Below are 95,005 nucleotides of genomic sequence, written 5' to 3' on the forward strand. Positions count from 1 at the left end.
TCCGGAAACACTGTGGAAACACGCCGCCGGGGCGGTCCCTCTGCGGGACCGCCCCGGCGGGGTGGGGGTGGGGTGGTCAGGAGACGTTGAGCGCGGCGTCGTCGATCACGAAGCTGGTCTTCAGCGAGGAGTCCTCGGTGCCGGTGAACTTGACCGTCACCGTCTGGCCGGCGAAGGCCGAGAGGTCGAAGGACTTCTGGACGAAGCCGGTGGCCGCGTTGGCGTTCGACAGGGTGGTCAGCGTGGTCGAGCCGGCCTGGACGGTCAGCTTGTCGTACGCGGTGCTGCCGGTCTCGGCGGTGTCGACGTGCACCCAGAACGAGAGGGTGGCCTTGCAGCCGGCCGGGATCGAGACGGTCTGCGACAGGGTGTCGGTGTGGGCGCTGCCGTAGCCGTCCATCCAGGCCTTCCAGGAGCCGCCGTGCGCGGCCTCACCGGTGCTGTTGTCGACCACGCCGCTGGACGCCGTCCACGGCGCGGCGGTGCCGGTCTCGAAGCCGCCGTTGCCGATCAGCTGGGCCGGGGTGCAGCCGCCGGACGGCGGCGGGGTGGTGCCGCCGAGCAGCGCGGTGTTCAGGGCGTCCGCGATCGGGCTGCCCCAGCCGGTGACCTGGTCGTACCCGGCCTTGGTGGAGAAGTCCTGGTTCTTGCCGGTGGTGACGTCGTGGAACGTCGTGCCGTAGCTGCTGCTGTTGGCGACCGCGTACAGCTTCGGGCTCGCCTCGCCGAGGGCCGGCTGCCCGGCGGCCTTGGCCTTCTGGTTGAACTGGGCGGCGTAGCCGGACCAGAGCGGTGCGGCGGCGCTGGTGCCGCCGTAGACCTGCCAGCCGCCGGTGGTGTAGATCGCGAAGCCGCTGGCCGGGTCGGCGTTGGAGGAGACGTCCGGGACGGTGCGCATGGTGCCGCTCACGCCGGTGCCGGTCTGCCAGCTCGGCTTGGCGAAGACGGTGGAGACGCCGCCGCCGGCGGTGCTCCAGGCGCTCTCCGAGGAGTAGGCGTTGCCGGAGACCTTGAGGTTGGTGCCGCCGACGCCGGTCTGGTGCGGGCTGGACGCCGGGAAGTCGACCGCCTTGACGGTGGAGCCGCTGGTGGAGCGGGTGCAGTCGCGGGAGCCGTCGTCGCCGGAGGCCGAGAAGATCGAGATGCCCTGGGCGGCGGCCTGCTTGAAGGAGTTGTCGACCGCCGTCATCGAGGAGGCGGTGGTGTCGGGCTCGCAGGAGCCCCACGAGATGGAGATGACCGAGACCCGGTTGTCGGCGACGATCTGGGCGGCCATGTCGATCTCGCCCTGGTCGCTGTTGGGGGCCTCGTAGACCAGCTGGGTCGCCTTGGGGGCGACACCGCGGACGATCTCGCTGTCCAGCTCGACCTCGCCCTGGCCCTCGCCCGGCTTGGCGTCGTAGTTGGCGCCGTCGACCGAGACGGTGGAGACGGCCGGGCCGGTCAGGCCGTACTGCGAGTCGTACGTCTTCAGGTTGGTGGAGCTGTAGCCGTCGAACTCCCAGAGGGCGACGGTGACCCCGGTGCCGTCGGCGCCGGTCTTGTCGAGGTTGTAGGCGCCGTTGTACTGGCCCGGGCCGAAGCCGCTCGGGGCGGCGGTGGTCGCGTTCGGCGCGGTGCTCGGCTTCACGTTCCGGGTGGTCCGGACGGTGTGGTTGTTCAGGCCGGATATGCCCTGCACCACGTCGGCCAGGTCCGCCGGGACGGACGCGGCGGCGTCGTTGGCGAAGAAGGTGCGCTGCTGCTGCGGGTCGACGTAGGCGCTCTCGTGGGTGCCGAACGCCTTGGCGATCTGCTCGGCGGTGCCGTGCGCGTTGACCACCTGGCGGTTGTCGCTGACGCTCCCGACGGTCAGGCCCTGGGCGGCGAGGTACGCCTTGACCTGCTCGACGCCCGCCTGGGTCGGGCCGAAGCGCTCGGTGAACTGCTGCGGCGTCAGGTAGCGGCCGTACTCCGGGGTGCCGGGGGTGGCGACCGCGGTGAGGAAGCGGTCCAGCTCGGCCGTGTTGCGCAGCTTGAGGCTGACCGCCACGGAGAGCTGCTGGTCGGCGGGGACGTCGCCCTTCTTCTCGGAGTGGGCCACCGCGGGGGTCACGGTGTTCGGCAGCGAGACGCGGGGCGCGGCGGCGTTGGGGGTCGGGGCCGCCTGGGCGGCGGTGACGCCGAGCGAGACGGCGGTCAGCGGCAGGACGGCAAGGGCCGCGGCAAGGGCAAGGGAGCGGGGGCGCACGGAATCCTCCTCTGGCCGGCGTGTGGGGGCCGGCAGGGGCCAGAGCGTCGCTGGGGTGAGACGCTGGCTAGAACATGTCAGAAGGAGTCCGGTAATTGGCTCATGGTCAAGCAATCCGTTGCTAAAAAACAGTCAACTGTGGAGAACCGAATGGAGGCTGCTCCATACAGTTAAAGGCCGGAATTCCGGCCGCAAACCTGAGGGCAAATCCTGACTGCATACCTGACTGCATGCCGGATCGCGTACCCGGCCGTGTGCCCGGCTGTATGCCCGGCGGGATGCCCGGCCGTATGCCCGGCCGGAACTCGGGCCGGGGTGGTCCGGCCCCTTCCGGGCGAATTCGGGACAGACCGGGCCGGACGTAGAATCGGGTACCGGGCGCGACCGAGGGAGAACCGATGACGGACCGGAAAGCAGACCCGCGGGACCCGCGCCCGCTGCTCGGCGAACCGCTCTCGCTGGACCTGCTGAACACCCGATGGGCGGGCACACCGGTCAACGACCTGCTGGCCGGACCCGACGGCTACGGGATCTGGCTCTCCTCCGCCGGGCTGGCCGGGCGCTGCGGGGCCGACGACTCCGGGCTCGGCCCCCTGCTGGAGGCGCGGGACGCGCTGGCGGCGGTCGTCCGGGACCTCGACGAGCACGGTGCGCCCGGGGCGGTGGCGGTGGCCGGGCTGAACGAGGTACTGCGGCACGGGCGGCTGCGGCGGGAGCTCGGTCCGCAGGGGCCGACCGAGCAGGTCGAGGTGGACCGGCCGCAGTGGCTGGCGGCCTGGCTGGCGGCGGACGACCTGCTCGGCCTGCTCGGCCAGGGGGCGCACCGAATCAAGAGGTGCGCGCACGAGGCCTGCATCCTGCACTTCTTCGACACGTCGCAGAACGGGCGGCGGCGGTGGTGCTCGATGGCGGTGTGCGGGAACCGGGCCAAGGCGGCGCGGCACTACGAGAAGGCGAAGGCCTGAGCCGGTGCGGGCGCAGGGCCGCCCCATGAGGGGCCGGGCCCCGCGCCCGCGGGCCGGACGTCAGGCGTCGGCGGGGGCGCCGAGCCACTCGGCGAGGGCGGCGCGGAGCTCGCCGAGGCCCGGGTCGACGGCGGCCCAGGCGGCGTAGCCGTCGGGGCGGATCAGCAGGACGGTGTCGCGCAGCTTGCCGTGCGGATCGGCCGGGGCGGCGGTGACCACGCGGTCCGCCCACGGGTCGGCGGCGGACAGCTCGTCATTGCTGACCAGTACGAACTTCCCTGCGCGCAGCGCCTCGTAGAGCCGCTCGGGCGCGGCGGGCCCGTCCTCGCGGGGCTGCTCCAGGCCGGTGAGCCGAAGGTCCGGGACGCGCCGGCCGACCAGCGGGTGGGCGTCCTTGGGGGCGCTGTACCGGATGCCGATGCCGGAGATGATCTTCGCGCCGCGCTCGGTGACCACGTCGAGGTGCTCGGCGACGGTGGTGAGGGCGCCGCGCAGGGCCCGGGTGGGCGCCGAGTGGGCGAGGGCGAGCCGGACCAGCGCACCGGAGCTGCGCAGCACCGTCTTCCCGACCGGGTGCCGCTCGGTCTGGTAGGTGTCGAGCAGGGCGTCGGTGGCCCGGCCCCGGAGGGCGGCGGCGAGCTTCCAGGAGAGGTTGGCGGCGTCCTGGAGGCCGGTGTTCATGCCCTGGCCGCCGGCCGGGGAGTGGCAGTGCGCGGCGTCGCCGGCCAGGAAGACCCGGCCGGAGCGGTAGTTGGGGGCCTGCCGCTCGTCGCTGTGGAAGGTGGAGCTCCACCGGGCGTCGTGCAGGCCGTAGTCCTCGCCGATGGTGTTGCGGGTGATCTCGGCGATCCGCTCCAGCGGCGGCGGGGTGCCGTCGGGGTGCCGGTCGTGCCGGTCCCAGGCGATCACCCGGTACCAGCCGTCGCCGAACGGCGCGAGGAAGGCGAAGCCGTCGTCGGTGGCGCCGACGGTGACCACCTCGTCGGGGGCGCGCTCCAGCCGGACGTCGGCCAGCACCACGGAGTTGACCACGGACTCGCCGGGGAAGGGGATGCCGAGCAGGTCGCGGACGGTGGAGTGGACGCCGTCGGTGCCGACCGCGTAGCGGGCCCGGTGGGTGGCGGTGGCGCCGTCCTCCACGGTCTCGATCGTCACGCCCTCGGCGTCCTGGCGCAGCCCGGTGACCTCGGCGCCGCGCAGGATGGTCGCGCCGGCCTTGACCGCGCGCTCCTGGAGCAGGCGTTCGGTGTTCGACTGCGGGGTGATCAGGACGAACGGGAACCGGGTCGGCAGGCTGCCGAGGTCGATCCGGAGCTTGTTGAAGAGCCGCAGCGAGCCGAGCGGGACGCCGGTGGCGATGAGCTCGTCGGCCAGGCCGCGGGCGTCCAGCATTTCGAGGGTGCGGGCGTGCACGGCGAAGGCCCGGGTGAGGTTGGACTCGGCGCCGCGCTTCTCCAGGACGGTGACCCGGATCCCGGCGGCGGCCAGGTCTCCGGCCAGCAGCAGCCCGGTCGGTCCGGCGCCGACGATCAGGACGTCGGTGACGGTCTGCTTGGTGGTCATGTGTCAGCTCCCGGTGGTCGGACGGAGGTTGGACGCCGATCTCGGCGTTCTTCCGGCCTCCATCATCGCCGCCCGGGGCGGGGCTGTGAATCTCCGGGCCCCGGCGTCGTGCCGCCGGGGCCCGGAGCCGGGCCCGTGGGCCCGGTGCCTCAGGCGTGGCGGCGGACCTCGACGGTGCGGAACCGGTTGGCGACGAACGCGCCGTCGCAGTACGCGGAGTTGGCGGCCGGGTTGGCGCCGGTGCCGTGCAGGTCGGAGAAGGCGGCGGTCTGGTTCGCGAAGACGCCGCCGGTGAGGTTGAGCGAGAGCGAGACGCCGGAGTCGAGGGCGGCCTCGACCAGGGCGGTCTCGACCTCGGGCGAGGTGGTGTAGCCGGAGGCGGTCATCGCGCCCTGGGTGCGGACCGTGTCGCGGAGCAACTCGACCGCGGCGGCGGTGGATTCGACCGCGACGGCGAAGGAGACCGGGCCGAAGCACTCGCTGCGGAAGACCGCCCGGTCGTCCGGCTTGTCGGCGTCCAGCTTGACCAGCGCGGGGGTGCGGACGGTCGCGGCGGGGAACTCGGGCGAGGTCACCACGCGCGGGGCGAGCGCGAGTTCGCCGTACTCGCCGCCGGCGGCGGCCACCGTGCGCTGGAGCACGCCGGGGTTGACCACGGCGCCGAGCAGGGCGGCGGCGCGGGCGTCGTCGGAGAGCAGGCCCTCGATCGCGGCGGCGAGGTCGGTCACCACCTCGTCGTAGGACTTGGTGCCCTGGTCGGTGTCGACGCCGGTGCGCGGGATCAGCAGGTTCTGCGGGGTGGTGCACATCTGGCCGCTGTACAGCGAGAGCGAGAAGGCCAGGTTGCCCAGCATGCCCTTGTAGTCGTCGGTGGAGTCGATGACGACGGTGTTGACGCCGGCCTTCTCGGTGTAGACCTCGGCCTGCCGGGCGTGCTCCTCCAGCCAGTCGCCGAAGGCGGTGGAGCCGGTGTAGTCGATCAGCTTGATCTCGGGGCGCACGGCGAGCGTCTGGGCGACGGTGCCGCCCTCGTGCTCGGCGGCCAGGCAGACCAGGTTGGGGTCGAAGCCGGCCTCGGCGAGCACCTCGCGGGCGATCGCGACGGTGAGGGCGAGCGGCAGCATGGCGCGCGGGTGCGGCTTGACCAGCACCGGGTTGCCGGTGGCCAGCGAGGCGAACAGGCCCGGGAAGCCGTTCCAGGTGGGGAAGGTGTTGCAGCCGATCAGCAGCGCGAGGCCGCGCGGGACGACGGTGAAGTCCTTGGTCATCACCAGCGGGTCGCGCTTGCCCTGGGGCTTGGTCCAGCCGGCCTGCCGCGGCAGCCGGGTCTGCTCGGCGTACGCGTAGGCGACGGCTTCCAGGCCGCGGTCCTGGGCGTGCGGGCCGCCGGCCTGGAAGGCCATGCCGTACGCCTGGCCGGTGGTGTGCATCACCGCGTGCGCGAACTCGTGCGAGCGGGCGTTGATCCGGCCCAGGATCTCCAGGCAGACGGCGGCGCGGTCGAGCGGGGTGGCGGCGGCCCAGCCGGGCCGGGCGGCGGTCAGCGCGGCGATCAGCGCGTCCGGCTCGGCGTGCGGGTAGCCGATGCCCAGCTCGACGCCGTACGGGGAGGCCTCGCCGCCGACCAGGTCACCGTCGGCGGGGTGGCCGTCGAGGGCGAACGGCTTGTTCAGCAGGGCCTCGAAGGCGGCCTTGCCGTCCGCGGCGCCGCTCTCGCCGTACGCCTTCGGGAACTCGGGGTAGGGCGACCAGTAGTCGCGCTTCGCGGCGGCGGCGAGCGCGGCGTCCAGGGTGGCCTGGTGGCGTTCGACCAGCTCGGCGACGAGGGGGTGGGTGACCGCTGCGGACATGGTGTGCGCTCCTCAGAGGGGAGGACGGGACACGTCACAGAGTAACCGAACGATCGGTCGGCTCAAGAGGGTATGCCCGACCGGAGTTCCGGACGGCTTCCGGGGCCGGGGCCGGAGTCGGGGAAACGGACGGGGGCGCGTCCGGAGTGGACGCGCCCCCGCAGGAGTCGTTCGGCCGCGGCCTACGGGATGCCCAGCTCGAAGATCACGTACCCGCCGTACCAGCCGGAGGCCAGCGCGCCGGTGCCGAGCACCGCGGCCAGCACCGGCCAGCTGAGCTTGCGCATCGCCACCGCCAGCGCGATGAGCAGCGGGAACGCCGGCAGCAGGTAGCGCGAGGTGTTGCCGAAGATGCCCAGGCTGCCGAGCACCGAGACGATGGTGGCCAGGGTGTAGGCGGTCAGCACCAGCGGCGGGCGGAGCCGGACCAGCAGCACGATCAGCACCGGCAGGGTGAGCACGATCAGGGTGGCCAGCAGGTCGGTCGTCGGCCAGGCGAACGGGTAGTCCGTCCGGCCCAGCAGCACGCCGCGGATCGCGTAGAAGGTGCCCTGGCCGAAGTCGAAGTAGTGCAGCCAGGCGTCGTGCTGGAGCTTGAAGTAGCCGCCCCAGTCGTCCACCCGCCAGCCGACCCAGCCGACGTAGCCGAGCAGCCCGACCGGGGCCAGCAGCATCGCGGCCAGCGGGCGGACGACGCCGCTCTCCCGCCGGAACAGCTCCACCAGCGCGGCCAGGCCGACGGCGCCGATCAGGGCCGCCGCGGTCGGCCGGTTGAGCCCCGCGACCAGGGCGATCAGGCCTGCCGCGACCCACTGCCTGCTCATCACGCAGTAGCAGGCCCAGGCGGCCAGCGCGACGAAGAGCGAGTCGGAGTAGACGGCCCACTCGGCGCCCGAGCCCGGGGCGATCGCCCAGAGCCCGGCCGCGATCACACCGGCCCGCTGCCCCGCCATCCGGTCCACCACGGCGTAGATGCCGACGGCGGCGAACAGCGAGGCCACCACCGAGACCAGCATCCCGGCGCCGTACAGGCCGAGCCCGGTGGTGTCCGAGACCAGCCGCATCAGGCCGGGGTAGAGCGGGAAGAAGGCGGCCGAGTTCTGCTCGATGGTGAAGCCGGGGAGGCCGTTGGGGACCGGGATCAGCGCCGGGTGGTAGCCGTTCTCGGCGATCTGCTGGTACCACCAGCCGTCCCAGCTGGCCAGCACGTCCCACGGGTTGGCGCCCCCGCCGAAGCGGGGGTGCTTCTTGAGGTAGTCGCCGGAGAAGGAGAGCAGCTTCATGAAGACGGTGAAGCCGAGCAGCTTGAGGACCGCGTAGCACCAGACGGCCGGCCCGAACCGGATGACGAGGGCGCGGACCCGCCCGCGCCAGCCGGCCGCCGCCCCGGTTCCCGGTTCGTCGCTGCGCTGCTCGGGCACGTCGGAGGCGACTGCCGGTATTGCGCTCATGCTCCCACCCTGCTGGCCTTGGACGATCGTCCGCCGAATTCTAGAGTGTGCGGCCGTCCGGTTGGTGTGGACCAACCCGGTGCGGCGTCACCGCCGCCCGGTACCGGCCGACCCGGGCGCACCCGGCCGGGAGGGGGCGGGGATACTCGGAGGATGGCCGATCACACCACGCGCACCGCCTACACCGTGGAGTCGCTGCTCGCGGTGACCGTCGACGTCTTCAACGAGCGCGGATACGACGGGACCTCGATGGAGGACCTGTCGCGGGCGGCGGGCATCTCCAAGTCCTCGATCTACCACCACGTGCGCGGCAAGGAGGAGCTGCTCCGGCTCGCCGTCGGGCGGGCGCTGGACGGGCTGTTCGGCATCCTCGCCGAGCCGGCCGCGGTGGCGGGGCCGGCCGTGGAGAGGCTGGAGCACGTGGTGCGGCGGACCGCCGAGGTGCTGCTGGCGGAGCTGCCGTACGTCACCCTGCTGCTGCGGGTGCGCGGCAACACGGCCACCGAGCAGTGGGCGCTGGAGCGCCGCCGGGAGTTCGACCACCAGGTCGCCGAGCTGCTGCGGGCGGCCGTCGCGGACGGCGCCCTGCGGGCGGACGTCGAGCCCCGGCTGGCCACCAGGCTGCTCTTCGGCATGATCAACTCGATCGTGGAGTGGTACCGGCCGGGCCTCAAGGCGGCCGACGGCGTCGCCGACGCGGTGGTCCACCTGGCGTTCGACGGGCTGCGGGCGCGGTAGGCCCCGCTCAGTCCGGGGGGACCTGGTCGGTCTCCTCGAAGACCAGCATCGTGCGGGTGCCGAGCACCTGCGGGATGGACTGGATGCTGCCCAGGACCAGCTCCCGCAGGGCGTGGTTGTCGGCGGTGTGCACCAGGAGCAGCACGTCGAAGTCACCGCCGACCAGTGCGATGTGGGCGACCCCGGGCAGCGCCAGCAGCTGCTCGCGGACCGTCCGCCAGGAGTTCTGGACGATCTTCAGGGTGACGTACGCGGACGCGCCCTGACCCGCCTTCTCGTGGTCGACCCGGGCGGTGAAGCCGCGGATGACGCCGTCCTCGACCATCCTGGATATCCGGGCGTACGCATTCGCCCGGGACACGTGCACCCGCTCGGCCACCGAGCGGATCGAGGCGCGACCGTCCTGCTGCAACAGCCGCAGGATCGCCCGGTCGACACGGTCGAGTCTGGACGTCTGTTCAGCCGACATGACCCCCCACCCTCACTGATTGGACGCACTGCCACCAGTCGACCGCCGCCCGGGCCGATTGTCCAGCACCTTGTCACGCTTCTGGTCAAGATGAACAGACGACCGAACAATCGGTAGGGAGCCCCCGCCACTCCTGGAGGTGCCCCGAGATGACCGTTCTCGACCACAGACACCGCACGGCGGTGCCCGGCTGGCTGCCCGGGGCGACCGCCCCGCGCACCGACCCGGCGCCGCTGCTCCCGGACGCCTCACCGGTCCGCGTGCTCGGTACTCCCGAGCTGGAGAAGTACGACCCCGCGCTGCTGCGCGAGCTGTACCGCCGCCTGGTGGTCGGCCGCCGCTACAACCAGCAGGCCACCACCCTGACCAAGCAGGGCCGGCTCGCCGTCTACCCGGCCTCCACCGGCCAGGAGGCCTGCCAGGTCGCCGCCGCGCTGGCGCTCGGCGAGCGCGACTGGCTGTTCCCCAGCTACCGCGACACCCTCGCGGTGGTCTCCCGCGGGGTCGACCCGCTGGAGGCGCTCACCCTGCTGCGCGGCAACGCCCACACCGGGTACGACCCCCGCGCGACCCGCACCGCCCCGCTCTGCACCCCGCTGGCCACCCAGGCCCCGCACGCCGTCGGGCTGGCGCACGCCGCCAAGCTCGCCGGCGACCCGGTCGTCGCGCTGGCGCTGCTCGGCGACGGCGGCACCAGCGAGGGCGACTTCCACGAGGCGCTGAACTTCGCCGCGGTGCTCCGGGCCCCCGTCGTCTTCCTGGTGCAGAACAACGGGTACGCGATCTCCGTCCCGCTCACCGCGCAGTCGGCCGCGCCCAGCCTGGCCCACAAGGCCGTCGGCTACGGCATGCCGGGCCGGCTGGTGGACGGCAACGACGCGCCCGCCGTGCACGGCGTGCTCGCCGAGGCGGTCGAGCGGGCCCGGACCGGCGGCGGCCCGACCCTGGTCGAGGCGCTCACCTACCGGGCCGAGGCGCACACCAACGCCGACGACGCCACCCGATACCGGGACGACGCCGAGGTGGCGGCCTGGCGGGAGCACGACCCGATCCTGCTGATGGAGCGCGACCTGCGCGCCCTCGGCGTGCTGGACGACGCACTGGTGCAGGAGGCGGCCGACGAGGCGGAGGCGCTGGCGGCCCGGATGCGGGCCGAGTTCCACGCCGACGCCGAACTGGACCCGATGTCCCTGTTCGCCCACGTGTACGCCGAGCCCACCCCGCAACTGCGCGAGCAGGCCGCCCAGTTGTCCGCCGAGCTGGCCGCCGAGGCCGAGGTGCACGACCGATGAACCAGACAGCTGTCTCCTCGCGCACCGCCACCATGGCGCAGGCGCTCAACGCGGCGCTGCGCGACTCCCTGCGCGAGGACCCGGCCGTGCACGTGCTCGGCGAGGACGTCGGCGCGCTCGGCGGCGTCTTCCGGATCACCGACGGGCTGACCGCCGAGTTCGGCCCGGACCGCTGCCTGGACACCCCGCTGGCCGAGGCGGGCATCCTCGGCACCGCGATCGGCATGGCGATGTACGGGCTGCGCCCGGTGGTCGAGATGCAGTTCGACGCCTTCGCCTACCCGGCGCTGGAGCAGCTCTTCTCGCACGTCGCCAAGATGCGCAACCGCACGGCCGGCAGGCTCCCGCTGCCGATCACCGTCCGGATCCCCTACGGCGGCGGGATCGGCGGCGTCGAGCACCACAGCGACGCCTCCGAGGCGTACTACACCGCCACCCCCGGCCTGCACGTGGTCACCCCGGCCACGGTGGCCGACGCGTACGGGCTGCTGCGGGCCTCGATCGCCTCCGACGACCCGGTGGTCTTCCTGGAGCCCAAGCGGCTCTACTGGGGCAAGGACGGGTTCGACCCGTCGGCGCCGGTCGAGCCGATCGGCAGGGCCGTGCTGCGGCGCACCGGGACGTCCGCGGTGCTGATCACCTACGGGCCCTCGCTGCCGGTCTGCCTGGAGGCGGCGGAGGCGGCGAAGGCCGAGGGCTGGGACCTCGCGGTGCTGGACCTGCGCACCCTGGTGCCGTTCGACGACGAGACGGTCTGCCGGGTGGTCCGCTCCCTCGGCCGGGCCGTGGTGGTGCACGAGGCGAGCGGCTTCGGCGGCACCGGCGCGGAGATCGCCGCCCGGGTCACCGAGCGCTGCTTCCACCACCTGGCCGCCCCGGTGCTGCGGGTCACCGGCTTCGACATCCCCTACCCGCCGCCCATGCTTGAGCACCACCACCTGCCCGGGGTGGACCGGATCCTGGACGCGGTCGCCCGGCTGCAGTGGGAGGACTGAGGATGATGCCCGTCGTGCGCGAGTTCACCCTGCCCGACCTCGGTGAGGGCCTCACCGGGGCGGAGGTGGTCCGCTGGATGGTCGAGGTCGGTGACGTGATCGCGGTCGACCAGCCGGTGGTGGAGGTGGAGACCGCCAAGGCCGTGGTCGAGGTGCCCTGCCCGTACGGCGGGGTGGTCACCGCCCGGTACGGCGAGCCTGGCGAGGAGGTGGCGGTCGGCGCGCCGCTGGTGACCGTCGCGGTGGCGCCCGGGGAGGGCGAGCAGCCGCTCGTCGCGGGGACGCTCGCCGGTGGGGTGGAGCGGCCGCTGGTCGGGTACGGCGTCGCGGAGCCGGACCGGGGCGGCCGCCGGCGGCGGGTGGGGGTTCCGGCCGGTTCCGCCGCCGTTGCCGCTGCCGTGGCTGCCCCGGTGGCACCTGCGGTTCCTGCGGCTCCCGTGGCCCCGGCGGCTCCGGTGGTCGTGCCGGTGATCTCGCCGCTGGTGCGGCGGGCGGCCCGGGAGCAGGGGATCGACCTGCTGTCGGTCACCGGCAGCGGCCCGGACGGGCTGATCCTGCGCGCGGACGTCGAACGGGCGGTCGCGGCGCGGGCCGTGCCTCCGGCCGCACCGGCACCGGCGGCCGCCGTGGAGGGCGTCGTCCCGCTGCGCGGGCTGCGCCGGGCGGTGGCCGAGAAGCTCACCCGCAGCCACCGGGAGATCCCGGCGGCGACCTGCTGGGTGGACGCCGATGCCACCGAACTGATGGCGCTGCGACGGCAGTTGAATTCCACCCCGGGGCCGAAGGTGAGCGTGCTGGCGCTGCTGGCGCGGATCTGTACGGTCGCGCTGGCGCGCTTCCCCGAGCTCAACTCCAGTGTGACGGAGGACGGTTCCGGCATCCTGCGGCACTCCGCGGTGCACCTGGGCTTCGCCGCGCAGGGTGAACGCGGTCTCGTCGTCCCGGTGGTGCGGGATGCCCAGCTGCTCTCCACCGAGCAACTCGGCGCGGAGCTTGGCCGGTTGACCGAGGCGGCCCGGGTGGGATCGCTGACGCCGGCCGAACTCACCGGCGGGACGTTCACGTTGAACAACTACGGGGTGTTCGGTGTGGACGGCTCGACCCCGATCCTCAACCACCCCGAGGCGGCGATGCTCGGGGTCGGCCGGATCGTCGGCAAGCCCTGGGTCCACCAGGGCGAGTTGGCGGTGCGCGAGGTGACCCAGCTGTCGTTCACCTTCGACCACCGGGTCTGCGACGGCGGCACGGCGGGCGGCTTCCTGCGCTTCGTGGCGGACTGCGTCGAGCAGCCGGGGATGCTGTTGCGCCAGCTGTGACCTGCGGATGATCGCCTTGCGTGGCCGTGACGCCACGCAAGGCGACCGCAGATCGAGCGAGAGTAGCGCGTGCGGAGGGCGGGTGTCCGGGCTTCACGCGATTTGTCGGATGAGTACTTCGGGCGTGCCACGCTGCCTAGGCGTCAGTGGAGACAAGCCAGGTGGTGGCGCAGGCCGGCCGGAGGCGAAACGATTCTCTTGGGTACTCGAAACGCTGCGGTGAAGTCCCGCAGAACACTTCTGGTCCGTAGCGGGCACGGCTCGGCGGGCGTCGCGGCCGTCCCCGGGATGCCGGGCCCCGTGTCGGAAACCACGCCGGGCGTCGCAGGGGGCATCGCGCAGGGCCCCGCACAGGACACCCCGCAGGCCGTTGCACCGGGCGGTCTGCCGGACGTCGCGCCGGACGGCGTGCCGGAGGCCGCGGCCGCGGATCTCGCGTCGCTCGGGGCCCGGGGCGCCGCGCCGGCGGCTGCGCCGGCTCCCGGGGCGGGCGCCGTGACGGTGCTCCCGCCGATGCCGCTGGACCCGCCGGACCTCCCGCCGCCGTCCGGGCTCCCCGCCCCCGTCGGCCTGGCCGCCCCGGCCCCGGTCGCCGCCCCGGCCCCGGTTGCGGCCCCGGTGAGGGCGGCGATCCCCGACCCGCCGGCCGAGCCGCCCGCCGTTCCGGCGCCGTCCACGCCCGCCGGGCCGCCCACCCCCGTGATCGAGCCGCTGTTCACCCACGCCCCCGGCCTCAACTGGGCCGGACCGGGCGACAACTGGAGCCGGGCCTGGGCGCTGCAGACCCTCGGCGACACGCGTCCGGCGCAGGCCACCACGCCCGTGCCCGACCTGCGCACCGCCGCCGAACAGCCTCCCACCGCACGGGACATCGAGCTGATCCGGGCCAGTCTGGCGGTGGTCGAGCCGGTCGCCGACCGGGCCACCGCGCACTTCTACGCGCTGATCTTCCTGCACCACCCCGAGGTCCGCGCGCTCTTCCCGGCCGCCATGGACGTCCAGCGCGACCGCCTCTTCCGTGCGCTGCTGATGGCCGCCCGGAGCGCCGGCGACCCGGAGGGCCTGCGGACGTACCTGAGCGCGCTCGGCCGCGGACACCGCCGGTACGGCACGCTGACCGGCCACTACGGCCCGGTGGGCGAGTGCCTGGTGCAGGCGCTGGCGCGGTACGCGGGCGGCCGCTGGGACGCCGACACCGAGCTGGCCTGGCGCCGGGTGTACCGGCTGGTCTCCTCGATCATGATCGAGGCGGCCGAGGACGCCGCCCGCACCTCGCCGCCCTGGTGGCAGGGCGAGGTGGTCGGGCACGAGCGCCGCACCGGGGACGTCGCGGTGATCACCGTCCGGCCCGACCAGGCGTACCCCTACCGGGCCGGGCAGTACACGAGCATGGAGACGCCCTGGTGGCCCCGGATCTGGCGGCACTTCTCCTTCGCCACCGCGCCCCGGCCGGACGGCCTGCTGACCTTCCACGTGAAGGCCGTCCAGGCGGGCTGGGTGAGCAACGCGCTGGTCCACCGGGCCGCGCCCGGGGACGTGTTGCGGCTGGGCCCGGCGGCCGGCGCGATGACGGTCGACCACGCGTCCGGCGCGGACCTGCTCTGCCTGGGCGGAGGGACCGGGATCGCGCCGATCCGCGCGCTGGTCGAGGAGGTGGCCGAGTACGGCGCGGCCGGACGGTTGGTGGAGGTCTTCTACGGTGCCCGGCAGGCCGCCGAGTTGTACGACCTGGAGGCCCTGCGCGCGCTGGCCGGGCGCCATCCGTGGCTCTCGGTGCGCCCGGTGCTGTCCGGCCACGGGGCCTCGGGCGGCGGGGCACTGACCGGGGAACTGCCGGAGGTCGTCGGCCGGTTCGGGCCGTGGACCGGCCGGGACGCGTACCTCAGCGGGCCGGCCGCGATGGTCCGGCGCGGGGTCGGCGTGCTGCTGCGGGCCGGCGTGGCGGCGGAGCGGATCCGGCACGACCTGGTGGGGGACCTCGCGGCGGGCTGAACGACGGGCTGAACGGCGGGCTGAACGGCGGGCTGAACGGCCGGCTGGACGGGCCCGTTGGACAGCCGGCGCTGAACGCCGGGCGGGGCGCCGGGCCGGGCGACGGGCGTGCCGCCCGGCCGCGCGGGGCTCAGCCGAGGTCCGGGGCCAGGAGCGCCCGGACGCCCTCGATGTTGGCCGCCAGGTAGGCGCGCAGACTCGGCGGGACGACGTTGACCGAGGTGACGCCCTCCCGGGTGAAGGGCAGCCGGACCACCTCGTACTCCCCGTTGGGCTCCTCCACCTCGGGCCCGTGCCGCCGTGCGAGGTCCATCGAGGCGAGCCGGCAGGCGAAGAAGTGCTGCACCTTGACCCCGTGCGGGTGGAGCAGGGTGCCGTCGTCGTGGTGCGTGTGGCTGACGGTGTCGACGAAGGCGGGGACGACGTCCACCACCTTGCCGCCGAGCTCCTCGTCGACCTCGCGGTGCAGGGCGTCGACGACGGTGCGGTCGCCGCGCTCGACGCCGCCGCCCGGGGTGATCCAGTACGGGTGCGGGGAGCCGGGCCTGGTGCGCTTGATCAGCACGATCGAGGCCGGGCCGTGCGGGTCGTCCGGGTCGAGTTCCAGCAGGATCGCCCGCGCGGTGCGTTTGACGACGGGGCGGGGCGGGGTGCGCATGGCGACCTCCGTGGCCGGAGCGTTGTGCGGGAGTCTCCCGCAGGCGGCCGGGGCCGAAACACCGGTGCGGCCGGGTGCGTCCGTTCGGGTGGTGCTCGGAGGGGGCCCGTCCCGGTGGGGAACCGGGTGCGGGCCCCCTCCGCCGGGGTCGTTCGCTCGGGCCGCCGCGGGGCGCGGCGGCTCAGTCGTCGTCGCCGAGCGCCAGGTTGAGGCCCCAGGAGACCAGGCTGATGATCAGCGCGCCGAACAGCGCGGCCCAGAACCCGTCGACGTGGAAGTCCAGGTTGAGCTTGTCCGAGGCCCAGGAGGTCAGCCAGAGCATCAGGGCGTTGATGACGAAGGTGATCAGCCCCAGGGTGAGGATGAACAGCGGCAGCGAGAACAGCTTCACCACCGGCTTGATCAGCCAGTTCACGACGCCGAAGACCAGCGCCACGGCGATCACCGTCAGGCTCTTCTGCTGCCAGTCGTCGCCGGTCAGCGTGATGCCGGCGACGATCCAGGCGGCCACCCAGATCGCGGCCGCGTTGATAAGTGTCTTGATGACGAAACCCTTCATGGGGCCAGCGTCGCAGGCCCGTCGGGGCGGGGGAAGCTCCTGACGAGCAAGTTTGGTGTTGAATGCCCCAGGACCCGGACCCGGAGGAGGAAGGCGCCCCGATGAAGCTGTTCCGGCTGGACGAACTGGACGCCGAGCGCGCCGCCAACGACGGCGCCTACCTGCGATTCCTGCGCGAGCCGCGGATGTCCGCCGGCCTCTACGCGCTCTCCCCCGGCGACACCGACCCGCAGACCGCGCACACCCAGGACGAGATCTACCAGGTGGTCAGCGGACGGGCCGAGTTGACCGTCGGCGACGAGACCACGACGGTGGCCCGCGGGACGGTGGTCTACGTCCCGGCGGGTGTGCCGCACCGGTTCCACCACGTCACCGAGGAGCTGCGGGTGCTGGTGGTGTTCTCCCCGCCCGAGGACTGAACGGCGCCGTGGCCGGCGGCGGCCGCCCGGTTAGGGTCGGGGTATGAGCCTGAGCCTGACGGAAGAACTCTGGGCGGCGATCGAGCCGGTCTACGCCAAGATCCTCGACCACCCCTTCATCGGCGGCCTCACCGACGGCACCCTGCCGCGCGAGGCGTTCCGCCACTTCGTCGTCCAGGACTCGCACTACCTGCGCGACTACGCCCGCGCGCTCGCCGTCTGCGCCGCCAAGGCGCCCGGCGAGGAGGAGGTGCGGGCCTTCGCCGACGACGCGGTCGGCGCGCTGGCGGCCGAGCAGGGCATGCACGCCGACTTCATGACCGCCTTCGGCGGCAGCGCCGAGGAGGCCGCCGCCGAGCCGGTGCTGCCCACCACCCGCGCGTACACCAGCTACCTGCTGGCCACCGTCTACGGCGGCTCCTTCGCCGAGGCGGTCGGTGCGGTGCTGCCCTGCTACTGGATCTACGCCCGGGTGGGCGACGAGCTGCTTGCCAAGGGCTCCCCCGACCCGCTGTACGCCAAGTGGATCGCCACCTACGGCGACGAGGCCTTCCAGTCCGTGGTGCGCCGGGTGCTCGCGCTCACCGACCGGCTCGGCGAGGAGATCTCCCCGGCCGAACGCCGCCGGGTGGTGGAGCACTTCACCACCACCTCGCGGTACGAGTGGATGTTCTGGGACGCCGCCTGGCGCGGCGAGACCTGGCCGGTCTGACCGGAGGGCCGTTCCCCCCGTGCGCCCGCACGGGGGGAACGGCCCCGGGGCGTCAGCCCGCGACGAAGACGCCGGTGAGGTCGGCGATCACGTGGGTGTAGCCGTCGTTGTTGTAGATCGAGACGCGTCCGTCGTCGGTCCTGGTGGTGACGGAGTTGGCCACGGTCAGTCCGGCGGTGAAGTTGAGGTTGGACGTGTCCGGCCGGGCCGCCGCGGCGGGGTACACCGTGAGGTGGCCGTCGGTGGTCGGCTCGGTGGCGGTCACGTTGAGGGCCGCGCCGATGACCTGGCCCTGGACCACCGGGACGGTACGGGTGCCGCCGGGCTCGACGGCCGCCGAGCTCCGGGTGTCGTAGGCCCGGACCGGGGTGCCGAGTGCGCTGAACAGCCCGGTGCCGGAGGGGCCGTAGTAGCCGACGAGGTCGACGACGACGTCCACCGAGCCGACGTGGTTGTAGACGTCGATCTTCCCGTCGGCGCCGACCGGGACCACGACCTGGTTCGGAACGGTCTTCCCCGCACCGAAGTTGACGTTCGAGCCCACGAAGGGCCGCTCCGTGCCGGTCGGGTAGACCGCCAGGAAGCTGTCCGCCGTACCCTCGGTGGCGGTGACGTTGAGGATCACCGCGCGGGCGTCGGCCGTGCCGAGCTCGGGCCTGGCGACCTGGACCGAACGGACGCCGTCCCAGCCGAGCCGGCCGCCGTCGCTGCGGCTGTCGACCAGCCGTGAGGGCGTGAGCGGGGCGTACTTGTCGGTCGCGCCGGCCCGGTAGTAGCCGACCACGTCGAGGACGACGTCGGTGGTGCCGGCGTGGTTGTAGACGGTGATCGCCGGAGTGGTGCCGGGGAGCACCGCGACGGTGACCAGGTTGGACACCGTCTTGCCGGCCTTGAAGTTGAGGCTGGAGGTGGCCGGGACGGTACCGGGGTGGCCGGCCGCGCTGAGCGTGAGGTAGCTGTCGGCGGTCGGGCTGGTCGCCGTCACGTTGACCACCACCGCCGTCGTGTCGGCGGGCACCACGGGGTGGGTGGTCGGCGGCATGTGCGAGGTGAACGTCACGAGCGGGGTCGTGTAGTACTCGTCGGGGTTGAGCGGCCGCTGCTGGCCGTTCGGGACGAACATGGCGTTCCGGGTGTCCAGGACCCGGGTCGGGCTCATCCCGGTGAAGCCGCCCGGGGTGGTGAGGTCGCCGGCCGTGGCGGCGGCGGGTGCGGCCGTGGCGGCCACGGCGGCCGGGGCCGCGATGACGGCGGGCCCGGTGAGGACCAGCGCGGTGATCGCGGCGAGGGCGGCGGGTCTTGCGTGCATGTGTTCTCCCCGTGTGACGGTAGCCTCCGGCACGGGCCGGAGGTCTCTGTCCTGGTAGACCGCCAAGTGGGGCAAAGGTTGCGGGACTTGACCGAACATTTGCCCGACCGCGCCCGGCGGTCCGGTCCCCCCCGTGGGATCGGACCGCCGGAACCGGTGCCGCGACGGTCAGCCGGTGGTGAAGTAGCCGGTGGCGTCGACGAGCAGGTGGGTGGAGCCCGCGTTGTTGCGGAACCACACGGCGCCGTCGGAACCCTGGACCGCGGCGGTCTCGGTGGTGACGCCGTTGGCGACCGTCCGGCCCGGCGTCCAGTTGAGGTTCGACGTGCCGGTCGAGGTGGAGTCGACCCCGTTCGCCTCCAGGTGGCCGGCGGCGGTCGGCTCGGTCGCGGTCACGTTGAGGGTGACCACCCACGGGTGCGGCGGCATGAAGCCGATGCCGGACACCGGCACAGCCGTGGCGGAGTACGGCAGGAGGCCGACCCCGCGGCCCCGGGTGTCGAACAGCCGGCCCTGCTCGCGGAGCGCGCTGTACAGGCCGTGGCCCGAGGGGCTGTAGAAGCCGATCAGGTCGACCACCACGTCGGTGGGGCCGCCGATGTTGGCGAGGTCGACCTTGCCGTCGCGGCCGACCGGGACGACCACCTGGTTGGCGACCGTTCGCCCCGCCGCGTAGTTGAGGTTGGAGCCCTCGGCCGGGCGGGCCGAGCCGGACGGGTACGCGGTGACGTGGCCGTCGGTGCCGGGCGTGACGGCGGTGACGTTCAGCAGCACCGCCTTGGCGTCCCCGGCGCCGAGGTCCTTGCGCGCGGCGTCGACCGAGAGGACGCCGCCCTGTCCGACCTTCCCGCCGGTGGTGCGGGTGTCGGCCAGCCGGGTCGGCCTCACCGGCTCGTACTTGTCCGCGGCACCCTGCCGGTAGTAGCCCACCACGTCGACCACGACATCGGTGTTGCCGGCGCTGTTGTACACGCTGATCTGCGGCGATGCGCCGACCGCACGCTCGTCGACCGCCACGCTGATCATGTTGGAGACCGTCTCGCCGGCCTTGAAGTTGAGGGTCGAGGTCAGCGGCGCGCCCGGCTGCGCGGCGTCCCGGCGGACGGTGAGGTGGCCGGCGGTGCTGGGGTTGGTGGCGGTCACGTTGACGATCACGGCGGTCGCGTCGGTGGGGACGACCGGGCGCTCGCGCGGAGCCTCGTCCGCCCAGGCGGAGAGCGGCACCGAGTAGTTCTCGCCGGGGCCGAGCGGACGCCGCTGGAGGTCCGGCGTCCGCTGGGCGTCGCGGGTGTCCAGGACGCGCTTGAGCCCGGTGGGCACGAAGGCGGCCGGGGTGGTGTCGGTCGGGATCATCGCCGGTGCGACGGCCGGTGCGACGGCCGGCGCGGCGACGGCCGGTGACATGGCCAGGAGCGGTGCGGTCAGGGTCAGGGCCGTGAGGGCGGCGACGGCGGTGGCAGTACGGACACGCATGCTTGGTTCCCCCCAAGTGATGCTGGTGCACCGGTAGTTCCGGATACCCCTGTATCTCCAGGACGTCTGGACCCGGCCGGGGTTGCAGGCGGGACGAAGGAATTCCCGGGGGTTTTCCCGGGGGGCCGGGTCAGGGCGATCTCCGGGTTCTCTCCGGGCCGTTGGCTCTCGTTCCGGCACGTGCGCCCCCGTACGATCGAAGTATCGAAAGCAAGCGGGATGCGGCACCGGACGGCAGCCGGCCCGAGGGGAGAGAAGGAACGGACATGGCTGAGTTCTGGAAGTCGCTGCCCTCGTGGGTGCGCAACATCGTCGTCCCGGTGCTGGTGCTGATCCTGGCCTGGAACATCGTCGGGTTCGTCTTCGGCGTGGTGGGCGCGCTGCTGAGCCTGGCCTTCAAGCTGCTGGTGGTGGTCGGGATCGCCGCCGCGGTGGTGATCCTGGTGAAGAAGGCCGCCAAGAGCTGACCCACCGGCCCCACGGACGCCCGTACCCCCTCGCCGGGGGTGCGGGCGTCAGTCGTCCGCCGGGGAGCCGGCCCGGGCCGGCGGGTGGAGCGCCACCGTGTCGAGGTCCCAGCGCGGCTGCCACTGCTGGGCGCGGGCCCGGGTGAGGTCGAGGGTGACGCTGTTGGCGAGCTGGTCGACCGCGTAGGGCGTCAGCCCGGGGAACCGCCCGGTGCGGGCGGCCAGCCGGGCGAGCGGCACGGGCACGTGGCCGATCCGCGCCCGGACGCCGTGGGCGGCCAGCACCCGGCGGACGGCGTCGTCCCGCCGGTAGGACCGGCCGTCGGCGATGTTGTACGCGCCCGGGGCCCAGGGGGCCCGGCCGGTCAGGCCCAGCGCGGCCAGGCACGCGTCGGCGAGGTTCTGCACGGCGGTGAGGCTGATCCGGACGTCGCCGCCGGGGAGCAGCAGCAGGCCGCGCCGGGCGCGGGCCAGCAGCTGCGGGGCGAGGTGCGGGTCGCCCGGACCGTAGACGGCGCGCGGGCGCAGCACGACGGCGCCCGCCGCCAGCGCGATCCGTTCGCCGGCGGCCTTGGTCCGCCCGTACGCGTTGAGGTGGCCGCCCTCGGTGGGGTGGCGCTCGGTGACACCCTCGCGGCTCGTCCGGGGGTCGTAGACGCTGGCGCTGCTCACCCAGACGACCGGGCGGCCGGCCGCGGCGCGCATCAGGCGTTCGGTGCCGGTGACGTTGACGGCGTACTGGCCGGCCTCGCCGGGGGAGCCCGGGGGCAGGTCGGCGACGGCCGCCGCGCAGTGCACCACGAGGTCGGTGCCGGTGAGGTCCGGCGCCCCCTCGGTGGCGTCCCAGCGGACGTGCCGCCCGACCGGGCCGGGGGAGCGGCCGTAGCAGTGCACGTCGAGGCCGAGCGCGTCGGCGGCGAGGGCGACGTGCGAGCCGCAGAAGCCGCCGGCGCCGGTGACGGCTATCCGCATCGGCGGGCTCCCGACCGGACGGCGAGTTCCGCGTAGCCGGGCAGGGCGGCGCGGCGGTCGACGCGGGCACGGGTGACCACCGGCCGGTACGGGGCCAGGGCGAGCAGGACATCGGCGAGCTGGGCGCGGGCCAGGCCGGCACCGGGGCAGGCGTGCGGGCCCGCGCCGAAGACGGCCTGGGCGGCGGCCGGCCCGGGGGCGGGGGTGGTCCGGTGGGCCCGGGCGGCGTGCCGGGCGACCAGGACCAGCCGGTCGCCGGCCCGGACCGGGCGGCCGGCCACGGTGGCGTCGGCGGCGGCCACCCGGGGGAGCAGCGGCGAGGGGGCGGTGAGCCGGAGCAGTTCGGCGGCGAGCCGGGGCGCGGTCGAGGCGTCCACCGTCGGCCAGAGGGCGGCGTCGGCGCACCAGGCGACGGCCCGGGGGAGGGCGGCCACCGTGGTGTTGACAGCGGCGACGGCGAGCATGGCGTCGAGCGGGTCGGGGAGCAGGGCGGTCAGCCCGGTTGCGGCCGTGGTCGCGTCGGTCCGGCGGCCGGGGCGGCGCGGGCCGGGCAGGTGGTCGGCGGCGGCCGCCGCGGCGGTCTCGGCGGCGGCCCGGGCGAGGGCGCGCGGGCAGGCGTCGGAGTCGGTCAGCGCGGCGGTCGTCACCCCGGCCAGTTCCAGGGCGAGGTCGACGAGTTCGAGCCGCCCGGTGGCGAGGGCCGGGACCCGGTCGGCGAGGACGGCCTGCCAGTGCGGCCGGATCCGGTCGAGCGCGCCGGCGCCGAGGTCGCCGGCCAGCACGCGGCGGGCGGCCCGGTGTTCGCTGCCCTCCTGGTCGAACAGCAGCCCGCCGTCGGTGAGTTCGGCGGCTGCCCCGCCGGTGGTGCCGGGCGCGGTGCGGTCGAGCGGGACGCGGGTGAGCACCTCCCGGTAGGCGTCGGTGTCGTGCACCAGGACGGTGCGGCCGAGCCGGACGACCGGGCGGCGGCGGGTGGCGCAGAGCAGCGCGAACAGGACGGGGTGGCTTCGCAGGTAGACCCGGCGGTCGCGGCGGCGGGCGGCCCGGGAGGCGGCGGCCGGGGCGGGGACGGCTCGGGTCGGCGGGCTGGTCACGTGGTCAACTCCCGTGCGCAGTGGGCGGAGGCAGCGGCCCGGTCGGGCTTGCGGGACCGGCCGGCCAGCGGGACGGCGCCGAACAGCAGCGCGTCCGGCCGGGCGGCACCCATCCGGTCGAGGGGGCCCTGCAGGGCGGTGCGCAGCCGGTGCGGGTCGGTGCCGGGGCGCGGCTGGACGAGGGCGACCAGCCGTTCGTCGCCCGGCGCGTCGGTGCGCGGGACACCGACCAGGACGGCGAGTTCGACGCCGGGCAGGTGCAGCGAGGGCTCGTACAGGCCGGGGTAGATGTTCTCGGCGCCGCGCAGCACCATGTCCTTGAGCCGCCCGGCGAGCACGATCCGGCCGTCCGGGGTGAGGGTGGCGCGGTCGCCGGTGCGGACCCAGGGGTCGGGGTCCTCGCCGAGGTAGCGGTGGCGGGCGCCGGGGCCGGTGAGCAGCAGCTCGCCGTCCGGCGCCAGGTCGGTGCGGACGCCCGGCAGGGGTGCGCCGACCAGGTCGCCGGGGCCGCTGAAGGCGCTCTTCGCGGCCTCCTCGACGGCGGCGGCCGGGAACAGTTCGGTGAGCGCGTACACGCCCCAGGCCTGCTCGGCGCCGGCCTCCTTGACCCGGCGCAGCAGGGCGGCGTCGGCGGGCGCGGAGCCGGTCCAGACCCGGCCGGAGAAGCGGGCCCCGGAGTGCAGGGCGGCGCGCAGCTGGGGCGGGGTGAGGTAGGTCTGGGCCGGTGCCAGCCGGGCGAGTTGGCGGGCCAGTGCGCCGGGCGTCCGGGCCGGGAGGGCGACGGTGGCGCCGGCGGCCAGGGCCGGGACGAGGACGAAGAAGGTGCCGCCGAGCACGGTGGTGCCGGGGCGGGGCCCGACGAGCTCGGTGACGGTCCGCAGGCCGGCCGCCAGCCCGTCCCGGGTGTGCACGACGGCGCGCGGGCGGGCGGTGGTGCCGGAGGTGAAGACGATCACGGCGTCGGTGTCGCGGCCGCCGGTACGGGGCGCGGGTACGGCGGCGGCGTCGGTGCGCAGCCGGGGCGCGCAGCCGGGCAGCCGGCGGCCGAGGGTGGCGACCGGGCCGAGCGCGTCCAGCCGGGGCAGTGCGAGGTCGGCGCGGCGGGCGAGCGGGCCGGCCCAGCCGGCCACCGCCTGGGCGGCGGCGTCGGCGAGCACCAGGTCGGGCCGGGCCAGGGCGAGGCGGGCGGCGAGCACGTCCGGTCCGGCGGTCGGGTCGAGGACGGCGGTGCGCAGGCCGAGCCGGTGCGCGGCGAGCATCACGGCGAGCGCCCGGGGGCCGGGGCGGACGGCGACGCCGAGGGTGGCGCCTTCGGTGAGGCCGCGGGCGTGCAGGGCGGCGGCGTAGACGTCGGCGAGGTCGGCGAGGTCGCCGCGGCGGATCCGGACCCTGGTGGCGCCGGTGCGGGTGTGGTGCAGCACGGCGGGCCGGTCGGGGTGGACGGTGCGCAGGGCGTGGGCGAGCCGGTCGAGCACGGTGTGTCCTCAGCGGGGCGGGGTCGGCGGGCGGGTCGGCGGCGGGAAGTCGGGCGGCGGGCGGCGGGTCGGCGGGCGGGCTCAGCGGACGTCGGCGGAGCGCCCGCCGGGGCCCCGCTCCAGGTACCAGCGGGCGGTGCCGGCCACGCCGTACGCGCGGATCCGGCGGGTGGAGTTCTGCACCACCATGTCGCGGCGGTGGACGATGGCGGTGGTGTGCCGGCGCACCCGGTTGATGAACGCCCGGTCGGTGGGCGAGGGGCGGCGCGGCATCCCGCCGACCGCCTCGTACAGTTCGGCGGTGATCGCCATGTTGTTGCCCGCGTGCATCCGGTACGGGGTGAGGTAGCCGTGCCGGCGGCGGTGGGCGGGCCGGATCCGGCCGAAGAAGGCGCCGAGCGCCACCAGGACCAGGAACACCGCCCGCCCGGCCGGCCCGTGCTCGTCCCGGCGGGCGGTGACCCGGCCGCAGACCAGGCCGCGGGACTCGGTCATCCCGGCGCGGGCGGCGGCCGTCCAGCCGGGTTCCGGCAGGCAGTCGGCGTCGGTGCGGGCGAGCAGGGTGGCGCCGCGCGCGATGGCGTGCCGGAACCCGGTGTCGATCGCCGAGCCGACCCCCTTCTCCGGCTCGACCAGGACCTCGACCGGGAACGGCGCCCGCTCGGCGAAGGCCCGGACCTTCGCCACGGTGCGGTCGGTGGAGCCGTTGTCGGCCACCAACAGGGTGAACTCCCGGTCCCGCTGGGCGGCGAGGGCGTTGAGCGTGCCCTCGATCCGGGCCTCCTCCTGGTAGGCGGGGACGACCACCCAGAGCTTGGTCGGGGCGTTCACGACGCCTCCCAGACCATCGTCATCAGGCTGACCCCGCCGCCGAGGCCGATCAGCAGCACCTTGTCACCCGGGTTCAACTCAGGCCGTATTCGGTCCAGTTGGACACCGATGGTGGCACTGGCGATGTTGCCCAGTTCCGGGACGGTGAGCACCAGCTTCTCCGCGGGCACCCCGGTCAGCTCCACGAACCGGTCCAGGTAGGGGACGGTGACCTGGTGCACCAGCACCCGGGCGTAGTCGTCCCAGCCGAGGCCCGTGCGGGCCGCCACCCTGGTCAGGATGGCGCCGCCGATCTTCTCGAAGACGCCGCGCAACTCCTTGCCGCCGCCCCGGAAGTAGCTGTACTCGTCGCCGCGCGGGTGGCGCGAGCCGCCGCCGGGGATGCCGCCGGCCTCCCAGTGCTCGGAGGCCGTCTCGGTCTCGACGTCGAGGATGCCGCCGCGCTCGACGGCCTCGACCACCACGGCCGCGCCGGCGTCCCCGAAGGTGTAGCCGGCGAAGCCGTCCCGGAAGTCGGCCAGGCCGCCCGGGTCGCGGCGCATTGCCCGGCTGGGCGTCTCGCCGGTGACCACCAGGGCGCGCCGGGCCCGGCCGGCCAGGATCATCGCGCGGGCCAGGTCGATCCCGTTGAGGAAGCTGTTGCAGGCGTTGCTGACGTCCAACGCATGGGCTCGCGAGCCGAGTTCGGCCTGGACGAGGTGTGCGGTGGCCGGCTCGCAGATGTCCCGGGTGGCGGAGGCGTACAGCAGCAGGTCGACGTCGGACGGGTCCAGGCCGCGGGCGTCCAGGGCGCGCCGGGCGGCGCCGACCGCCAGGGTGGAGGCGTACTCGCCGTCGGCCGCGAAGTGCCGGGTGACGATGCCGGTCGCCTTCTCGAACATCCGCTCCGGGAGGCGGAGCCGGCCGCCCGCGGTGACCTCGTCCTGGAGCTGCTGGGAGGTCAGGCGGCGGGCGGGCAGGTGGGATCCGACGGCGGTGATGCCGATCCGTGCGGTGGCTGCTGGGTGCATGCCCCCATGCTCCGGCGGACGGCGCCGCGCCCACCTGAGTACGGGTACTCAGGTGGGCGCGGGCGGGCTACTCGATCGGTGCGGGGGCCGGGTTACTGGTTGCGGTAGTAGCCGAAGAGGTCGGCGACCACGTGGGTGGAACCGGCGTTGTTGGCGATGTCGAAGCGGCCCTGGGCGTCCACCGGAATGGTGCCGTGGCTGGGCACGTCCAGGCCCGGGGTGGCGTTGAGGTTGCTGGTGCCGGGCTTGGCGGTGCCGGTGGCCCAGGCGGTGAGGTGGGTGGCCTCGGTGGTCTCGGTGGCGGTCAGGTTGACGGCGGCGGCGGTGGCACCGGCGGGGACGCCGACGACGGTGCGCACCGAGCCGGCGCCGAGCGGGGCTCCGCTGCGGGAGTCCAGCAACCGGCTCGGCAGGACGGGCGTGAACAGCCCCTTGCCCTCGGGGCCGAAGTAGCCGACGACGTCCACGACCGCGTGCGAGCTGCCGCTGTGGTTGTAGATGTCGATCGAGCCGTCCGTGCCGAGGGGGACGACCACCTGGTTGGTGATGTTCCGGCCGGGGACGGTGTTGAGGTTGGAGCCGGCGGCGGGGCGCGGGGTGCCGGCCGGGTGGACGGTGACGTAGCTGTTGGCGGTGGACTCGGTGGCCGTCACGTTGAGGATCACCGAGCGGGCCGTGGCGGGCACGCCGCCGTTGCCGGCCACCTTCAGGCGGCGGGTGGCGTCCTGGCCGACCGGGCCGCCGGCACCGCGGGTGTCGAGCAGCCGGGCCGGGGCCAGGGCGGTGAACCTGTCGGCGGCGGAGGGCTGGTAGTAGCCGAGGATGTCGGCGACGACGTCCAGCGAGGCGCCCTGTGCGCCGATGGACACCTCGCCGTTCAGGCCGACGGGGACGGTCACCAGGTTCGAGACGTCCTGGCCGGGCGCGAAGTTGACGTTCGAGGTGGTGGAGGTGCCGCTGCCGGACGGGGCGGCGCTGAGGAATCCGTGCCCGGAGGCGCCGGTCGCCGTCAGGTTGAGCACGACGGCGGTGGCTCCGGCCGGAACGCCGCTCGCGGCGCCGTCCGGGGTCTTGCGGACCTGGAGGTAGAGCGTGCCGCCCGCCTCGACGTGGCGGTAACGGGTACCGGGGGTCCGGGTGTCCGCGACGCGCACGGGCGGCAGGGCCGTGAAGCCGGACGGCGCGTACGCGGCGGTGACCTTCTGGACCCAGGAGGTGGAGTTGCCCTTCTCGTCCTTTGCCACCAGCGTCACGTCGTAGTCGCCGGGCCGGGAGTAGGTGTGGGAGAAGGTGTTGCCGGGGCCCCACTGGGCGCCTCCTCCGTCGCCGTAGCTCAGGATGCCGTACTCGGTGATCCGGTACGGGCCGGTGGCGCTCGCGGTGAAGGTGAAGCCGAGCGGCTCCTCGGCGGACGGGGTCACGGTGAGCCGGGCGCTCAGCGGGCCGGGGGCGGAGGCGATGACGACCCGCTCGAACGGCTCCCCGCTGACCGTGTCGCCGGTCCCGTCGGCGGCCGTCACGGTCGGCTTGAAGGTGCCGGCGGCGGTGTAGGTGTGCCGGACGGTGGCCTCGGTGGTCACCAGGGGGGCGCTGCCGTCCTTGAAGTTGTACGTGTAGGTGAGCGCGGTGGGCCAGCCGTTGGACGCCCCGGCGGACATCTCGACCGTCAGCGGGACGGGCCCCTGCGGGGACGGCGTTTCGGTACCGGTGATCACGGGGTTGACGCCGGCCAGGCCGTGGATCTCGGTCGCGCCGCGATCGCGGGCGCTCGCTCCCGGGCCGGAGTTGGCGATGTGGGGCGCGTCCACGACGGCCCGGCCCCACATGTCGGAGTCGAGCACCCCGGGTGCGTCCGGGTCGGCGGAGTCGATCAGCGCGTCGGCGGTGGCGGTCGGCCGGTGGTAGCCCCCGATCATGGCGTCCCGGAACCCGATGTCGGAGTCGAGGTCGTGCGAGCCCTGCCCGGTGGCGGCGGTCAGTTCGGCGGGGCCGCGGTGGGCCGTCCCCGCCCAGACGTAGGCCGGGTCGGTGCCGGTCGGGTGGACGACGTTGTAGTCCACCTTCGTCCCGGCGACGGCGCCGGCCTCGACGACGATGAGGCCGTGGCCGTTGCCCGGGTTCCCGAGGTTCGGGATGACCACGTTGTTCTCGACGGTCGCGCCCGTGGAGGCACCCGCCAGCCGCACACCCGGGCCGATCGGCAGGGTGATGGTGTTGTTGACGACCACGGTGCCGACGGCGTCGGTGGCCTTGACCGCGCCCTCGGTGTTGGAGCTGAGGTCGTTGCCGACGACCGTGGTCCCCCGGGTGCCGGCGTCGAGGACCACCCCGCGGCCGTAGCCGATCACCGAGCGGCTGATCGTGGTGGAGTCGCTGGTGCCGGTGACCCTGACCGTGGCGGCGCCGGGCACGACCGGGGGCTCCGCGGAGCCGGTCGGCCGTTGGAACAGGTAGAGCTGGTCGACGGTGACCCGGCTGGAGTTCTCGATCAGCACCGGCTCGGGGGTGTCGAGGACCGCGAGGCCGCGGACGACCACGTCGTGGGCGCCGGAGAGCCGGATCGCGTGTCCGGCGGTGTTGCGCAGGACCGGCTGCTTCGGCCCGCCGTCGGGGGCGAGGGGGGAGCCGTTGATCACGATCGGCCGGCCGGGCTCGCCGGAGCGGGTGATCCGCAGCTCGCCCTTCCAGGTGCGGGCGGCCAACTGGACCGTCTGACCCGGCCGGGCGGCGTCGACGGCGGCCTGCGGGGTGCAGAACGGCACCGCCTGGCTTCCGGTGCCGGAGTCGTCGCACGGCTTCGACGGCGTGTTGTCGACGTACAGGACGGCCGGCGGTTCGGCGGCCGCCGCGGAGAACGGAAGGCCGACGGCGGCGGAGGCTATGGCGGTGCCGAGCACCACGGAATGACGAAGGCGCACTGGTGTTTCCCCCGGAACGGGCACGGACAGGTCGGTTCAGGTGCTTCGCCCGGCCGCCCTGCGGGATGGACGGGACGGACGAGGCGGACGAGGCTGACGCGCAGGCTATCGGCACGGTGATCACCGTCGTGGAGCGGGGATTGACGTGCCGTCCGGTCCGGTCGGGCGGTTGAGGACGTACGCGGACGAAACGGCCCACCGGTGTCCGCCGTGCTCCGGCGGACAGCACCGCGCCCGCCCGAGTACGGGTACTCGGGCGGGCGCGGGCGGACTGCGCGGACGGACGGGTCACCCCGGAGGGTGCCCGGGTGTCACCAGGCCTGGTAGTAGCCGAAGAGGTCGGCGACCACGTGGGTGTTGCCGGCGTTGTTGAACAGGTCGAACCGGCCCTGCGCGTCCACCGGGACGGTGGCGTGGTTGGGCACGTCCAGGCTCGGGCTGGCGTTCAGGTTGCTGGTGTCGGGGCGGGGCGAGCCGGTGGCCCAGGCGATGAGGTGGGTCTTCTCCTCGGTCTCGGTCGCCGTCAGGTTGACCGCGGCGGCCATGGCGCCGGCCGGCACGCCGTTCACGGTGCGGGTGCCGCCGGGGCCGAGCTTGGCGCCGCCGTTGTCACGGGAGTCCAGCAGACGGGTCGGGACGACGGGGACGAACCGGCCCTTGCCGTTCGGCGTGTAGTAGCCGAAGACGTCCACGACGGCGTGGGCGGTGCCGACGTGGTTGTAGATGTCGATGGACCCGTCACCGCCCAGCGGGACGACCACCTGGTTGGGGATGTCCCGGCCGGGCACCGTGTTGAGGTTGGAGCCGTTGACGGGCAGCGCGCTGCCGGCCGGGTAGGCGGTGAAGAAGCTCTTGGCGCTGGACTCGGTGGAGGTGATGTTGAGGACCACCGAGGTCGCGTCGGCGGGGACGCCGCCCTGGCCGGCGATCTTCAGCCGGCGGGAGGAGTCCTGCCCGAGCGGCGTGCCGGTGGTGCGGGTGTCCAGCAGCCGGGCCGGGGCGACCGGCTGGTACCACTGGTCGGTGAACGGGGAGTAGTAGCCGAGGACGTCCCCGACGACGTGCACCGTGCCGGCGTTGTTGCGGATGGTCACCTGGCCGTCGGGGCCGACCGGGACGGTCACCAGGTTGGCGACGTCCTGGTTGGGGCCGAAGTTGACGTTCGAGGTGATCGGCCGCGCCCCGCCGGTCGGGTAGGCGCTCAGGAAGCTGTTCTGGGTGCCCTCGGTCGCCGTCAGGTTGAGGACGACCGCGGTGGCGCCGGGCGGCACCACGGTCGCGCCGCCGGTGGCGCTGGGGTAGCGGACGTTGAGGTTCCACGTCTCGCCGGGGCCGAGCTTGTGGTTCTGGGCGCCCGGCCAGCGGGTGTCGAGCACCCGGGTCGGGGAGAGCGCCTTGAAGCCGGCCGCGTCGTAGTTGACGGTGACCGGGAGGTCGCCGCTGCGGGTCTGGCCCGAGTCGTCGGTCACCGTCACCTTGACGGTGTGCGTGCCGGGCTCGGCGAAGGCGTGCTCGGCCTTGCCGACGTTGTTGGTGGTGGGCGTGGTGCCGTCGCCGAAGTCGAACGTGTAGCTGGTGATCGCCCAGGGCGAGGTGGTGCCGGTGGCGTCGACCTGGAAGCCGAGCGGGTCCCGCTGGCTGTTGGCGTGGCCGGTCAGCGACAGGGTCATCGGGCTGTCCGTGGTGACGGTGACCGGGGAGTCGACGGCGTCGGACTTCCGGCCTCCGCGGCCGTCGATCACGGTGACCTTGGGGACGAAGCCGCCGGTCTTGAGGTACGTGTGCCGGACGGTCTTCTCTGGGGTGGTCAGCGGCGCGCTGCCGTCCCCGAAGTCGAAGGTGTAGGTGAGCGCGCCGCCCCACTGGTTGAAGGCCTCGGCGGTGAGGTCGACCGTGAGCGGGCCCGGGCCGGTGGGGGCCGGGTGGACGGTGCCGGCGGCCTTGAGCTCGACCGACAGCAGGCCCTGCACCTCGTAGGAGCCGCGGTCGCGGAAGCTGCTGTTCGGGCCGCCGTTGGCGACCAGCGGGTGGTCGGTGGGGGCGTTGCCCACCAGGTCGGTGAAGGAGCCGCGGACCGGCAGCGGGTCGGCGGAGTCGATCGCGGCGTTGCTGTCCAGCGTCGGGACGGCGAGCGGCAGGAACGCGTTCTCGAAGGTGATCGCGTGGTCGATGTCGTGGGCGCCCTGGCCGGTGGCGGAGTTCAGCTCGGCGGGCGACTGGTAGCCCCGGTCGGCCCAGGTGTAGGCCGGCAGGCCCTGGACCGGGTGGACGATGTTGTAGTCGAGCCTGGTGCCGGTGGCGGAGGCCGCCGAGACCGACACGCTGGACCCGTTCACGATGTTGTTGACGATCGCCGAGCCCGCGGAGGCGCCCTTCAGGGCGAGGCCCTGCGTGAGGCCGCCGGTGAGCGTGTTGTTGTTGACGACGGTGTCGGGGGCGTCGGTGACGTCGATCGCGACGCCGGCCGACATGCTGAACTGGTTGGCGGCGATGGTGGTGTGCTGGGCGCCGGCACCGATGACGAGGCCGCGGGTGTGGTAGAAGACCGACCGCTCGATCGTGATCTGCTCGACCTGGCCGCTGACGGCGACCGCGGGTCGCAGACTCTCCCCCACCTCCTCGTACCAGTTCTGCGACAGCTCCACCCGGGAGGAGCCGGAGAGCTCCACCGTCGGCAGGCCGAGGCCGGTGACGACGACGTCGTGGACGTTGGTGAGCCGGATCGGGTTGCGCGACTTCGGGCTGATCGACGGCTGGGTGTAGTCGTTGATGCCGGTGAACGGGCTGCCGCGGAAGGTGATCGGCTTGCCGATCTCGCCCGAGCGCGTGATGACGAGGTCACCGAGCTGCTCGGTGTTGGGCGCGAGCTGGACGGTCTGCCCGGGCAGGGCGGCGTCGGCCGCCGCCTGGACGGTGCAGTAGGGCTTGGCGGCGGTACCGGTGCCGTGGTCGTCGCAGCCGACGGACGGGCTGTTGTCGACGTACACGACGGCGGCGGGCTCGGCCGCGACCGCCGGGAGCGGCAGTCCGACCACTGCTGAGACCACGGCGGCGCTGAGGCCGACGGCATGACGAAGGCGCACTTTGTGCTTCCCCCCGGTTTGTGAATGTCCATTGCTGCTCGACGCGGGCGCCACCCGTTGCGGTGAGGCGCTGGGGGAGTCTCTGCGGAGCAGTTGTGAGCATTATGGTGCCAGGAGGGATCGTTTCAGTCACTGGGTTGGCTGATAAAGATCGGTGACGCACGGGTGCCCGCCCGCCGTCGCGGCGGGCGGGCACCTGGGAGACGTGCTCAGTCCTCCACCGGGATCTGCTGGACGGGTACCGCGGCGGCCGCCGGGGCGGCCGGGGCCGGCTCCTCCTGCCCGCTCATGGTGCCGATGATCTGCCGGGCCAGGCCGAGGCCGGTCCCGCCCATCGTGAGCGCCTTGGTGAACAACTCCCCCACGCCGTCCGCACCGTTGAGCAGCACCATGTGCTCGACGTTGGCGAAGGACTCCGAGGCGGCCAGCACGATGTCCGGCCACTTCTCCGCCAGCTCCTGGGCCACCACCGAGTCCGGGTTCTCCGTCAGGGCCTCCGCCCTGGCCTTGATCCCCTCGGCCTTGGCGAGCCCGATCGCCTTGGCCGCCGCCGCGTCGGCCAGACCGCGGGCCTCGGCGGACGCGGCCTCGGCCCGGCCGGTGGCCAGGGTCGCCTCGGCGGACGCCAGCCCGCGAAGCTTGGTGGCGTCGGCCTCCGCCTCGGCCGCGACCCGGACCTGGCTGGCCTCGGCCGCCGCCTTCAGTTCGGTCTCCCGGGCCTGCGCCTGCGCGGCGGAGATCCGGGCGTCGCGGTCGGCCTCGGCCCGGGTCCGGGTCTCGTAGGCCTTGGCGTCGGCCGGCTTGCGGACGTCGATCTGGAGCTGCTGTTCCTTGCGGCGCGCCTCCAGCTCGGCGACCCTGGTCTCCTGGACCACCACCTCCTGCCGCGAGGCCGCCTCGGCCAGCGGACCGGCCTGCTGGGCACGGGCGTTGGCGGTGTCCCGCTCGGCCTGGTAGGCGGACTGCTGGATCGCGCTGTCGCGCGTCGCCTCGGCCTTGCGGGCGGCGGCCTCCTGCTCCGCCTCGGTGGCCATCCGGTCGGCCACGGCCTGCGCGATCCGCGCGTCCCGCTGGACGGCGGCGGCATGCGGGATGGCGAGGTTCTTGATGTAGCCCGTCGGGTCGATGATCTCCTGGATCTGCAGGGTGTCGATGATCAGCCCGAGCTTCTCCATCTCCAGCCCCGAGGCGGCCCTGGTCTCCCCGGTGAGCCGTTCGCGGTCGCGGATCATGTCCTCGACGGTGAGCCCGCCGACGATCGAGCGCAGGTGGCCGGCGAAGACGTTGTGGACGCGCTGGCTGATCAGCTTCTGCTGGTCCAGGAAGCGCCGGGCGGCGTTCGCGATGGAGACGTCGTCGTCGCCGATCTTGAAGATCACCACGCCCTTGACCCGGACCGGGATGCCCTGCGTGGTGACGCACTCGACGTCCAGCTCGGCCTCGTTGAGGTCCAGGGACAGCCGGCGGACGCCCTGCAGGCCCGGCGTCACGAAGGTTCCCCGGCCGGTGACGATCCGGAAGCCCAGCCCGTCACCGACCCCCTCGGTCTTGTGCCGGGAGCCCGAGATGATCAGCGCCTCGTTGGGCTCGGCCACCCGCCACATGAGTTTGAAGAGTGTGATGCCCAGCAGCAGCACCGCGGCGGACGCCCCGATGATGATGAACAACATGGTTCAACTCCCCCTTCCGGCGCATGAGATGCACCGGTTCGGATTGTCCGCTCGGTGCAACCCGAAGAGAAGGGCGAGAACATGACGGACTGTCACAAGCTCGTCACGGCGGTGACGTGGCCCGTCAGGGAAGCACCGGGGCCACGTAGACCGTCCTGGGCGGCTGGTACTCGATCACCACCACCGGCGTCCCGACCGGCAGTCGGTCACCCGGCACGGCCAGGTAGGCGAGGAACGCCTCCGTCCCCTGGCGCTCCGGAACGTGCACCATCACCTCGCCGACCAGTCCCGCCCCGACCGCCCCGGACACCCGGCCCGTGCTCCCGACCACTACGCCCTCCCTCGTCGCCCCGCCCCCCGCGTGCAGCCAGTCTGCCCGGCCGGGGCCCCGGCGGTGGCCCCGCGGCCGGAATCGCCCGGCCGTGGACCCCCTCTGGACCAGCGGCGATCCGCTCGCTACGGTGTTGGACGTCATGCGCAGGCAACACCGCCTGCGGACACGGGAGCTCGGAGCACCGGGCTGAGAGGACGCTGACCGGTACGTCGCTGGACGTGCCGACCGCTGCGTCGACCGCAGGAACCTGACCGGGTAATGCCGGCGTAGGGAGTAGAGGTCTGATGACCACGTTCGACGCACAGCCGCAGTCTGCCCAGAACCCCGCCGTCAGCAGCGCGGGCACCGGCTACCCGACCCCGGCCTGGCGCAAGGCGTACCGCGACGGGTCCCGCCCCGACCTGCGCGTGCCGTACCGCGAGGTCGTGCTCACCAACGGCAAGAGCGTCCCGCTGTACGACACCTCCGGCCCGTACACCGACCCGTCGTACGAACCCGACGTCCGGCGCGGGCTGCCCGCGCTGCGCGACTCCTGGATCCGCCAGCGCGGCGACGTCGAGGAGTACGACGGCCGCGAGGCCCGCCCCGAGGACGACGGGATCAAGCACACCTCGCCGCGCGGCGGGAACCTGCGCAACCTCGACGCCGTCTTCCCCGGCCGCCCCCGCCGCCCGCTGCGCGGCCGCGACGGCGCCGCCGTCACCCAGCTCGCCTACGCCAAGCGCGGCATCGTGACCCCGGAGATGGAGTTCGTGGCCCTGCGCGAGGGCCTCGCCCCGGAGTTCGTCCGCGCCGAGGTGGCCCGCGGCCGCGCCGTCATCCCGGTCAACGTGAACCACCCCGAGGTGGAGCCGGCCGTCATCGGCACCAACTTCCTGGTGAAGATCAACGCCAACATCGGCAACTCCGCCGTCACCTCCTCGATCGAGGAGGAGGTGGAGAAGATGACCTGGGCCACCCGCTGGGGCGCCGACACCGTCATGGACCTCTCCACCGGCCGCAACATCCACACCACCCGCGAGTGGATCCTGCGCAACTCCCCCGTGCCGATCGGCACCGTGCCGCTCTACCAGGCGCTGGAGAAGGTCGACGGCAAGGCCGAGGAACTCAGCTGGGACGTCTACCGCGACACCGTCATCGAGCAGTGCGAGCAGGGCGTCGACTACATGACCGTCCACGCCGGCGTGCTGCTGCGCTACGTGCCGCTCACCGCTCGCCGCAAGACCGGCATCGTCTCCCGCGGCGGCTCGATCATGGCCGCCTGGTGCCTGGCGCACCACCAGGAGAACTTCCTCTACACCAACTTCGAGGAGCTCTGCGACATCCTCGCGGGCTACGACGTCACCTTCTCGCTCGGCGACGGCCTGCGCCCCGGCTCCACCGCCGACGCCAACGACGAGGCGCAGTTCGCCGAGCTCCAGACGCTGGGCGAGCTCGGCCGGATCGCCCGCGACCGCGACGTCCAGGTGATGATCGAGGGCCCCGGCCACGTCGCGATGAACAAGATCAAGGAGAACATGGATCTCCAGAAGGAGATCTGCGACGAGGCCCCCTTCTACACCCTGGGCCCGCTCACCACCGACGTCGCGCCCGGGTACGACCACATCACCTCCGGCATCGGCGCGGCGATGATCGCCTGGTGGGGCACCGCGATGCTCTGCTACGTCACGCCCAAGGAGCACCTGGGCCTGCCCAACCGGGACGACGTGAAGACCGGCGTCATCACCTACAAGATCGCCGCCCACGCGGCCGACCTCGCCAAGGGCCACCCCGGCGCGAGCGAGTGGGACGACGCCCTCTCCGACGCCCGCTTCGAGTTCCGCTGGGAGGACCAGTTCAACCTGGCCCTCGACCCGGAGACGGCCCGCGCCTTCCACGACGAGACCCTCCCCGCCGAACCCGCCAAGACCGCCCACTTCTGTTCCATGTGCGGTCCGAAGTTCTGCTCGATGAAGATCTCCCAGCAGATCCGCGACGAGCACGGCGACGGATCGACGGCCGTCACCTCGGCCGCCGCCGGCTACGACGCCGAGGCGCTGGCCGGGATGCAGGCCAAGTCGGAGGAGTTCGCGGCCCAGGGCAACCGGGTCTACCTGCCGCTGGCGGACTGAGAGCACCGCACGCGCCGCGCCGCACCGGGAGGCAGGAGGGGGCTTCCCGGCGCGGCGCGGTGCCCCGGTTGATGCCGTCGGCTGGTGGCCGCCTACTCTCGCCAAGAATCGAGTGAGACGCTAGGGCCGTCATGGAGGTAGCTGATAAGGGCTGCCCCCGTGGTTGACACGAACTCCCGGGGAATGGCGTCGGTGCTGACCCATGAGACCTCCGAGTGCTTCTCGGGCTCTCCATTGCTCAGGCTTCCCGACCACTCGTGCGCGACGAACACCACGGTCAGGAAGCCGTTGGGGGCCTCGACGCCTCGGGCGCCGTGGATGACGTGCACCAGCTGCAAGTCATCAGGTGCGACTACGAGACCGGTTTCCTCGTTGAGCTCGCGCACGGCGGTCTGGGTGATGGGTTCGCCGGGCTCGCTCTTGCCGACGGGCAGGTCCCACATGCCTTGCGCGAACTTTGCCTTGGGGCCGCGTCGCAAGAGGGCCACCCGCTGCGTCTCGCGGTCATGGACGATCACGGCGGCAACCAGCAGTGTCATCGACTCCGTGGCGGGCTTGAGCGCGGTGGACTGGTCGGCGGTTGTCTGGGCCACGTACTTCGGTCCCTTCCGGCGGTGCGGCTGTTAGGTCAGTGCCTCGCGTGCGCGGCGTTCCAGGTCAGTCGCTCCTGGGACTCCGCGTCTACGGTAGATCGCTAACTGGGGGCGAATCGACCCGATCGCCTTTCTGGTTCGGTCCGAGGCCATGCCCTCCATGAGGTCGATAGCGCGTCCCCAGGTAGACACGGCTTCATCGGCTCGGGCTTGCGCCGCGAGGCTGTCCCCCAGGTCGGCGTAGGTGAGGGCGTGGACCCGCTTGTACTTCTCGGCGTCCCAGCGGATCAGCGCGGCGCGGTGCTGCTGTTCGGTCCCGGTGTGGTCTTCCAGGTCCGTGAGGGTCCGGGCGGTGTGGCTGGCGACGGTGCCGGCGGCCGGCCCGCTGACGAGTGAGAAGGTCGGCTGTGGGTCGCCATGCCGGGTGAGAGCGTCCTCTGCTGCAAGTAGTGCTCGGGCCGCAGCCGGCTTGTCACGGGTGGCGGCGAACGCCCTTGCATGGGTGATGTGGAGAAGCGCCTCGGTCTGCCCGTCCACGCGGCCAAGGCTGCGGGCCAGGGCGTTTTCGATCAGCGCTGCACAGTGCTGCGGCTGTTTGAGGCTGAGTGCCTGGTGGGCAAGTGCGCGCATCATCCAGCCCGCGTGACCGTGCGGGTCAGCCTCGACGGCGAGTTGGTAGCCGACGCGGTAGTAGTGCTGGGCGGCGCCTTCTCGGCCCAGGTCGTGGTTCTTCCATCCAGCCAGGTAGGCAAGCTCGGCCACGGCTCCGAAGGCCTGCCTTCGGGTGTCCTCGTCCGGGAAGCGGCTGTGGAGCATGGGGGCTGCCGTATCAGCGAGGTAGGCGGTCACGGTGGTCAGGCCGTGCCCTCCGCCCAGCCGCTCGTCCGCCACGCTGAACACCGCCGTGATCTGCCGGACCACCTCGATCTCTTCGACACCGACCCGCGCGGTGGTGGTGCGGGCTCGCATTAGGCGAGAGATCGGCTCGGGGTCGTAGATGAGGGGCACGGCGACCCCAGCGGTGGTGAACGCCGCGATGGCAAGGAAGTTGTGGCGCTCGACGTCCGCGCGACCCAGGATCGCAGCCGCTTCGATCGGATCGGCGCTGCTGGCCAAGGACTCCTCGGGAGCGGCGAACCCGATCTCGGCCAGCGTGATTCGGCGTCCGGCCCGCCTGGAGAGTGCTTCTGCGACGTACTGGCCGACTTGGCCCTCTGGCTGCTGCCTGCCGCTGACCCAATGAGCCACGGCGGACTTGTTGGTCCGGAGGACTTCGCCGTTCTCTGCCCCGATCCGCTTCACCGCGTTGGCGAGCGCCTCGTAGGTCCAAGCTGTGGTTGAAATCGCCTCTTTGAGGCGGCTGTTGGGATCTTTGCGCGTATCCAAGATCAATCCCCCGGCTGGCGCTGTAAACCGCGTAAACCACTCTACGTGCAGGCAGGCATACCGATCGTAGTGCTCTACGGGTTCACTGAACGAGGGAACCCCCGACGGCCTGGGCCGCCGGGTGCGGCTGGTTCGGCCCGGTCGTACATGCCGGTTGACGGCCGCCCGTTCCTGACTCGCTCGCAGATTGGAGGCCCGCATGTCCGTAAGCGTCATCGCAACGCCGGCCGGCAGCTCGGGCGCCGTGCCCATCGAGGTCCCGGCAGTACGGCCTGACGATCTCGGCTGCCTGATGGAACTACCGTGCGTCCCTCAATCTGCTGGGGCGAGACGCGAGTTGGTTCGCATCGCTCTGGCCGCCTGGTCGCTCACCGAGTTGGACGATACGGCCGCGCCGCTGGTGACCGAGCTGGTGGCGAACGCAGCCAAACGCACGGGCTGCACGAAGATCGCCATCTCCGTAACACGGCAGCGGGAGTCCGTGCGGGTTGGGGTCCGGGACTCCTCCAGCGAGGTGCCGCGCCGCACGGTTCCTGCACCCGAGGCGCAGTCCGGGTACGGCCTGGGGCTGGTAGACGCCTTGTCCTCTCGGTGGGGACTGGCCTGGGCGCCATTCGGGAAATGGGTCTGGTTCGAGTTGCGGACGGTGAAGCCGTGACTGCCGAATTCAGCACGGCGCGGGGCTGTCACCGAGGCGAGCACCGTGATCCGGTCGGAGCGGTACTGGCCGGCCTCTGGGCACTCGGGCACGTGATCACCGTGCTCGTCCTCGGCGTCTCCGCTGCACACCAGTTGGACCCTGATCACCTCGGCTCGGCGCAGACTGCCCAATCCGCTCCAGACCGCGAACCGTCGGCCTGACTATCCGCGCCCCAGGGCGCTCACGAACCCCCGGCCCGTCGGAAGGACGCTTCCGGCCGGCTGGGCTGCACCACCCTGCGCGACTGCCCGTCCATCTCCGGGCGAACAGAGCAAATTCGATGGGAGAAGCACATGAGCAGCGACACCAAGCGGGCTCCGGAGGTCACCGCCCTGACGCGGCGGCTGGACCACTCGGTCCCGGACGGCGACTTCGCGCCGGAGGTCACCGCCCTGACGCGGCGGCTGGACCACATGGTCCCGGACGGCGACTTCGCGCCCGTGACCGCGAGCTGATCTCGGCCCTGAAGTGACGCCGCCTCGTTGGGCGGCCTGGCGGGTCGGCTCGGTGTGCACAACCGAGTCGGCCTGCTCTCCTCCTTCCCTGCCTTCTGCACATTCCGTCCAAGGAGAGTCCACCGTGTCGACCACGATTTCCGCCCGCGTTCCGTCCGGTTCCTTCTTCGACCTCACACGCAGTGACCCGGAGTTGGCCCAGCTCCGAGAGACAGGAGCCGAGTGGGCCCTCCCGTTCGCGCTGATGGGCCGCATCCTGCGGTCGGGCACCCGCTACGCGGAGCACGCCCGCGCCCTGCGCAGCGAGCAGCTGACGGTGGCCGGGGCCGCCTTCGACTGGTTCGACGCCGAGTTGCCCCGCGAGATCGCCGCCGACGTGAACCTGGTGAACTACCGGATCGTGGAGCACACCGACGAGCGGCGCACGACGCTGACGGCCGCGCTGGACCGCCTGTCACTGGTCCACCCCGAGGGCTTCGAGCGCATGCGCGAGTTCGTCCGTGGCATGCTCTGGGTGGGCCTCAAGCCCGGCGTCCGCACCTCCTCACTGACCAGTTCCAGTGACCCGGCGCTCCCGTACGTCATCGTGTTCTCCGACAAGGCCCGACACCACATCCCGCCGAACACCGTCAGCACGGCGCCGTCCCCCTTCTTCCTCGCGGAGAACCTGCTGCACGAGGGAACGCACCAGTCGATCGCCCTGCACATCCATCAGCATCAGGTCTTCGCCGACGGGTACTCGTCCGAGACCTCCCCCAAGATCGAAATCGCGTGGCGAGCCGGACAGGGTGTCGCGCGCAACCAGGCGTGGGAGATCGACCGCGCCTTCCACGCGATCTGTGTCTACAACCAGTTGTTGCGGTTCCGCCGCACCGAGCTGGACTGCGACGACCTGACCGCCAACGAGCGCGCGAGCTTCCAGAGCGCCTACGACGAGGGGCTGCCGGCCGCCCGTTACCTCATGCGCGAACTCGAACTCCTGGGTGGGCACTTCACCCCGCACGGGGTGGACCTGCTGACCGGCCTGCGCCAGCAGATCGACCAGCTGTAGTGCCAGGCTGACCGCAACCGAACGAGGGAAGGCCCAGTGCTCCAGAACCTCATCACGCAAGACGAAGACCTGCGGATGGTCCCCACCGACCGGGCCGAGCTGATCGCCGCGGTGGCCCGGCTCCGGGAGGAGTTGTCCACCGGGCCCGAACCCGACCGGACCCGCGTCCTGACCCGGTGGATCGGCATCGCCCAGATGAGCCTGGGGGACCACGGCGAGGCCCACACGTTCCTTCGCCGGTCACTCGAACTCGCCATCGCCAGCGGGAACGTCCGGGCCGTCGTCGCCACGGAACTCAACTTCGGCGACGCCCACCGCTATGCCGGTGACGTCGAGACTGCGGAGACGTTCTACCGCAGCGCCCTGGACACCGCGCGGGACAGGTGCCGGGAACTCCTCGACTTCACGCTCCAGCACTTCGGCAAGCACCTCATGGAGCGCGGCGACCTCGCTGGTGCCCGTGCGCACCTGCAAGAGGCGCTGCGGCTGCGGATCGCCAAGGGGAGCACCGAATTGGTCGAGTCCACGCAAGCCGCGCTCAACCGGGTCGACGCGCTGATCGGCAGCACCCCCGTGTCAGCGCCGGTCGTCGTGGCACCCGAGGAGTGGAGCCGTCGGTGGACGGCTTGGCTCCAGGCCCGCACCACCGTGGGCGACCCGACCCGGTGGCACGACGACCTCGATGTCGTCCGGGACGCGGTGCGGAGCCTCGCCGTGCACCAGCGAGTGCAGCCCCGCCATCTGTGGGACCAGCCGTTCCCCGCCGATCTGATCACCGTCATGGCGGCGGAAGCCGAGAGGGCCCTCAGCGCCGACGGCTACCGACACAACGGCAAGCGCAACGCGGCCGTCGGCGACGCCGCGAACCACTTCGCCACCCAGGTCGACCTTGCCGCGCTCGTGGCCCGCTCCACCGGCCTGGACGTCGAGCAGCCGCACACCGGTGTCTACATCGGCTACACGGAAGGGCAGTCCCTCGACTTCCACGTGGACGAGGCCGGGTTCGGCGAGGCCAATTTGATCATCTGCCTCAAGCGCACCTGCCCCATCGAAGCGGACAAGGCCAGCACCACCGTTTTCATCAGCGCCGCCGGCTACCTCGAATGCGACCTTGGAGTGGGCACCGCTGTCGTCTTCGACGGAGCGCTCACGCCGCACGGCCGGACGCCCCTCGGCACAGGGGAGGGCATCACCCTCATCAGCCTCGGCTTCCGCGCGCGGGACCAGGCCAAGCGCGCCCTTACGGACCTTCCCCCGGTTCCGGCGTAACCGCGCCTGGTCAACCGCCACTCAACGGGCGGCGGACATACCCCTGACCGCCCTCGTCCCCCGCTGGCATCCCCCTCCGGCGGGCTCGACCCCCGCCCCGCAGCCTCGCCAGGCGTTTGCGGGGCGGGGGCTTTTCGCCTCCGGCGAGACGCCGTGTGCGCCGGTACGGAGCCTGCGCCGCTACTCCACCACCCTCGGCACCCTGCGCGGAGCCCGCCGCACCTGGCAGACCGAACAAGCCCGCATCCGCGCCGGACACATCGCCGTCGAGATCGTCTCGCCCTGGAACCCCGAGAACGACTGGGTGGGCAAGCTCCGCGACTATCCGCTGATGGGGATCCCCTGTACCTGCTGGTGGATGCCACCCGGAAGAGCGTCACGCTGTTCGGCGAGCCCGAGGCCGGGCGGTACCGGCTGCGGGAGGAGGCCGATTTCGGGGAGACGGTCCACATCCCGCATCCGTTCGGCTTCGTCCTCGGACACCTCGGTGCTGCTCCCCTACTGAGCCTTCCTACTGGTCGTCCGCGTCCTCGGCGTACCAGCGGAGCTCGACGGTGTTGCCGTCCGGGTCCTGGACGTAGAGCGAGGAGCCGGTGCCGCGGGCGCCGTAGCGGGGGCCGGGGCCGTCGAGGACGGTGAAGACGCCCGAGTCGATGACCTCCTGCCAGTCCAGGGGCTCGACGGTGAGGCAGATGTGGTCGACGTTGGACTCGCCGCGGGGGCGGGAGAACAGGTCGATGATGGTCTCCGCGTTGACCCGGACCGAGGGGAAGGAGACCTTCCCGGCCCGCCACTCGTCGACCCGGACCGGCTCCAGGCCGAGCGGGCCGGTGTAGAACTCCAGCGAGCGCTCGACATCCTGGACGTTGAGGACGAGGTGGTCGAAGGCCTTGATGCGGACGGCGGCCATGCTGGGCTCCCGGGAGGTGGAGTGGTGGTTCCTGGTGACGTCCTCCACGATCCGCTGTTCGGGGGGAGTCATCAACGTCGTTCTGCAATAAGATCGTTGAGTCGGACTCAACGATCGGATGTCGGGGCATGTGGGAGCGGCACGAGATCGAGGCCTTCCTGACGCTCGCCGAGGAACTGCACTTCGGCCGGACCGCCGAGCGGCTGGGCGTCACCACCGGGCGGATCAGCCAGGTGATCGGAAAGCTGGAGCGCCGGGTCGGCGCCCGGCTGTTCGAACGTACCAGCCGGTCCGTCCGGCCGACCGCGATCGGGCTGCGGCTGGCGGACGACCTGGCGCCGTTGGTGGCCGGGATCGGGGAGTCGGTGCGGCGGGCGGTGGAGGCGGGCCGCGGGGTGAGCGGGGAGCTGCGGGTCGCCTTCCTCGGCGAGTGGACCGCACCACTGCTGCTCAAGGCCGTCCGGCTGTTCGGGGAGCGTCACCCGGGCTGCCGGGTCGAGGTGCGCGAGGTGCAGCTCTTCAACTCCCGCCCGAGCCTGCTGGACGGCTCGGTCGACCTGCTCATCGCCGCCTACCCGTTCGAGGGCGACGGCCTGGTCTGCGGGCCGGTGCTGCTCTCGGAGCGGCGGGTCCTGGCGGTGTCCGCCGGGCACCCGCTGGCACGGGAGGAACAGGTCTCGGCCGAGGTCCTCGGCGACCACGCGGTGGTGCAGTACCCGGAGGTGACCTCGGCCGGGTTCAAGCGGGACCGGACACCCGACCTCACACCGTCCGGCCGGCCGGTGCCGAAGGGGCCGGTGGGCAACACCTTCTCGGAGATGCTCACCCTCGTCGCCCTGGGCCGGGGCGTGCTGCCGGTCGGCGAGCACTCACGGCGCTACTACCCCCGGCCCGACCTCGTCTACGTGCCGATCCACGACGCGCTGCCGATCGTGCGGGGGCTGGTCTGGCGGGAGAGCAACACCACCGAGCGGCTCCGCGCGTTCGTCCGCGCGGCCACGGAGGCCGCCGCCACGGAGGATGCCGCGACGGAGGATGCCGCGGCGGCCGAGTACAGCTAGCGCGGGCCGGGGAGGAGCCGGCCGGGGAAGATCCTCGCGGGCCGGCACGTTCGGACGGGGGACGTCGGGGCCGAGGGGCGTCGACGACGAGGGACAACGGGGACGAAGGGGGACGGGATGTCTCAGCGGATCACGGCCGTCGCGGTGCTGCGGGCCAGGGCGGGGCGCGAGGAGGAGATGCGGGCGCAGGCCCGGTCCATGGTCGAGCCCAGCCTGGCGGAGCCGGGCTGCCTCTCGTACCGCAACTACGTGGACCCGGACGACCCGCGGGCCTGGGTGGTGCTGGAGGAGTGGGAGTCGAGGGAGGCCTTCGAGGCGCACCTGGCCAGCCCGCACCTGGCCCGCTCCCTGGAGCGGACGGCGGAACTGCTCGACGGCCCGCCCGAGGTGAAGGTGCTGACCGCAGCGGAGTGAGCCGCGCCGGGGCGAGCCGCGCCGGAGTGAGCCGCGCCGGGGCGAGCCGCGTCGGGGTGAGCCGCGCCGGGGCGAGCTGCGCCGCGACCCGGCCGCGGAGGGCGCGGGCCCTCCGCGGCGGTGCCGGGCCGGGCCGGGGTCAGACGTCGTCCGGGCTGGTGAAGGCCGGGCCGGTGTAGCCGGGGCCGGTGAAGTCCGGGGTCGTGAAGGTGGCGGTGCGCGGCTCCCGGCCCTCGGGGTCGGTGAGGCCCTCGGCACCGGGGCTGCTGAAGCCCGGCCCGGTGTACCCGGGGCTGCTGAAGTCCGGGCTGCTGTACTCGGGCCGGGGCGCGTCGGGCCCGGGTGTGTCGGGCCGGCGTGCGTCGGGCCGGGCCGGATCCCCGGCCTGTGCGGGGACGGCGGCGGGCGTCGGTGGTGCCGGCTCGGCGCGCAGGGCGGCGTGCAGGTACGGCAGCAGCGCCCGGTCGCGCAGCGCGCGCTGCCACTCGCGGCGGGCGTCGGCCAGCTCGGCCGCGAGGTCCGGATCGGCCCCGGCCGGGGCCGGCACGGTGGACCCGTCGCGCAGGGCGGTGAGGATCAGCCCGACGATGCCCACCACCATCGCGACCACTCCGGCGGCCAGGGCGACCCAGCCGGCCGTCAGCAGCGAGCGGGCCAGGGCCGGCTCGGGGTCGGCGGCGCGCAGGACGTACCCGAGGAGCAGCAGGACGAGTGCGGCGGCCCAGGCGAGGATCGGGGTGAGGACGGTGAGGACCGGGAAGAGCCCGGCGCCGCCGCTCCCGGAGCGCAGCTGGGTCAGCAGCCCGGGTGCGCCGGGTTCGCCGTCGTGGGCGGCCGGGGGTGTGCTGCGCAGGCTCTCGCGCAGCCGGAGGTAGTGCTCGTACTCGGTGGCGGCCGCGGCCGCGACGCCGTCGGCGGCGCGCAGGGCCTGGATGCGCAGCTGGTCGCCGGTGAGGGCGCCGGGCGTGCGCAGGGCGGTCAGGATGGTGCCGTCACGCAGTGCGTCGTCGAGGATGCGCTCGAAGTCCGGGCGGTCCTCGGCGAGCAGGTGCGGGGCGTTGTTCATGGGGACCCCGTTCATGCGGAACCCGGTTCGCTCGGGCCCGCGGGGTGCGCTGGTGCGGGCACGGAGACGGTCCGCCACACGGGCGGCCGGGTGTGGTGTGCCTCGATGGTAGGGGCGGGTGCGGTCGCGCTGACAGTAACTTTCCGGAATTTCGCGCCCCGGGCCGCGCGTGCGGCCCGGGGCGAGCGCCGGGAACGGGTGTTCAGTTGACGGGCAGTCGGGCCACGAGCAGGCGTCCCTCCATGGTGACGCCGCCGTCCATCGCCACCGCGAGGTCGTCCGCGTAGATGTACGGGCCGGGGATGTGCGGCGGCGCGCCGTCGTCCGCGTGCACCGCGCCGGTGAGGTACGGGATGGGGCTGTGACCGTGCACGACGCGCGAGCCGCCGTAGGTGTCGAGCAGCTCGTGGACGGCGGTCGGTCCGCCGTCGCCGCGGAAGGCGAAGCGCTTGGTGAACCGGCGGAAGCAGTCCCACCACTCGTCCACGCCCTCGTCGGCGAGCAGGTCGTGGACGGCGTCGTTGACCTCGGCGATGGACTCGCCGTACTCCAGGTACGCGGTGGTGTCGGAGTGCAGCAGCAGGTGGCCGTCCTCCAGCGCGATGGCGGGGAGCCGGGAGAGCCAGCTGACGTGGTGCGCCTCCAGCCGGTCCAGGTCGTGCTGCTGTCCGCCGTTGAGCCGCCAGGCGGCGAGGAAGGAGGCGGTGCCGGCGGTGGACTGGACGGGCTCGTCGCCGTACCGGGCGGCGCCGAGGAAGAGCAGTTCGTGATTGCCCATCAGGGCCCGGCAGTAGCCGCCGGCGGCGGCGGCCTCGGCGGCGAGCTGCATGACCAGGTCGATGACGCCGATGCCGTCGGGGCCGCGGTCGGTGAAGTCGCCGAGGAACCAGATCCGGGAACGGCCGGCGGACCAGTGGCCGTCGGCGTCGATCAGGCCCTGGTGGCGCAGCTCGGCGAGCAGCTCGTCGAGGTAGCCGTGCACGTCGCCGACGACGTAGAGCGGGCCGGGCGGCTCGTTCGGGGCGGGCGCGGGGTACGGGTGGTACGGCAGGCCGGGCTCGGGGAGCGGGGGGCCGAGCTCGATGGTCGGCGGGTCGTCGACCTGGTGCGCGGGCGAGGGCATGTCGGGGAGCGTCGGCTCGTACCCGGGGTGTGCGGCCTGCGGGCCGTGGGCGCCCTGCGGGTCGTGGTGGTCGTGCTGGACGTGGTGGTCCTGCTGCGCGTGGGCGCCCTGCTGGGTGTGGCCGTCGTGCTGGGTGTGGCCGTCGTGCGGGTGTCCGGTGGCCGGCCAGTGCTGTTCGAGGTACCGGGCGCCGCCGTAGCCGCTGTACGTCTCGGACTCGTACGCCGCCTCGGCGTACCCGGCCGGCTCCGGTTCGTAGTAGGTGCCGTAGGGCAGCACGTCGAGGTCCGGCTGGTGGCGGGGGCCTGAGTCCGGGTGTTCAGGCCCGGGGAAGCGGTCCTCGGGTGTCATTCGCCCATCATAGGAAGACCACTCTCCCGGCGTCGTCACCTGGTGGGTATCCAATCCTCCGGAGCGTCAGCCAGGTGGTCCGTCAGGTCCGATTTGTCCCGGCTGGGTATGGTCTAGACCCCCGTTGGGCCCGTCACGGCGCGGGGTACGGGCGGCCCGCCCCGGCGTGCACCCCGGGCGGGTCCGGGACACCCGCACGCGGGCCCGGGGCACGCCCACCAGGGCCCGCGGCGCACCTACACCTCGCCCGGCGGGCGCGGCGGGCTGACCGTGGTGCGCGGGCTCCGGCGCTGGGAGGAGGCGCGGACGATCAGCTCGGTGGGCATCAGGGTGCCGGGCGGCGGGCCGTTGCCGGCGGTGCGGAACCGCGGCGGGAAGAGCCGGGCGATGTCGACGCCCGTCCCGGAGTCCACCCCCTCGATGGCGTCGATGAGCAGGTTGACGACGGTGGTGCCGATCCGCCGGGGCTTGAGCGAGAGCGTGGTGATCGGCGGCTCGGTGGCCGCGTACACGTCGCTCTCGCTGCAGCAGACCAGCAGCAGGTCGTCCGGTACCCGCAGGCCGTACCGGCGGGCGGCGGCGAGCAGGTCGGTGCCGTTGGGGTCGAAGAGCCCGTAGACGGCGTCGGGCCGGTCGGGCCGGGCCAGCAGCCGGTCGGCGGCGACGGCGCCGGCGGCCGGGTCGTGCGCGGGGTAGGCCTCGTAGACCGGCTCCTGGCCGACCTTGGCGCACCAGCCGAGGTAGGCCTCGGTGGAGAGCCGGGTGTAGGTGTCGGTGCTGGTGCCGGTGAGCAGGCCGATCCGGCGGGCGCCGGCCTCGGAGAGGTGGTCGAGGATGCCGAGCACGGCGGCCTCGTGGTCGTTGTCGACCCAGGCGGTGACCGGGCAGTTCCCGGGCTTGCCGTCGCTGACCACCGGGACGCCGGACCGGTACAGCTCGCTGACCAGCGGGTCCTGGTCGGGCGGGTCGATCACCACGGTGCCGTCGAGGGCGATGTTGCCCCAGACGTCGTGCCGGGAGGAGGCGGGCAGCACCACCAGTGCGTAGCCGCGGCCGAGGGCGGCACTGGTGGCGGCGCGGGCCATCTCGGCGAAGTACGCGAACTCGGTGAAGGTGAACGGCTCCTCGCCGTAGGTGGTGACGGTCAGTCCGATCAGGCCCGAGCGCCCGGTGCGCAGGGTGCGGGCGGCGGCCGAGGGGCGGTAGCCGAGGCGCTCGGCGACCTCGCGCACGCGGCTTCTGGTCTCGTCGGGCAGGCGGCCCTTACCGTTCAGCGCGTCGGAGACGGTGGTGATCGACACTCCTGCGGCTGCTGCCACATCCCGGATGCCGGCCCGCTCCAGACGCCGTGAGGTGGTGGGTCGCCGACCGCTCTGGTTGGCTGCTGCTGTCATGGCGGACCGATCGTATGGCTCCTGACAAGGGTCTGTGACCGGCGCATCGGGGGGCCTTGGAGATACGTTTCTCCATGAGTGAGCCCGTGTGCGCCCCTTCGATACCCGCACGAAACCAGCCGTCTTACCTCTGACATGTGCCAAAGGAACCCGGCAGAATGGCTGATCTGCGCCCGTCACCCGACCGGGCATCTCACTCCTACGGGTGAGCGGCGGTCGGTATCGTTCAGGGCACCCGACCGGGGTGGTCCGGGTGCGTCGCGAGTTCCCGGGTACGACGGCGATCCCGTCCGAGCCGGGCGCGGACGCACCGGAGGCAGCTCGAAGCGGCGAGAGGGCCGCGAGCTCGACCGAGTGGAAGAGAAGGAGCAGGACCGTGAGTGGAACGGCACCGCAGGGGCCCCGGCTGAGGCCGACCCTGGATGGCATCCCCACCTACAAGCCCGGCAAGCCGGCCGGCGCCGACGCCTACAAGCTGTCCTCCAACGAGAACCCGTACGAGCCGCTGCCCGGCGTGCTCGACGCGGCGGTGAAGGCGGCCGGCTCGTTCAACCGGTACCCGGACATGGCGGTCACCGGGCTGACCGCCGAGCTGGCGCAGCGCTTCGGCGTCCCGGCCGAGCACATCGCCACCGGCACCGGCTCGGTCGGCGTCGCCCAGTCGCTGATCCTCGCCACCGCCGGCCCGGGCGACGAGGTGATCTTCGCCTGGCGCTCCTTCGAGGCCTACCCGATCATCACCCAGGTCGCCGGCGCGACCCCGGTCCCGGTGCCGCTCACCGCGGGCGGTGACCACGACCTGGACGCGATGCTGGCGGCCGTCACCGACCGGACCCGGCTGATCTTCGTCTGCAACCCCAACAACCCCACCGGCAACGTGATCCACCGCGCCGAGCTGGAGCGCTTCATCGACGCCGTCCCCGCCGACGTCCTGGTGGTCGTCGACGAGGCGTACATCGAGTTCATCCGCGACCCCGAGGTCCCCAACGGCATCGAGCTCTACCGCGACCGCCCGAACGTGTGCGTGCTGCGCACCTTCTCCAAGGCGTACGGCCTCGCGGGCCTGCGGGTCGGCTTCGCGATCGCGCACGAGCCGGTGGCCACCGCGCTGCGCAAGACCGCGGTGCCGTTCGGCGTCACCCAGCTCGCCCAGGACGCCGCCGTCGCCTCGCTGCGGGCCGAGGAGGCCCTGATGGTCAGGGTCGAGGCGCTGGTCGAGGAGCGGACCCGGGTGGTCGCCGGGCTGCGCGCCCAGGGCTGGGAGATCCCGGACTCGCAGGCCAACTTCGTCTGGCTGGCGCTCGGCGAGCGCTCCCAGGAGTTCGCCGCCGCGTGCGCCGAGGCCGGCGTGATCGTCCGCCCGTTCCCCGAGGGCGTCCGGATCTCGATCGGCGAGGCCGAGGGCAACTCGATCTTCCTCGCGGTGGCCGAGGCCTTCCGCAAGACGATCGAGGGCTGACCCGGCCCGCACGGTTTCACGAAGGGGCGCACCGTTCGACGGTGCGCCCCTTCGTCGTCCCGTGGCGCCCCCTGCGGCGTCCGCGGTCGGGCCGTCCCTGCCGTCCCTGTTCCGTCGAGTCGTGCCGCCTCCGTGCCGCCCCCGCGCCGTCGTGCCGCGCGGCCCCCGCGCCGCTCTCGTTCCGTCCTTGTTCCGGCTTGTGGCGGCAGGGCGCCGTCCGGTGCCGGTCCGGCGCCGTCGTGTCCGGATGCTGTCCTGATCCGGTATCAGGTGATGCTCCAGGGGCGGTGGGGTCTGTTGAGTCGCTAATGTGTGCGACCGTCAGCCCGGGTGGCCGTCCGGCCGCCCGCCAAACGGGGGAACCATCATCATGTCTTCTCGTCATGTTCTTCTGGCCGTCGTCGCCGCTGCCGCCGCCGTCACCCTGACCGCCTGCGGCCCGGACAACCCGGAGCCGGCCACCACCGCCGCCGGACCCACCCCGGCCAACACCGCCGCGCCCGCGCCGACCGGCGGCGCCACCGCGACCGGCAAGCCCACCGGTGCCGCGCCCGCCACGAGTGCCGCCGCGACCGGCAAGCCCTCCGGCGGTGCGACGGCGGGGGCCGGCCAGGCCGGCGCCGACTGCAAGCCCGGTGAGATGAAGCCCGTCCCGGCCGGACACAAGGTGGTCGTCCTCACCAAGGCCACCACGGCCACGGCGGTGGTCGCCAAGGACGGCGAGTTCACCTGCCAGATGCCCGACCGCGGCTGGTGGCCGAAGGGCGACGACAAGACCTACACCTTCGCGCCCGGCGCCAAGGCGGCGCTGACCACGCTGGACGGCCAGAAGCCGGTCTCGCTGGCCCAGCTGGCCGACCACACCACGCACTGCGTGAACCACGTCAACGACGCGGCCTCCCCGTGCGACCCGGGGACCGATTACGACCTGGCCCTGGACGCCTCCGGCAAGATCACCGCGATCACCGAGGTCCACACCGGGTGACCGTCCGGTCCGCCCCGTCCCCGCTCCCCGACCACTCGCCCCAAGGATCGACCGTGTCCTCTCGCAGAGCCCTCCTGGCCGTCGCCGCCGCTGCCGCCGCCGTCACCCTGACCGCCTGCGGCCCGGGCGACCCGGAGCCGGCCACCACCGCCGCCGGACCCACCCCGGCCAACACCGCCGCGCCCGCGCCGACCGGCGGCGCCACCGCGACCGGCAAGCCCACCGGTGCCGCGCCCACCTCGCCCGCCGCCGCGAGTTCGGCCGGCAAGCCCACCGACGGCGCGACCGGCGGCTGCCTGCCGCCCGGCATCCCGTCCAACCACCGCATGGTGAACCTGTCCAAGGCGGCCACCGCCACCACCGTCCACGCCAAGGACACCACCTACCTCTGCGGCAAGCCGACGGGCGGTTGGATCGACGCGGGCGAGGAGAAGACCTACACCTTCGCGCCCGGCGCCACCGCCAAGCTGAGCGACCTCAACAACATGCTGCACGCCGTCCCGCTCGCACAGTTCGCGGCGCACACCGACTTCTGCCTCAACCACACGTCGGCCCCCGACACCGAGCCCTGCTACGACCGCGGCACCCACGAGATCGTGCTGGACGGTTCCGGCAGGATCACCAACATCGTCGAGGTGGGTCTCGTGAAGCAGGTCGTCACGCCGTAGTACGGGGTCACGCCGTAGCGCGGGTCACGGCAGACGGAGTGGGAGGTCGGCCGGTCCGACTTCCCACTCCGTCGACTTCCCATCCGTCGCCCTGCGGGCGCCTCACCCGCGCCGCAGGAAGAGCGCCGAGGCGAGCGCGGCCAGCAGCACCAGGGCGGCGTTGACGGCGACGGCCCAGGTGACGCCGGTGAGCACGGTGCCCCCCGCGGCCGCCGTGGTGGCGACCGCGCTCATCACCGGGGTGCCCAGGGTGATGCCGACCTGCTGGGTCATCGTGGCGACGCCGGTGGCCAGGCCCTGCTCCTCGTCCGGCAGGCCCGAGGTGGCGGTCACCATGAAGCCGACGATCGCCAGCATGTTGCCCACCCCGCCGACGAAGGTCGCCGCCAGCAGCAGGCCGAGCCAGGCCCGGTCGGCCCCCAGCAGGACGAGCGCCGCCGTCGCGGCCGCCTGGACGAGGAAGCCGGCCAGCAGCGCGCCCCGGCTGCCGAGCCCGCCGATCACCCGGGGTGCGAGGACGCCGCCCAGCACCGTGCCCGCGCCCAGCACGCCGAAGGCCAGACCGGTGGCCAGCGCGGAGAAGCCGAGCACCCGCTGGAGGTAGAGGGTCAGCAGGAAGACCAGCGAGGTCTCGGTGGCGAAGGCCAGCAGCCCGGCTGCGTTGCCCCAGACCACCGTGCGCCGCCGCAGCACCCGGACCGGCACCAGCGGGGCGGCGGCGGACCGCTCGACGAACCAGAACGCCGTCAGCAGCAGCGCCGCCACGGCGAGCGCCCCGAGCGCCAGAGGGTCGCCCCAGCCGTGCTCGCCGGCCGTCGTCAGGCCGTAGACCAGGGCGAGCAGGCCGCCCGTGACGGTGACCGCGCCCGGCACGTCCATCCGGGTCCGCACCTTGGGCCGGCTCTCGGCGATCAGCCGGGGCGCGACCAGCAGCACGGTCAGCGCGACGGGCACGTTGACGAGGAACGCCCAGCGCCAGCTGAGCAGGTCGGTGAGCAGCCCGCCGAGGACGGCCCCCGAGGTGAAGCCGGCCGACATCAGCGCGCCGTTCAGGCCCAGCGCCCGCTCGCGCAGCGGACCCTCGGGGAAGGCCGTGGTGAGCAGCGCCAGCCCGGCCGGGGTGACGGCGGCGGTGGCCAGCCCCTGGGCGACCCGCGCGGCGAGCAGCAGTTCCGGGCTGGTGGCCAGGCCGCCCGCCAGCGAGGCGACGGCGAGCACGGCCAGGCCGAGCAGGAAGACCCTCCGCCGCCCGACCAGGTCGGCCACCCGTCCGAACAGCAGGGTGAAGCCGGCGGCGAAGAGAGCAAAGGACGTGGCGATCCACTGCAGGCCGCCGAGCGTGAAGCCGAGGCCCTGGCCGATCACCGGCAGGGCGACGTTCAGGATCGAGAAGTCCACGGCCAGCATGAACTGGGCGGCCAGCAGGACGACCAGGACGAGGCGCTGCCGGCCGGTCATGCCGGCCGCCCTCACGGCGGGTGGTGCTTCGGACAGGGTGGCGGTCATGGCTCCGCTGCCTTTCGACGGTGGGGGTTCCTCCGGGTACGGCAGCAGCCTGCGCGGCTTCGCGGGGCCTACCCAGACCCCCGCGAAGGGTGGCACTGACAGGGACAGGCTCGGCGGGGCCCGGCCGTGTTCACTGGACGCATGGACAATCCGGCAGAGCTGAGCGAGTTCCTGCGCACCCGCCGCGCCCGGCTGCAACCCGAGGACGTCGGCCTGACCGCGTACGGGACGAGGCGGCGGGTGCCCGGCCTGCGACGCGAGGAGCTGGCCCAGCTGGCGGGCGTCAGCATCACCTACTACACGCGGCTGGAACAGGGACAGGGCCGCAACGTCTCCGACGAGGTGCTGGACGCCGTCGCCCGGGCGCTGCGCCTCGACGCCGACGAGCACGCCCACCTGCGGAACCTGGCCCGCCCGGGCCGTCCGGCGAAGGGCCGGGGCGCCGCCGAGCGCTTCGAACGGGCCCGGCCGGCCGTGCGGCAGCTGATCGCGGCGATGACCGACGTCCCGGCGGTGGCGGTCGGGCGGCGCAACGAGGTGCTGGCCTGGAACCCGCTCGGCCACGCCCTGCTGGCCGGGCACCTCGACGCGGCCGCGCCCGAGCGGGCGGCGGACCGGCCCAACCTCTCCCGGCTGCTCTTCCTCGACCCGCGCACCCGGGCGCTGTACCCCCGGTGGGAGACCGAGGCCCGGGCCCAGGTGGCGTTCCTGCGGCTGGCCGCCGGGCGCCACCAGGAGGACCGGCAGCTGGCGGAGCTCATCGGCGAGTTGTCGATGAAGAGCGCGGAGTTCGCGGAGCTGTGGTCCCGCCACCCGGTGCACGACTGCCTGTTCGGCCGCAAGGAGTTCCGGCACCCGGTGGTGGGGGAGCTGGCGCTGGACTTCGAGGCGCTGCCGCTGCCGGAGGCGTCCGGACACCGGATGCTGCTCTTCAGCGCCGCCCCCGGCACGGCGTCCGAGGCGGGCCTGCGACTGCTGGCGGCCGGTGCGATGGCGGCCTCCCGGATGGCCGTGGACGGCTGGGAGCCCGCGGGGAGTCCGGTGGGTGACTGATCCGGGGTCGGTCCGGGAACGGTGAAGGGGCCCTTCTTCGCACCGCCGTGCGAAGAAGGGCCCCTTCGGGTTCCGTGCGTGCCGGTTAGCGCTGGGGACGCAGCCGGCGCACGGCGATCAGGGCGCCGGCGCCGAGGGCGACGAGGGCGGCGGCGGTGGCGGCGAGGAAGCCGTTGGAGGAGCTGGAGCCGGTGTGGGCGAGCTCGGGGGTGCCGGCCGGCGCGGTGGTGGCCGGGGCCGAGGGGGTGGCGGTCGGCGTCGCGGCCGGGGCCTTGGTGGCGGTGCTGGTCGGGGCGGGCGTGGTCGGGGCGGGGGTCTTGTCCTCGACGGGCTTGGCCGGGGCGGGCTTGGTGCTGGGCTTGGCCGCGGTGGTGGGCTTGGTGTCCGGGGTGCTCTGGGCGCGGGTGACGTTGACGGTCTTCATGTCGGTGGCGCCGTTGGCCTCGCCGCCGGGGCGGAAGGCGTCGGTGACGAGCTGGATCTTGGTGACGCCCTTGGGGGTGCTGGGGGCGAGGGAGTAGCGGAACTTGAAGGTGATGGAGGAGCCGTTGTCCAGGCGCTGGCGCTGGGTGAAGTCGGCGTCGACGGTGTTGGAGCAGCCGGGGGCCGAGGCCAGGTCCTTCCAGGTGTTGGTGTAGTCGAGCCACTGGATGTGGACGTCCGAGGTGCGCAGGGCGGCGGTGCCGGGGGCGTGGATGCCGAAGGTGGGCTGCACGCCGTGGGCGTCGATGCCGGTCTTGTTGGTGACCTTGACGGCGACCTCGTTCCACTTGCCGTCCGCGGCGACGCTGGACTTGCCGGAGACGAAGGCGGCGTCGGGGTTGATCTCGGTGATGCCGGGGCCGCTGGCGGCGGCCTGCGGGCCGCCGAGGCGGGTGTCGCCGCAGGCCCAGGAGCTCTCGGCGGTCATCAGCTGGACGGAGCCGGCGAGGACGACGGTGGCGGCGAGGGTGGCGAGGCGGCGGCGGCCGGAGATCGAGCGGACGTTCTTCGCGATCGAGGGCATAACGGACTTGCGCATGACGTGAATCCCCAGGGTCATGGTGCGGATGGTGTGGTGAAGACGGCCGGCTGCCCGCTGTCGTCCAGCGGTAGCTCCCCCCGGCCTTGCGTTTGCCGGTCTCGCTCTCCGTGCCTTCATCCGTATAGACGTGCATCCCCGCCGGGGGTTGCAGGTGGTTTCAAAACTTTTTTCGGAACCTTCCGGAGGGGCCCGGCAGCGGGGTGGGGTGGCCGGTCGTCCGGCGGGTTGCGGCCGGGGCCGGGGACCGGCGAGGCCCCGGCCCGGGGTGGGCGGGGGCCTTCGCGTGGGCTGCTCAGCCGGGTATGCGGTGCCGGCCGCGGCCGGGGGTGGTGCGGTGCCGACCAGGGGCGGGGCCGGGGGTGGTGGGTGGTGGGGGGAGTTCGGGGCCGTAGTGGCCGGCCTGGCGGGCGATCCAGGCGTACTCACGGGTGCCGTCGGGGAGCCTGCGCAGTTCCCAGCGGCCGTGGCGGGTGATCGGGGACGGGGGCCCGGCGGTGTGGGTCTGGTCGTTGACCTTGAGGGCGGTGACGACGCCGAGGGCGACGGTGGCGATCGCGAGGGCGAGGAGGGCGGCGAACGCCGCGCCGACGAGGAAGCTCGCGGTGCCGGTTCTCATCGGCGGATGCCGATCACGCGGTGGCCGAGGTGGGCGGCGAGGGTGTGGAGGAGCTCCTCGGCCTGCTCGCGGGTGAGCGGCAGGGCGAGCTGCTCGCCGGGTGCGGCGTGGACGTCGAGGTCGACGGCGGCGCGGAGCTGCAGGGCCGCGTCGGGGACGCGTTCGACGGCGAGGTAGTGGACGGTGGTGCGCTCGGTGCGGACGACGGCCTGGCCGGCCCTCGGGATCAGGACTCCCACGACTGCTCCCTCCCCGTGTCGGACAGCAGGTGGAGGAGGTTGAGGAGGGTGGCGACGGGGGCGTGGCCGAAGTTGACGAGGATGCGGCCGTCGACGGTGCTGTGGTGGGTGGTGGCGGAGCCCCACTGGATGCCGAACCCGGCGCCGCGTTCGTGGAGTTCGCGCAGCAGGGCGGTGACGTGGGCGTCGGTGTAGTCGTGCATGCGGGGGTCGTCGGGCGAGAGCGGGATGCGGGGGCCGGTCACGCGGCCACCTCCAGCTCGAACCAGACCACCTTGCCGCCGTGCTTGCGCGCCTCGGCACCGAAGCGGTGGGTGAGCGAGCGGACGAGGCGCAGACCGCGCCCGGACAGCTCGTAGGGGTCGGCGGACGTGCGGGGTTCGGGCAGGTCGGGGCTGTCGTCGGCGACCGAGACCCGCAGGGTCCGGTTCAGCAGCAGGACGACGACCAGGGGCGCCGGGCTGCCGCCGTGGCGCCAGGCGTTGACGTACAGCTCGCACAGGGCGAGTTCGGCATCGTGGATGAGGTCCGGCGGCCAGGACGCGGCGGCGAGCGCGTCCCGCAGCTCGGCGCGGGCGGCGGACCAGTCGGGCGGGTTGAAGGCACACATGAGGAACCTCCGGACGAGGCTGAGTGGAGTGGGATTCGGTGTTCACCGGCGGAATCGTCGCCGTGAGCCAGGCCAGGGCGGGGCTGGTGGATGCCACGCGTGGCTGCTCTGCGGTGCGCGGGCAGCAGGCGCCTACTGCCCCGGAAACAGGCGTTACTGACGATCCATCGGATCGACCTGGGACGACCATAACGCACCAGAACTTAAATTTAGGTAGCCTTCGGTGAAGTTACCTCTCCCGTGGGACCGGTGGCTCGGCTTGAGGGCCGCACGGCACACTGATCCCACGGAAAGCTGAGAGGACGTCATGCCAGGTCGCCAGAACCCAACCTTTCGTCAGCGCCGCCTGGGCGCCGAGGTGAGGAGGATGCGAGAGCAAGCCGGCCTTGGTGGAAGCCAGCTCGCTCGCGCACTCGGCGTGAGTGCCGCACAGGTGACCCAGATGGAGAGCGGGAAGACCAGCGTCAGCGCAGAGCGGCTCCGCACGATCGCCGAAGCCTGTGGCTGTACCAATCAGTCGCTCATCGACGCGCTCGGCAGCATGACGCAGGGCCGAACGAAGGGATGGTGGGAGGAGTACCGAAGCCACCTGCCCGGCATCTTCCTCGAATCCGCGGAGCATGAGGACTTTGCCGCAGGGACGATCAGGGTTTGGACGTCAGCGTTCCTGCCGGGATTGCTCCAGACCAGTGACTACGTGAAAGGGATGTTCGGTCGGAGGATCCCCAGCCTCACGGCCGACGAGATCGATCTACACACCGCCTTCCGCACTCAGCGCAGAAGCGCCTTTCTCCGAAGTCCCCAGAAGAAGTTGGAGGCGTACGTGCACGAGTCCAGCCTCCTCACCCGATTCGGCGGCACCGAAGTCCTGCGCGACCAGCTTCGACGCATGATCGATGACTCCCTCCGGGGCAGCATAAGCATCCGCGTGATCCCCTTCAATGTGCACACCCACCCAGGGCCGATCGAGAGCATCATCTACAGCTTCGGTGAGGTTCCAGAGCTCGATACGGTCGAGATGGAGTCCTCGCGAGGTCCCGTCTTCTTCGACGATCCGAGCGAGCTTGCGTCCTATCGCGCCATCTTCGACCGTATCGAAAAGGCGGCACTCACCGAGGAAGAGTCGCGAAGCATGATCCACGAGACGGTTCGAAACTTGAAAGACTGAGATGTTTCAGAATAAATGGCAGAAGTCGTCCTTCAGTAGCTCCAGTGACAACTGCGTCGAGGTGCGTACAGCCAACGGCCTGGTCGAACTCCGCGAGTCCGACGACGGCGACCTCATCCTCCGCACCGCCCCCGGCAGGTTCGCCACGTTCCTCCAGGGCATCAAGGCCGGCGAGTTCGACCACCACGGCGATCTCGCCTCCTGAACCCCGCTGCGGCCCCTCGCGCGGTTCGTGCGAGGGGCCGCGGCACATCATGATCAGTCGCGTTCGCAGTGACTCGCTCCTTGCGCGCCCCTAACGGGCCGAGAGCGGCAACCTTCTGCCCGGGCGCAGTGCAGCCACCAAGAGTTGGTTCGACATCGGACTCACCGGGGAGACCATGTTTCGTAGGGCTTCCGGGTCTCCGGCTATCCGTTGCTGCTCCAAGGAGGGCGCTCATGTCTCAGCACACCTGGCAGAAGTCGAGCTTCAGTAGCTCTGGTGGTGACTGCGTCGAGGTCCGCACACTGGACGGCCTGGTCGAGCTCCGCGAGTCCGACGACGGCGACCTCATTCTCCGCACCGCCCCCGGCAGGTTCGCCGCGTTCCTCCAGGGCATCAAGGATGGCGAGTTCGACCACCACGGCGATCTCGCCTCCTGAGCCCAGTTGCGGCCCCCTCGCGCTTACCGCGCGAGGGGGCCGCAGTGCACCCTGATCAGCCGCGCTCCCAGCCCTCGACTGGGCCTCGTGTCACTTTCGCCAGAACAGGTGGTGCGTCACGCCGCTCGGGCTGGGCACGACCTCAAGCTGGAACCGGTCGAGCAGCTCGTCGGGTGACTCCCAGAGCCGCAGTCCGGTCCCGAGCTTCACCGGCGAGACCGCCACGTGCATGGTGTCGACGAGGTCGGCGTCGAGGAACTGCCGGATGGTGCTGACCCCGCCGCCGAGCCGGACGTCCTTGCCCTGCGCCGCCTCCCGCGCCTGTTCGAGGACCGCGGCCGGGTCGCCGTCGACGAAGTGGAAGGTGGTGTCGGAGAGCGTGAACGAAGGACGCTCGTGGTGGGTCATGACGAACACCGGGGTGCGGAACGGCGGCTCGTCCCCCCACCAGCCGCGCCACTCGTGGTCCTGCCACGGCCCGCGCTGGGGACCGAACTTGTTGCGGCCCATGATCTCGGCGCCGATGTTGCGCGCGTAGTCCCGCGTGAAGTGGTCGTCGAGGCCCCGGCTTCCCCCGGGGTCGGTGCGCATGGGCCAGCTCGCCGTGGCGCCGGCCCAGGCGAACAGCCTCTCGGGTCGGATGTGGCCGAAAGGATTCTCCAGGCTCTGGTCCTCGCCGGCACCGATTCCGTCACTGGAGACGTTGAAGTTCTGAACTCTCAGGAGCTGAGCCACGTCGTTCCTCCTGCGTTGTCCTGGCCGGGGAACCCGTCCGCGTCCGGCCAGGGGTCGGGTGGACGTCCACCTGCATCCAACCGGTGCGGACGTCACAACTGCCAACCCGACGCACCTTCTCGGCCACCGATTTCCCTCCGGCCGCAGTCATCGCCGGCGGTTCGGGCAAGGACGGCGGAGGGGCCGCACTGGTCGGAGCCTGGTCGTTCTCCGCGCGGCCGACGACGGTGGTCTCATCGACCACCACGCTGCGAACCCGCGCGCCGAATCGTTCCTGCGGCCCTCGCCGAGTGAGCGGCGTGGCGGTTCATGAACTTCCGAGTACCCGTTCGAAGTTGGGCCTGTTTCCAGTATCGGAAACCTGAACCCCTTGCCCGCGCCCCGGTCGCTTCGGGAGCATCGACAGGAGACCGAGCGAGGAGGCAACAGTGGAGCTGACACGGCTCGTAGGGTCCTGTGATGAGGGTGAGTGCCCGACTCTCTACCTGACGGACCGGGGCACGCTCGCCGTCCAAGGCGAGCGGGTGACAGAGCACGATCTCCGGATTCCGGCTCACGAGACGCTGGTGGAGATTCCCGTCGAGCTCATCCGAAAGGCCGTCCGTGACAACCTCATCTAGGACCCTCGGAGAATGGCTCTCGCAGTTCAGTCGAGAGGCGTTTCGGCTGGAAACGTTGGACGACTACAGCCAGTCCGGCGGAGTGGACGCTTACCGCGCATTCCTTGCGGGTGAGGAGCAGCCGGAGGACTACAGGACCGCCGGCTGGGTCAAGACGGTGGCGGACGCCACGCGAGCCGGAAAGCGCATGTACCGCGTTCACATCCTTTCGCGCCCGCTCACCGACTATCTGCGATTCGAACTTGCATGGGGATATCACCGGAACATGGCGGCCGGAGAAGAGTTCTTCATTCTCGACACCACCAGCCGGGAGAATCCAACTCCGGAGGCGACGGACTTCTGGCTCTTCGACGACGAGACTGTGGCCGCGATGAGCTACGAGGGCAACGGCAAGTATCTTGGGGCGGAATTCCTCGGCGGCAGCAGGGTCGACGAATTCAGAGCGTGTCGTGACACCGTGATGGCGCATTCCGTGCCGTTCACGGAGTGGTGGGCAGAGTACGGCAAGTGAACAGGAGTCGGCTCGGGACGGCGCTGCGGGAACCTCCTCCGGAGCAGGAAGTCGGTGGGTCCGACTTCCTGCTCCCGAGCAGCGGCCGGGAACGACCGAAGTGTCCGGCTTTGACCGAGAACGGGGATGTTCGAGTCGTGCGGCGATGCCTGCACCGGGCCGCCCCGGGTGCGGCGGCTGCCGTGGCGCCTTCGTGTGATCTGGCTATCAACTGACCTATCGTCTACAACCAATCGGCGTCCGGACGGTCTAACCGACGTCCAACCGGTTCACTCTGGCCCCACCGGTCAGAGAGGGAACCTTCCTTCACTCGGAAAGAGCGAAAACGCTGATGAACCTCCGCCGTGTCTGGGCGTCGGCCGCGACCGCGGTGGTCCTGGGTTCGGTCGCGCTGGCGACCGCCCCGGCCGCCTCCGCGACCGCGACCACCGGCCCCACCGCCACGTCCAGCGCGAGCCCCTCCGCCTCGGCCACGTCCGCCGCCCCGGCCTCGCCGGCCGCGTCGGGCTCGCCCTCGGCCGCCGCACCCACCGGATCGGCCTCGCCGTCCGCCTCCGCCTCCGCCTCCGCGACCAAGCCGCCCAAGGGCACCCCCTCCGCGGGCGCCTCCACCGGCTCGGCCTCGCCGTCCGCCGGGCCGTCCACGCCGACCTCCGGCGCGACGCCGTCGGACCTCAAGACCGCCTTCCCCAGCGAGTGCAAGAACTGGCCCGTCGCCGACAAGCGGCCGATCGACACCTCGCTGCCCGGCCTGCCCTCCAAGCTCGAAGCCGGCTCCGGCTGGCACGAGTTCACCTACCGCGCGAGCAACACCACGTCCCAGACCCTCACCCAGGTCGACCTGGACCTGCACATGGGCACCGACGGCCTCGCGGTCAAGGACGTCAGCGAGCTGCTGGTCACCGTCGAGTGGTACGACTCCGCCGCCAAGCAGTGGAAGAACGCCTACCGCTACGACGAGTGGGGCTTCTTCGCCACCGCCCGCACCATCAAGGCCGGCGAGTACGTCGAGGCCAAGATGCGGATCAAGGCCGACGCCAAGGCCCCCACCGCCAACGGCTTCTTCCTCACCAGCGGCTACTCGCTCAGCGAGAACGGCGACTGCGACTTCGGCCACGTGAACCTCTTCAAGTTCACCGTCAACGCCGCCGGCACCCCGGCCGGGAAGCCGGAGGACGCCAAGCCCACCCCGGTGACCCCCGCGGACGCGGCGGCCCTGCCGGGTGTCACCAAGGCGGGCAAGGACGTCCCGCGCAACGAGCGGACCCAGCTCCCGGTCGCCGGGCGGCTCGCCGAGACCGGGTCGTCCTCCGCGACGCCGGTGATCGCGGGCGTCGGCGCGGCCACGCTGCTGGCCGGCACCGCCGCCGTCGTGCTGCTCCGCCGCCGCAAGGGCGGCGCAGCCGCGTAGCGGGGGCGGGGCGGTGGACGCCGGCCGGACGGTCGGCGTCCCCCGCCCCCGTGCTGTGCGGCGAGGCGCCGTGCGAGGCGCACCCGCCGGGCCGGTCGTTCACGCGGGGGTTCGGCCCAGGAACCCCGTCAGCTGCTGGCCCACGTGGAAGTCCTGCATGTGGATCCTGCAACTCTTCGTTTCGGACACGGCCTTGATCGCATCGCAGTAGGCGTTCAGCTCCAGCGCTCCGGCCTCGGGGAGGCCCGTGACGCCGAAGTAGATGGTCAGGCCGTTGATGCCGCCACCCGTCACGCGTTCGTTGAACCGCCTCAGTCGCAGTCGATCCGTGGGCGGTCGGGCCGGCTCCTTGACGACCCACTGGCCGCCCTCCCAGACCGACCATTCACCGACGGTCGCGTTGCCGTCGGCAGCGCCGGGGGCCAGCTTCACGCCCGCCGTCAGGATCTCGACGTAGAGCGAGACCTCTTCGAAGTACGTGGTGCTCCAGTGGTCGGGCGCCACGACGTCGATGTACATCTCCACGGTGTCGGGGTGGCCGGTGGGGTGTCTGAGCCCGGTGGTTCCGATGAACAGGATCTCGGACTCGCAGGTGGACGGCTCTTTGGCGTACGTGGCCATGAACGGCTCCCTTCGGCACCCCGGGGACCGGTATGCGTTCCGGGGTCTCCCGCAGAGAAAGCCGGACCGGACGGAGATCGGGTGGCAAGGGATGAGCGGTCCGGCCTCGGGCGCATTCACGAGATGCACGGTCACTGCGGCACGTTTCATGGAAGCACCGGTCCGACCCGGCTGCCAGTCGGGTCGCCGCGCCGGCGCCGGTGCCGGCCCTGGTGTCGGTGCTGCTCCGGGACGACCTGTCCGCGCACCCGGTGCCGCTCTGCGGGCGCCGGACGGGGTCCCGGCGGTCTGCCCGGGGGTGTGGGCCCGTCGACCCGGTCGCCACGGCTCAGGCGGCCTGGTGGTCGCGGACGGCAGCGAGTTCGCGCACCGCGTCGGCGACGGCCCGGAAGTCGTTGCGCAGGATCTTGGAGTGGTTGCTCGCGACCTTCGCGCTGACCCGGATGTTCGGGTTGCGGGCGAGCACCGGGTCGAGGTTGGCGCGGATCTGTTCCATCAACTTCGCGTCGCCGCCCAGGTTGCCGCCGGTGGCGAGCACGTAGCGGGCCGGTGCGGTCAGACGGTCGAAGACCGGGTCGAGGGCGGCGGGCGCGCAGAGCTCGTTGGCCTCGATGTTGATCTCGGCGTGTTGCGCGGCGCTCATCCGCGCGGCCAGGCCGAGCGGGCGGGCGATCGGGAACAGCGGGCTCATCCGGCGGAACAGCCTGCGGATCTGTTCCCGGGCGGCGTCGTCGAGCCACTCGTGCGGCAGGGCGCCGTCCACGGACACCACCCCCGAGGCGCGGTCCGGGTGCCGGGCGGCCCAGTGCATGGCGAGCATGGCGCCGTAGGACCAGCCCACCAGGATCGGCCGGTCCACGCCCCTGGCGGTGAGGACGGCGTCGAGGTCGCGCATGCACGCCTCGAACGAGTAGTCCGTGGCGCGCCTCGACCTGCCCCGGGCGCGCTCGTCGTAGGTGATGTGCCGGTAGTCGCCGCCGAGGTCGGCGATGACCCGCCGCCAGTGCGACTGGTCGGCGTAGGAGCCGTTGAGGTAGACGACGGGACGGCCGGGCCCGCCGGTGTCGGTCACGGCCAGCGCGGTGTCGTCGATCGCCACCATGCCGGTCCAGGCGGACTGCTCGCTGGTCATGTGTTGCCTTCTTCCGGTGTCAGTGCGTGATCGGGGATGGTGGGCGGTGATGTCGCCGCAGGAGGTGCGGCCGCGCAACCTGGCGCTCTGGCGGGCCTCTTCGGTCCGGGGGTGCTTCAGAGGCTGCGGGCGGTGATGTCGCCGTAGGAGGTGCTCGCGTGGATGTTCAGCCCTGCCGCGCCGTCGGTGTTCCTCAGCGCGTTGTGGATGCGGCCGTGGGCGGTGCCGGCGTCCAGGGAGGCGGAGGCCTCGGGGGCGGCGCCGACCGTGATGTCGCCGGCCTCGGTGCGCAGTTCGACGGTGCCGCGGACGGCCTCGGCGATGTCGATGTCGCCCTGCCGGGTGGTGATGCGGGCGGGGCCGCCGAGCCGGCCGATCCTGATGCCGCCAGCCTGGAGGGTGACGGTGGCGTTGTCGGTCTCGTCGAGCTCGACCGTGCCCTGGGCGCTGTCGAGGGTGACGTCGCCGAGGCGTCCGACGCCGCGGATCTCGGCGCTGGCGGTCTTCGCCTCGACGCGGGAGCCGGCGGGCAGCTGGACGGTGACCGCGACGGCTCCGGAGTTGCCGAGCATCCGGTCCCTGGCCGCGGGGGCCTCGATCCGCAGGACGCCGTCGGCGTATTCGACGGTCATCTGCTCGGCCGCCTTCACGTCGCGGCTCTTGGCGGCGTTGGCGGGGAGGATCTCGACGGTGGTGTCGGCCCGGTCGGCGGCGACGAGGCGGATGCGTCCGGCGGGGACGTCCAGGACGACGGCGATCGGGGCGGCGGTGTCGAACTTCTGCATCGGACTGTCCTGTCTGATCGGGCTTGGCGTTTCTGACTTCGCAAAAGCTACGTTGCGTTCATGGATCTGGCAACAGGTACGTTGCGAAAGATTCATATCAGCGCAGGTCAAGACATGATAATCGTTGCAATGAAAGTCGAATTAATGCAATGATGGTCAACTAGTCGTTGCAATGAAATGGAGGTGAGCGCCAGGCCGGGGTCTCCCGGGGCGCCTGTCGCGGCCTCCCGGATGGCTGGGGGTGGCTGGGAGTCTGCTGGGAGTCCGGTCAACGGACGGCCAGCGGCACGCCAAGCCGACCGTGTGAGCAGGGTGGATCATCCCGGGATGCCCGGATTCGGCCGGTCAGCGTTCTCCCAGCGCGCGCCCAGGACTCCGCAAGAGCGCCCCTGGAAGCTGTCTGCCATGAAGGTCCTCCCGCGACGGCGTGGTGCCGTCCTCCTGAACTCCGCGCTCGGCGTGGCCCTGGTGGGCGCCGTGGCTCTGGCGTACACCACGTTGGACAGCGGTACCGAGAAGTCGTCCGGAAAGGCCCAGGTCCGGACCGCGACCGTGGCCAAGGGCACGGTCCTGGCCACGGTGTCCGGAACGGGCACCCTGGCCTCGCCCACCGACGCGGCCCAGGACTTCACCACGGGCGGGAAGCTCACCGCCGTCAAGGTCGCGGTGGGCGACAGCGTCAAGAAGGGGCAGGTGCTGGCGACCGTCGACACCACGACCGCCCAGCAGCAGGTGGACGCCGCGCAGTCCGCACTGAACACGGCGAACGCCAACCTCACCAAGGCCCAGGCCGGGGTCACCACCACGACGACCCAGCAGATCCCGGCGACCGCGCAGCCGTCCAGCGGTGGCGGCGGCGCGGGCGGTGGGGAACGCGGAGCGGGCGCGAGCAGTGCGCCCGCTCCGCAGACCACCACCATCACCACCACCAAGGTGGACGACGCCGCGGTGGCCCAGGCCCAGCAGCAGGTGGCCACCGCGCAGACCAACCTCTCCAACGCCCAGGCGGCGCTGGCCGGGACGACGCTCACCGCCTCGGTGGACGGTACGGTCGCGTCCATCTCGGGCAAGGCCGGCGACACCGTGGGCGGGGGGACCTCAACCGCCTCGGGAAGCGCCAAGTCCACCGGCAGCAGCACGACTTCGGCCGCCCCGAGCGGCTTCATCGTGCTGACCAACCCGACCGGGATGCAGGTCAGTGCCAACTTCTCCGAGCTGGACTCGCTCAAGCTGAAGAAGGGCGAGGCGGCCACCGTCACCCTGAACGCGCAGTCCGACACCAAGCTCAACGCCACCGTGCTGTCGGTCAGTTCGCTCCCCGCGAGCAGCGGCGGCAGCGGCGGCGCGGCCGCCGTCCAGTACGCGGCGACGCTGCAGATCACCGGGGACACCAGCAAGCTGCGGACCGGGCTCAGCGCGACCGTCTCGGTGGTCACCGGCGAGGCCGACAACGCCCTCTCGCTGCCCACCGCGGCGCTGGCCGGCACCGGCAGCAGCCGGACCGCGACCGTGGTGCACCCGGACGGGACGACCGAGCGGGTCGACGTCGGCGTGGGCGTCGAGGGCGACACCACCGTGCAGGTGGTCTCCGGTCTGAAGGAGGGCGACAAGGTCGAACTCGCCACCACCAGCGGCACCAACGGCTTCCCGAACGGCTCCTTCCCGGGCGCGAACGGCGGCCGGGGCGGCGGAGCGGGCGGCGCCGGCGTGGCCGGGATCGGGGGCGCCGCCGGCGGTGCCGGTGGCGGCGGCGCGGGCCGAGGCGGTAACCGCGGATGAGGCGCCACGTCATCGACAACCGGGTGCCCTCCGCACCACCGCCGGTCATCCAGATCCGCAGCCTGACCAAGTCCTACGGACACGGCGACGCCACCGTGCACGCGCTGCGCGGCCCGTCCGACCCGGCCACCGGGGAGCCGTTGGGCGTCGGCCTGGACATCGAGCAGGGCGACTTCGTCGCGGTGATGGGCAGTTCGGGCTCCGGCAAGTCCACCCTGATGAACATCCTGGGCTGCCTGGACGTCCCGACCTCGGGCCGCTACCTGCTGGACGGCATCGACGTCGGACACCTGGACGAGCAGCAGCTCTCCCTGGTCCGCAACCGCAAGATCGGCTTCATCTTCCAGTCCTTCAACCTCGTCCCCCGCACCACCGCGCTCGCCCAGGTCGAGCTGCCGCTCGCCTACGCGGGCGTGCGGGCCGCCGAACGGCGCCGCCGGGCGCTGGCCGCGCTGTCGCTGGTCGGCCTGGCCGAGCGCGCCGGGCACCGGCCCAACGAGCTCTCCGGCGGTCAGCAGCAGCGCGTCGCGGTGGCCCGGGCCCTGGTCACCGCCCCGGCGATGCTGCTCGCCGACGAGCCCACCGGAAACCTGGACAGCCGCTCGACCGAGGAGGTGCTGGCGATCATCGACGGCCTCAACGCGACCGGCCGCACGGTCGTGTTGATCACCCACGAGGACGAGGTCGCGCTGCACGCCAAGCGGGTGCTCCGGCTGGTCGACGGCGCGATCATCAGCGACGTCCGGCAGGCCCCGGTGGAGGGGCCGCCGCCCGCCCTGCGCGCCGCGTCCGAGGCCCGGGGGGTGCTCGCGTGATCCTCTGGCAGATGCTCCGCTTCGCCGTCGGCGGCCTGGCGGCGAACAAGGTGCGCTCCGCCCTGACCATGCTCGGGGTGCTGATCGGCGTCGCGTCGGTGATCCTGCTGCTCGCGGTCGGCAACGGCTCCTCGGAGGCGGTCAAGGAGTCGATCACCTCGCTCGGCACCAACTCGCTGACGGTCAGCTCCGGCGCGTCCTTCGGCGGCTCGCGCACCGCGTCCACCACGAAGAAGCTCACGGTCGCCGACGCCAAGGCGCTGGCGAGCGACACCGAGGCGACCGCGATCAAGTCCGTCGCGCCGGTGGTCACGACCAGCGGCACCGCGCTGTACAAAGACATCTCGTACAGCCCGGGCTCGATCGTCGGCACCTACCCGGCGTACTTCGAGACGGCCAACCAGAAGATCGGCCACGGCGAGTACTTCTCCAACGACGACGTGCTCGGCTCCCGGAAGGTCGCCGTGCTCGGCGCCACCACCGCCAAGCAGCTGTTCGCCACCGCCGACCCGGTCGGCAAGCAGATCACCGTCGGCGGCACCCCGCTCACCGTGGTCGGCGTGCTCCAGGCCAAGGGCGGCACCGGCTTCACCGACCCGGACGACGTGGTGATCGCCCCGCTGCCGACCGTGCAGAACGCCTTCACCGGCTTCGGCTCGGTCAACCAGATCCTGGTGCAGGCCACCTCCGCGGACACCACCACCGAGGCGCAGTCCGAGATCACCCGGGTGCTGCTCGGCACCCACGCGATCGCCGACCCGAGCAAGGCGGACTTCCGGATCAGCAACCAGGCCTCGCTGCTCACCGCCCGCGAGTCCACCACGAAGACCTTCACGGTGCTGCTGGGGGCCGTGGCCGCGATCTCGCTGCTGGTCGGCGGGATCGGCATCACCAACATCATGCTGGTCACCGTCACCGAGCGGACCAGGGAGATCGGCATCCGCAAGGCGCTCGGCGCGCCGCGCGGGGTGATCCTCGGGCAGTTCCTCACCGAGTCCACCCTGCTCTCGGTGATCGGCGCCGGGCTCGGCGTGCTGACCGGGATCGCCGGCTCCCACTTCAGCATCGTCGGCATCAAGCCGGTGGTGATCCCCGAATCGGTGCTCGGTGCGTTCGGCATCGCCGTCGCCATCGGGTTGTTCTTCGGCAGTTACCCCGCCAACCGGGCCGCCTCGCTGCGCCCGATCGACGCCCTCCGGCACGAGTGACCACGCGCAGCCCGTACGCAGCCCACGAGCAGCCCACGAGCAGCCCACGAGCAGCCCACGAGTAGGACGAGACACCCATGAGCAACGAGAACGAGCCGCGCACCCCGGCCGAGCAGGTCACCCTGCTCTCCACCGCGCCGGACGCCCGGGACGTCACCGCGGAACTGGCCGCGCCCCCGCGCCGCAAGCTGCCCTGGCTGAGCCTCGCCCTGGGGGGTGCGGTGATCGCCACGGCCGCCTTCGCGGGCGGTGTCTGGTACGAGAAGGACAACGGCTCCGGCGGGTCCGGCCGGGCGGTCGCCGCCGGCGGCCAGCAGCAGCGTGGGCCCGGCGCGGCCCCCGGCCAGAACGGCAACCGCCGCAACGGCCAGGGCGGCCAGGGCGCGGGCCAGGGCGGTCCGGGCGCCGGCGGCCAGGGCGGCTTCACCCGCGGCACGGTCAAGGCCGTCGACGGCACCACGGTCTACCTCACCGACGCCAACGGCAACACCGTCAAGGTGACCACCGGCGACGCCACCAAGGTGCAGCTCAACAAGGAGGGCAAGGTCACCGACCTCCAGCCCGGCCAGAGCGTCACCGTGATGGGCACGCCGGACGCGAACGGCGGCTACAACGCCACCCAGCTCGTCGAGGGCGCCTCCGGCTTCGGCGGGGCGGGCGGCTTCGGCGGCGGGAACCGAGGCCCGTCCGGCGGCTGACCCCGCAGCCTCCGGACGTTTCGCGAGGCCCTCGCCCCTGGTGGGCGGGGGCCTTCGCGCGTCTGCGCGGCCCGTCCGGCGGCCGAAGGGCCGGTCACCCGGGCCGGACCTGCACGGCCTCCTGCCGACGCTCCTGTCGACGTTCGGGCCGGCGGTTGCCCGATCGGCCCGGACGCCGAGGTCGGAGGACCTGCCCGAAAAGCCCATCCGTCGTCAGATTCCTTGCGCGACAGGGCAGTTAGACCGTGGTAATCCGGCCGCCCGGGGTGTCTCCGCCTCGACAGCTATCGAACAAAGTGTTCTGATGATCGAACTGTAAGGCTGAAATTTCCGAACATCATCTGACTTGTGTCGGAGAAGCGAGGGAACGGTGCGGACTGTTCGCGGCGTGGCCGTCCTGCTGGCAGTGGGGGTCGTCGCGGCCACCCTGGCCACGGGAGACTCCCGCCAGGACAGACCGACCGCCGCCGACGTCACTGCCTCGACCCCTACACCCGGCCCGAGCGACACGCCGTCCGGCAGCCCCGGCACCGGCCCCGACGGCAGTCCGAGCGCCGGCCCCTCGCCGACCTGGGACGGCCAGGTCAAGGTGCTCGGCGACGGTTCCACCTCCTACACCGGTCCGCAGCCCCGCCAGCCCACGCCCGAGAAGCTGAAGCCCGGCGAGAAGCCGCCGCAGTTCGTGGTGTTCTCCTGGGACGGGGCGCTGGAGGGCGACGACCACCTGTTCTCGCGCTTCCGGAAGCTGGGCGAGGAGAACGACGCCCGGATGACGTTCTTCCTCAGCGGCATCTACACCGTGCCCAAGTCCCGGCGCGCGCTCTACCGTCCGCCGCAGCACGACGTCGGCGCGGCCTCCATCGACTTCGCCACCGACGCCCACATCAAGGACACCCTGGAGCAGGTGCGCCTGGCCTGGCAGGCCGGGAACGAGATCGGCACCCACTTCAACGGGCACTTCTGCGGCGACAAGGGCGGCGGCGCCTGGACCACCGAGGAGTGGAAGAGCGAGCTCGACCAGGCGGTCTCCTTCGTCACCAACTGGAAGACCAACACCGGCTTCAAGGACCTCCCACCGCTGCCCTTCGACTACACCAAGGAGCTGGTCGGAGGCCGCGCACCCTGCCTGGAGGGCCAGAAGGCCCTGCTCCCGGCCGAGAAGGCGGCCGGCTTCCGGTACGACGCCAGCTCGCCGGGCGAGTTCCAGGTCTGGCCCGGCAAGAAGGAGGGCATCTGGAACTTCCCGCTCCAGCTGCTGCCCTACCCGGGCAGGTCGACCCAGGGCCTCGCGATGGACTTCAACTTCCTCGCCGGCCAGTCCGGGGACAGCACCAAGGGCGACCCGAAGAAGTACGCCGCGTGGGAGAAGGAGACCCGGGACACCTACCTCGCCGGCTTCGAGCGGGTCTACAACGGCAGCCGGGCCCCGCTCTTCATCGGGAACCACTTCGAGACCTGGAACGGCGGCATCTACATGCAGGCCATCGAGGACGTGATGAAGAGCATCTGCAAACGCGACGGCGTCCGCTGCGTCTCGTTCCGCCAGGTCGCCGACTGGCTGGACGCCCAGGACCCCAAGGTGCTCGACAAGCTGCGCCAGCTGGACCCCGGGCAGCCGGCCGACTGGGCGCGCCTGGTCAAGTGACCCGGCCCGGGCGGCCGCGGGGCCCGCTGCCGCCCGCGCCGCCCGGCCGCCCCTACCGGCGACTCGCATCCGCCCGGCTCTCCTGGCCGCCGGCCGTCCTCATGTACGAGGTCCAGATCCGGGTGGGCAGCTCGGAGTCCGGGGTGTCCGGGGCCGCGCCGCCCACCCCCTCCAGCGAGAGCAGCTTCATGTCCTTCAGGTCCGCCCGGAAGACGGTGACGGCCGTGGACACCTGCCCGTTGTAGCCGACGAACCACCCCGCCGTGCGGTCCGCAGTGGTACCGGGCTTCCCGGCCAGGTCCGGCCCGGCCCCGGCCGCCGGCGTGGCGCTCCCGGTGCGGACCGCGTCCTTGAGCGCCGCGTCCACCTCCCCGGCGGCCGCCGGGGTCAGCGCCTGCACGGCGGTCGGCAGGCGCAGCGCGAGCGGCGCGCGGTTGCGGGTGATGCCGAGCACCGAGTAGGGGTCCGTGTGGCTGCCTCCCGCCGCGAAGGCGGCGTACGCGTCGGCGGTCCTGATCGCGCTCGGCGTGGAGTTCCCGACCCCGAAGGCCGGCACCAGCTCGCCGATGCTGGCCGGGAGCAGGCCCAGGTCCGCGGCGGTCTTCTGCACGCGGTCCAGGCCGACATCCATGCCGAGCTGCATCATGGGCCCGTTGACGGACTGCTCCACCGCGCTCCTCAGGGTGACCGTGCCCCAGTCCCGCCTGCCGTCGTTGGCGGTCTTCACGATCTTCCCGTCGCGCCCCCAGTACGGCCCCTCCGGGGTCATCACGTTCACCCCGTTGTTGCCGTTGTAGGTGGTGGTGGGCAGCACCGGGGTGCGGCCGCCGTCCCGTTGGCGCTGCACGCCCTGGCTGAGCCCGGCGGCGTACACCAGCGGGGTGAAGGCCGAACCGATCGGCACCGAGGAGGTGTTGGCGTTGTTGAAGCCCTGCTTCAGGTAGTCGGGGCCGCCGTAGAGCGCGACGATCCTCCCGTCGGGGGCCACCGAGGCGGCGCCGACCCGCAGGAACCGGTCGGCGTCGCGGTTGGCGGGGTCGATCCCCTTGGTGGCGTCCTGCACCGCGGCGGCCAGGGCGTCGACCCTCGGCTTCTCGAACGTGGTGTGTATCTGGTGGCCGCCGAGGTCGAACTGGGCCGCCGTGATGTCGCTGTGGCCCTCCACGTAGTTCCTGGCCATGTCCACCAGGTACCCGACCTGGCCGCTCAGTCCGGCCGCCTTCGGCTGGGGCCGGGGCTCGGGGAACACCGTGTACTTGGCGCGCTCGGCCGCGGAGAGCTTGCCGACCTCCACCATCCGGTCCAGGATCCAGGACCACCGGTCCTCGGCCCGCCGGTGGTTGTCCGCGCTGAGCGCCGGATCGAACTGCCCGGCCCCCTTCAGCAGGGCTGCCAGGAAGGCGCCCTCGCTCGGATCGAGCTGCGAGACGTCCTTGCCGTAGTACGCCGCCGCGGCGCGTTCGATGCCGTAGCTGCCGCGCCCGAACCAACTGGTGTTCAGATAGCCGGTCAGGATGTCCCGCTTGCTCATCCGGTGGTCCAGTTTGATCGCGATGACGATCTCGCTGAGCTTGCGGGACATGTCCTGACGCTGGTTCAGATAGCTGTTCTTGACGTACTGCTGGGTGATGGTCGAGCCGCCCTGGGTGTCGCCGCCCGAGCCCATCTGGTAGACCGCGCGGCCGATGCCGGTGAACGAGATCCCCGGATCCGAGTAGAAGGTCTCGTTCTCGGCGGCCAGTACGGCCCACTGCACCGGCTCCGGCACCCGGTCGAGCGGCACGTCCTGCCGGTTGACCTCGCCGATCCGCGCCATCTCGGTGCCGTCCGCCCAGTAGTAGACGTTGTTCTGCTGGGTGGCGAAGGAGTTCATGTCCTCCGGGACCTCGGTGTTCACGAAGAACCAGGCCAGCCATCCCGTCAGGACCGCCGCCCCGGCCGCCGCGACCAGGAGCAGCTGCCGCCAGGACGGGAGCCAGCGACGGACTCCGCGCCGCCCTCTGCGCGGGTAGTCGATCCGCAGCAGCGGGCGCCACCGCCGCTGTCCGGGCTTCTCCTTCTCGGCCCCTTGCTGAGCACGCACAGTCCGGCCTCCTAGCCGTTCGTGAACAGACCCCCGAAGACGCAGACGCGGTGGGGGCGGCATCGCGACGGCTCGCCAGGGCCGGATGTGATCACGGTCATACTGCGCGGGGCGGCCGGGTGGCGATCTCAACCGCGCACCCCCGCAGAGCCGTTGGCCGCGCGGGCGACGCCGCGGCCGCGGCTGCGGGCGGCCCCTGGCCTGCCGGGCCGCCCGGGCGGACGGCGTGGACCGCCTGGATCGCGCCGACGGCGCCGGGTGCGGTCGCTCCGGCGGTGCGCCCCTCGGCGGCGTCCGCCGGGCCGGTCGTCCCGTCGGTGACGGAAAGCGGCGGCGGCAGAGAACGGCGGCAGAGAACGGCAGCGGCGGAGGAAGGCGGCGACCGGTGGCCGAACGGCGGGGTGGCGTACGTCACATCCCGGGCGGCCGCGGTCCGCCGGGGTGCGTCGTCCGCCCGAACCGCACGGACGGCCCCGTGAGGGAGGCCGCCCGTGAGCCCGCTCCGTGGACCGTCAGGGCCACCGGCCGCCGCCCGCCCGCCGGAGGCCCTCCCTGGCCGCAGGCGTCCCCCGGGGCGCCGGGGGTGCCCGGGGCGTCCCCGCCCGTGCGCACACCATCGAAGGCCGCTCGCCAGGCCTGTCCGTTCGATTCCGCCCGATAAGGTGTTAATCCAACATTCATCGATGGCGCATAGCCTCCCCGGGCTAGCCTCAAGCTGAACACCATCGTCCGACCGGGAGGCAGAACCCCCGTGCAAGGCACTGTGTCCACACCAGGAACCTCCGCGGTGGCCGGCGGCCCGGGGGAGGCGTTCCTCCTCGTCGTCGACGACGAACCCAACATCCGCGAGCTGCTCTCCGCCTCGCTCCGGTTCTCCGGTTTCCGGGTCGCCTCCGCCGCCAGCGGCACCGAGGCGCTCGACCTGATCGCCGCCGAACGCCCCGACCTGGTCGTCCTCGACGTCATGCTCCCCGACCTCGACGGCTTCACCGTGGTCGAGCGGCTGCGCGAGCAGACCAGCCGCGGCCAGATCACCGGCCCCGCCCACGGTCACCACGGCGACCACCTGCCGGTGCTCTTCCTCACCGCCAAGGACGGCGTCGGCGACAAGGTCCAGGGCCTCGCGGCCGGGGCCGACGACTACGTCACCAAGCCGTTCAGTCTGGAGGAGCTGATCGCCCGGATCCGCGCCATCCTGCGCCGGGCCGGCGGCCCCACCGAGGACGGCCGGCTGGTCGTCGCCGACCTCACCCTCGACCCGGTCGCCCACGAGGTCACCCGCGGCGGCACCTCCGTCGCGCTCTCCCCCACCGAGTTCAAGCTGCTGCACTACCTGATGGCCAACGTCGGCCGGGTGGTCTCCAAGGCGCAGATCCTCGACCACGTCTGGGCGTACGACTTCGGCGGCGACCTCTCCATCGTCGAGTCCTACATCTCCTACCTGCGCCGTAAGCTCGACTCCGGGCCGGCCCACGGCCCCAAGCTCATCCACACGGTGCGCGGCATCGGCTACGCGCTGCGCCGACCCCCGCAGAACTGACGGAACCCCTCCGATGCTCACCCGGCTGTCCCTGCGCGCCCGGCTGCTCGTCCTGGTACTCGCCCTGGTCACCACCGGGCTCGCCGTCAGCGACACCGTCGTGCTCGGCACCGTCCGGATGCAGCTGGTGCAGCGGCTCGACGAGCAGCTCCAGCGCTTCGCCGAACCGCTCTCGAAGCGCGCCCCCGGCCGGATCACCTGGCCGGACAACAGGCAGCCGTCCGTCACCGGCAGGCGGTCCGCCCCGAACTACCTGGCGGCACTGCCGAGCCAGTACCTCGTCGAGTACCTCTCGGGTGACGGCAAGGTCCAGCAGGTCGTCCGCCAGCCCGTCTCCGACAACGACCCGGCACCGCAGCTGGCCGGGCTCGACCCGGCGGCCACCACCGCCGACACCCCGTTCGACCTGCCCGACCAGCGCGGCCAGCGCACCTGGCGGGCGCTGCTCCTGCCGCTCCAGCGGCAGTCCGCCCCGGCCAGCGCCTTCGCCGCGCCGACCCCCACCCCCGCGTACCTGATGGTCGCCGTCTCCCGCGAGGACATCGACGCCACCGTCGGACGGCTGCGCACCGCCTTCCTCGGAATCGGCGGCGCGGTGCTGGTGCTGATCGCGGTGCTCGGGTTCTTCGCCGTCCGGGCCGGGCTGCGACCGCTGCGCCGGATCGAGGCGGGCGCCGAACTGATCGCCTCCGGCGAGCTCTCCCACCGGATGCCCGCCCTCCCGCCGACCACCGAGGTCGGCCGGCTCTCCATCGCGCTCAACGGCATGCTCACCCAGATCGAGGCCGCGTTCGCCGCCCGCGCCGAGTCCGAGGCGCGGATGCGGCGGTTCGTCGCCGACGCCTCGCACGAGCTGCGCACCCCGCTGGCCGGCATCCGCGGCTTCGCCGAGCTGTACCGGATGGGCGCGCTGCCCACCGACGCCGACGTCCGGCGGACGATGGCCCGGATCGAGAACGAGGCCGTCCGGATGGGCACCCTGGTCGAGGACCTGCTGGTGCTCGCCCGGATCGACGAGGAGCGCCCGCTCGACCTGGCCCCGATGGACCTGCGCACCCTCGCCGCGGACGCCCTGCACGACCTCACCGCCCTCGACCCGTCCCGCCCGGTCGCCCTCACCGGCCCCGCGGGGACGGGTGCCCCCGGCCCGGCGCCCGTCCTCGGTGACGAGGCCCGGCTGCGGCAGGTGGTCACCAACCTGGTCGGCAACGCCGTCAAGCACACCCCGCCCGGCACCCCGGTCCGGATCGGCGTCGGCACCGCGGACGGCCTCTGCCTGCTGGAGGTCGCCGACTCCGGCCCCGGCCTCACCGCCGACCAGGCCGCCCTGGTCTTCCACCGCTTCTACCGGGTCGACGCCTCCCGCAGCCGCCACGACGGCGGCGGCGCCGGCCTCGGCCTCGCCATCGCCACCGCCCTCACCCACGCGCACGGCGGCACCCTCACCCTGCACACCGCGCCCGGCACCGGCGCCACCTTCCGCGTGGAGCTCCCGCACCAGCGGTGAGGCGCCGTCGCCGGGTCGCCGTTGTCGGGACGCGGCTGCCGGGTCGCGGTTGCCGGGATGCCATCGCTGATTCACCCGCGGGCCCGCTGGGCCCTGCCGCGCCTGGCATGACGTCAGTTCCGTTGCGAACCAGGAAGTCCGGCGGTTCCCTCCTTGCTGGAAATCGGCATGGAGCGTACAGAACCCGTATGCATAAGATCGGCCCGCTGAGCGGTAATGACCGCTCTGACAACGGCTTTTGCTGTTCTTCGATCCGAAAGGGATCACCGTGAACCTCCGCCGTACTCTGGTTTCGGCTGCCATGATCGCCGCCGTGGTCTCGCCCGCCGCCGTGTTCTCCGCGGCACCCGCCTTCGCGGCACCGGCTTCGACGACCCGGACCCAGAACGACACGGCTTCGATCGCCGCACTGGAGAAGGCCGCCGCCGACGCCGCCACGGCGTACGACGCGGCCGTTGCCGCCGAGGCCGCACAGCAGGCCAAGGTCGAGGCCTTCATGAACGACTCGCAGCCCTACCTGGGCAAGCTCGAAGCGGCCCGGGCCGCCGCCAAGGAGACCGCCGCCGCCAAGGCCGCCGCCGACAAGGAGCTGGCCGCGGCCACCGCCGCCACCGCGAAGCTCGACGACCCGGCGACCACGGAGGACGAGCGGGTCGCCATCCTGACCCGCCTGCACAAGGCCACCGAGGCGGCCAAGGCCGCCGACGCCGCCAACGCCACCGCGGAGAAGGCCAGGACCGCCGCCGGCAACGCCCTCGACGACGCCAGGGTCGCCGAACTCCGGAAGCTGTACACGCTGGGCGAGGCCAAGAAGGCCGCCGCAGCCGCCAAGGCCACCGCCGACAAGGTCCTCGCCGACGCCAAGGCCGCCGCCGCGCAGCAGCCCGCCAAGGAGGACACTCCGCCGGCCCCCGCCGACTCCACCGGCACCCAGCAGCCGGGCGCCGTCACCCCGGTCGCGGACACCGCCGTCACGACGGCCGGCGACACGAGCACCACCAGGAGCAGCACCACGAGCACGACCGCCACCTCGGCGAAGACGACCACCTCGACCACCTCGACCACCTCGACCACCTCGACCACCTCGGCCGCCGAGCTGGCCGAGACCGGTTCGAACCCGGCCACCCCGTACCTCGCGCTGGGCGCGGGCCTCGCCATCAGCCTGGGCGCCGCGGCCGTGTACGTCTCCCGCCGCAAGGCCGGTCAGTCCGCCTGACCACCCGTTCGCGCCCGTTCGGGAGGCGGCCGCGAACTCGACGCCGTGGGGGAGGCCGGTGCACCGGCCTCCCCCACGGCGTTCCGCGCAGAGCTGTTCCACCGGAGGTCACCGGCGGTCGTCGGGGCTGACGCCCTCCCCTGCCAGGCCCTGGGCCAGCAGGCCCGCCTGGAAGCGGGAGGTGGCGCCGAGGGCGGTCATGACCTCGGCGACGCGGCGGCGGTAGGTGCGCAGCGAGAGGCCGAGCAGGCGGGCTCCGGTCTCGTCGGTGTGGCCGGCGGCGAGGGTGCGCAGGATGTGCCGGGCCTGCTCGCTGAGGTCCGGCGGGGCGGCGCAGTCGGCGAGGTCGGTGGCGGTCTCCCAGGTGGCGCGGAACAGGGAGCGGACGCCGTCGACGACCTCCGGCGAGTGCACCACGGTGTACGTCCGGACGCCGCGTACCGGGGCGCCGGCCAGGATCGCCGTGCGCCGGTCGATGATGATCGCCTCGCGGGCCAGCGGTCCGTCGCAGATCCGGACCTCGATGCCGGAGGCGGAGATCCGCAGCAGCCGCCGCACCGACTCCGGGTCGGCCATCGCCCGCCGGGTGTACAGCTTGCGCATGGTGAGGCCGGGGACGACGTGCGGCCGCTTGCCCTCGCGGAAGGCTGCGTTGACGCCGGGGGACCAGGTCACCAGGTCGGCGGCCGCGACCAGGAACTCCTCGCGGGAGCCGACGAAGAGGTGGCCGGCGAGCCGGACGAGCTCCTCCTCGCCGTGCAGGGTGATGATCGGATCGGTACTCATGGCAGCAAGCTGCCAGATCGGACGGCGGGTTGGCGAGCGCGCCGGAGGCTTGATGCCATGACGACCTCACCTCATGTCACCGCGTCCGGTTCCCTGCTCCTCGGCGGCGACCTGCCGGTGTCCCGGATGGGCTTCGGCGCGATGAAGCTGCCCATGCGGGACTGGCAGGGCCCGGCCTGCGATCCCGAGCAGAGCCGTGCCGTGCTGCGCCGGGCGGTCGAGCTCGGCATCGACCACATCGACACCGCGTGGTTCTACTTCTTCCGGGACGTCTTCGCCAACACGCTGATCCGGGAGGCCCTGTACCCGTACCCGGAGAACCTGGTGATCGCCACCAAGGTCGGCCCGGGCCGCGAGCCCGACGGCACCTGGATGAACCCGGCCGGCCCGGCGGAGCTGCGGGAGGCCGTCCACCGCAACCTGCGGGAGCTGGGCGTGGACCGGCTCGACCTGGTGTACCTGCGGCGGATGCCCACCCAGTCGTCGATCTCCGCGCCCTTCGAGGCCCTGGCCGCGATGCGCGAGGAGGGACTGATCCGGCACCTCGGCGTCAGCAACGTCAACGCGGCGCAGCTCGCCGAGGCGGAGGCGATCGCGCCGGTGGTCGCGGTGCAGAACAAGTTCAGCGTCCTGGACACCGAGCACGGCGACGGGATGCTGGCGGACTGCGAGGCCCGGGGCATCGGCTTCGTCCCGTTCTTCCCGCTCGGCGGCACCGGCGTGCCCGACCACCCGGCGCTCCGGCGGGTCGCCGAGCGGCACGGGGCCACCCGGGCCCAGGTGATGCTGGCCTGGCTGCTCGCCGTCTCACCGGCGGTCCTGGCCATCCCGGGCACCTCCTCGCCGGCCCACCTGGACGAGAACGTGGCCGCGGCCTCGCTGCGCCTGGCTCCGGAGGACCTCGCGGAGTTGGGTGCGCTGGCCCAGGGGCTCGCTGCCGTCTCCCAGGGGCAGTAGGTAAATCCGTCTAATTCTGGGGGAGTTTTCCCGTCGGCCCAGCGGGAAGGCCGCCGCCGACGGGGAATCCGCAGAACGACGAAGGGCCGTTCCGATGCCGCTGCCGCCGCCCGGGCCGGGCGTTTCCTTCCGGCGCGATCTCAGTGAGTGGCGGGTCGCGCTCGTGGCCTGGCGGCTGCTGGTCCTCCAGGCCTCCCACCCGGTGGTCTCGGCCGGGATGACCGAGCACTCCACCTACCGCGGCCACCCCTGGCGGCGGGTCGAGCACACCATGGGCAGCGGCCAACAGCTGTTCCAGGCCGACGAGGAGGCGCTGCACCGCGAGGTCGGGCGGCTCGACCGCGCCCACCGGCGGATCCGCGGCACCACCCCGGACGGCCGGCCGTACGACTCCCACGACCCGGCCACCCGGGCCTGGGTGCTCCTCACCCTCTTCGAATCCGTCGTCGCCATGCGCGAGTTGAGCGGGGACCCGTACACCGCGACCGAACTGGAAGCGGTGTACGGGGAGTTCACCGCGGTCGTCGCCGCGTTCCGGCTTCCCGAGGGCGCCCTGCCGCGCACGGCGGCCGAACTCCCCGGCTACTTCCGCACGATGGCGCGCGAGCAGCTGGAGTTCACCGACCAGGCGCGCCACCTGCTGTACGAGATGCTGCACGAGGCGCCCTGCCCGCGGCGGCTGCACTGGCTCGGGCCGGCCGGCTGGCGGCTGCTGCGGGCGGTCGCCGCCCGGGTCGTCACCACCCTCACCGTCGCCGACCTCCCGGCCGTCTACCGCGAGCGCTTCGGCCTGGTCCGCACCCGCCGCGCGGCGCTGCTCTCCCGGTTGCTGCACCACGGCGGCCGGGCACTGATGACCAGGCTGCCCGAGCAGCGCCGCTACCGCTTCCGGCGGCCGGTCGTGCCGCCCCGGCGCCGCCCGCCCCGGGAGGACACCCGGCCGCCCCGGCTGGACCGGTTCTTCGACCAGGTCCTCGACCAGACGGGCGACGGCTACGTCACCGCACACGACCTCCAGGCCATGGCGCACAACGTCTGCTGGCAGCTTGAGCTCACCGAGGAGGCCGAGGACCGCGTCCGCGCCGCCTTCGAGGACTGGTGGGGGCAGCTCCGCGCGACCATGGACACCGACGGCGACGGGCGGATCGACCGGGCCGAGTTCGTCGCCGCGACCCTGGCCGGCTGCGACCGCGACCCCGAGTACCTCGAACGCGGCCTGCTGCCCGCGCTGCGTGCCGTCTTCGCCGCCGCCGACACCGACGGCAGCGGCACCCTCGATGCCGACGAGTACCGGGCGGTGTTCGGCGGGCGGCGTGTGCATCCTGCCGAACTCTCCCACGGATTCCGGCAGTTGGACGTGGACGGGGACGGTGTCATCACCGAGGTGGAGTTCCTCCGCGGGTTCACCGAGTACTTCACCGCCCGCGGCCCCTCGACCGCCGGAACGCATCTGCTCGGGCGGCCCTGACCGCGCCCGCCCGCGCCCACCGCCGTCGCCGCCTACCGCCTGCCGTCGCCGCCTGCCGCCCCCCGCTACGCCGACGCCGAGGCGCGGAGCGCGGCGACGGTCTCGGCGACCAGGGTGCGGGCGTCCGCGACGGTGGCCGCCAGCTCCTCCCGGGTGTCCCCCGGTGCGGCGAGCAGCCGGCGGGCGCGCGGCCCGAAGCCGGCCGGGGCGGCCGGCAGGCCCGCGGCGACGTCGAAGGCGCCCTTCTCGTTGAGGCACCAGCGGCGGGCATCGGCGTGCAGGGCCTGGACGAGGATGCCGACGGCGCGCGAGAGGCAGAGCGCGACGTACAGCGTGTCCGCCCGGGCCGCGCCCTTGGCGGCGCCGGCGAGCAGGAACTCCGCCTCCCAGGTGCTCGCCGTCAGCGCGGCCCGCAGGGGTTCGGGATAGTCGGCCAGCGCGGTCCGGAGCGAGGAGAGCTCGCCGTCCGGGTCGGCCAGGATGCGGCCGAGCGCCAACTCGCCCGGGTAGCAGGGCGACCAGAACCCCAGCGGGTGCCCGGCCTGCATGCCGACCTCGTAGCGGCCGGCCCGGCAGTCCGCCCAGACCCGTCCGACCCGGTCGAGGTCGCGCAGGATCCAGTCCACCGCCACCCCGTCGATCTCCAGCCAGGCCCCGCCGTTGACCCACGGCCCCCATTCGCCGGGGCCGGCCACCTCGAAGCGGGGGCCGGCGAGCTCGCGCAGGGCGTCGAGGTCGAGGGCGCCGCGGTAGTAGACACCGAGGTCCCAGTCGGACTCCGGCCGGTGCTCCCCGCGGGCCCGGCTGCCGCCCAGCGCCACCCCGACGACGCCCGGTACCCCGGCCAGCCGCCCGGCCATCGACTCGATGATCGTCTGCATCGTCCGCATGGAGAGGGAGTCTGGCACAGGCCGGAAGACACCCTTGCGGGGGAGCCGGGGGGCGGTTCTAGGATCGGGGTACGGCATCGCGTGTCGGTCACCGTCCGGGTGAGGCATGGAGGTAGCCCGTGAGTGCCTTACGGAGGCATTCGAACCATGGCAGTCCAGTTCAACCACACGATCGTCCACGCCCGGGACAACCGGGAGTCCGCCGAGTTCCTGGCGGGAGTCCTCGGCCTTGAGGTCGGGGCCCAGTGGGGGCCGTTCGTCCCGGTGGCCACGGACAACGGCGTCACCCTCGACTTCGCGACGGTTCCGGCGGAGTCGATCGTCCTGCAGCACTACGCGTTCCTCGTCTCGGACGAGGAGTTCGACGCGGCCTTCGCCCGGATCGAGGCGGACGGCATCGCCTACTACGCCGACCCGCACATGAAGCTGCCCGGCGAGATCAACCACCACCACGGCGGCCGGGGGCTGTACTTCCTCGACCCGGCCGGCCACGGGCTGGAGATCATCACCCGCCCGTACGGCAGCCACTAGGCCGAAGCGGACGGTCCGGCGCCTGTCAAGCGCCGGACCGTCCAAGATCATCACCGCACTCGCCCGGCCGCTCGTTGTGGCAGCCCCGGACGACTTCGCAGACTGTGCGCACGGCATCGCCGCCGGTCAAACCCACCCCGCCTGCAAATCACTCGTAAGCATGATGGATACTGGCCCTTGTGAACGTGTTCACGTTCACAAGCGGACAAGCTTGCGCCGTTGAGCAGTGGTCTACGGCTATAGATGACGTTTGTGAAGTTTGTCCGGAACGTGACCTGTGACAGGTCGGTTGGAGAGAGGGCGACGTGGAACTGGCAATCGCTCACGAGACCATCGCGCGATGGCAATTCGGCATCACCACCGTCTACCACTTCCTCTTCGTCCCGCTCACCATCAGCCTGGCCGCGATAGTCGCCGGGCTGGAGACCGCCTGGGTGCGGACGAACAAGGAGAAGTACTTCCACGCCACCAAGTTCTGGGGGAAGCTCTTCCTGATCAACATCGCGATGGGCGTGGTCACCGGCATCGTCCAGGAGTTCCAGTTCGGCATGAACTGGTCGGACTACTCCCGGTTCGTCGGTGACGTCTTCGGCGCCCCGCTCGCGATGGAGGCGCTGATCGCCTTCTTCTTCGAGTCGACCTTCATCGGGCTCTGGATCTTCGGCTGGGACAAGCTGCCGAAGAAGCTGCACTGCGCCTGCATGTGGATGGTCTCGCTCGGCACCGTGCTCTCCGCCTACTTCATCCTGGCCGCCAACTCCTGGATGCAGCACCCGACCGGGTACACGATCGACCCGGCCACCGGCAAGGCGCAGCTCACCGACATCGCGCGGGTGCTGTTCCAGGACACCACCGTCACCGTCGTGCTGCACACCCTGACCGCGGCCTTCCTCACCGGCGCGGCCTTCATGGTCGGCATCGCCTCGTTCCACCTCTGGAAGGCCAAGCGCCGGCCCGGGACCGCCGACGCCAGGAAGACCGCCGTGATGCGGACCTCGCTGCGCCTCGGTCTCGTCCTCGCCGTCGTCTTCGGCCTCGGCACCGCGCTCAGCGGCGACTCGCTCGCCAAGGTGATGTTCCGCCAGCAGCCGATGAAGATGGCCGCCGCCGAGGCCCTCTGGGACACGCAGGCGCCGGCGCCCTTCTCGGTCTTCGCGGTCGGCGACGTCGGCAAGGGCCACAACTCGGTGGAGCTGGAGATCCCGGGGATACTCTCCTTCCTCGCCAACAGCGACTTCAGCTCGTCCGTCCCCGGCATCAACGACACGGCCAACGCCGAGGCCGCCAAGTACGGCGGCAACCCGAAGGACTACATCCCGAGCATCTTCGTCACCTACTGGGGATTCCGCCTCATGATCGGCTTCGGGATGACCTCCTTCGTGGCCGGCCTGGTCGGGCTCTGGACCACCAGGAAGCGGTTCCTCCTGGCACCGGAGTTCCGCACCGGCGAGACCGAGGTGCCCAGGCTGATGCTCACCCCCAAGCGGGAGCTGGGCCCGTTCCTCACCAAGTGGAGCTGGCGGATCGGCATCCTCACCATGGGGTTCCCGCTGATCGCCAACAGCTTCGGCTGGATCTTCACCGAGATGGGCCGCCAGCCGTGGGCCGTCTTCGGGCTGATGACGACCGCGAGCGCCGTCTCGCCGAACGTCGGCGTCGGCATGCAGATCGGCGCCCTGACCACCTTCACCGTGCTCTACGCGATCCTCGCCGTGATCGAGGTCCGGCTGCTGGTCAAGTACGCGAAGGCCGGCCCGGTCACCTCCGAGCAGCCGCCCGCCGAGGACCCGTCGCTGCGCGGCCCGTCCCGGGACGACGACGCCGACAAGCCGCTCGCCTTCGCCTACTGACGCCCGCTGGCGCCCGCTGAGGACCACTGAGGACTACTGAGGATCGATAGGACCGATTGACCATGGAACTCCACGACGTCTGGTTCGTCCTGATCGCCGTCCTGTGGACCGGCTACTTCTTCCTTGAGGGCTTCGACTTCGGCATCGGCATCCTGACCAAGCCGCTGGCCCGCAACACCGCCGAGCGGCGCGTCCTGATCAACACCATCGGCCCGGTCTGGGACGGCAACGAGGTCTGGCTGCTGACCGCCGGCGGCGCCACCTTCGCGGCCTTCCCGGACTGGTACGCCACGTTGTTCAGCGGCTTCTACGTCCCGCTGCTGGTCATCCTGGTCTGCCTGATCGTCCGCGGCGTCGCCTTCGAGTACCGGGCCAAGCGGCCGGAGCCGCGCTGGCAGCGGAACTGGGAGGAGGCCATCTTCTGGACCTCGCTGCTCCCGGCCTTCCTCTGGGGCGTTGCCTTCGCCAACATCGTCCGCGGCGTCGACATCGACGCGCAGAAGAACTACGTCGGCACCCTCTGGGACCTCCTCAACCCGTACGCCCTCCTCGGCGGCCTGGTGACGCTCAGCCTCTTCACCTTCCACGGCGCGCTGTTCGCCGCGCTCAAGACGGTCGGCGGGATCCGGGACCGGGCCCGGGCCATGGCCCTGCGGCTCGGCCTGGTGACGGCGGTGCTGGCGTCGGCCTTCCTGGTCTGGACCCAGGCCGACAGCGGCAACGGCTGGAGCCTGGCCGCGCTGGTGGTCGCGGTGCTGGCCCTGGCCGGCGCGCTGGCCGCGAACCGGCTGGCCCGCGAGGGCTGGGCGTTCGTCCTCTCCGGGGCGACCGTGGTGGCCGCGGTCGCGATGCTCTTCCTGTCGCTCTTCCCGGACGTGATGCCGTCCACCCTGAACGCCGACTGGAGCCTGACCGTCACCAACGCGGCCTCCTCGCCGTACACGCTGAAGCTGATGACCATCGTGGCCGCCGTCTTCACCCCGCTCGTGCTGCTCTACCAGGGCTGGACGTACTGGGTGTTCCGCCGGCGCATCGGCGTCCAGCACATCCCCGGGCACGACCCGGCCGCCGCCCTCGACCAGGCCTGACGCCATGAAGCCGGTCGACCCCCGCCTGCTCGCACACGCCCGCACCACCCGTGCCTTCCTCGCCGGATCGGTGGTCCTCGGCGCGGTGGGCGCGGCCCTGGTGGTCGCCCAGGCGGGCCTGATCGCCGAGATCGTGGTCCGCGCCTTCCAGCAGCGGGCCACGCTCGGCGAGCTGACCACCCCGCTGGTGCTGCTGGCGCTCACCGCGGTCGGGCGGGGGCTGGTCGGCTGGCTCACCGAGCTCACCGCGCACCGGTCCGTCGCCCGGGTGAAGTCCACCCTGCGGCGCCGGCTGCTCGACCACGCCACCGCGCTCGGCCCCGCCTACCTGGCGGGCCGGCGCACCGGCGAGCTCACCACCCTCGCCACCCGCGGCATCGACGCGCTCGACGACTACTTCGCCCGCTACCTGCCGCAGCTGGCGCTCGCCGTGGTCGTCCCGGTGATCGTGCTGCTGCGGATCGCCGGGGTCGACCTCGCCTCGGCCGCGATCATCGCCGGGACGCTGCCGCTGATCCCGCTCTTCATGGTGCTGATCGGCATGGCGACCCAGGCCCGGATGGACCGCCAGTGGGCCACCCTGTCCCGGCTCTCGCACCACTTCCTGGACGTGGTCGCCGGGCTACCCACCCTCAAGGTGTTCAACCGGGCCCGCGCCCAGGCCGCCGGCATCGCCCGGATCACCGCCGACTACCGCCGGGCCACCCTGCGCACCCTGCGGATCGCCTTCATCTCCTCCTTCGCACTGGAGCTGCTCTCCACCCTCTCGGTGGCGCTGGTCGCGGTCTCCATCGGCTTCCGCCTGGTGGACGGCACGCTCGACCTGGAGACCGGGCTGCTGATCCTGATCCTGGCCCCCGAGGTGTACTTCCCGATCCGCCAGGTCGGCGCGCTCTACCACTCCAGCGTCGAGGGCCTCACCGCGGCCGACGAGCTCTTCCAGGTGCTGGAGACGCCGCTCCCGGCGGCGGGAACCGTCACCGCGCCCGCCCTCGGCGGCGCCGTGATCGCCTGCGAGGCCCTGACCGTGCGCCACCCCGGCCGGACGGCCCCCGCGCTGGACGGCGCCGCCCTGATGCTCCGGCCTGGGGAGACCACCGCGCTCACCGGACCGAGCGGGGCCGGGAAGTCCACCCTGCTCGCCGTCCTGCTCGGACTCACCGCACCCGCCGCCGGCACCGTCACGGTCACCGCCGCCGACGGCCGGGCGTACGACCTGGCCGGGCTGGAGCCGGAGAGCTGGCGCCGCCAGATCGCCTGGGTGCCGCAGCACCCGCACCTGTTCGCCGGCACCGTCGCCGACAACCTGCGGCTCTACCGGCCGGACGCCGGGGAGGACGAGCTGCGGACGGCGCTGCGGGCCGCGCACGCGCTCGACTTCGTGCAGCGGCTGCCGCAGGGGCTCGCCACCCGGCTGGGCGAGGACGGCGCCGGACTGTCGGCCGGCCAGCGGCAGCGGCTGGCGCTCGCCCGGGTGCTGCTCGCCGAGGACCGGCCGCTGGTGCTGCTGGACGAGCCGACCGCCCACCTCGACGGCGAGTCGGAGGCCGCCGTGGTGGACGCCGTCCGGGCCCTGGCCGCCGACCCGGCACGCACCGTGCTGCTGGTCGCCCACCGGCCGGCGCTGCTGGCGGCCGCCGACCGGCGGGTCCGGCTGGCCGGGCCGGCGGTGCCCGCCGGGCCCCGGCCGCCGGTGCCCGCGCACAGCGGCCGGCCGGTGCCGGTCGCGGACGACGGCGGGGCGGACGGCGCGGAGGGGACCGGGACGGAGCCGGTGAAGCCCCGGCTGGCGCTCTCCGTGCTGCTCGGCGCACTCGCCCTCGGCTGCGCCGTCGCGCTGATGGCCACCTCCGGCTACCTCATCTCCCGCGCCTCCCAGATGCCGCCCGTCCTCTACCTGATGATGGCCGTCACCTCGGTGCGCGCCTTCGGCATCGGCCGGAGCGTCTTCCGCTACGCCGAGCGGCTGGTCTCGCACGACGCCGTGCTGCGCACCCTGGGCACGCTCCGGGCCGCCGTCCACCGCCGGCTGACCGTGCTCGCCCCGGCCGGGCTGCCCGCTTTCCGGCGCGGCGACCTGCTCTCCCGGCTGGTCGCCGACGTCGACGCGATCCAGGACCACTACCTGCGCTGGCGGCTGCCGGCCGCCGTCGCCGCCGTGGTGTCGCTGGCCGCCACCGTCGCGATGGCCGCCTTCCTGCCGGCCGCCGGCCTGGTGCTCGGCCTCGGACTGCTGCTGGCCGGGGCCGTGGTCCCGGCGCTGGCCGCCCGCTGGTCGGCCGGCGCCGAGCAACGGCAGGCACCGGCCCGCGGGCGGCTGTCCACCGCCGTGGTCGACGCCCTCACCGGGACCGCCGAGCTGACCGTCGCCGGTGCGCTGCCCGGCCGGCTGGCCGCCGTCCGCTCCGCCGACGCCGCGCTGACCGGTCTCGCCGCCCGCTCGGCCGCCACCACGGCGCTCGGCACCGGGCTGATCGCGCTGCTCACCGGGCTGACCGTGGCCGGCGCCGCCGCCGTCGGCATCCAGGGCGTGCAGGGCGGCGCGCTGGCGCCGGTCTGCCTGGCGGTGGTGGTGCTGACCCCGCTGGCCGCCTTCGAGGCGGTCACCGGGATGCCGCTCGCCGTGCAGGCCAGGCGGCGCAGCAGGGCCGCCGCGGCCCGGCTGGCCGAGGTGCTGGACGCGCCCGCCGTGGTCGCCGAGCCGGAGCACCCCGCCGCCCTGCCCGACCGGCCGCTGCCGGTCGCGGTGCGCGGGCTGACCGTCCGGCACCCCGGGCAGACGGTGGACGCGCTGGCCGGCGTCGACCTCGACCTGGCGCCCGGCCGCCGGATCGCCGTGGTCGGCCCGTCCGGCTCCGGCAAGACCACGCTGGCCCACGCGCTGCTGCGGTTCCTGGACCAGACGGCGGGCAGTGTCACGCTCGCCGTCGGCTGTCCACAGGCTGTGGACAGCCGAGAGCTGGCGGGGGACGACGTCCGCCGGGTGATCGGGCTCTGCGCCCAGGACGCCCACGTCTTCGACAGCTCGCTCCGGGAGAACCTGCGCCTCGCCCGGCCCGCCGCCACCGAGGACGAACTGCGCGCGGCGTTGGCCGCCGCCCGGCTGCTCGACTGGACCGACACCCTCCCGGCCGGACTCGACACCATGGTCGGCGAGCACGGCGCGCGGCTCTCCGGCGGCCAGCGCCAACGGCTCGCGCTCGCCCGCGCGCTGCTGGCCGACTTCCCGGTGCTGGTCCTGGACGAGCCCGCCGAGCACCTCGACCTGCCCACCGCCGACGCGCTCACCGCCGACCTGTTGGCCGCCACGGCCGGCCGGACCACCGTGCTGATCACCCACCGGCTGGCCGGCCTGGACGGCACCACCGTCGACGAGGTGCTGGTGCTGGACGGGGGCCGGGTGGCCGAGCGCGGCACCTGGTCGGAGCTGGTCGCCCTGCCCGGCGGCCGGCTGCGGGCGATGCGGGAGCGCGAGCTGGAGGCGGACGGGCTGCTGGAGGCCGGCGGGCCGCTGGAGGAGAGCCTGGCCGGGCGCTGACGGATCGCGCCGCCCTTCGGCAGAAAGTCGCGCGACCCTTCGGCAGAAAACCGTACAAACTACGCTCGTCACCATGGACCCCACGCCAGACCTGCCCAACGCCGCCGCGTCCCGCCCGGCACCGGCCCCGGGACCGGACCCGACACCCCACCGGGTGCCCGAGATCTCCTCGCTCGGGCTGGACACCCTGGTCACCGAGGTGGCGGAACGTCTCCAGTCGGCCGCCGCCGTCACCGACCGGATGCAGCGGCTGCTGGAGGCCGTGGTCTCGGTCGGCTCCGGCCTCGACCTGCACGCCACGCTGCACCGGATCGCCACCGGCGCCGCCGAACTGGTCGACGCCCGGTACGCGGCGCTCGGGGTGATCGCGCCCGGCGGCCACGGCCTGGCGGACTTCATCCACGTCGGGATCGACGACGCGACCGCCGCCGCGATCGGCGAACTGCCGGCCGGCCGCGGCATCCTCGGCGCGCTGATCGACCGGCCCGAGCCGCTGCGCCTCACCGACCTCGGCGCCGACCCGCGCTCCTCCGGGTTCCCGTCGCACCACCCGAGGATGCGGACCTTCCTCGGCGAGCCGATCCGGATCCGGGACGAGGTGTTCGGCAACCTCTACCTCACCGAGAAGAAGGGCGGCGGCGCGTTCACCCCCGAGGACGAGCAGGTCGTGCACGCGCTCGCCGCGGCGGCGGGCGTCGCGATCGAGAACTCCCGGCTCTACGAGGAGGGCCTGCGCCGTGAGCGGTGGATCGCGGGCGCGGCCGCCGTCACCACCGCCCTGCTCTCCACCGACGAGGCGCAGGTCGCGCTGACCGTCGCGGCCGAGCAGGTCCGGGAGCTCGCGGACGCCGCGCTCGGCATGATCCTGCTGCCGACCGAGGACGGCGACGACGACGGGCAGATGCGGGTGGCCCACGCCTCCGGCGAGGTCGCCGAGTTCGTCCGCGGCGAGCTGCTGCCGAAGGACAGCTTCGCCTCCCGGCTCCTCCAGGGTGAGAGCGTCTACCTGGACGACATGTCCAGCGACCCGACCGTGGTGATGCGGCTGGCGCGCAACTTCGGCCCGTCGATGGCGGTGCCGATGGTCGCGGCCGGCCGGGTGCTGGGCGGGCTCTGCGTCTGGCGCCCGCGCGGTGCGCTGCCGTTCACCGAGGCGGAGAAGCAGCTCGCCGAGACCTTCGCCTCGCAGGCCGCGCTCGCGCTGCGGCTCGCCGAGGGCCAGCGGGACCAGCAGCGGCTCGCCGTCTTCCAGGACCGCGACCGGATCGCCCGCGACCTCCACGACCTGGTGATCCAGCGGCTGTTCGCCACCGGGATGATGCTGGAGAGCGCCGCCCGGCGGGCCGTCGTCCCCGAGGTCAGGACCGGCATCGGCAAAGCGGTGGACGAGTTGGACGCCACCATCCAGGAGGTCCGCACCACCATCTACGCGCTCCAGCACGACAACCACGGCGACGCGCCGGACACCCTGCGGACCAGGGTGCTGCGCGAGGGCAGCCAGGCCGCGGCGGCGCTCGGGTTCAAGCCCTCGGTGACCTTCACCGGCCCGGTGGAGAGCCTGGTCGGCGAGAAGACCGGCCGTCAACTGCTGGCGGCCCTGCGGGAGATGCTCTCCAACACGGCCCGGCACGCCCGGGCCTCGCGGGTCGGCGTGGAGGTCGACGCGACCGTGCACCTGGACGACGAGGGGCACCCGGTGAGCGGCGATCCGGAGTCGCTGGACCGCGCCGGGCGGCCCGGGGTGCTGCTCACCGTCACCGACGACGGCGTCGGGATCCCGGCCGGCGGCCGGCGCAGCGGCCTGCGCAACCTCACCCGGCGGGCCGAGGTGCTCGGCGGGGACGCCTGGCACGAGCCCGGGCCGTACGGGAAGGGGACGATGGTCCGCTGGACGGCCCGGCTCTAGGAACCGCCGCCCGCGGGCGACGGGCCTGGGTGCGGGGCGGTCTGCGGGGCCTGCCGTGGGCCCGCCGTGGGGTGTCCCGGGGGTGGCTCGCCTTCGAACGGGCTGTGCGCGAGAGGGGGGCGAGACGGGCAGTTGGTGTGCAGTCGGTGAAAGTTTAACGAGGGAGAACTTCCCGGCCAACGGAGCAAGTTGTGCATTTGCCGCCCTTCCGGCCCGCTCGTGTGCACACATAGCTTTACTCCCGTCTCGGAGGGGTACCGGACTGGGGGAGCAGTGGACGCGTCAGGCCACGGTCACACCGCAGCAGGGGCAAGTCGAGGGGGCTTCCGCGCCGAACGGGCGCCGGACGGCCGGTACCGCTGGCAACTCAAGGCGCCCAACGGCCGGGTCGTGGCGATCACACCGGCCGCCTACCGGACGGCCGCCGAGGCCGAGCGCGGCTTCGACGGCTTACGCGCCGGAGCCGACGGCCTGGTCGCCCGGATCACCCACGTCCGGGACGGCATCGGCTGGATCTGGGTCGTGCCCGGTTCGCGCGGCCTCCCCGAGGTGCGCTCCAGCCGCGCGTACGAGCGGTACGCGACCTGCCAGAACGCCTTCCGGCGGTTCGTGGTGCTGCTGGCCAAGCATCCCGCACTCGAACTCCCCGATCCCGCCGGCCCGTTACGAGTAGCCGAGACCTCCAGGGCCTCCGGCGCGTCCAGATCCCCCAAGCCGTTGAGAGCGCCCGATGCCGCCCGCTGAGCGCCGCGGCCCGCGCCTGCTGATCGTCCCCGCCCCCGACCGCCGCGTCGGCTGGGCCCTGCGCGCGGCCAACGGCCGCCAGCTCGGCGTCGGCGTCCGGACCTACCGCGACGAGGACGAACTCGTCGACGCCGTCCGCGAACTGGTCATCGAGCGGGCCGCCCTGCGGTGCACCGTCGGCCAGTCCGAGGCCCGGCTCTGGGCCTGGACCGCGCACCTGCCGCTGCTCAGTACCCGGCCGGGCGCCGGCGAGGGCGGGCCGGTCGCCCGCAGCGCCCGCGGCTACCTCCGGCGCGACCAGTGCCAGGCCGGCGTGGAGGGCTTCCTCTCCGGGCTCCGGTGGATCGGCCGGGAGCTGCGCAGCGGCGGCCGGGGCGACCGACGGCCCTGGTGACCCGCGCACCCCGAAACCCCCCTCCCCGGTGAAGCGCAGGTTTCCGGCAACCCCCCGGGCCGCCACCTGGAGAAGAACGTCACCGGCCCCCGACCTGCGGCTTTCCACCCCGCCGCGGCCGCGCTGACCAGTTGTTAAACCTGTCCGAACCGATGAGTCGACAATCGCCGGCCGCCGCCGACGGCCCTTCCGGCGCAACCGCCGCGCCCACCAGGATCAGCTCTGCCGGAGCGGCCGCCGCGGACGCGGTCACCGGCCCCGGAACCCCGACCAGGGCCCGGGTACAGCGATGTACGTCTCTCCCACCGGAGGAACAGGAACATGCGCAAGACCGCTGCCAAGCTGCTCGCCGTTGCCGCCATCGCCACCTCGGTCGCCACCGTCGCGAGCGGTACCGCGCTCGCCGACCCGACCGTCACCCCGGCCGCCCAGGACATCGTGAGCGTCGGCTCCGACACGACCCAGGCCGTGTCGAACCAGTTCTCGACCGACTACAACGCGTACCTGACCAGCATCGGCGACACCACCTCGCCGCGCTACTACAGCTGGGACGCGACCGGCTCCGCCACCATCACCCCGAAGTCCGGCGCCACCTCCATCCCGCGTCCGAACGGCTCGGGCGCCGGCATCAGCGCGCTGAACGCGACCGGCAGCCAGGTCGACGTGGCCCGCTCCTCGCGCGGTCCGAAGCCCAACCCGGGCGGCGACCCGACCACCGACGTCTTCGTGGCCTTCGCCAAGGACGCCGTCTCCTGGTCCGCCCCGTCCGGCGGCTACGCCCCGGCGAACCTCACCACCGCGCAGCTCAAGGCCATCTACGAGTGCACCACCACCGACTGGCACACGCTGGTCCCGGCCGTCCCGGCCGGCACCACCATCAAGCCGTACCTGCCGCAGGCCAACTCCGGCACCCGGTCCTTCTTCCTGTCCGCGATCGGCAACCCGGCCCTCGGCGGCTGCGTCGTGACCGGCCCGCAGGAGAACGAGGGCACCGACCCGGTGTTCACCAACGCGGCCTCCGTCTTCCCGTACTCGGTCGCGCACTACATCGGCCAGGTCTTCAACGGTCACAGCAGCGGCAGTGACGCGGCCGGCACCCTGACCATCCGCAGCGTGGACGGCGTCTCGCCGCTCACTGCCACCAACACCCTCTCGCCGGCCTTCGCGGCCACCGCGTACGGCCGCGTGGTCTACAACGTGGTCCGCCAGGCCGAGTGGACCGCGACGGACGCCCACGGCACCGCGCTCCGCAACATCTTCGGCCCGGCCAGCACCAACGGCTGGATCTGCAAGAACGGCACCAACGACATCAAGAGCTACGGCTTCCTGCCCCTCCCGGGTGCCGCCTGCGGCAGCACCATCCAGAACAACAGCTGACCTCCCGTCAGTGACCGGCGGCCGGGGGTGCCGAACCCCCCCGGCCGCCGGGCCCGGTCCGGCCCTCGGGCCGGTGTTCCGCCTCGCACAACCCCTCACCTCTCCCAAGGAGTTCAGCATGTCCCGTAACCGCGCCCGCCTCGCCGCCGCCGGTGCCGCCGTGGCCCTCGCCGTGACCGGTGCGAGCGGTGTCGCCGTCGCCGACACCGCCCCGGCGGCCCCGACCGGCAGCGCGGTGGTGCACGAGAACACCACCTTCCTGAAGGACTCCGCCGTCAACGGCCTGGTGGTCATCCCGCTCCCGTCGGCGACCCCGTCCTACGACGGCACCGCCGGCTTCTCGGCGGCCTTCCCGGTGGCCGGCGGCTCGGTCAACCTCCCGGCGTACTACGGGAACGTGCAGCTCGGCGGCGGCCTGCTCTTCATCAACGTCTTCACCGGCAAGAGCGCCGTCTTCAAGCAGCTCGCGTTCAGCGCCGACACCTGGCAGCTCACCGGTGTGCCGGTGGACGGCACCGCCCCGGTGGCGCTGCTGGACCCGGCCGGCGCCACCACGGTGAACCGGGTGGGGGCCACCCAGACCCTGGCCGCCGCCGACCTCCAGGTGGACGCCGAGGGCGCGCAGTACGTGGACGCCAAGCTGAACACCTCCTTCTTCAAGGCCGGCCAGTCGATCGGCTCGTTCTCGCTGACCTTCACCACCGGTAGCTGACCTCCTGACGGTTCCGGGGTGTTTCCGTGGGCCCGCGCCGCAGCGCGGGCCCACGTCGTTCGTTTCGGAGTTCCCAACTCCGTTACAGAGTTGTCGCGTTGGGCCCTCGTACATCAGGCCGACCGAATCCGGCCACCTCCGGCTGGCCGAATGGATGCGCACCGGAATCGCCGGCCGCTCGCAGCCTGATCCATCCTCCGCGCCGCGCAGTGCCCGGCGCGGGACCGTACGGAGGTGCCCGATGAGAATCCGCCCGCCCGAACCCCGAACACCGGGGTGGTGGCGCCGTCGACTACCGGCGCTGGCCATCGTCTGGGCCGTGGTGACGGCAGTCGGCACCGTTCCGGTCGCGATCGGCGCACTTCCCGAGGCGAAGGCGGCGGCCCCCACGACGGTCCCGGGGCCCAAGGTCTGGCAGCCCGAGACGGGGACGTACGGCCCCGAGGGCAGCGTCACGGTCTCCCAGACGGCCGACCTCGTCAACCAGGTGCTCCAGGTCTCGTGGAGCGGCTTCACCCCGACGGTCAACTTCGTCACCGGCACCCCCGCCACGGTCGTCCCGAAGGGGAGCGCGTCCATCGCCTACGCGGTGCGGGTCTACCAGTGCCGGGGCACCCAGCCGAAGATCACCGACTGCTACGGCACCACGCTCTACAACGCCGATCCGGCCGCGGGCTTCGAGCAGACGGCCCCGCCGGCCGGGACCACCCAGCCGGACTTCCAGTCGAACATGGCCCTCGCGCCGACCGGTCCGGACGGCTCCGGCGTCGCCAACATCGAGGTCTGGACGGCCCAGCAGAGCCCGTCGCTCGGCTGCGACGCCACTCACGCCTGCTCGCTGGTCGTCGAACCGAACTACGGCGGCGACCCGGCGGACGTGTACAGCATCCGCAACGGCGCGGCCGACTGCGGCGACCACACCACCGACGTCGACTACTTCACCAACACGGCGACGGACTACACCGTCACCTTCCAGACCAACGACAACCCGGGCCCCTCCTTCAAGCACCTCGTGGGCGAGCAGTGCGCCTGGGGCAACCACGTCGTCGTCCCGCTCTCCTTCGCGCCCACCCCGGGCGACTGCAAGGCCCAGGCCGCGGCGTTCAGGCTGGCCGGCCTGGAGATGGCCAACCGGGCCATGCAGCAGTGGCGTTCGGGCCTGTGCCTGGGCGAGGACCCGATGACCGTGCAGTACACCCTGGGCGGCGGCGAGCCGCAGGCCCGGACCTCCTTCCTCTCCGGCAGCGGGCCCGACGTCGCACTGACGGCGAGGCCGGACCGCTCGCCCCCCGCCCGGCGCCACGTCTACTCCCCGCTGGCCACCTCGGGCATCTCCGTCGTCTACGTCGTCGACGACCAGAAGACCGGCCGGCAGATCCGGGACCTCAGGCTCAACGCCCGGCTGGTCGCCAAACTGCTGACCCAGTCCTACGCGTCCCCCGGTCTGGCGATCCCCACGGTGGAGGGCAACCCGACCTGCTTCCTGCGGGACCCGGAGTTCCTGAAGCTGAACCCGGAGACGCCGGAGAACGGCATCCACTGGCCGGAGACCTGCTCCCGGTTCCTGCCGATCGTCGTCGGCAGCACCACCGACCTCACCTACCAGCTGACCTCCTGGATCGCCGCTGACCCGGACGCCGCGCGGTTCCTGGACGGCGAGGCCGACCCCTGGGGCATGCACGTCAACACCGTCTACCAGCGGCCGAAGTTCGGCGGCTACCCGGTCGACTCGCTCCAGCGCCAGGACGACTCCGGGGTGACCGACCCGAAGGCCGGCGAGGTGCTCCAGCACTGGAAGCAGTTCGAGTGGAACCCGATCGGCGCCGACGGCCTGGTCGGGGTCTCCCGCAAGACCCTCCAGAACCAGCCGACCTGCGTCAACACCGACATCAACGGGGTCGGCGGCCACGACGCCTGCCCGCCGATGGAGCGCGGCGTCCGCACCCTGTTCGCGATCATGGACTCCGGCCAGGCCAAGGCGTACTCGCTGCCGGAGGCGGCGCTGCTGAACCCGGCCGGCGAGTACGTGCCGCCGACCGCCGCGGGCTTCCAGTCGGCGCTGGCCGACATGCCGGTCGACGCCGTCACCGGGACGCAGGAGCTCCCCTACGGCGCCTCCGGCACCGAGTTCTCCCGCGACCGGCAGGCCTACCCGCTCACCACCGTCCAGTACGCGATGGTGCCCACCTCGGGCGTCGCCACCGGGAAGGCCGCCGCGATCGCGCGCTTCCTGCGGACGGTCACCGACGGCGGCCAGGTCTACGGCACCTCCCCCGGCAAGCTCGCACCGGGCTTCCTCAGCCTGACCAGCGCCCAGCGCCAGCAGGCCCAGGACGCCGCGACGCACGTCGAGGCCCAGGACGGCAAGCTGCCCGGCAACCAGGTGCCGCCGCCCGGACCCCCGGCCGGCGGTGAGGGCGGGACCACCGGCGGTGCCACCTCGGGGGGCGCGGCCACGCCCGTCGACTCCGGCGGCGCGGCCGGCGGGACGACTCCCGTCGACGGCGGCGGTACGTCCGGAGCCGCCACCGGCGGGTCGGACTCGGGCTCCGGCTCCAGCTCCGGCACGGGCTCGGGCTCCGGCTCCGGGACCGGCGGATCCGGTACCTCGGGTGACCTCGGCGCCTCGGCCGGAACCTCCGGTGCGGCCGGCGGCGCCGCCCCCGCGGCGGGCGGCCCGGCAGCCGGTGCCAAGCCCACGGCCGGCCCGTCCGGCGGTCCGCTCGCCGCCGCCCCCGTGGCGGCCGGCACCCCGGCCC

General features: G+C 72.9%; 82 protein-coding genes, 1 pseudogene and 1 riboswitch. Of the genes and pseudogenes, 46 read left to right on the forward strand and 37 right to left on the reverse strand.

The annotated features are described in order from the left end of the window. Nucleotides 1–76: 76 nt before the first annotated feature. Nucleotides 77–2,230: a protease pro-enzyme activation domain-containing protein gene (locus J5Y04_RS29830; protein WP_209415507.1), complete on the reverse strand. Its 2,154-nt coding sequence runs from the start codon at nt 2,228–2,230 to the stop codon at nt 77–79. Nucleotides 2,231–2,628: 398 nt separating this feature from the next. Here J5Y04_RS29830 and J5Y04_RS29835 point away from each other — a divergent pair, with 398 nt between their 5' ends. Beyond that, entirely contained in the window at nt 2,629–3,195 is a 567-nt protein-coding gene (locus J5Y04_RS29835) for a CGNR zinc finger domain-containing protein (protein ID WP_209415508.1), read from the forward strand. 60 nt (nt 3,196–3,255) lie between these two features. Here the strand turns inward: J5Y04_RS29835 and J5Y04_RS29840 are convergent, their stop codons facing one another. The 3 genes from J5Y04_RS29840 to J5Y04_RS29850 form a co-directional block, all read right to left on the reverse strand. Next, nucleotides 3,256–4,758, reverse strand: coding sequence for an FAD-dependent monooxygenase (locus J5Y04_RS29840; RefSeq protein WP_209415509.1), 1,503 nt, complete (start codon nt 4,756–4,758; stop codon nt 3,256–3,258). A 149-nt stretch (nt 4,759–4,907) separates the two neighbouring features. Then, the gene (gene paaN, locus J5Y04_RS29845) at nt 4,908–6,608 is read right to left on the reverse strand and encodes a phenylacetic acid degradation protein PaaN (protein WP_209415510.1); all 1,701 of its coding nucleotides are present in this window, start codon (nt 6,606–6,608) and stop codon (nt 4,908–4,910) included. Between the two features lie 182 nt (nt 6,609–6,790). Beyond that, nucleotides 6,791–8,059, reverse strand: coding sequence for a glycosyltransferase family 39 protein (locus J5Y04_RS29850; RefSeq protein WP_209415511.1), 1,269 nt, complete (start codon nt 8,057–8,059; stop codon nt 6,791–6,793). Between the two features lie 153 nt (nt 8,060–8,212). On the opposite strand from J5Y04_RS29850, the gene J5Y04_RS29855 reads away from it, so the two are divergent. Then, entirely contained in the window at nt 8,213–8,797 is a 585-nt protein-coding gene (locus tag J5Y04_RS29855) for a TetR/AcrR family transcriptional regulator (protein ID WP_148643788.1), read from the forward strand. A gap of 7 nt (nt 8,798–8,804) precedes the next feature. Here the strand turns inward: J5Y04_RS29855 and J5Y04_RS29860 are convergent, their stop codons facing one another. After that, a complete protein-coding gene (locus tag J5Y04_RS29860) occupies nt 8,805–9,266 on the reverse strand; it encodes an Lrp/AsnC family transcriptional regulator (protein ID WP_148643787.1) in 462 nt (153 codons plus the stop codon). Nucleotides 9,267–9,415: 149 nt separating this feature from the next. Between J5Y04_RS29860 and pdhA the strand changes: the two genes are divergently transcribed. The 4 genes from pdhA to J5Y04_RS29880 all read left to right on the forward strand — a co-directional run bounded on the left by pdhA (nt 9,416) and on the right by J5Y04_RS29880 (nt 14,861). Further along, nucleotides 9,416–10,558, forward strand: a complete 1,143-nt coding sequence (gene pdhA / locus J5Y04_RS29865) for a pyruvate dehydrogenase (acetyl-transferring) E1 component subunit alpha (protein WP_209415512.1) — start codon at nt 9,416–9,418, stop codon at nt 10,556–10,558. Then, nucleotides 10,555–11,553 (forward strand): alpha-ketoacid dehydrogenase subunit beta, encoded by a 999-nt coding sequence (locus tag J5Y04_RS29870; RefSeq protein ID WP_209415513.1) that lies wholly within the window; start codon nt 10,555–10,557, stop codon nt 11,551–11,553. The genes pdhA and J5Y04_RS29870 overlap by 4 nt, the downstream gene beginning before the upstream one ends. A gap of 5 nt (nt 11,554–11,558) precedes the next feature. Continuing rightward, a complete protein-coding gene (locus J5Y04_RS29875; protein ID WP_209415580.1) occupies nt 11,559–12,869 on the forward strand; it encodes a dihydrolipoamide acetyltransferase family protein in 1,311 nt (436 codons plus the stop codon). A 300-nt stretch (nt 12,870–13,169) separates the two neighbouring features. Further along, nucleotides 13,170–14,861 carry a globin domain-containing protein gene (locus tag J5Y04_RS29880; RefSeq protein WP_307853371.1) on the forward strand — a complete coding sequence of 564 codons (1,692 nt, stop codon included), beginning with the start codon at nt 13,170–13,172 and terminating at the stop codon, nt 14,859–14,861. Nucleotides 14,862–14,991: 130 nt separating this feature from the next. Here J5Y04_RS29880 and J5Y04_RS29885 read toward each other — a convergent pair whose 3' ends face one another. Both J5Y04_RS29885 and J5Y04_RS29890 read right to left on the reverse strand, forming a co-directional pair. Then, nucleotides 14,992–15,519, reverse strand: coding sequence for an NUDIX domain-containing protein (locus J5Y04_RS29885; RefSeq protein WP_148643784.1), 528 nt, complete (start codon nt 15,517–15,519; stop codon nt 14,992–14,994). A 181-nt stretch (nt 15,520–15,700) separates the two neighbouring features. Continuing rightward, entirely contained in the window at nt 15,701–16,078 is a 378-nt protein-coding gene (locus tag J5Y04_RS29890) for a phage holin family protein (protein WP_209415514.1), read from the reverse strand. A 101-nt stretch (nt 16,079–16,179) separates the two neighbouring features. Here J5Y04_RS29890 and J5Y04_RS29895 point away from each other — a divergent pair, with 101 nt between their 5' ends. Both J5Y04_RS29895 and tenA read left to right on the forward strand, forming a co-directional pair. Next, nucleotides 16,180–16,497 carry a cupin domain-containing protein gene (locus J5Y04_RS29895; RefSeq protein ID WP_209415582.1) on the forward strand — a complete coding sequence of 106 codons (318 nt, stop codon included), beginning with the start codon at nt 16,180–16,182 and terminating at the stop codon, nt 16,495–16,497. Between the two features lie 43 nt (nt 16,498–16,540). Then, complete coding sequence (gene tenA / locus J5Y04_RS29900; RefSeq protein ID WP_245205697.1) at nt 16,541–17,209, forward strand: thiaminase II; 669 nt, start codon at nt 16,541–16,543, stop codon at nt 17,207–17,209. 52 nt (nt 17,210–17,261) lie between these two features. Here tenA and J5Y04_RS29905 read toward each other — a convergent pair whose 3' ends face one another. Continuing rightward, complete coding sequence (locus tag J5Y04_RS29905) at nt 17,262–18,518, reverse strand: hypothetical protein (RefSeq protein ID WP_209415515.1); 1,257 nt, start codon at nt 18,516–18,518, stop codon at nt 17,262–17,264. A 168-nt stretch (nt 18,519–18,686) separates the two neighbouring features. Then, nucleotides 18,687–19,991, reverse strand: coding sequence for a hypothetical protein (locus J5Y04_RS29910; RefSeq protein ID WP_209415516.1), 1,305 nt, complete (start codon nt 19,989–19,991; stop codon nt 18,687–18,689). Between the two features lie 266 nt (nt 19,992–20,257). On the opposite strand from J5Y04_RS29910, the gene J5Y04_RS29915 reads away from it, so the two are divergent. Then, the gene (locus tag J5Y04_RS29915; RefSeq protein ID WP_209415517.1) at nt 20,258–20,458 is read left to right on the forward strand and encodes a DUF5326 family protein; all 201 of its coding nucleotides are present in this window, start codon (nt 20,258–20,260) and stop codon (nt 20,456–20,458) included. 48 nt (nt 20,459–20,506) lie between these two features. Here the strand turns inward: J5Y04_RS29915 and J5Y04_RS29920 are convergent, their stop codons facing one another. The 9 genes from J5Y04_RS29920 to J5Y04_RS29960 form a co-directional block, all read right to left on the reverse strand. Next, complete coding sequence (locus tag J5Y04_RS29920) at nt 20,507–21,430, reverse strand: NAD(P)-dependent oxidoreductase (protein ID WP_209415518.1); 924 nt, start codon at nt 21,428–21,430, stop codon at nt 20,507–20,509. After that, on the reverse strand, nt 21,421–22,524 hold the full coding sequence (locus J5Y04_RS43305) for a cytochrome P450 (protein ID WP_209415519.1): 1,104 nt from the start codon (nt 22,522–22,524) through the stop codon (nt 21,421–21,423). The genes J5Y04_RS29920 and J5Y04_RS43305 overlap by 10 nt, the downstream gene beginning before the upstream one ends. After that, nucleotides 22,521–23,999, reverse strand: a complete 1,479-nt coding sequence (locus tag J5Y04_RS29930) for a class I adenylate-forming enzyme family protein (protein WP_209415520.1) — start codon at nt 23,997–23,999, stop codon at nt 22,521–22,523. Before J5Y04_RS29930 ends, J5Y04_RS43305 begins: the two co-directional genes overlap by 4 nt. Nucleotides 24,000–24,080: 81 nt before the next feature. Continuing rightward, nucleotides 24,081–24,830 (reverse strand): glycosyltransferase family 2 protein, encoded by a 750-nt coding sequence (locus tag J5Y04_RS29935; RefSeq protein WP_307853372.1) that lies wholly within the window; start codon nt 24,828–24,830, stop codon nt 24,081–24,083. Next, nucleotides 24,827–25,840: a 3-oxoacyl-ACP synthase III family protein gene (locus tag J5Y04_RS29940; protein WP_209415521.1), complete on the reverse strand. Its 1,014-nt coding sequence runs from the start codon at nt 25,838–25,840 to the stop codon at nt 24,827–24,829. Before J5Y04_RS29940 ends, J5Y04_RS29935 begins: the two co-directional genes overlap by 4 nt. 92 nt (nt 25,841–25,932) lie before the next feature. After that, nucleotides 25,933–28,758: a PKD domain-containing protein gene (locus tag J5Y04_RS29945; protein ID WP_209415522.1), complete on the reverse strand. Its 2,826-nt coding sequence runs from the start codon at nt 28,756–28,758 to the stop codon at nt 25,933–25,935. A 311-nt stretch (nt 28,759–29,069) separates the two neighbouring features. Next, entirely contained in the window at nt 29,070–31,841 is a 2,772-nt protein-coding gene (locus J5Y04_RS29950; protein ID WP_209415523.1) for a PKD domain-containing protein, read from the reverse strand. 209 nt (nt 31,842–32,050) lie between these two features. After that, on the reverse strand, nt 32,051–33,511 hold the full coding sequence (locus J5Y04_RS29955; protein ID WP_209415524.1) for a flotillin family protein: 1,461 nt from the start codon (nt 33,509–33,511) through the stop codon (nt 32,051–32,053). 124 nt (nt 33,512–33,635) lie between these two features. Continuing rightward, nucleotides 33,636–33,842 (reverse strand): hypothetical protein, encoded by a 207-nt coding sequence (locus tag J5Y04_RS29960; RefSeq protein WP_209415525.1) that lies wholly within the window; start codon nt 33,840–33,842, stop codon nt 33,636–33,638. Nucleotides 33,843–34,000: 158 nt separating this feature from the next. After that, a riboswitch (TPP riboswitch) is annotated at nt 34,001–34,135 on the forward strand. On the opposite strand from J5Y04_RS29960, the gene thiC reads away from it, so the two are divergent. Further along, the gene (gene thiC, locus J5Y04_RS29965) at nt 34,130–35,956 is read left to right on the forward strand and encodes a phosphomethylpyrimidine synthase ThiC (RefSeq protein ID WP_209415526.1); all 1,827 of its coding nucleotides are present in this window, start codon (nt 34,130–34,132) and stop codon (nt 35,954–35,956) included. (Overlaps the previous riboswitch by 6 nt.) A 92-nt stretch (nt 35,957–36,048) precedes the next feature. Here the strand turns inward: thiC and J5Y04_RS29970 are convergent, their stop codons facing one another. Together J5Y04_RS29970 and J5Y04_RS29975 are read right to left on the reverse strand one after the other, a co-directional pair. After that, nucleotides 36,049–36,549, reverse strand: a complete 501-nt coding sequence (locus J5Y04_RS29970) for an NUDIX domain-containing protein (protein WP_307853373.1) — start codon at nt 36,547–36,549, stop codon at nt 36,049–36,051. A gap of 30 nt (nt 36,550–36,579) precedes the next feature. After that, nucleotides 36,580–37,935, reverse strand: coding sequence for a tetratricopeptide repeat protein (locus J5Y04_RS29975; RefSeq protein WP_209415527.1), 1,356 nt, complete (start codon nt 37,933–37,935; stop codon nt 36,580–36,582). A 199-nt stretch (nt 37,936–38,134) separates the two neighbouring features. Here J5Y04_RS29975 and J5Y04_RS29980 point away from each other — a divergent pair, with 199 nt between their 5' ends. The 4 genes from J5Y04_RS29980 (at nt 38,135) to J5Y04_RS29995 (ending at nt 41,410) form a co-directional block, all read left to right on the forward strand. Then, nucleotides 38,135–38,593 carry an ATP-binding protein gene (locus J5Y04_RS29980; RefSeq protein WP_209415528.1) on the forward strand — a complete coding sequence of 153 codons (459 nt, stop codon included), beginning with the start codon at nt 38,135–38,137 and terminating at the stop codon, nt 38,591–38,593. A gap of 335 nt (nt 38,594–38,928) precedes the next feature. Beyond that, the gene (locus tag J5Y04_RS29985; protein ID WP_209415529.1) at nt 38,929–39,090 is read left to right on the forward strand and encodes a hypothetical protein; all 162 of its coding nucleotides are present in this window, start codon (nt 38,929–38,931) and stop codon (nt 39,088–39,090) included. A 124-nt stretch (nt 39,091–39,214) separates the two neighbouring features. After that, nucleotides 39,215–40,141 (forward strand): hypothetical protein, encoded by a 927-nt coding sequence (locus J5Y04_RS29990; RefSeq protein ID WP_209415530.1) that lies wholly within the window; start codon nt 39,215–39,217, stop codon nt 40,139–40,141. Between the two features lie 36 nt (nt 40,142–40,177). Continuing rightward, the gene (locus tag J5Y04_RS29995) at nt 40,178–41,410 is read left to right on the forward strand and encodes a c-type cytochrome biogenesis protein (RefSeq protein WP_209415531.1); all 1,233 of its coding nucleotides are present in this window, start codon (nt 40,178–40,180) and stop codon (nt 41,408–41,410) included. 511 nt (nt 41,411–41,921) lie between these two features. Here J5Y04_RS29995 and J5Y04_RS30000 read toward each other — a convergent pair. Continuing rightward, on the reverse strand, nt 41,922–42,320 hold the full coding sequence (locus J5Y04_RS30000; RefSeq protein ID WP_209415586.1) for a VOC family protein: 399 nt from the start codon (nt 42,318–42,320) through the stop codon (nt 41,922–41,924). 128 nt (nt 42,321–42,448) lie between these two features. Here J5Y04_RS30000 and J5Y04_RS30005 point away from each other — a divergent pair, with 128 nt between their 5' ends. Together J5Y04_RS30005 and J5Y04_RS30010 are read left to right on the forward strand one after the other, a co-directional pair. Next, a complete protein-coding gene (locus tag J5Y04_RS30005) occupies nt 42,449–43,381 on the forward strand; it encodes a LysR family transcriptional regulator (RefSeq protein ID WP_209415532.1) in 933 nt (310 codons plus the stop codon). Between the two features lie 117 nt (nt 43,382–43,498). Beyond that, on the forward strand, nt 43,499–43,795 hold the full coding sequence (locus J5Y04_RS30010) for a putative quinol monooxygenase (protein WP_209415533.1): 297 nt from the start codon (nt 43,499–43,501) through the stop codon (nt 43,793–43,795). A gap of 139 nt (nt 43,796–43,934) precedes the next feature. Here the strand turns inward: J5Y04_RS30010 and J5Y04_RS30015 are convergent, their stop codons facing one another. The 3 genes from J5Y04_RS30015 to J5Y04_RS30025 all read right to left on the reverse strand — a co-directional run bounded on the left by J5Y04_RS30015 (nt 43,935) and on the right by J5Y04_RS30025 (nt 47,729). Continuing rightward, nucleotides 43,935–44,876 carry a hypothetical protein gene (locus tag J5Y04_RS30015; RefSeq protein WP_209415534.1) on the reverse strand — a complete coding sequence of 314 codons (942 nt, stop codon included), beginning with the start codon at nt 44,874–44,876 and terminating at the stop codon, nt 43,935–43,937. 187 nt (nt 44,877–45,063) lie between these two features. Then, nucleotides 45,064–46,335 (reverse strand): metallophosphoesterase, encoded by a 1,272-nt coding sequence (locus J5Y04_RS30020; RefSeq protein ID WP_305852877.1) that lies wholly within the window; start codon nt 46,333–46,335, stop codon nt 45,064–45,066. Nucleotides 46,336–46,571: 236 nt separating this feature from the next. Continuing rightward, nucleotides 46,572–47,729, reverse strand: coding sequence for a LacI family DNA-binding transcriptional regulator (locus tag J5Y04_RS30025; RefSeq protein WP_209415535.1), 1,158 nt, complete (start codon nt 47,727–47,729; stop codon nt 46,572–46,574). Between the two features lie 376 nt (nt 47,730–48,105). On the opposite strand from J5Y04_RS30025, the gene hisC reads away from it, so the two are divergent. The 3 genes from hisC to J5Y04_RS30040 all read left to right on the forward strand — a co-directional run bounded on the left by hisC (nt 48,106) and on the right by J5Y04_RS30040 (nt 50,841). After that, nucleotides 48,106–49,188, forward strand: a complete 1,083-nt coding sequence (hisC, locus tag J5Y04_RS30030; RefSeq protein WP_209415536.1) for a histidinol-phosphate transaminase — start codon at nt 48,106–48,108, stop codon at nt 49,186–49,188. Nucleotides 49,189–49,558: 370 nt separating this feature from the next. Next, on the forward strand, nt 49,559–50,173 hold the full coding sequence (locus J5Y04_RS30035) for a hypothetical protein (RefSeq protein WP_209415537.1): 615 nt from the start codon (nt 49,559–49,561) through the stop codon (nt 50,171–50,173). A 53-nt stretch (nt 50,174–50,226) separates the two neighbouring features. Continuing rightward, a complete protein-coding gene (locus J5Y04_RS30040; RefSeq protein ID WP_209415538.1) occupies nt 50,227–50,841 on the forward strand; it encodes a hypothetical protein in 615 nt (204 codons plus the stop codon). A gap of 102 nt (nt 50,842–50,943) precedes the next feature. Here the strand turns inward: J5Y04_RS30040 and J5Y04_RS30045 are convergent, their stop codons facing one another. Continuing rightward, nucleotides 50,944–52,347, reverse strand: coding sequence for an MFS transporter (locus tag J5Y04_RS30045; protein WP_209415539.1), 1,404 nt, complete (start codon nt 52,345–52,347; stop codon nt 50,944–50,946). Nucleotides 52,348–52,488: 141 nt separating this feature from the next. Between J5Y04_RS30045 and J5Y04_RS30050 the strand changes: the two genes are divergently transcribed. Next, entirely contained in the window at nt 52,489–53,400 is a 912-nt protein-coding gene (locus J5Y04_RS30050; protein WP_209415540.1) for a helix-turn-helix domain-containing protein, read from the forward strand. A gap of 85 nt (nt 53,401–53,485) precedes the next feature. On the opposite strand, the gene J5Y04_RS30055 is transcribed toward J5Y04_RS30050, so the two are convergent. From J5Y04_RS30055 to J5Y04_RS30075, 5 genes are all read right to left on the reverse strand, one after another. Further along, nucleotides 53,486–54,442 (reverse strand): LAETG motif-containing sortase-dependent surface protein, encoded by a 957-nt coding sequence (locus tag J5Y04_RS30055; protein ID WP_209415541.1) that lies wholly within the window; start codon nt 54,440–54,442, stop codon nt 53,486–53,488. Between the two features lie 274 nt (nt 54,443–54,716). Next, nucleotides 54,717–55,040 (reverse strand): hypothetical protein, encoded by a 324-nt coding sequence (locus J5Y04_RS30060; RefSeq protein WP_209415542.1) that lies wholly within the window; start codon nt 55,038–55,040, stop codon nt 54,717–54,719. After that, nucleotides 55,037–55,279, reverse strand: a complete 243-nt coding sequence (locus tag J5Y04_RS30065) for a hypothetical protein (RefSeq protein ID WP_209415543.1) — start codon at nt 55,277–55,279, stop codon at nt 55,037–55,039. Before J5Y04_RS30065 ends, J5Y04_RS30060 begins: the two co-directional genes overlap by 4 nt. Next, nucleotides 55,267–55,524, reverse strand: a complete 258-nt coding sequence (locus J5Y04_RS30070; RefSeq protein WP_209413745.1) for a hypothetical protein — start codon at nt 55,522–55,524, stop codon at nt 55,267–55,269. Before J5Y04_RS30070 ends, J5Y04_RS30065 begins: the two co-directional genes overlap by 13 nt. Continuing rightward, nucleotides 55,521–55,889: an ATP-binding protein gene (locus J5Y04_RS30075; RefSeq protein ID WP_209415544.1), complete on the reverse strand. Its 369-nt coding sequence runs from the start codon at nt 55,887–55,889 to the stop codon at nt 55,521–55,523. Before J5Y04_RS30075 ends, J5Y04_RS30070 begins: the two co-directional genes overlap by 4 nt. A gap of 307 nt (nt 55,890–56,196) precedes the next feature. On the opposite strand from J5Y04_RS30075, the gene J5Y04_RS30080 reads away from it, so the two are divergent. The 3 genes from J5Y04_RS30080 to J5Y04_RS30090 all read left to right on the forward strand — a co-directional run bounded on the left by J5Y04_RS30080 (nt 56,197) and on the right by J5Y04_RS30090 (nt 57,699). Then, nucleotides 56,197–57,057, forward strand: a complete 861-nt coding sequence (locus tag J5Y04_RS30080; protein ID WP_256463578.1) for a helix-turn-helix transcriptional regulator — start codon at nt 56,197–56,199, stop codon at nt 57,055–57,057. A gap of 1 nt (nt 57,058) precedes the next feature. After that, complete coding sequence (locus tag J5Y04_RS30085; RefSeq protein WP_209415546.1) at nt 57,059–57,262, forward strand: DUF397 domain-containing protein; 204 nt, start codon at nt 57,059–57,061, stop codon at nt 57,260–57,262. Nucleotides 57,263–57,495: 233 nt separating this feature from the next. Next, nucleotides 57,496–57,699, forward strand: a complete 204-nt coding sequence (locus J5Y04_RS30090; protein WP_209415547.1) for a DUF397 domain-containing protein — start codon at nt 57,496–57,498, stop codon at nt 57,697–57,699. A gap of 90 nt (nt 57,700–57,789) precedes the next feature. Here the strand turns inward: J5Y04_RS30090 and J5Y04_RS30095 are convergent, their stop codons facing one another. Beyond that, nucleotides 57,790–58,434 (reverse strand): dihydrofolate reductase family protein, encoded by a 645-nt coding sequence (locus J5Y04_RS30095; protein ID WP_209415548.1) that lies wholly within the window; start codon nt 58,432–58,434, stop codon nt 57,790–57,792. A gap of 428 nt (nt 58,435–58,862) precedes the next feature. On the opposite strand from J5Y04_RS30095, the gene J5Y04_RS30100 reads away from it, so the two are divergent. The 3 genes from J5Y04_RS30100 (at nt 58,863) to J5Y04_RS30110 (ending at nt 60,976) form a co-directional block, all read left to right on the forward strand. Next, entirely contained in the window at nt 58,863–59,054 is a 192-nt protein-coding gene (locus J5Y04_RS30100; protein WP_148644874.1) for a hypothetical protein, read from the forward strand. Beyond that, complete coding sequence (locus tag J5Y04_RS30105) at nt 59,038–59,565, forward strand: DUF6879 family protein (RefSeq protein WP_209415549.1); 528 nt, start codon at nt 59,038–59,040, stop codon at nt 59,563–59,565. Before J5Y04_RS30100 ends, J5Y04_RS30105 begins: the two co-directional genes overlap by 17 nt. A 331-nt stretch (nt 59,566–59,896) precedes the next feature. After that, nucleotides 59,897–60,976, forward strand: a complete 1,080-nt coding sequence (locus tag J5Y04_RS30110; RefSeq protein WP_209415550.1) for an LAETG motif-containing sortase-dependent surface protein — start codon at nt 59,897–59,899, stop codon at nt 60,974–60,976. A gap of 99 nt (nt 60,977–61,075) precedes the next feature. Here J5Y04_RS30110 and J5Y04_RS30115 read toward each other — a convergent pair whose 3' ends face one another. The 3 genes from J5Y04_RS30115 to J5Y04_RS30125 form a co-directional block, all read right to left on the reverse strand. After that, a complete protein-coding gene (locus J5Y04_RS30115; protein WP_209415551.1) occupies nt 61,076–61,597 on the reverse strand; it encodes a hypothetical protein in 522 nt (173 codons plus the stop codon). Between the two features lie 328 nt (nt 61,598–61,925). Next, nucleotides 61,926–62,729 carry an alpha/beta fold hydrolase gene (locus J5Y04_RS30120; RefSeq protein WP_209415552.1) on the reverse strand — a complete coding sequence of 268 codons (804 nt, stop codon included), beginning with the start codon at nt 62,727–62,729 and terminating at the stop codon, nt 61,926–61,928. 116 nt (nt 62,730–62,845) lie between these two features. Further along, the gene (locus J5Y04_RS30125) at nt 62,846–63,514 is read right to left on the reverse strand and encodes a DUF4097 family beta strand repeat-containing protein (RefSeq protein WP_209415553.1); all 669 of its coding nucleotides are present in this window, start codon (nt 63,512–63,514) and stop codon (nt 62,846–62,848) included. 405 nt (nt 63,515–63,919) lie between these two features. Between J5Y04_RS30125 and J5Y04_RS30130 the strand changes: the two genes are divergently transcribed. The 5 genes from J5Y04_RS30130 to J5Y04_RS30150 all read left to right on the forward strand — a co-directional run bounded on the left by J5Y04_RS30130 (nt 63,920) and on the right by J5Y04_RS30150 (nt 69,659). Continuing rightward, nucleotides 63,920–65,293, forward strand: coding sequence for an efflux RND transporter periplasmic adaptor subunit (locus J5Y04_RS30130; RefSeq protein ID WP_209415554.1), 1,374 nt, complete (start codon nt 63,920–63,922; stop codon nt 65,291–65,293). After that, nucleotides 65,290–66,108, forward strand: a complete 819-nt coding sequence (locus J5Y04_RS30135; RefSeq protein ID WP_209415555.1) for an ABC transporter ATP-binding protein — start codon at nt 65,290–65,292, stop codon at nt 66,106–66,108. Before J5Y04_RS30130 ends, J5Y04_RS30135 begins: the two co-directional genes overlap by 4 nt. Then, complete coding sequence (locus tag J5Y04_RS30140) at nt 66,105–67,316, forward strand: ABC transporter permease (protein WP_209415556.1); 1,212 nt, start codon at nt 66,105–66,107, stop codon at nt 67,314–67,316. Before J5Y04_RS30135 ends, J5Y04_RS30140 begins: the two co-directional genes overlap by 4 nt. 77 nt (nt 67,317–67,393) lie before the next feature. Further along, nucleotides 67,394–68,014, forward strand: coding sequence for a DUF5666 domain-containing protein (locus J5Y04_RS30145; RefSeq protein ID WP_209415557.1), 621 nt, complete (start codon nt 67,394–67,396; stop codon nt 68,012–68,014). A 370-nt stretch (nt 68,015–68,384) separates the two neighbouring features. Then, nucleotides 68,385–69,659 (forward strand): hypothetical protein, encoded by a 1,275-nt coding sequence (locus tag J5Y04_RS30150; protein WP_209415558.1) that lies wholly within the window; start codon nt 68,385–68,387, stop codon nt 69,657–69,659. A 52-nt stretch (nt 69,660–69,711) separates the two neighbouring features. Here J5Y04_RS30150 and J5Y04_RS30155 read toward each other — a convergent pair whose 3' ends face one another. After that, nucleotides 69,712–71,805, reverse strand: a complete 2,094-nt coding sequence (locus J5Y04_RS30155; RefSeq protein WP_209415559.1) for a transglycosylase domain-containing protein — start codon at nt 71,803–71,805, stop codon at nt 69,712–69,714. Between the two features lie 700 nt (nt 71,806–72,505). Here J5Y04_RS30155 and J5Y04_RS30160 point away from each other — a divergent pair. From J5Y04_RS30160 to J5Y04_RS30170, 3 genes are all read left to right on the forward strand, one after another. Beyond that, nucleotides 72,506–73,282, forward strand: a complete 777-nt coding sequence (locus J5Y04_RS30160; RefSeq protein WP_307853375.1) for a response regulator transcription factor — start codon at nt 72,506–72,508, stop codon at nt 73,280–73,282. Between the two features lie 13 nt (nt 73,283–73,295). Then, the gene (locus J5Y04_RS30165) at nt 73,296–74,789 is read left to right on the forward strand and encodes a cell wall metabolism sensor histidine kinase WalK (RefSeq protein WP_209415560.1); all 1,494 of its coding nucleotides are present in this window, start codon (nt 73,296–73,298) and stop codon (nt 74,787–74,789) included. Nucleotides 74,790–75,090: 301 nt separating this feature from the next. Continuing rightward, nucleotides 75,091–76,005 (forward strand): LAETG motif-containing sortase-dependent surface protein, encoded by a 915-nt coding sequence (locus tag J5Y04_RS30170; RefSeq protein ID WP_209415561.1) that lies wholly within the window; start codon nt 75,091–75,093, stop codon nt 76,003–76,005. A 108-nt stretch (nt 76,006–76,113) separates the two neighbouring features. Here J5Y04_RS30170 and J5Y04_RS30175 read toward each other — a convergent pair whose 3' ends face one another. Then, on the reverse strand, nt 76,114–76,791 hold the full coding sequence (locus J5Y04_RS30175) for a LuxR family transcriptional regulator (protein ID WP_209415562.1): 678 nt from the start codon (nt 76,789–76,791) through the stop codon (nt 76,114–76,116). Between the two features lie 57 nt (nt 76,792–76,848). Between J5Y04_RS30175 and J5Y04_RS30180 the strand changes: the two genes are divergently transcribed. Beyond that, entirely contained in the window at nt 76,849–77,748 is a 900-nt protein-coding gene (locus J5Y04_RS30180) for an aldo/keto reductase (protein WP_209415563.1), read from the forward strand. Between the two features lie 94 nt (nt 77,749–77,842). Further along, the gene (locus J5Y04_RS30185) at nt 77,843–79,216 is read left to right on the forward strand and encodes an EF-hand domain-containing protein (RefSeq protein WP_209415564.1); all 1,374 of its coding nucleotides are present in this window, start codon (nt 77,843–77,845) and stop codon (nt 79,214–79,216) included. A gap of 65 nt (nt 79,217–79,281) precedes the next feature. On the opposite strand, the gene J5Y04_RS30190 is transcribed toward J5Y04_RS30185, so the two are convergent. Continuing rightward, nucleotides 79,282–80,097, reverse strand: a complete 816-nt coding sequence (locus J5Y04_RS30190; protein WP_209415588.1) for a nucleotidyltransferase domain-containing protein — start codon at nt 80,095–80,097, stop codon at nt 79,282–79,284. A 156-nt stretch (nt 80,098–80,253) separates the two neighbouring features. Here J5Y04_RS30190 and J5Y04_RS30195 point away from each other — a divergent pair, with 156 nt between their 5' ends. The 10 genes and pseudogenes from J5Y04_RS30195 to J5Y04_RS30240 all read left to right on the forward strand — a co-directional run. Beyond that, a complete protein-coding gene (locus J5Y04_RS30195) occupies nt 80,254–80,637 on the forward strand; it encodes a VOC family protein (RefSeq protein ID WP_148643729.1) in 384 nt (127 codons plus the stop codon). Between the two features lie 305 nt (nt 80,638–80,942). Next, nucleotides 80,943–82,487 carry a cytochrome ubiquinol oxidase subunit I gene (locus tag J5Y04_RS30200; RefSeq protein WP_209415565.1) on the forward strand — a complete coding sequence of 515 codons (1,545 nt, stop codon included), beginning with the start codon at nt 80,943–80,945 and terminating at the stop codon, nt 82,485–82,487. Between the two features lie 62 nt (nt 82,488–82,549). Then, nucleotides 82,550–83,575, forward strand: coding sequence for a cytochrome d ubiquinol oxidase subunit II (gene cydB / locus J5Y04_RS30205; RefSeq protein WP_209415566.1), 1,026 nt, complete (start codon nt 82,550–82,552; stop codon nt 83,573–83,575). A 4-nt stretch (nt 83,576–83,579) separates the two neighbouring features. Next, nucleotides 83,580–87,113, forward strand: a complete 3,534-nt coding sequence (gene cydD / locus J5Y04_RS30210; protein ID WP_209415567.1) for a thiol reductant ABC exporter subunit CydD — start codon at nt 83,580–83,582, stop codon at nt 87,111–87,113. A 73-nt stretch (nt 87,114–87,186) separates the two neighbouring features. Then, nucleotides 87,187–89,019 (forward strand): GAF domain-containing protein, encoded by a 1,833-nt coding sequence (locus tag J5Y04_RS30215; protein WP_209415568.1) that lies wholly within the window; start codon nt 87,187–87,189, stop codon nt 89,017–89,019. A 390-nt stretch (nt 89,020–89,409) separates the two neighbouring features. Beyond that, nucleotides 89,410–89,763 (forward strand): hypothetical protein, encoded by a 354-nt coding sequence (locus J5Y04_RS30220; RefSeq protein ID WP_374106141.1) that lies wholly within the window; start codon nt 89,410–89,412, stop codon nt 89,761–89,763. After that, a complete protein-coding gene (locus tag J5Y04_RS30225) occupies nt 89,750–90,157 on the forward strand; it encodes a hypothetical protein (RefSeq protein WP_209415570.1) in 408 nt (135 codons plus the stop codon). The genes J5Y04_RS30220 and J5Y04_RS30225 overlap by 14 nt, the downstream gene beginning before the upstream one ends. 321 nt (nt 90,158–90,478) lie before the next feature. Beyond that, nucleotides 90,479–91,534, forward strand: a complete 1,056-nt coding sequence (locus tag J5Y04_RS30230) for a substrate-binding domain-containing protein (RefSeq protein WP_209415571.1) — start codon at nt 90,479–90,481, stop codon at nt 91,532–91,534. Nucleotides 91,535–91,652: 118 nt separating this feature from the next. Next, the gene (locus tag J5Y04_RS30235; RefSeq protein ID WP_209415572.1) at nt 91,653–92,246 is read left to right on the forward strand and encodes a hypothetical protein; all 594 of its coding nucleotides are present in this window, start codon (nt 91,653–91,655) and stop codon (nt 92,244–92,246) included. A gap of 319 nt (nt 92,247–92,565) precedes the next feature. Beyond that, nucleotides 92,566–95,005 (forward strand): annotated as a pseudogene (locus tag J5Y04_RS30240) (hypothetical protein); the annotation flags it as partial.

Origin of the sequence: Kitasatospora sp. RG8 (genome assembly GCF_017813315.1) — a bacterium.
In the GTDB taxonomy this organism is placed as follows: domain Bacteria; phylum Actinomycetota; class Actinomycetes; order Streptomycetales; family Streptomycetaceae; genus Kitasatospora.

Bases quoted from the DNA above. Each gene is read 5' to 3' on its own strand.
- J5Y04_RS29835 (WP_209415508.1), top strand. From the start codon at position 2,629: ATGACGGACCGGAAAGCAGACCCGCGGGACCCGCGCCCGCTGCTCGGC.
- J5Y04_RS30215 (WP_209415568.1), top strand. From the start codon at position 87,187: ATGGACCCCACGCCAGACCTGCCCAACGCCGCCGCGTCCCGCCCGGCA.
- J5Y04_RS30115 (WP_209415551.1), bottom strand. From the start codon at position 61,597: ATGGCCACGTACGCCAAAGAGCCGTCCACCTGCGAGTCCGAGATCCTG.
- J5Y04_RS30060 (WP_209415542.1), bottom strand. From the start codon at position 55,040: ATGAGAACCGGCACCGCGAGCTTCCTCGTCGGCGCGGCGTTCGCCGCC.
- tenA (WP_245205697.1), top strand. From the start codon at position 16,541: ATGAGCCTGAGCCTGACGGAAGAACTCTGGGCGGCGATCGAGCCGGTC.
- J5Y04_RS30050 (WP_209415540.1), top strand. From the start codon at position 52,489: ATGGACAATCCGGCAGAGCTGAGCGAGTTCCTGCGCACCCGCCGCGCC.
- J5Y04_RS29910 (WP_209415516.1), bottom strand. From the start codon at position 19,991: ATGCGTGTCCGTACTGCCACCGCCGTCGCCGCCCTCACGGCCCTGACC.
- J5Y04_RS29955 (WP_209415524.1), bottom strand. From the start codon at position 33,511: ATGTTGTTCATCATCATCGGGGCGTCCGCCGCGGTGCTGCTGCTGGGC.
- J5Y04_RS29890 (WP_209415514.1), bottom strand. From the start codon at position 16,078: ATGAAGGGTTTCGTCATCAAGACACTTATCAACGCGGCCGCGATCTGG.
- J5Y04_RS30235 (WP_209415572.1), top strand. From the start codon at position 91,653: ATGTCCCGTAACCGCGCCCGCCTCGCCGCCGCCGGTGCCGCCGTGGCC.
- paaN (WP_209415510.1), bottom strand. From the start codon at position 6,608: ATGTCCGCAGCGGTCACCCACCCCCTCGTCGCCGAGCTGGTCGAACGC.
- J5Y04_RS30090 (WP_209415547.1), top strand. From the start codon at position 57,496: ATGTCTCAGCACACCTGGCAGAAGTCGAGCTTCAGTAGCTCTGGTGGT.
- J5Y04_RS30230 (WP_209415571.1), top strand. From the start codon at position 90,479: ATGCGCAAGACCGCTGCCAAGCTGCTCGCCGTTGCCGCCATCGCCACC.
- J5Y04_RS29980 (WP_209415528.1), top strand. From the start codon at position 38,135: ATGTCCGTAAGCGTCATCGCAACGCCGGCCGGCAGCTCGGGCGCCGTG.
- J5Y04_RS30180 (WP_209415563.1), top strand. From the start codon at position 76,849: ATGACGACCTCACCTCATGTCACCGCGTCCGGTTCCCTGCTCCTCGGC.
- J5Y04_RS30085 (WP_209415546.1), top strand. From the start codon at position 57,059: ATGTTTCAGAATAAATGGCAGAAGTCGTCCTTCAGTAGCTCCAGTGAC.
- J5Y04_RS29915 (WP_209415517.1), top strand. From the start codon at position 20,258: ATGGCTGAGTTCTGGAAGTCGCTGCCCTCGTGGGTGCGCAACATCGTC.
- pdhA (WP_209415512.1), top strand. From the start codon at position 9,416: ATGACCGTTCTCGACCACAGACACCGCACGGCGGTGCCCGGCTGGCTG.
- J5Y04_RS30075 (WP_209415544.1), bottom strand. From the start codon at position 55,889: ATGTGTGCCTTCAACCCGCCCGACTGGTCCGCCGCCCGCGCCGAGCTG.
- J5Y04_RS30170 (WP_209415561.1), top strand. From the start codon at position 75,091: ATGATCGCCGCCGTGGTCTCGCCCGCCGCCGTGTTCTCCGCGGCACCC.
- J5Y04_RS29840 (WP_209415509.1), bottom strand. From the start codon at position 4,758: ATGACCACCAAGCAGACCGTCACCGACGTCCTGATCGTCGGCGCCGGA.
- J5Y04_RS30080 (WP_256463578.1), top strand. From the start codon at position 56,197: ATGCCAGGTCGCCAGAACCCAACCTTTCGTCAGCGCCGCCTGGGCGCC.
- J5Y04_RS30130 (WP_209415554.1), top strand. From the start codon at position 63,920: ATGAAGGTCCTCCCGCGACGGCGTGGTGCCGTCCTCCTGAACTCCGCG.
- J5Y04_RS29985 (WP_209415529.1), top strand. From the start codon at position 38,929: ATGAGCAGCGACACCAAGCGGGCTCCGGAGGTCACCGCCCTGACGCGG.
- J5Y04_RS30135 (WP_209415555.1), top strand. From the start codon at position 65,290: ATGAGGCGCCACGTCATCGACAACCGGGTGCCCTCCGCACCACCGCCG.
- J5Y04_RS29870 (WP_209415513.1), top strand. From the start codon at position 10,555: ATGAACCAGACAGCTGTCTCCTCGCGCACCGCCACCATGGCGCAGGCG.
- J5Y04_RS29855 (WP_148643788.1), top strand. From the start codon at position 8,213: ATGGCCGATCACACCACGCGCACCGCCTACACCGTGGAGTCGCTGCTC.
- J5Y04_RS30055 (WP_209415541.1), bottom strand. From the start codon at position 54,442: ATGACCCTGGGGATTCACGTCATGCGCAAGTCCGTTATGCCCTCGATC.
- J5Y04_RS29905 (WP_209415515.1), bottom strand. From the start codon at position 18,518: ATGCACGCAAGACCCGCCGCCCTCGCCGCGATCACCGCGCTGGTCCTC.
- J5Y04_RS30035 (WP_209415537.1), top strand. From the start codon at position 49,559: ATGTCTTCTCGTCATGTTCTTCTGGCCGTCGTCGCCGCTGCCGCCGCC.
- J5Y04_RS29940 (WP_209415521.1), bottom strand. From the start codon at position 25,840: ATGCACCCAGCAGCCACCGCACGGATCGGCATCACCGCCGTCGGATCC.
- J5Y04_RS30225 (WP_209415570.1), top strand. From the start codon at position 89,750: ATGCCGCCCGCTGAGCGCCGCGGCCCGCGCCTGCTGATCGTCCCCGCC.
- J5Y04_RS30155 (WP_209415559.1), bottom strand. From the start codon at position 71,805: ATGCCGCCCCCACCGCGTCTGCGTCTTCGGGGGTCTGTTCACGAACGG.
- J5Y04_RS30010 (WP_209415533.1), top strand. From the start codon at position 43,499: ATGTCTCAGCGGATCACGGCCGTCGCGGTGCTGCGGGCCAGGGCGGGG.
- J5Y04_RS30185 (WP_209415564.1), top strand. From the start codon at position 77,843: ATGCCGCTGCCGCCGCCCGGGCCGGGCGTTTCCTTCCGGCGCGATCTC.
- J5Y04_RS30175 (WP_209415562.1), bottom strand. From the start codon at position 76,791: ATGAGTACCGATCCGATCATCACCCTGCACGGCGAGGAGGAGCTCGTC.
- cydB (WP_209415566.1), top strand. From the start codon at position 82,550: ATGGAACTCCACGACGTCTGGTTCGTCCTGATCGCCGTCCTGTGGACC.
- J5Y04_RS30165 (WP_209415560.1), top strand. From the start codon at position 73,296: ATGCTCACCCGGCTGTCCCTGCGCGCCCGGCTGCTCGTCCTGGTACTC.
- J5Y04_RS30020 (WP_305852877.1), bottom strand. From the start codon at position 46,335: ATGACACCCGAGGACCGCTTCCCCGGGCCTGAACACCCGGACTCAGGC.
- J5Y04_RS29850 (WP_209415511.1), bottom strand. From the start codon at position 8,059: ATGAGCGCAATACCGGCAGTCGCCTCCGACGTGCCCGAGCAGCGCAGC.
- J5Y04_RS30045 (WP_209415539.1), bottom strand. From the start codon at position 52,347: ATGACCGCCACCCTGTCCGAAGCACCACCCGCCGTGAGGGCGGCCGGC.
- J5Y04_RS30110 (WP_209415550.1), top strand. From the start codon at position 59,897: ATGAACCTCCGCCGTGTCTGGGCGTCGGCCGCGACCGCGGTGGTCCTG.
- J5Y04_RS29920 (WP_209415518.1), bottom strand. From the start codon at position 21,430: ATGCGGATAGCCGTCACCGGCGCCGGCGGCTTCTGCGGCTCGCACGTC.
- thiC (WP_209415526.1), top strand. From the start codon at position 34,130: ATGACCACGTTCGACGCACAGCCGCAGTCTGCCCAGAACCCCGCCGTC.
- J5Y04_RS30125 (WP_209415553.1), bottom strand. From the start codon at position 63,514: ATGCAGAAGTTCGACACCGCCGCCCCGATCGCCGTCGTCCTGGACGTC.
- J5Y04_RS30190 (WP_209415588.1), bottom strand. From the start codon at position 80,097: ATGCAGACGATCATCGAGTCGATGGCCGGGCGGCTGGCCGGGGTACCG.
- J5Y04_RS30195 (WP_148643729.1), top strand. From the start codon at position 80,254: ATGGCAGTCCAGTTCAACCACACGATCGTCCACGCCCGGGACAACCGG.
- J5Y04_RS30120 (WP_209415552.1), bottom strand. From the start codon at position 62,729: ATGACCAGCGAGCAGTCCGCCTGGACCGGCATGGTGGCGATCGACGAC.
- J5Y04_RS30005 (WP_209415532.1), top strand. From the start codon at position 42,449: ATGTGGGAGCGGCACGAGATCGAGGCCTTCCTGACGCTCGCCGAGGAA.
- J5Y04_RS29875 (WP_209415580.1), top strand. From the start codon at position 11,559: ATGCCCGTCGTGCGCGAGTTCACCCTGCCCGACCTCGGTGAGGGCCTC.
- J5Y04_RS30015 (WP_209415534.1), bottom strand. From the start codon at position 44,876: ATGAACGGGGTCCCCATGAACAACGCCCCGCACCTGCTCGCCGAGGAC.
- J5Y04_RS29895 (WP_209415582.1), top strand. From the start codon at position 16,180: ATGAAGCTGTTCCGGCTGGACGAACTGGACGCCGAGCGCGCCGCCAAC.
- J5Y04_RS29860 (WP_148643787.1), bottom strand. From the start codon at position 9,266: ATGTCGGCTGAACAGACGTCCAGACTCGACCGTGTCGACCGGGCGATC.
- J5Y04_RS30025 (WP_209415535.1), bottom strand. From the start codon at position 47,729: ATGACAGCAGCAGCCAACCAGAGCGGTCGGCGACCCACCACCTCACGG.
- J5Y04_RS29885 (WP_148643784.1), bottom strand. From the start codon at position 15,519: ATGCGCACCCCGCCCCGCCCCGTCGTCAAACGCACCGCGCGGGCGATC.
- J5Y04_RS30145 (WP_209415557.1), top strand. From the start codon at position 67,394: ATGAGCAACGAGAACGAGCCGCGCACCCCGGCCGAGCAGGTCACCCTG.
- J5Y04_RS30000 (WP_209415586.1), bottom strand. From the start codon at position 42,320: ATGGCCGCCGTCCGCATCAAGGCCTTCGACCACCTCGTCCTCAACGTC.
- cydD (WP_209415567.1), top strand. From the start codon at position 83,580: ATGAAGCCGGTCGACCCCCGCCTGCTCGCACACGCCCGCACCACCCGT.